Genomic DNA, 115,343 nt, shown 5'->3' with positions numbered 1-115,343 from the left:
GTTTGCCGAGCGCCCCACCCATTGGCTCGACTGGTGCGCCGGTAAAGGCCACCTTGGCCGGCGACTGCTGCAACCGGGGCAACACCTGACCTGCCTGGAGTACGACCCGGCGCTGATCGCCGCAGGCCAGGCCCTCAGTGACCATCATCAAATGCCCGCCCGCCACCACCCGCAAGACGTGATGGCCGAGGACGCCGTGCAACAACTACGCGGCGAACACACCCCCGTCGCCCTGCACGCCTGTGGCGATCTGCACGTACGCCTGCTGCAATTGGCCAGCGCCGCCGGCTGCAAGCACCTGGCCGTGGCGCCCTGCTGTTACAACCGCATCAGTAGCGAGCAGTACCAGGCGCTGTCGGCCCCGGCCCGCGCCTCGGCGCTGCGTTTGTCGCGGGAAGACCTCGGCCTGCCCCTGAGCGAAACCGTCACCGCCGGATTGCGGGTGCGCCTGCAACGCGACACCTCCATGGCCCGGCGCCTGGGTTTCGATCAGTTGCAGCGGCAACTGCGCGGGTGCGATGAGTACCTGCCCACGCCTTCGTTGCCCAGCGAATGGCTGCATCGGTCCTTCGCTGACTACTGCCAGCACCTGGCGGCGCTCAAGGGGTTATCCACAGGCGAGCAGGACTGGGCCGCGCTGGAGCAGCATGGCTGGCAACGCCTGGCGCAGGTACGAAACCTAGAGTTGGTGCGTGGGCTGTTTCGCCGCCCGTTGGAAATGTGGCTGGTTCTGGATCGGGCACTGTTTCTTCAAGAGAACGGCTACCAGGCTCAAGTAGGCCGCTTCTGCGAAACAGCGCTGACACCGCGCAACCTGATGGTGCTCGCCGAGCGCGATTAAAGGGCAGGACGCCCTGTGGATAAGTCTGTTGATGAAATTCTGTCGAGTGCCGTAAAGACGGGCGCCACAGGCACAAATGCTGACTGGTCATTATTTGTTCACAAAATAAAACGCACGCAAAACAGGCAGTTGCAGCGTAATGAGAACATCTTCACAAAATGGCTGTTTCAACACTTGTGCAACCAACAAATTGTGCATAAGCATTTGCGCCTAACCGTATAAGACGTGGTTCAGGCCGCGCCTGGAGGGCCATCCAGTAACTGGCACAGCCCATGGATATCGTCACAGGCAAGGCTCGTGGCCTCGTTATCCAGGGGGTCCTCGCCAAAGGCCAGCGCCTCGCTGATCTGCGGGTCACGATGGATCACTTCCACGCCACCTTCCCCAAGACGCTGCCTGAACAGGTCCAGCATATCCAGGCTGAAGGCACTGCCCTCATCCAGTTGGTTGACCAACACCAGGCAACGTGGCGCCAACGGGCGCGCAAGATACGGCGCCAACAATCGCTGCATCTGCTCCAGCGTGCCCAGCGACGCCGCGTCCGCCAGGGCCAGCACCACCACGGTATCGGCGACGTGTAATGCCTGGTGCAGATAAACATTATTGCCGGCAGGGGTGTCGATGATGACCGTGTCCTGTTCATTCAGGCCCAGGCGAGACAAGTGCTGCGCCAGCCACTCCGGGTCCTGCTTGAGCCAGCGCTGCAGGTCTTCCTGCTGCTGCATATCGGTCTCGCCGAAGACCACCACCTGGCAGCCGCAGAAACCGGGCTGAGCGAGCTGATCCCAAGGTTGATTACACAGGCTGGCACGACCAAGGCCCGGGGTGCCCTGGGGCAGGTCAAAGTGCAGGTACAGGGCGTTTTGCGGATCCAGCTCCAGCACCGTCACCGCCCGCCCGAGACGCTGCAAGCCGCTGCCCAGTGCCGTCACCAGCGTGCTGCGGCCCACCCCACCATTGACCGAGGCCAACACCACCACCCGTGGGCGTTTTGCTGAAGCGTCGATTGGCTGGGGTTGCTCCGCAGGGGAAGGCGCGTCGTCGATGGGGGTGTCTTCGAAGAACTGCAATGTCGCCGTCATCGGGTGATCCTGACGGATAGCATGCGTTGCAAAACCTTCGTCGGCCTGGCTCACAGCCCCTCCTTGTCCCGGCACCGCTTGCAGAGCATGGGCGCACACGTTGTTCAGGCAGTCTGGGACAGGTCGGTGGAGGTGTCATTATTTTGGTGTTTTTTATCATGTTCATTTAGACGAGCGGTCGAAAGTCAATCTAGTGACTCTGCTTTATGCGCTCCCACTGCTGCGCAACGTGCTCGGCACTGGACGCACTCACCCGCGCCAGGTCGACGGGATACTCCACACCCTGATTCTCGACAAACCGCGTCGCGGTAAATTGACCATTACTGGCGCGCAGTATGTAGCCCGTGTCCTGGCATTGCCCCGACGCCAGGAACACCACCCCCGGCGCCACCCATTCCGGCTTGAGATTGTCCGGCTCCCCCTCGATGCCCCACATGCGCGTCTTGGCCACCGGCGACACCGCATTGACCAGGATCCCGTCCTTCGCGCCTTCCATACTCAGGGCATTCATGATGCCCAATTGCGCCATCTTGCCCGCCGCATAGGCCACCAGCCCGGGCTGGGCATATTGCTGGTACATCGCCCGATCAGACGACGTCAGCACCACCCGCGCGGCAGTGGATGGCTTGAGGTATTGCCAGGCATGTTTGCATAGCCAGATGGGCGCATAGACATTGATACCCAGCGCACGCCCGATAAACGCCGCGTCCGCCTCCACAATGGATTGATAACCCACCCAGCCGGCGTTATGAATCAGGATATCCAACTGCCCGAACGCCGCGATGGCCGTCTCGACCAGTTGCCGACAGCCTTGCTCGCTGGACAAATCCCCCTGATGAGCAACCGCGCTCAACCCCTGGGCCTGCAGGCGGCGTGCCGCATCCAGGGCGATGGCGTTGTCGCTTCCCGAACCGAGGTTATCGGCGCCGATATCACTGATCACCACATTGGCCCCGCGCTGGGCCAGTGCTTGTGCGTAGACAAACCCCAAGCCACGGCCTGCGCCGGTGATAACGGCGGTTTTTCCTGCGAAATTCATTGGCTTTTCCTCATTGAGTGCCACCTCAACTTAGCAATGAACAAAGGCGTTGTTTAATACTGATCAAGGGGCGGTTTGATACCTTCTGCGTATCAAGCCCTACGCCACCCCAAGGCCTCGGCACCGGCACGCATCACCCCTTGCCAAAGCGCTGGAGCGTGCGACCGGCAGCGGAAAAACCACGTTCTGAAAAATAGTCAGAATTCAGGGGTTTACAGAACCTTTCCAATCGCTATAATCGTCGCCCTAACACGCCGGTATAGCTCAGTTGGTAGAGCAACTGACTTGTAATCAGTAGGTCCCGGGTTCGACTCCTGGTGCCGGCACCATACAAAACAAAGCCTCCACAGAAATGTGGGGGCTTTGTTGTTTCTGGGGTTTGGGGGGGATGAGCGTACCCGCCTTTTCCACTCTGCCGTGTACGTCCTCGTCGTCCTCAGCGGGCTATTTACCACCCGAGGTACTCACGGCCTGCATATTACGGGTGAAAATAAATCCGTCCCCTTGTCCACCCGGCTCAGGCTCTCCCGGCACTGGTCTCGTCAGCCAGTGCAGCCTCCACCCGCCCACCGGTATAGGTGCTCAGGAGGCCAGATCATGAGATGCCCTTGCTCCCGGTCGTAAGGAGCCGCCAGTCCCGCGTTAGAGGACATCACCACAGGTCGCTGGGGCCTTGATCCCTGATAACACTCAACATTCTTAGCGGGATGACGTGGGGACTACTCTAGATATAATTGCTAAAAACTATTTCTAAGAGCGTTGATTGAACGTCACGGTGAATTTGTGATGGGCAGCTGTGCCGTCCCGAGAACACTGCCCCCTGTGACTGTTAATTTTCGCAATCAATTCAGTCGGACCCACTGCAGGCTGGAAAATAGATATGAGGTCCGGCCAAGCTGGCTGGCCAGTGGTCGCCCTGGTCTTGATACGAAGGTCCGCCAACCCACCTTAGAAATCCTTATATTTCAAAGAGCTAATTAAATTATTGACTTTTTTGAGATGACACTCGACGCCTTGAGTGCAAGGAAACTACTTCCTTCCACAACCTCATAAAACAACAGCACGCGAAGACGCCACCATAATTTTTAAGTCGATAGGCCGAGTTACCAATTAGTCATTACCGTCACAGGCTACCGCTACCATTGGCCGGTGTGCTGACTAAACATGGGTTGTCAAAGCTAGCAGATTGAAGCAATATCAATGAATAAAGGCTAATAGCCACTACCTTAAACTTAGGGAAAAAGCGATGTCAGGGAAAAAATATCGCCACCTCAATATTTTCTTGAAAAAGCCCGAAGTCACCTACAATGGCTTTGCTGATCTTCTCGCTGCGGACAAAGACGTAGTGGCATATGAGACCGCCTCAAGCCTTGACCTTAATGGTGTGTTATACGTAAAGCGTACAACTGAAAAAAAGCCAAATTGGTCAGATATAGCTGACGAAATTGCTGGACAAACCGTTACGGATATCGGTAACAAATCCAGTTCAGCGGTTCTGTTCATAAGGGTTGATAATGATGTATTTGCAATAGCTTTCGGTTATGGCAGGCACTTAATAGATCTATCATTTTTTGTCCAAGATTTTGGACTTAAAACAGCACTAAATACACTTGATCATGAAAGCCTTCGAAGTGTTGACATACATACCCTTGACGATCAGCCTGTGCAGAAAAAGTCACAAGCCACGCGAGACTCTGAAATAAGTGTTTTTGGCATCGATATTTCTAAAGACATTTTGCGAGCGGTCACAGGCACTCCAAAAATTGGCGTCGAATTTAAGAATATATCGGGTGGTGACGCTATGTTTTCTTTCGGTATAGAAATGGAGATAGGCGATCTAACCGATATAGCCAGGACGCTGAAAGATCAATATCAAAAAAATGACTACAAAGCTAACTTCCTGTGGGTTGACAACGTCAGAAAAGTCAAGGAAAAGTCTCGAATAGATCATTTCGATGCTATTCTGTTGGCAGCCATTAAAGCTCGCGACTCAAATATAGTTTTAACTTTGCCCGAAATTGAAAAGTGGGACTCAATCGCAGGGTTCAGCTTTACACGCACAAAATCCAATCAAACGCCTACAATTTCCACTGACCTATACTTGGCTAATATCGACGCCACTAAGGTCTCTATCGAATCAATTAAACGGGACCAGCTACACATTTTTGACATACACGACAATGAGTTTAGCCACTCGATTTACAAATGCATATACTACGAAATCTCTGAAGCAAACAAAACCACCATAATTTTTGGTGGCACATGGTATGAAATTGACAACTCGTTCATGGGAAGAACAAATGCAAGCTTGGCGCAGATCGCCGTTTCACCTCTTCGATTCCCGCAAATACATACATGGGAAGAAAGTAATAAATCCAAAATCGAAGCAGAGGGCGACTATAACATCAGAGCGGCTCAAGCGCATGGCTATTACTTACTAGATAAAAGACTTATTAAAAGTAACAAATCAACAAGCTCCGTTGAGCTATGCGACCTGCTTACATCAGCAAAACAGTTTATCCATGTAAAGCATCGAAAAGGTGGTTCAGCCGGGTTGAGTCATCTTTTTGCTCAAGGCAGTGTCGCTGCAGAAATATTGCTCGGAGACCGTGACTTTAGAAAATCAGCCAGAAAAGTTCTTGGCACGTTCGGCAATGCCGCTCGAGACCTCGTACCAATTGATAATTTTAAGAGCTCGGATTACGAGGTAGTATTTTTAATACTTGGAGATGAGTCAACCACGGTAAAAGACAACTTACCTTTTTTTAGCAAGGTAAATTTAGTGCGCGCCTACGACAATCTTTCTCAGCGTGGTTATACCGTATCTATTTCAGCCGCATCAAAAATAGAAAGACCTCAGGCTAACCCATAACTTACAAGTAAGACTTTACACCTCATCAATGTTAATTAGGATAGTTTTAGAAAATGTAGTAAAGGGGACAGATCTGCTTTTCGGCGCTGGTTGATGTGCCATTAAATAAATCTGTCCCCTTTTTCCTCTCGTCGTCCTCAGCGGGCTATTTACCACCCGAGGTACTCACGGCCTGCATATTACGGGTGAAAATAAATCCGTCCCCTTTTCCGCAGATTTTGCGTAGCAACGAGAACTTCAAACGGAGCATGTGTTTTCACACAGCCTGGGTCGCTGGCGCCCTGTCACGAATGAAGGGAGACGACCTGAAGCGAACATTCAAAATGCAACGTCATACCTAAGTTCAGTCGCATGCATCTGCCTACTTGAAGAAGTCTGGATCCTCTTCTGGATTGATCCAGCAACGGCGCAAATGTAGCGATGCAAGCTCAACTACGTGTCGATTGAAGCCGCCTTCAAGGGCTTTGCTTTATATGGAGGTCAAGCACTTCCTCTGCATTCAGCAAAAATAAATTTGTGCCCTTTCTGCTATTGCTCACTATAGAATGGCATCTGGCCAGTACAAAAAATTAGTTTCCTTTAACAAAAATATCGTAATGCAAGGATTTAGGAATTGACTCCAGGAAAAGCCAAAGCAACACTTCCAGACCCATTTCCAATCGAAAAACTCCGTGAGTTAGACTTTGGTAGTAATGATGGGCATCGGGATGACCTCGCACAAGATATGTTCATCGTAACTTCAGCTGTTAAGAAGTTCTTTTTAAACAAACACTCTGTTATCGTTGGCGCCATAGGCACTGGGAAAAGTACACTTTTCAGACTATTGAAGAATCGCCACAAAGAAATTGATGCTTTTAAAAATGACCTAATAATACCACTTGAAGAAGCGCTATCATTTTCCGAACTGTCCGACTTCACCAAAGAATATTACATTGGAAAAGACGAAAAAACACTTTACCAGCTGCTCTGGAAATTTAATATATTATCTAAGACTGCGATTGCAATATCGGGAATGCCAAATTTCCCGGAAAGCAAATCTGAGCAAACCATCAACAACTTCCTAAAAGAGTCATTAAGCACAGATGCTTATAGCAGCATCATCAGCAAAGTTAAGGACCTCATCTCGAATGCCAACATTAAATTTGAGGCTAATATTGCTGACCATCCGATTACGCTTGAGGCGGGCATCAAAAAACCAAGCACCAATAAAAAGAAAATCAATTTAGAGGAAGTACAAAGAGCTATTTCATCCGCAGTCAAAGAGCGAGGCTATGACAAAGCCACGATAATTATTGACAAAATCGACAGATTTGTTGCTGGAATTGAGTACGCCATACAGAGAAATTTTCTTACTGCACTTCTCGAAGTAGACGATGACATGGCGTCTGATAGCTACTTAAACCTTAAAATTTTTATCCGTTACGACCTTTTTGAAAGATTGAATTTTTCAAACCTTGGCTATGACAAGGTCGTTGACAATGCGGTAATACTTCGATGGAGTAAAGACGAAACTTTACGTTTTCTTGCGACTAGAATTTGTATGGCTTTACACAACGCTCAAATAGCAAACTTCAACAACATGATTTCAGCTACCGACTTGAGCGAGTATGGACTATCTTTCAGGGAACGCTTCTTACTTAATCCAAAGATACCTAAAATACTAAAAAAAGTAGTTAGCAAGAAACAAAAGGTTGAGCGTGATCAAAACTTATTTGGGAAGTTCGATAAGTCTTTTATAACCAAGGTCTTCCCAAGAAAAGCGATTCATTACTGCGCAAGTAGTCAGCAGACAGAAGAGATTGGAATATTTGAATTTCTTGGCGGTCATTTTATTGATGGCAACTCGGTTTGCACTCCTAGGTACATGCTTATATTTTTGAAAGAGGTTGTGAACAACGTAGCTTCTTATTACGAAGAAAACCCAGACCAAATATCCGAACTAGTACTAGTTGACAAAGACTACGAATGGGATCTTTTCAAAAAGAAATGCGTATACACAGCATATATTGATGCCAAAGATATATACGTCAAAAACATCGGCACAGTAGACGAGAAGTGGGCCAAGCAATTTAGTAACTTCACATCAAAGAAAGGCAATAAAACAAAATTTGATTTCAAATGGATCAGAGCAAATTTATCAGATGTTTCCGAACAAGACTCAGTAGATTTTTTATCTTTCTTACAAGTGATAGGATATTTGAAAATATCCGAGCATCACTCAGACATAAAAAAGCGGGGTTACGAGCTTCCTATTTTATATAAAACCGCTCCAAATCATAACTAACCAACGCACAACCTATGGTTATTAAAGAATAAAACTTCATAACTCATAAAATAAGTGACGATTACTGTCGCGTTGGGGGGAGGAACTGCAGGTCCAGCCGACTCCTTCCTGTCAACGATGATGCTACGTCCATCCTCACAAGGATTACAAATGCATAAATCCCAGATTCGATTCCACTGAAGACCATAACTAGCTGATTTATTTATAGTTACTAGTTGGGGGTACGCCAAATTTTCCAGCGAACTCCAGATGCCCGAAAAACCTACTCTCGCCGAAACATACCGTTCGTCTGGTGCCGGCACCATACAAAACGAAGCCTCCACAGAAATGTGGGGGGTTTGTTGTTTCTGGGATTGAGTTTCAGAACCGCCGATATTCCGGAGAACTGCTCCACCAGAAAAATCCCACACCCTGCAAGTTGCACCCCATAAGCCGTCGCGCTAACCTCCCCAACGTCGCTGCTCATCAGTGACCGGGCGTGGAATCCCGAGTAAGAAGACGCTACAGCGTCGTCAAGCAATCAGCGGGCGCTTTTTTTGTGCCTGTTTTTTGTGCTTTTTGGCGGCTGTACGTGGGAGGCCCCGTGCCTGCCGAGTCGCTTCTTCTCGGATTCCAACCTGCGTACAGCTGCCACCCTCACGCTTGGAATCGTGACTGGCAGCTCTTTTTGGTTGTACCAAAGGAGCAAGCTTATGCCGTACGAAAAGACCTCAAGACACACTGCACTCCCCGCTTATGGCCTTCCGTATTCCGGAGGCCAGCAATGAACACCTCACCCCCAGCAACCACCCTCGGTGCCGTAACCTTCGCAGACTGTGGCGAAAGCAAACACGATATGAAGGTCTTCCGCGTCAATGCCGGCATTCCCTTCCAGGAAGCCCTTGAACACGCCTCCCACCTGCTCTACTACGCCAATGTTCTCTCGCTCGATGCCGCCATGGATGTAGACGGGGAAAAGTATGCGTTTTCTTCGCACTACCTGGGCGAGATGGGTAAAGCGATCCTCGACGATGTGCTTCTGGCCATGCAGCCCGAGGGGCCTGAGCCGCAGTAAGCCGTTCGCGCCCGATGCTGTGCGTCGGGCGCCTAAATGCTCATTAGGCCTGAGCCCAAGCAACCGAATCCTTCGCAAAATACCGACTAGGCACCTCCCCCAACACCCGCCTGAAAACACTCGTAAACGCACTCGAGCTGCTATACCCCAAATCAATCGCCACCCGCGTCACCGACTCCCCGTTCCCCAACCTGACCACCGCCGCCAACAGGCAGGCTTGCTGGCGCCATTCCACAAAGCTGATGCCCGTCTGCTGGCGAAACAAGCGGGTGAAGGTGCGGCGGCTCATGCCGAGGCGCTGGGTCATGTCGTCGATGCTGGTTTCCAGTGATGGCTGTTCCAGCAGGTGACGACAGATGGGGGCCAGCCGGGGGTCGTTGGGGAGTGGGGCGTTGAGTGACAGGGGGCGCATGTCGGCTATTTCGTCGAGCAGCAGGGTCATCAGGCGGCCGTGCAGGTGGTCCTTTTCGTACAGCGCCGGTATGTCGATGGCGCGGGTCAGCAGTTCGCGCAGCAGCGTCGATACACCGAACACCTGACATTGCGCGGGCAGGTTCAGGCGGGTTGCGGCGTGGGGGCGGATGTAGGTATTGAGCATGGTCACCGGGCCGCTCATGCTCATTTCGTGGGGCACGCCCGCCGGGACCCAGATGGCGCGGTGGGGTGGCACCACCCAGTTGCCCTGTTGGGTGAAGACGGTGATCACGCCGCAGGCGGCGTAGGCGAATTGCCCGCGGCGATGGGTATGCACCGCAAAGTGCTGGCCATCGGCATAGTCGTTGGCGGTCACCACGGCGTCGCGGGGGGTGTTTTCGTAGGGGTCGATGTCAGTTTGGCGCATGGCCCGAATTTAATGATTTATGACCTGATAGTGCAAGCGAGCCATTGCGCCTATTGCGCATAGTTGCGCCTTGGCTGGCGCGCACAGGTGCCGGCGTTGCTTTGTGGAATCAGAACACCATGCAAAAGAAGCATCTGGCCCTGGCCGTGTTGGTGACGGCTGTCTGGGGGCTGAATTTTCCGATTACCAAGTTGGGGCTGGCGGGGGTTGATCCGCTGTTGCTGACTGCGCTGCGCTTTACGTTGGCGGCGTTGCCGTGGGTATTTTTTGTGCGGCGCCCGGCCATTGCCATGAAGTGGTTGGTGGCCTACGGGCTGATTTTCGGGGTGGCAATGTGGGCCTTGATCAACCTGGGGATTGAATGGGGTGTACCGCCAGGTACGGCAGCCTTGTTGATCCAGTTCAGTGCGTTTTTTACCCTGGGTTGGGGGGTGTTGTTGTTTCGCGAGCAACTGAGCGTCGGCCAGATCCTCGGGGTGGGGCTGGCGGCTGTAGGACTGGTCGGTATTATCGCCAGCAGTCCGGGCGAGGCGACAACCCTGGGTTATGGCCTGTTGCTGGTAAGTGCGTTCAGTTGGAGTGTGGGCAACGTCATCATCAAGCAATCAAAAGTGCGCGAGATGTTTGCCTTTGTGGTGTGGGCCAGTCTGTTCCCGCCGCTGCCGTTGTTGCTGCTGACGTGGCTGGCCCATGGATCGGCGCCGTTCACTGCGCTGGTCACCCATATGGAGTGGTTGACGGTGTTCTCGCTGTTGTTCCAGGTGTACGCGGCCACGCACTTTTGTTACTGGGGCTGGAACCTGCTGCTGCGCGAGTACCCGGTCTCCAAAGTGGCGCCGTTGTCGTTGCTGATCCCGGTGTTTGGCGTCACCGGCTCCATGCTGTTGCTGGGGCATCGGGTCGATCTCAACGAGGGAATCTCGATTGCGCTGATTTTGTCGGCCTTGGCAGTGGGGCTGGTGAAATCGCGCCCAGCGAGGACGTCATCTGCCGCTTGATGCCAAGGGCGACGCGCGCAAGATGGCACTTAGCCATATTTCTAATTGACACCCCCCTCCCCGTCCTTTAAAACCCATGCATTCGCTGCGGGAACCCTGCCCCCAACAGCACCCGCCGTTTTTTATCGAGACATGGATGTCGAAGAACCCGCCGCTTTTTAATCGTCGTCGCTATTTGCTCGCGTTTTTTATCGTGTTGCTGGCGGTGCTCGACCCCTTCGGCCTGGCCAGTTCCAGTGACAAGGCATCCGCCCAGTGGCTCAACCGGATGTTCTCCAGCAATTACCCGAGCACCGGCCAGCAACATATCACCGTGGTGTTGATCGACGACGCCTACCTGATGCGCAACAACACCTCATGGCCGATGCCGTACAGCGAGCAGAGCAAGTTGTTCAAGCGCTTGCTGGCCTACAAGCCCAAGGCGGTGTTTGTGGATTTGCTGTACAGCCACGATCACTCCCTGGGCGACCCGACGCGGGGCAGCCAGTTGTTGGCGAATGTGTTCGAGCGCTATCAGCGCCGGGGCATTCCGTTGCTGCTGGCCAACACCGGGGTGACACGGGGCGAGAATGGGCAGGCCAATACCCTTGAGCAATTTGCCGCGTTCAGCCAGCCAGGGCTGGTGGTCTGGGACGGTGTGGACGACAAGTACCCCTTGGCGATGCCGACCGCGCTGGGGGTAATGGAAACCCCGGCCCTGGCGCTGTACCGCCAGTTCTGCAAGGGCCAGCCGTGTGCCGACCAACTGCCGCGGGATGCTGAAGCCGCTGCACAGCTACAGCCGATCGCCGTGCAGTGGGGCTTGAAGCTGGCGCCGCAGCAGGCGCAGATCGCGGATATCCGGCACTGCGCACCACCGCGCAACTTTGTGCTGGATGGGGTGGCGCAATTGTTCCAGGCGGTGTTCTGGAAACTCGACGACTCCGCCCAGGCCCGTTGCCCGTATAGCCTGACCCTGTCGGCCAGCGACCTGGAGGTCAGCTCGCCGGAAGACCAGGCGTTGGTGGCCGGGTTGCTGCGCGACCGCCTGGTGATGGTCGGGGCCAGTATCACCTCCACCGGCGACCTGGTGCAGTCGCCCGTGCATGGCCTGATCCCCGGGGTTTACCTGCATGCCATGGCCCTGGACAACCTGATCAACAAGGGCATGGATTACGAGCGCGAGCCGGCCAATTTCCCGAGGTTGAACCTGCACTGGGTAGACGTCCTGGAGCTTGGGCTGCTGGCGCTGATTATCGTGCTCAAGGCCCTGCATGCCCGGCGCTTGGCCGGTTTGCAAACCTGGACTCGCTGGCGGGATCAAGAAACCCGCTTCTTCACCTCGCCCTACCCGTCGTGGGGGCTGGTGATGCTGGTACTGCTGGCGGTGTGCTGGGTGCTGTATCTGAACCACATCACCCTGGTCAACGTGCTGGGTATTGTTTTGCTGTCATTGGCGCTGTTCAGCGAGCGGATCGAAGCTTTCTTCGACCGTGGCCGCTGAGGGTGCCGCCATGTCGTCTCACTCAAGGAAACCAAGGATGAACAGAATCCTCATCGTGTTACTCGCCGCGCTCTACAGCCAGGGCGTACTGGCCGAAACCCACGTCATCAAGGAGTTCCTGGCCGACCCGGTGGAGGTGGTGGACGAGCAGGGCAAGCTGCAGCGGGAAATCGCCCGTAAAGACACCCCCAAGCAACCCGTTCAGGTGTTGAAACTCAACAAGGAACTGGAACTGGTCCAGGTGGAACTGGCTGGGCAGAAAGTCTGGCTGGATACCGGGGACCTGCGCATCGAGCCGCCCTTCCACGTCACCGAGCTGCCGTGCCAGCTCATGCCCCAAAGCCTGGCCAAGGACAGTAACAACAAGTCCACCCTCGGCTACGGTGCCGGCTGCAATCAATAAGGGAGTATCGCGGTGAAGGGATATCTATTGCTGGCCAGTGCATTGCTCAGCGGCTGCGCCACCTTGAAGGGGGCAGACCAGGCGTTTATGAACCTGGTGGGGCCATCGACGCAGTCGCGCGTCGAAGGCCACTATGTGGATAACGCCGACGTGCGCCAGTACTACAAGCTCGACCCGCAGCGCGCGGGCCAGCAGCGCTTGAGCTACGACGGCCGCACCGTACCTGCCGCCGAGGCGCGCCAGCAGAACCTGGTGGATATCCCGATGCTGCAGGTGTACTTGCAGGGCATCGTCACGCGCCTGTCCAAGGGCTGGCCGGGGCAGTTGCCGCTGTTGCAGGTGAAGATCACCGACAGCTACACCTTCGGGCCGTCGGCGGACCCGTACGGCAATATCTTCGTGCCCCTGGGCATGCTGGAGAACGTCGGCAGCGAAGATGAAATCGCCGCCATGCTCGGCCACGAAATGAGCCATGTGCTGTTGCATCACCATGACCGCGCCGCTGCCTTCCAGCAGCAGAAGGATATGTTCACCACCGTGGCGTCCACAGTGGCCCTGGCAACCGTGGCGGCCAACACCGGGGTGGACCGCAGTTCAGGCACCATGAAACTGTTCAGCAAGGACCCGGCCGGCACGCAAAAAACCATCGGCAATACTGTGCTGTATACCTCGCTGGCCAACAGTTTTTCCGACAACGTGTGGAGCACTGCGTGGGGCCGCAGCCAGGAAGACCAGGCCGATCTGCTCGGCACCGACCTGATGATCCGGGCCGGCTACGCGCCCCGTGCGGCCACCCACAGCCTGGAGCGCCTGAATGATTTCCAGGGCAAGCAGAAACCATTGCTGACGGGCTTTCTCACCGCCCGCAAGGACGCGATGCAAGACTCATTGCAGCAGTTCAACCTCGACCGCTTTACCAAGGAGCTGGACGTGCTGGTCAAGGACGGCCTGACCCATACCATCACCGCCACCACCGATTACTTCAACCGCTCCCACATGTCCGCCATCGACCGTGACACCGAGCTGCGCCAGTACCTGCAACGCGAGTACCGCAAGGAGCGCCGCGCCCGGGTCAACACCACGAACTGGCCGAAGGTGCGTGACGCCGCCCCTGTGGCCAAGGCCATGCAGGGTTACAAGGACGCCTACGCCGCCACCGCTGCCCTGGCAAAAAACAAGGTGCCCGAAGCCGATGCGTTTATCCGGCGCGCCTTGAGTTCACCGGTCAAGGACCAGCCAAACATCCGCCGCACCGCCTACGCCGTGCGCCTGGCCCAGGGCAAAAACGCCGAGGCGCTCCAGCAATTGCAGGCGATCAAGGACTGGTCCCTGGCCGGGCCTTCGACCTATGACTTGATGATCAGCTACTACCTCAAGCGCGGCGATGGCAAGGCCGCGCTGGCCATGATCGACACAGCCGAGCGCCACTTGGGTTCGGAAGAGTTGTTTATCACCGAGAAGCTGCTGGCCAATCAGCAACTGCAGAACACCCAACAGGTGCAAAGCGTACTGCGCAAATGCGGGCAGTACCCGACACGCAAGGCCAACTGCCAGAAGTTGGCGCAGGTCAAGGCGTAAGGTTTCAGGCAGCCATAAAAAAACCCCGACACGTCGGGGTTTTTTATTGCCTGGTATCAGGCACGACGCACGATCTTAGAACACGTTGATCGGGTAGTCGGCGAACAGACGGATTTCGTTACCACCAACGTTGTAGTTGTTGGCGTTGGTCGAAACACGCAACCAGGAGGCACGGGCACGCAGGCTCAGGTCTTTAGCCGGGCCGCTCTGTACCACGTACTTGAACTGGTTGAAGATTTCACGCTCGGTGCCATCGCCACGGTTGCTACCGTCGTCGATGTTGGTGCCGCGCACGTAAGCGATGTTGTAGCTCAGGCCCGGTACGCCAAAGGTGGTGAAGTCAATGCCGTAGCCGACCTGCCAGGAGCGCTCGTCTTTACCGTTGAAGTCAGACCAGAAGGAGTTGGCCAGCAGGATGGTGTTACCACCGTCGCCGATACCACTACCCTTGGTGTTGTTACGGTAGCCGCCGTACATGTAGCCGGTGTCACCGGTGCTGCGCTGGTGTGCCAGGGTCAGGCTGTGCGGACCGAAGGCCCAAGTGGCGCCCAAACTCCAGATTTTATTGTCGCGAGCGTCGGCATCACCTTGAGTCAGCTGGGCGAAGCTCTTGTCCAGCTTGGTCTTGTAGCCGTTGAAGTCAAACGTCAGGGACTGCTCTTGCGGCAGGGCCAGCACGTAGTTGACGTTGACGTATTGCTTCTTCAGCACGTCTTCCATGTCGGATGCGTACAGCGCGGCCGACAGGCTTTCGGTGAATTTGTAGCTACCGCCCAGGTAGGCGATGTTTTTCAGGTTGCCGCTGTCGGTGCCTTCGGCGCCTTTTTGGGCTTCCTTGGTGAAGTAACCGCCTTGCAGCTCCAGACCCTTGATCTCTTTGGAAACGATCGAGGTACCGGTGTAGGTTTCCGACAACAGACGGGAGTTGTCGTACTGCAGGACCGGCACGGCTGGCATCTGGTCACCGTACTTCAGTACGGTGCTGGAGATGCGTGCCTTGACGGCTGCGCCGCCCTTGGCCAGGTCGTGTGGTGCTGCGCCGCTGTCGCCTTGCTTGAAGAAGTTGATGCCACCAGCGCCGCTGCGACCTTTACCACCGTCCAGACGGATGGCGTATTGGCCGATCACGTCCACACCCACACCGACGGTGCCTTGGGTGAAGCCGGACTCAAACTTACCGATAAAGCCTTGGCCCCATTCAGCTTTATCTTTACCGCCGTCTTTGTAATCGCGGCTGATATACGCATTACGCGCCGCGATGTTCAGGTGGCTGTCTTCCACGAAGCCTTTGGATTGCTCCTGGTCGTTTGCCATTGCCTGAGTAGCGCTCAAAATCCCCAGAGCAATCAGACCCATCCGTTTATTCAACATTTTCTTATTCCTTATTACTGGTTGAGTACGCGCTGTGACACCTGGCTCCATTTGGCTTTTTTGGTATCAACTTTCCCCGGATAAAAAAAGGCCCGCGGACGACCGAATATGCCGCGGGCCTTTTTTTATAGGGAAGTCATGGCGGTTAGCCACAGGCGTTGAGGCGAATCCTATCCGCGCCCTCAGCCGCATGTCAATTTAGTGAATCGTCTGTATTTAGGCAAAAAAAGTCTAAGCGATATTATTTAGCCATTATTTACGCGATATATACGCTCGGCCAATTCATCGCCTGAATAAGCCGCTGGTGGGTAACGCATTTTCCCCTGCGGCGTAAAATTCTATAAAAAACACATCTTGAAACATTTGTTTTCGTGGAAGGTCGAGGAATGATTAACGCGCGCAAATAGCAAGCATTATCATTCGCGCGTTTTCTTCCTCCTTCTTACGGATACGCCCCTAGATGCCTGCCTCTCGCCTGACGCCCATAACCCTTGGGCTTTCCGCACTGCTGTGCGCCGGATTTGCCTGCGCCGCGACCACACTGCCCGCCACCTCCATCAGCGCCGAAGCTGACGAGGACGACCCGCGCGTCAAAGACACCAACACCGCCACGCGCACAAGCACGCCGGTGCGCTACGTGCCCCAGGCGATCGACTCGGTAAAGACCGAGAACCTGCGCGCCTACGGCACCAACGATCTGGGCCAGGCCCTGAGTGGCATCCCCAACGTCAGCAGCGGCGCCGACACGCGCTTCGACAGTTTGCGCATCCGTGGCTTCGAAGCCAGCAACGACTTCTACCTCGATGGCATTCGCGACGACAGCCAGTACGTGCGCGACCTGCACAACATCGAACGCATCGACGTGCTCAAGGGCCCCGCCGCCGTGTTGTACGGCCGTGGTGGCCAGGGCGGGATCGTCAACCGCGTCAGCAAAATGCCCCAGGCCGGGCGTGCTTCCAGCCTCGAGGCCCAAGGCGGCACGAACGGGCTGCGCAGTCTGTACACCGACTTGAGCGCTGACCCGACCGAGAACATCAGCCTGCGCCTGAACATGGGCAACGAGGACACCGACAGCTTCCGCGACGGCATCAGCGGCAACCGCAAACTGTTCGCGCCGTCGATAAGCTGGCAACTGACCCCGCAACTGAACTGGCTGGTGCAATACGAATACAGCCGCTACGACCGCACCCCGGACCGTGGCATCCCCGGCGTGCGCGGGCGCCCGGCCGATGTGAGCCGCGACACCACCTACGGCGACCCACGGGACTATATCGACGACACCACCCAATCCCTGCGCTCCAAGCTCGCCTATGAACTCAACGACAGCTGGCAACTGCGCCACACCCTGGGCGTGTTCAAGCTCGACAGTGACTTCGACAACACCTACCTGACCGGCTACAACCCCGTGACCAACATGGTCGGGCGCCAGCGCTGGCAGCAAGACCTGACGACGCGCAACGTATTCAATAACGTCGAACTCGAAGGTGGCTTCAATACCTTTGGCCTGGAACACCGCCTGCTGACCGGCGTGGAGCTGGGCAGCCAGCGCCGTGATCCGAAGTTGTACAGTGGCCAGGGCGTCCCGGCGCTGGATCTGAACCACCCCAACCGCCACCTGAGCCATACCGGGCCGATGACGATCTCGAGCAACAACCACACCGAGGTCGAAAGCCAAGGCCTGTATGTGCAGGACCAACTGCGCCTGAACGATCAGTGGCAGTTGCTCGCGGGTTTGCGCTACGACCGTTTTGAAGTGGACACCACCAATAAAATCATCAACCTGCGCAAAAAGGTCGACAGCCACAACACCAGCCCACGGCTGGGCGTGGTGTGGACGCCGGTGGAGAACCATTCGTTCTACGCGTCATGGAGCAAGACGTTTTCCCCCACCGGCGGCGGCCTGATCGGCATCACCCCGAATGCGACGGACAATACCAATGACCTGAGCCCCGAGCTGACCAAGCAAAAGGAAATCGGGGTCAAGAGCGACTGGCTCGACGACCGCTTGAGCACCACCCTCGCCGTGTATGAACTGGAGCTCTACAACCGCCGCACCCGCGACCCAGAGAAGCCACTGATCACCCTGCTCAGCGGAATCCAGCGTTCCCGTGGTATCGAGCTGACCACCACCGGCAAAATCGTCGGCAACTGGTATGTACGCGGCGGCATCGGCGTACAGGATGCCAAAGTGGTGAAAGACAACAATGGCTTTGAAGGCAAACGCATCAGCGACGTGGCCAAGCGCAACGCCAGCCTGTTCGTTACCTGGAAACCGGAAATGGGCTGGTACGCCGAAACCGGCCTGACCCTGGTGGGTGATCGTTATGCCGATAACGCCAACACCGTGGTGTTGCCGGGCTATGGCCGCTGGGACGCCCTGGCCGGGTTCCGGCACAAGGACTGGGATGTGAAGGCGGCACTCAATAACATCAGCGACAAGACGTACTACGCGTCGGCGACCAGCGCCAACCAGATCCAGTTCGGCGAGCCGCGCAGCCTGGTGGTAACGGGGACGTACAACTTCTAAGCCACATGCGGCTCATGGGGGAGCGGGCTTGTCGGATCGCCGCATCGCCGCGAAGACGTCGGCCCAGCCAACATTGATGTTGACTGACCCACTGCTTTCGCGAGCAAGCCCACTCCCACAGAGGATCTGCGCTTAACTGACTGGCATTAGGGCAAGCCCGCTCCCACACTTGCAGATCAGTGTCAGTCAGTTGCGGATCAATTCGCACAGCACCTGCACTTCATCCTCACTGAACAACCCCAGCGGGTAGCGCTCACTCATCACCCTGCGTGGATCAGCCTGCCGGATCCGGCGCGAGCCGTTTGCCTTCAACCAAAGTGCCAGCGTGTGAATCGCGTCACCTCGCACGACCGAAGGATGGGGCGCGCGTGTATAGACCAGGTTGATATCGGCGTTCATTTCAGCGCTCTCTCCTACTGCTTGAGCGGCTAACTTACTCAAGGTTTATGACAGAACTGTGCAGTCACAAACCCCGATCACTGTCACCACGCCGATACAAGAGCTATGCCAATAAGCCCGATTTACGGGCTTGCACACACACAAAAGCCCACGGCCCCAATGGGCCGTGGGCTTGCTGTTATTGCCCAGTGCAGTGGCTGGCGATCAGCCGTCGTACGGCGAAATCGCCTGTTACAAGTGCACTCAGTTTTTGTGCGGCGCGGGCTGTTGTTGGGTCAGACAGTGGATATTGCCGCCCCCCAGTAACAGTTCACGACCTGGCACCATCACCACTTCATGTTGCGGGAACAGACCCTGAAGGATTTCCTCGGCGCGACTGTCCAGCGGGTCGTCAAAACTCGGCGCGATGATGCCGCCGTTGACGATCAGAAAGTTGACGTAGGAACCGGCCAAACGCACGGTCGGATTACGCTCCTGGGAACCGTCCACCGGATCGACACCAGCGCACTCTTCCTCAGTGGCGTACAACGGCCCCGGGATCGGCATTTTATGTACGATAAACGCGCGGCCCTTGGCGTCTGTGCTGTTTTGCAGCACGTCCATGGCGGCATGGCAGCGCGCATAGTTCGGGTCTTGCGGGTCGTCGGTCCAGGCCAGCAATACTTCGCCCGGGCGCACGTAGCAGCAGAAGTTATCCACATGGCCGTCGGTTTCGTCGTTGAACAGACCGTCGGGCAGCCAGATGATCTTATCCACAGCCAGGTTGGCGCTGAGGACCGCTTCGATCTCTTCGCGGCCCAGGTGCGGGTTGCGATTACGATTAAGCAGGCATTCCTCGGTGGTGATCAGCGTGCCTTCACCATCAACGTGGATCGAGCCGCCCTCCAGCACAAAACCTTCGGTGCGATAACGCGGGCTGCGCTCGATCTCAAGGATCTTGCCGCCCACCTGGGAATCGCGGTTCCACGGGGCATACAAGCCACCGTCAAACCCGCCCCAGGCGTTGAAATCCCAGTTCACGCCACGCACTTCGCCCTGGTCATTGATCACGAAGGTCGGCCCGCTGTCGCGTACCCACGCATCGTCGCTGGACATCTCCACCACTCGGATATTCGGCACATCCAGGCGCGCCCGGGCGTTTTCGTACTGGCCGGCGGAGACCGCAACCGTCACCGGTTCAAAACGCGCAATGGCCTTGGCCACTGCCGCATGGGCCGCCTGCGCCGGCTTGCCGCCCAGGCGCCAGTTGTCGGGACGCTCGGGCCAGATCATCCAGGCCTGGGTCTGGGGCGCCCACTCGGCTGGCATATAAAAGCCGTCAGCGCGAGGCGTGCTGTGCAAAGTGGTCATGGCGATCAGGACTCCAGGGAACCGTCGAGGGTCTTGAGCGCGCCGTACAGGTTCGGCCGGCGATCACGGAACGAGCCCCACGCGCTGCGGATGTGCTCCAGCTCATCGAGGTCGAAACTGTGCACCAGGATGCCTTCTGCGGTTTCGTTGAGCTCTTCGACTTTTTCGCCGAACTGGTTGGCAATGAACGACGAGCCGTAGAAGGTAATGTCGTAGCCGTCCTGCTCTTCGTTGCCGATGCGGTTACTGGCGATCAGCGGCATCAGGTTGGCGCCGGCATGGCCTTGTTGCACGCGCTGCCAGTGGTCGCGGGACGAAATGGTCTTGTCGTGTGGCTCGCTGCCGATGGCGGTCGGGTAGAACAGGATCTCTGCACCTTGCAGCGCCATGCTGCGGGCGCATTCCGGGAACCACTGGTCCCAGCAGATGCCCACGCCGATCTTCGCGTAGCGGGTGTTCCACACTTTGAAGCCGGTATCACCCGGGTTGAAGTAGTACTTTTCGTGGTAGCCAGGGCCATCCGGGATGTGGCTTTTACGATAAATCCCGAGGTTGGAGCCGTCGGCGTCGATGATCGCGATGCTGTTGAAACGCGCACGGCCAGCCAGTTCGAAGAAGCTGATCGGCAGCACCACTTGCAGTTCCTTGGCGATTTTCTGGAAGTGCTTGATGGCCACGTTGTCGTCAACCGAGGTCGCCAGTTGCAGATAGTCCGGGTTCGGCTTCTGGCAGAAGTACGGGCTTTCGAACAGTTCCTGGATCAGGATGATCTGCGCGCCTTTGGCGGCGGCCTCACGGACCAGCTTTTCAGCGGTCTCGATATTGGCTTCGAGGTCCCAGGAACAAGCCATCTGGGTAGCGGCGACGGTAACGATACGGCTCATGAATCATCTCCTGGGCGGTGGTCAGCGGCCAGGATAACCAGGGCCGATGACAGAAAGGGGAATGCTGCGCGACTTTATAGCGGATAAAAATCGGCTTTTAAAGCACGCAAACATCCGACTATCTAAAAAACTCAAAATATTCCCGATAACAATCGGTTTTAAAAGTGAAACCCCAATCAACTGTGGGAGCATTTCAATTTATTGAAGGGGGTTACAACCCTTCATCCAGCACCTTCGACAACATGTCGACAAAGAAATCCACACTGCGTCTAGACGTGACCATCGGCGGCTTGATCTTGAGGATGTTCAAATAGTCCCCGGTCGGCTGCATAAAAATCCCCAGCTCACGCAAGCGATCACACAGCTTGGCGGTTTCTTGCGTCGCCGGCTCCAGAGTCTGCCGGTCCCGCACCAACTCCAGCCCCAGATAAAAGCCCGAGCCATGCACCGCCCCCACCAGCGGATGGCGCTCGATCAGCGCCTCGAGCCGCGCCTTGAAGTGCCCGCCGACCACCTGGGCGTTTTCCCAGAGCTTTTCTTGCTCCATCACATCCAGCACCGCCAGACCAATCTGGCAACTGACCGGGCTGCCGCCGGAGGACGAGAAGAAGTACCCTTCGGCCTCCAGCGCTTCGGCGATTTCCCGGCGGGTGATCACCGCACCCAACGGCTGGCCGTTACCCATGCCCTTGGCCATGGTGATGATGTCCGGCACCACGCCCTGCTCTTCAAAGCCCCAGAAGAAATGGCCCATGCGCCCATAGCCAACCTGCACTTCATCGGCGATACACACCCCGCCCTGGGCGCGCACCAGGGCATACACCTGCTGCAAATAGCCCGGTGGCAGGGAGATGCCACCGGCATTGCCATATACCGGCTCGCAGATAAAGCCCGCCAACTGGCGCTGGCTGGCGGCGATTTTCGCCAGGTTGTGCTCCACGCTGCGCACGTAATCCGGCGCAGTGTCCGGGCCACGGAATTCGCCGCGATAGGTATTGGGCGCGGTCACGGGGTGCACCCAGTCGGGCCGGCTGCTCAGGGCCTGGGGGTTGTCGGCGATCGAGGTGGACACCGCATCGGCCGCCACCGACCAGCCGTGATAGGCCTCCAGCACACTGAGCATGTCGCGCCCGCCGCTGTAGGCCCAGGCCAGGCGGATCGCCAGGTCGTTGGCTTCGGTGCCACTGTTGACCAGGAACACGCGGTCCATGGACTCGGGCGCCAGCGCCAGCAGACGCTCGGAAAACTCGGCAATTGCGGCGTAATGAAAGCGTGAGTTGGTGTTGAGCAGCGACCACTGCCGCGCCGCCACCTGGGCCATGCGCGGATGGCCGTGGCCCAGTACCGCGACATTGTTGAGCATGTCCAGGTACGAGCGGCCCTGCATGTCGATCAGATGATTGCGCCAGCCACGCTCGATGCGCGGCGGGTCGACGTAATAGTGCTTCTGCGAGCGGGCGAAGCTGGCATCGCGCCGGGCCAGCAAGGCTTCTGGATCCACCTCCGGCTCGGCGTCACAGGCCAGGCCCAGCAGCGTCGCCGGCGATGGGCACAACGCCTGCCAGGCCGCAGCGCGGGACGGCGTGCAGAACAATGGCGGATCAAGGTCAACCCGGCACAGTTGCACGGTCAATGCCCCGCACGCCTCCCCCAGGACCTGGCCTTTGAGCACCGCGGCACCGGGTTGCAAGGCATTTTTCAGGCCCTGTAGCCGTACATTCAGTTGCGCGCTATGCAGACTTAATACGCCATCGGCGGTGCAGCGCAGGATGCCGGCGAACGGCGCCTCTACGACGCTGCCCTGGGGCACATACAGTTCGACGTGCAGAGCGAACGTGTGCGGTTCGCTCGCGCAGTCCGGGCGCGTGCGGGACAAGCGATACTGGCCATAACGACTGGCCGCCAAGCCGTGGACCGTTGCAGCCTGCTGCAATAGATGTTGGTCGATGCCAGGGGTTTCCCAGTTTCCGGCTTCGAAATGTTCACTGAGTACACCCAGGTCGATCAGCGCGAACTCGCGCCCCACCAGGCCCGGCAGCAGCGGGGCAAAGCCTTCGCCGGCCACTGGTTTGGGGGTTGCACCGACGCACGCCTGGATCGCCGCCTCCATCAATTCAAACGGCACCGAGGTGGCAACGTGGAAAATTTCCCACTCGTGCTCGGCATTCTTCAACAGGTAAGAGTTATCTGGGTCCAGGCGCTGCTGCTGTTCGCTGCTCAGGACTAGAACCGCCGCACGGGCCACAATCAGCGGCCACAACGCCTGCAATTCCTGGGGTTGCAAAGGGGTCAACGCGTGACAGGCCTGGATCGCCGGCAGGATCGCAAACGGGTCGCCGTCAGCGTGGTGCAGTAAAGCGGCGCAGGTCACCGACAGGTCGGCAATCCGCCAGGTATGCACCAAATCACCGAAGTCGATAACGCCCTGCACCTGCCAATGCCGCTCGGCATCCCGCTGCCACACCACGTTGTCGTCGGTGATATCCATATGCACCGCCTGCCACGGCAATTGCTCGGCCAGGGGGCGCAGGCGCTGCTCGACCTGGGCGGCGACCTGTTCCAGAGCCGCACGCTGGGGCAGGTTGTCGAGTGTCGAGAGTAAATGACGGATCAGTTCCAGGGCGTGGCGCGGGTCCCACTGCAGGGTGCGCTCCAGGCCCCCATGGGCGAAGCCGGCCAATGCCCGGCTCATCTGCCCGCACAGCTGGCCAAACCCGGCGATCACCTCACGGCCCAAGTGCGGCAGGTGGGTCAGCGGCTGGCCGTCGATATAGTCCAGCACCCGCAGGTGCACCGCCTGCCCGGCCACCGTCAGGCTCAGCAGTTGCTCGCCATCAAGGGTACTGATGACCGTGGGCACCCGAACCGCCGCCTGTGCCTGCAGGTGCGCCAGGGCGGCGTGCTGGGCGTGCAGCTCGACGGCGGCATACTCGCCACGGCAGATTTTCAGGACGAAGCGGCCCCGGTCACTGTCGACCCGGTAATTGAGGTCTTGCTGGCTGCCCAGGGACTGCAGCGTGCCACTGAGGCCGTAATGTTGCTCAAGCATCTGCAAGGCTTGCTCCGGCCCGACTTGAGGGCACGGCAAACTGGCGCGGTGGATCAATGTATCGAGCAACATGTGACGGCCCCTGGTTTTTTGTCCGGCGCTTATATCGCCATTGTTAATAGGTCTGATGCAACCCAAACCCATTGTGATGGTCTTCTTTGAGCACGCAAGCCTTTGAGCACGCAAGTCGGGCCAATCTGACCACCGCCCCTTGCACCGCCCATCGCAAGCCCGCAAGCTATGCCCCATTCGCTCAGTTTCCGTCCAAGGAAAAGGCCTCTCGACATGCGTATTCTTGTTACCGGTGGTGCCGGTTTTATCGGTTCCGCACTGATCCGCCATTTGATTCAAAACACTGAACATGAAGTTCTCAACCTCGACAAACTGACCTACGCGGGCAATCTTGAGTCGCTGACCAGCATCGCGACCGACAGCCGCTATGAGTTCGTCCAGGCCGATATCATCGACCAGGCCACCGTCAGCGCAGTGCTGGCACGCTTCCAGCCCCAGGCCATCATGCACCTGGCGGCCGAGTCCCATGTCGACCGTTCCATCGACGGTCCGTCGGACTTTATCCAGACCAACATCGTCGGCACCTACAGCCTGCTTGAAGCCACTCGCGCCTATTGGCAACAGTTGGCAGAGCCGGCCAAGAGCGCCTTCCGCTTCCATCACATTTCCACCGACGAAGTGTATGGCGACCTGCATGGTGTGGATGACCTGTTCACCGAAACCACGCCTTACGCGCCCAGCTCGCCTTACTCTGCGAGCAAGGCCGCGTCCGACCACCTGGTTCGCGCCTGGCAGCGCACCTACGGTTTGCCGGTGCTGCTGACCAACTGCTCGAACAACTACGGGCCGTTCCACTTCCCCGAGAAGCTGATCCCGCTGGTGATCCTCAATGCCTTGGCAGGCAAGGCCCTGCCGGTGTACGGCGATGGCCTGCAAGTACGTGACTGGCTGTTTGTCGAAGACCACGCCCGCGCACTGCTCAAAGTAGTCACCGAAGGTGTAGTGGGCGAGACCTACAACATCGGCGGGCACAACGAGCAAAAGAACATCGACGTGGTGCGTGGCATCTGCGCACTGCTCGAAGAGCTGGCGCCACAGCGTCCGGCCGGCGTTGCCCAGTTCACCGACCTGATCACCTTCGTCAAGGACCGTCCAGGCCATGACCAGCGCTACGCTATCGACGCCAGCAAGATCGAGCGCGAACTGGGTTGGGTCCCGGAAGAAACCTTCGAGAGCGGTCTGCGCAAGACCGTGCAGTGGTACCTCGATAACCTGGAATGGTGCGGCCGGGTCCAGGACGGCAGTTATCAAGGCGAACGCCTCGGCAACACCGAAGCGAAGGACCTGATTGCATGATGAAGGGAATCGTACTGGCCGGTGGCTCCGGGACGCGCCTGCACCCCATTACCCTGGGGGTTTCCAAGCAGTTGCTGCCGGTGTACGACAAACCGATGATCTACTACCCGATTTCCGTGCTGATGCTCGCCGGAATCAAGGAGATCCTCGTGATTTCTACGCCGGTGGACTTGCCGCAATACCGCAACCTGTTGGGCGACGGCAGCCAGTTCGGCGTGCAGATCAGCTATGCCGAGCAACCCTCGCCCGATGGTTTGGCACAGGCCTTCCTGATCGGCGAAGCGTTCATCGGCAATGACCCCGTATGCCTGATCCTGGGCGACAACATCTTCCACGGCCAGCATTTCAGCGAGCAACTGCGCGCCGCCGCCAAGCGTCCATCCGGCGCCACAGTGTTCGGCTACTGGGTCAAGGACCCGGAGCGCTTCGGCGTAATTGATTTCGACGGTGAAGGCCGCGCGCTTTCCATCGAAGAAAAACCCGCCAAGCCAAAGTCCAGCTATGCCGTGACCGGCCTGTACTTCTATGACAACGATGTGGTCAAGATTGCCAAGGCCGTCCAGCCCTCGCCACGCGGCGAGCTGGAGATCACCGACGTCAACAATGCCTACCTCAAGCGCGGCGACCTGCATGTCGAGCGCTTCGGCCGTGGCTTCGCCTGGCTCGATACCGGCACCCATGACAGCCTCCTGGAAGCCTCGATCTATGTGCAGACCATCGAGCACCGCCAGGGCTTGAAAGTGGCTTGCCTGGAAGAAATCGCCTACGAAAACGGCTGGATCGACCGCGACCATCTGCTGGAGCGGGCCAAATACTTCGGCAAGACTGGCTATGGCCAGTACCTGTTCTCCCTCGCAGGGGAAGCCCAATGAATGTGAGCGGTACACCGTTGAAAATCCTCATCACCGGCCAACACGGCCAGGTTTCCCGCGAGCTGCAACAGCGGCTCCAGGGCCTGGGTGAACTGGTCGTGCTCGGTCGCGACCAGCTCGACCTGGCCAACCCCGAGCAGATCCGCCAACAGGTGCGCAGCCATCGCCCTGGGCTGATCATCAACGCGGCGGCCCATACTGCTGTCGACCAGGCCGAGAACGAGCCCGAGGTGGCCTTCGCGATCAATGCCACGGCGCCCGGCATCCTCGCCGAAGAAGCCAAGGCCCTGGGCATCCCGTTGATCCACTACTCCACCGACTATGTGTTTGACGGCAGCAAGCCCGCGCCCTACACCGAGGACGATGCGCCCAACCCGTTGGGTGTCTACGGCCAGAGCAAGCTGGCGGGCGAGCAGGCCATCGCGGCGGTGGGCGGTCAGTACCTGGTCCTGCGTACCAGTTGGGTGTATTCGAGCCACGGCAAGAACTTCCTGCTGACCATGCAGCGCCTGCTCCAGGAAAAACCGCAGATGCGTATCGTCGCCGATCAGATCGGTGCGCCGACCTGGGCCGGGACCATCGCCAACAGCACCCGGGCACTGATCGAGCGCTGGCAGGCCGGCCAGGCCGGGGACTGGGGCGTCTATCACTTGACGGCCCAGGGCGAGACCTCGTGGTTCGGCTTTGCCCAGGCCATTGGCGAGCAACTGCTGGCCGAAGGCAAGGCGTGCGCCGAGCTGGAAGGGATTCCCGCCAGCGACTACCCCACGCCCGCCAAGCGCCCGTTGAACTCGCGCCTGGACTGCAGCCGTCTGCAACAGCAATGGCACGTCGGCCAACCGCAATGGCGCGAAGCATTGCGCGAGTGTCTTGCACAGCAGCACTAGGCATAATGCGCCTGTACCCACAGGCGCAGACTTACATGACTCCACCCCTTCCACGAAGACCCCGCTGGCGCAGCCTGGCGTTGCTGGCGTTATGCCTGGCACCGCTGCTGTGGCCGCTGGAGCATCTGGCCGAACGTTACTACCGCAGCGAGCTGGCCGGGCAGAACCGCCAGACCCTCGACCTGTACGTCGCCAACCTGCTGGGCACCCTGCACCGCTACGAAATACTGCCGCAAATCCTCGGCGAATTGCCGGCCTTGCGTACCGCCCTGGAAGCGCCTCACATCAGCACCAACCTGGTCGCCGCCAACCAGTTGCTCAAGGAGGTGTCAGTCCAGGCGGGCGTGGAAGTGATGTACCTGATGGACACCCGTGGCAAGACCCTGGCCGCCTCGAACTGGGACAAACAGGACAGCTTCGTCGGCCGCAACTTTTCCTTTCGTCCGTATTTCAGTGAGGCCATGGCCGGGCGCCTGGGGCGTTTCTTCGGCCTGGGCACCACCTCGGCCAAGCGCGGGTACTTCTTCGCCGCTGCGGTGCGCGAAGACGAACATGTGATTGGCGTGCTGGTGGTCAAGGTCGACCTGGACCACACCGAAAGCCTCTGGGGCCAGACCCCCGAGCAACTGCTGGTCACCGACCACAACGGCGTGGTGATCCTGACCTCACGCCCACAATGGCGTTTTCGCGCGACCCGGCCACTGACCGAGGCCGAGCACCAGGCGATCGTCGCGATCCAGCCCTACCCGACCCGCGACCCACAGCCCCTGACTTTCAGCTCCAATGCCTGGCTGCGCCAGTCCACCGAAATCGCCGAAACCGGCTGGAATGTGGAGATTCTTGCGCCGCGCACCCTGATCGACCGCCCTGTGCGCACGGTGGTTGCCGTCGGCGGCGCGACCTTACTGGTGCTGATGCTGCTGCTCGGCCTGATGATGCAGCGCCGTCGCCACTACCTGGAACGCATCGCCTTTGAAGCCAAGGCCCGGCGCGAGCTGGAAATGCGCGTGGCCGAACGCACCAGTGACCTCGAAGGCCTCAACCGCCGCCTGCGCCAGGAAGTACTGGAGCGCGAAAATGCCCAGCAGGAATTGGTGCGCGCCCAGGATGACTTGGTGCAGGCCGGCAAACTGTCGGCGCTGGGTACCATGTCGGCGAGTATCAGCCATGAACTCAACCAGCCCCTGGCGGCCATTCGCAGCTACGCGGAAAACGCTGAGATTCTCCTCGATCACCAGCGCACCGACGACGCGCGGGGCAACCTCAAACTGATCAGCGAACTGACCGGGCGCATGGCCTCGATCATCGCCCACTTGCGCGCCTTTGCCCGCCGCGACCGGCATGCCCCGGAAAGCGTGGCCCTGCAACCGGCCCTGGACGATGCGCTGGCATTGCTGGCCAAGCGCCGACGGGCCATGGAAGTGGAGCTGATCCGCGACTTGCCAGAAGCCTCCCTGTGGGTGGAGGCTGGGGAAACCCGTCTGCGCCAGGTGCTGGGCAACCTGCTGGCCAATGCCCTGGATGCGTTGACCGAAAAGGGTCCGCCACGCAAATTGTGGCTGAGTGCCGAATCCACCGAGCAGGGCGTCAACCTGTACATCCGCGACAACGGGCCGGGGTTCTGCATGGAAGCCCTGGGTCGCGCCGGCGAGCCCTTCTACACCACCAAGACCCGCACCCAGGGCCTGGGGTTGGGCCTGGCCATTTGTGACACCCTGATGCGTGCCTTTGGTGGTGAACTGCTGTTCGCCAACCACAAGGAAGGCGGCGCACTGATAACCTTGAAACTGCGCGCCGGAGCACCCGGCGTCAGTCTGCAACCGTCCGAGGACCGCAGTGTATGACTATCGAAAACCAGATTCAGGTGGTGTTGATCGACGATGATCCGCACCTGCGTCAGGCCCTGTGTCAGACCCTGGACCTGGCCGGGCTGAAAGTCCTGCCCCTTGGCGAGGCCACCGGCCTCACGGCGCGCCTGTCGCGGGATTGGCCAGGGGTGGTGGTCAGCGATATCCGCATGCCCGGCATGGACGGCCTGGAGCTGCTCACCGAACTCCACAGCCTCGACCCGGAGTTGCCAGTACTGCTGATCACCGGCCACGGCGATGTGCCACTGGCGGTGCAAGCAATGCGCGCCGGCGCCTATGACTTCCTCGAAAAACCCTTCGCCAGCGACGCACTGCTCGACAGCGTGCGCCGCGCCTTGTCGCTGCGCCGGCTGGTGCTGGACAACCGCAGCCTGCGCCTGGCCCTGAGTGACCGCCAGCAATTGAGCACGCGCCTGGTCGGCCAGTCGGCGCCGATGCTGCGCCTGCGCGAGCAGATTGGCGCGCTGGCGGCGACCCGCGCCGACGTGCTGATCCTCGGCGAAACCGGCGCCGGCAAGGAAGTGGTGGCGCGCGCCCTGCACGACCTGTCGAACCGCCGCACCGGGCCCTTCGTCGCTATCAACGCAGGCGCCCTGGCCGAGTCCGTGGTCGAAAGCGAGCTGTTCGGCCATGAGCCGGGGGCGTTTACCGGTGCGCAGAAACGGCGCATCGGCAAGTTCGAATTTGCCAACGGCGGCACGTTGTTCCTCGATGAAATCGAGAGCATGAGCCTGGATGTGCAGGTCAAGTTGTTGCGTCTGCTACAGGAGCGGGTGGTTGAGCGCCTGGGGGGCAATCAGCAGATCCCGCTGGATATCCGCATCATCGCCGCGACCAAGGAAGACCTGCGCCAATCCGCCGACCAGGGGCGCTTTCGCGCAGACTTGTACTACCGCCTGAACGTCGCGCCGCTGCGCATTCCGCCGCTGCGCGAGCGGGGCGAAGATGCCCTGATGCTGTTCCAGCACTTCGCCGACGAGGCCAGCAGCCGCCACGGCCTGCCGCTGCATGAGCTGCAGCCGGGCCAACGGGCAATGCTGTTGCGCCATAACTGGCCGGGCAACGTGCGCGAACTGCAAAACGTCGCCGAGCGCTTCGCCCTTGGCCTGGAACTGGCCCTGGACAGCGCACCGGACGGCCCGGCGCCGGGTGTACCGATGTCGACGGGGGGCTTGAGCGAGCAAGTCGAGCACTTTGAAAAAGCCCTGATCGCGGCCGAACTCGGCCGCCCCCACAGCTCTGTGCGCAGCCTGGCCGAAGCCCTGGGCGTGCCGCGCAAAACCCTGCATGACAAGTTACGCAAGCACGGCCTGAACTTTGCCGACAGCGGCAACGCCCACGCTGACGACGATTGACCTTTTCCCCCTGCCAAGAGACTGCCATGAGCCGCGATAGCCGTTACCTGGAATCCATTCTGCACCATGACATCCCCCTGACCCGGGAGATGGGCCTCAAGGTGCTCGACTGGCAGGACCGGCAACTGCGCCTGCACTTACCGTTGCAAGCCAATATCAACCACAAGAGCACCATGTTCGGCGGCAGCCTGTATTGCGGCGCGGTCTTGGCGGGCTGGGGCTGGCTGCACCTGCAATTGCGCGAGGAAGGGATTGAAGACGGGCATATCGTAATTCAGGAAGGGCAGATCAGCTACCCATTGCCTGTCACCCAGGACGCCACGGCGATTTGCCAGGCACCGGAGGACAAGGTGTGGAAGCGCTTTTTGGCGACGTACCGGCGCCATGGCCGGGCGCGGCTGGCGTTGCAGGCGTGGATCGTGAATGAGGGCAGTGAAGCGCGAGCGGTGGCGTTTACCGGGCAGTACGTGTTGCACCGCTAGGCAAGATCATCCAAGGCCTATCTGGGAGCGGGATTGTGTGGGAGCAGGCAAGCCCGCTCCCACATTTGATCTGCATTGCCTTCAAGAACGGGCCAGAGTCAGCAAACGCTCGCGCCAGGCGGCCTTGGCCGGCAAGGCCAGGAAGAACGGGTTCAACAGCGACTCGCGTGCCGGGTAGCTGAACGGCTGGCCATTCAACTCCAGCACTTCGCCGCCAGCACCTTCCAGCACACCCTGGGCGGCGGCGGTGTCCCACTGCGACGTCGGCGCCAGGCGCGGATAGCAATCGGCGCTGCCTTCGGCCAACAGGCAGAATTTCAAGGAGCTGCCGATATTGGCCAGCTTCAACTCCCCCAGCCCTTCACTCAACCCATCGAGCAAGCGCTCCTGTTCGGGGCTGGTGTGGCGGCGGCTGGCAACCACGGTGAACGCCTCGCCTGCGGCCGGCTTCTGGCGCACCTGGATCGGCCGGGGTGCGGCATTCACGTCGGAGCGCCACGCCCCAAGCCCGGCGCCGCCGAAGTAGCAGCGGCCACTGGTGGGCATCGACACCACGCCAAACACCACCTGCCCCTGTTCGATCAAGGCGATGTTGACGGTAAATTCTTCGCTGCCGCTGATAAATTCCTTGGTGCCATCCAGCGGGTCCACCAGCCACCAGCGTTGCCAACCGGCACGCACGCTCTGGTCGATGTCGGCATCTTCTTCCGACAGCACCGGGATGCTTGGGTCCAGCGCAGTGAGGCCGGCGAGAATCAGGTGATGGGCGGCCAGATCGGCGGCGGTCACCGGCGAATCATCCGCCTTGGCCGTCACGGCTACATTGGCGCGCCAGTACGGCAGGATGACCTCGCCGGCCTGGCGGGCCAGTTCAATCACCGGGGCAATGTACGGGTGGCCGAGGAACAATTCGCTCATGACTGGAAGGCTCCACGCTGGGTCAACAAGTCCCGCACCAGGTACAACGCGGCCAGGGCCCGGCCTTCGCTGAACTGCGGGTTCTGCGCCAGTTGTGCCAGCTCGCGCAGGTTGACCCGGTCCACGCGCATCGGCTCGGGCTCGTCGCCTTCCAGGCGCTCTTCGTACAGCTCGGTGGCCAGCACCACCTGGATTTTCTGGCTCATGTAGCCAGGGGACAGGGACAGTTCGGTCAGGTGCTCCAACTGCCGGGCGCCATAGCCCGCCTCTTCCTTGAGCTCGCGGTCTGCCGCCGCCAGCACGTCTTCGCCCGGCTCGATCAGGCCCTTGGGCAATGACAGTTCATACTCATCCGTGCCACCGCAGTATTCTTCCACCAGCAGCGCGTGATCAGCGTCGATCATCGCCACGATCATCACCGCGCCATACCCTGCACCCCGGCCCACCAGGCGCTCGTAGGTCCGCTCAACGCCATTGGAAAAGCGCAGTTGCACTTCCTCCACGCGGAACAAACGGCTACTGGCGACAATTTCGCGGGCGAGGACGGTGGGTTTCTGGCGCATAGAGGGCTCCTTGGCGTGATCGGGTTACTATACCGTGGCTTTTCCGATTGTCTGTGTCGGATATGTTTACTTACTTGCTTGAGAACCCACCATGCCGCCACTGCCCTGGTCCGATATCGACACCGTCCTGCTGGACATGGACGGCACCCTGCTTGACCTGCATTTCGACAACCACTTCTGGATGGAACACCTGCCCCGGCGCTATGCCGAACTGCACGGTGTGAGCCTTGCCCTGGCGGAGATGGAGTTGCAGCCGCTGTTCGAGCGTAACGCCGGCCAGTTGCAATGGTATTGCCTGGATTTCTGGAGCACCGAACTGAAGATCCCGGTGCGCGAACTCAAACTGGAAACCGCCCACTTGATCGCCCTGCGGCCGGACGCCGATACCTTTCTGGCGGCCATCAAGCAGGCCGGCAAGCGCGTGATCCTGATCACCAACGCTCACCGCGATTCGCTGTCGTTGAAGCTGGAACGCATTGAGTTGGCGCCGTATTTCGAGCGGCTGATCAGCTCTCACGACTATGGTTTTGCCAAGGAAAACCCGCAGTTCTGGGATGCCCTGCAAGCGGACATCGACTTCGACCCGGCGCGCAGCCTGTTTATCGACGACACTCTGCCGATCCTACGCAGTGCGCGGGATTTTGGCGTGGGGCATTTGCTGGCGGTGAAAGAGCCGGACAGCCGCAAAGGGCCGAAGGATACGGCGGAGTTTGATGCAGTCGGGGATTACCGGGAATTGATCAGCGGGCTCTAAAACTAGATGTGGGGCCCCTGTGGGAGCGGGCTTGCCCGCGATAGCGGTGGGTCAGAGCTAGATCTGCTGACTGACACACCGCAATCGCGGGCAAGCCCGCTCCCACATTATTCATCTGCTCCAGGTATTACTCAGGAATACGCAGCGTCTGCCCTGGGTAGATTTTGTCCGGGTGCGACAACATCGGCTTGTTGGCCTCGAAGATTTTGTTGTACAGATTGGCATTGCCGTAGACCGACAGGGAAATCGCGCTGAGGGTGTCGCCCTTTTTCACCACGACAAAACGGGCAGCCGCAACAACAGGGCCCGACACAGTGATCTGGTCATCCACGGTCGCCACGCCGGCAATGTTGCCCAGCGCCAGCAGAATCTTCTCTTTCTCCTCCTGGGTGGCGACTTCACCGGTCACTGTCACCTTGTCGCCCTCCACGGTGGTCTGCACATTCGGGTTACCCAGGCCGACCTTGGCAACGTGATCCTTCAACTGCTCACTCGCGTTTGCATTACCCGGCGTCAACAGATCAACGATTTTCTCGCCGGCTTCTTTGATAAAGCTAAAAAGACTCATAGTGCGCTCTCCTTGGGATTGGGTTTCCAGATGCCAAAGACTAGACCAGTCTTACAGATCTTGGTTCCAGCCCGACCAATGACGCAAACGCGCTAGAATCCCTGCGCCATTGGCATAAGCCCCCGGAGCGAAGATGGACATCAAACAACTGAAATTCCTCATCGCCCTCGACGAAACCCGTCACTTCGGCCAGGCGGCCGCGCGCTGCCACATCACCCAGCCAACCCTGTCGATGCGCCTGCGCAGCCTGGAAGAAGAGCTGGAGCTGCCGCTGGTCAATCGCGGCCAGCGTTTCGAGGGTTTTACCGCCCCTGGCGAGCGGGTGCTGGCGTGGGCGCGTACGGTGCTGGCCGCCTATGACGGCCTGCAGGCCGAAGCGGCCGCCTGCCGGGGCAACCTGGTGGGGACATTGCGCCTGGGCGTGGTGCCGCTGTCGAGCTTTGATCCGCTGGCCTTGATGCAACAGTTGCACAGGCAGCACCCCAGCCTGCGCTTTGAGCTGTCGGCGTTGAGCTCCGAGCAGATCCTCGAACAACTGGCGAGCAATCGCCTGGACCTGGGGGTGTCCTACCTTGAACGCCTCGACAGCGAGCGCTTTGACTCCCTGGCCCTGGACGAAACCCGCATGGGCCTGTTGTACGACCAACGCTTTTTCAGCTTTGGCGAAAAGCCCCTGAGCTGGGAGGCGCTGATCGAGCTGCCCCTGGGCATGCTCACCAGCGGCATGCATTTTCGCCAGTCCATCGACCATAACTTCCACAGCCGCGGCCTGACGCCACACCCCTTGCTGCAAACCGATGCCGTCCATCAGTTGCTGCAGGCCGTGCATGGCGGCCTGTGTTGTGCGGTGATGCCCCTGGACGGCGGCCTCGACGCCCTGACCGAACACCTGCGCCTGCAACCTATCGAAAACGCGCAAACCCTGGCCAAGCTGGGGCTGATCATGCGGCGCAGCGCGCCACGTTCGGCGTTGGCCGAGGCGTGTTTCGCGCTTTATCAGTAATCGCTACCGAAGCATTGATCGACGTCATCTATCGGTAGATCAGTATTGGCGATTAGACGCGACCCTTTGTCGCGCCTAGTCTTCACTCTGAACACTTCGCCGGTGACTAGACTTGATGAACGCCCAGCGCCCTGCGTGCGCGGCGCCTGCCCTGACAACGCCCGCGCCTGCCGCCAGCCAGAGTTATCAATATTGCAGCCTCGACCACACGGAATCGGCCAGCACCGCGCTGGCCGAGGAAGTTGCGTTGGCGATTGCCTACAACGACATCAGCCAGGCCGTGATGCTGGTGACGCCCACCGATCTTGAAGACTTTATCGTCGGCTTCAGCCTGGGCAGCGGCATCATCAGCGACATCAGCGACATCTATGACCTGCAACTGAGCGGCGCAGGCTCGGCCCAATACGCCCAGGTGCAGATCTGCAGCCGCGCCTTCTGGAACCTCAAGCAACAGCGCCGGCAACTGGCCGGCACCAGCGGCTGCGGCCTGTGTGGCGTGGAAGCCGTGGAGCAGGCGTTGCCGGACCTGCAGGTTTTGCCGGGCGCACCACTGCCGCCTGCCGCCTGGCTCGAGGGCTTGCGCCAGCGTATCAGCGCCTTCCAGCCGTTGGGCCAATACAGTGGCGCGGTGCATGCAGCGGTGTTCATGAATAACCAGGGCGAACTGCTGCTGGGCCGCGAAGATATCGGCCGGCATAACGCCCTCGACAAACTGATCGGCGCCCTGGTGCGCCAGCGCATCCCGACCGAAGGCGGCGTGGCGATTGTCACCAGCCGTTGCAGCCTCGAATTGATCCAGAAAGTCCTGCGCGCGGGCATCCAGACCCTGGTCAGCCTGTCGTCACCCACCGGCCTGGCCCTGCAATGGGCGCGCCGGCACAACCTCAATCTTATCCACCTGCCGCAAAAAAGCGCGCCGCGGGTCTACAGCCCTGCGATGGAGTACCAGCCATGAGCAATCATCACCAAGCCGACCAAACCCCGACCCCGCGCTACAAGCCCTACAAAGGCCCGGCGGGCGGCTGGGGCGCGCTGATCAGCGTGGCACAGGCGTGGCTGACCAGCGATAACGCGCTGAAAAACCTGCGCATGATGCTCAAGACCAACCAGAACGGCGGCTTCGACTGCCCGGGTTGCGCCTGGGGTGACTCGCCGGAAAGCGGCATGGTCAAGTTCTGCGAGAACGGCGCCAAGGCGGTCAACTGGGAAGCCACCAAGCGCCGGGTGGATGCAGCGTTCTTCGCCAAGCACAGCGTCAGCTCCCTGCTGGAGCAAAGCGATTACTGGCTCGAATACCAGGGCCGCCTGACCGAGCCGATGAGCTATGACGCCGAGACCGACCGCTACAAGCCAATCAGCTGGGAGTCGGCCTTCGACCTGATCGGCAAGCACCTGCAAGCCCTGCCAAGCCCGGACATGGCCGAGTTCTATACCTCGGGCCGCGCCAGCAATGAAGCGGCATACTTGTATCAGCTGTTCGTGCGCACCTATGGCACCAACAACTTCCCGGACTGCTCGAACATGTGCCACGAAGCCAGCGGCGTAGCCTTGGCGCAAAGTGTGGGGGTCGGCAAAGGCACCGTGACGTTTGACGACTTCGAACACGCCGACGCGATTTTCGTCTGGGGCCAGAACCCCGGCACCAACCACCCACGCATGCTTGAACCGCTGCGCGAAGCAGTGAAACGCGGTGCCCAGGTGGTGTGTATCAACCCGCTCAAAGAGCGTGGCCTGGAACGCTTCCAGCACCCGCAACATCCACTGGAAATGCTCACCAACGGTGATAAACCGACCAACACCGCATATTTCCGTCCGGCGCTGGGGGGCGACATGGCCATCCTGCGCGGCATGGCCAAGTTCCTGCTGCTGTGGGAGCGCCAGGCCCAGGCCGAAGGCAAAGAGGCAGTGTTCGACCACGACTTCCTCAATGAACACACGGTCAATGTGCTGGATTACCTGGCCAAGATCGACGACACCTCCTGGGATGAAATCGTCGAACAGTCCGGCCTGAGCCTGGTGGAGATCGAGCAAGCGGCGCGCATGTACGCCAAAGGCAAGAACGTGATCATGTGCTGGGCGATGGGCATCACCCAGCATCGGCATTCGGTGCCGACCATCCAGGAAATCGCCAACCTGATGCTGCTGCGCGGCAACATCGGCCGCCCAGGTGCCGGCCTGTGCCCGGTGCGTGGCCATAGCAACGTGCAGGGCGATCGCACCATGGGCATCAACGAACGGCCGCCCGTGGCCTTCCTGGATGCCCTGGAGCGTCGCTTCCAGTTCAAGGTACCCCGTGACAACGGGCATAACGTGGTCGAAGCCATTCACGCCATGCTTGAGGGCCGCGCCAAGGTGTTTATCGGCCTGGGCGGCAACTTCGCCCAAGCCACGCCTGACAGCCCCCGCACCTTCCAGGCCTTGAGCAACTGCGACCTGACCGTGCAGATCAGCACCAAGCTCAATCGCAGCCACCTGGCCCACGGTAAACAGGCTTTGATCCTGCCGTGCCTGGGTCGTACCGACATTGATATCCAGGCCGATGGCCCGCAAGCGGTGACGGTGGAAGACTCGTTCAGCATGGTGCACGCCTCCAACGGCCAATTGCAGCCGCTGTCGAAGCTGATGAAATCGGAACCGGCCATTGTCGCCGGCATCGCCGCCGCCACCCTGGGCAGCAAACCGGTGGACTGGAACTGGCTGGTGGCCGACTACCGCCGCATCCGCGACTTGATCGCCGACACCATTCCCGGCTTCAAGGACTTCAATGAGCGCGTGCAGCACCCAGGCGGTTTCTACCTGGGCAACAGCGCCGGCGCCCGCCGCTGGAACACGCCGTCAGGTCGCGCCAACTTCCGCGCCAACATCCTGCCCAAGGACCTGGTGCATGAACGCACCCGCGCCACTGGCCAGCTACCCGACCTGATCATGCAATCCATGCGCTCCCATGATCAGTACAACACCACTATCTACGGCCTGGATGACCGCTATCGTGGGGTCAAGGGCCAGCGCGACGTGTTGTTTGTCAACGAAGCCGACATCATCCGCCTGGGCTTCAAGCCGGGGCAGAAGGCCGATATCGTGTCGATCTGGGATGATGGCCGTGAACGCCGGGTCAAGGGTTTTACCTTGCTGGCGTTCGATATTCCGGCGGGGCAGGCGGCGGCCTATTACCCGGAGGTCAACCCGCTGGTGCCGTTGGAAAGCACTGGGGATGGTAGCCATACGCCTACTTCCAAATTCGTGGCGATTCGCCTGGAAGCGGCCAGCGACAATGGTCTGATCATGGCCCGGACCGCCTGATCGTCTCCACGATTAGGAACGATTTTTACGGGCACAAAAAAGGCCGCTTTTGTATAAAAGCGGCCTTCCCGAAGTAGCTAAAGACCGGCAAAAACGACTTAAGTTCCCTAGATAAAACAGCAACTTAGCTAATTGTATACAACCTGCACCACTGGTCGGAATTCGATTGTAAGAATATTCCGACAACCTCAGGATCGCGCCGTCATCCCCTTGAGGTTCACCTATGAAGTTCTCCTCGATTCTCTTGTTGTCCCTTGGCCTGGTCAGTGGCGCAGCCATGGCCGGTGGCACCACCGAAGCCGGTGTAGGCGGCGCATTGGGCGGGGTTTTAGGTTCGGTCGTCGGCCAGCAGATCGGCGGCAATACCGGTTCGGCCATTGGTGCGGCCCTGGGCGGCGCCGGCGGTAGCGCAGTGGGCGCAGACAAACGCAGCCGTGGCGAAGCAGCCATTGGCGGCGCACTGGGCGCAGCAGGCGGCAACGTGGTCGGGCGCAGTGTCGGCGGTAGCACCGGCAGCCTGATCGGCGCGGCAGCCGGCGGTGGCGCGGGCGGCGCGCTGGGTAACTATATGGGCAATAAGAGCGATGACGACGACCGTCGCTATCGCGGGCGTGATAACCGCCGCTATGACCGTGATGATCATCGTGGCCGTGGGCATGCTTATGGCCATCGCAAGAACAAGCATCACTACCGTCACCGGTAAACACAGCAAACTCAATGTGGGAGCTGGCTTGCCTGCGCTAGCGCAATGCCAGCAACCAATAGGTGGCCTGACACTGCGCTATCGCGGGCAAGCCCGGCTCCCACATTAGCTCTTCATTGTTTCGCAGGCCGCCGTCAGACCGCCAGGTGTTGCAGTGCTTCGCGCAGTACCTGTGGAATCGTCACCGGCTGGTTAGTCGCCCGATCCACAAACACATGCACAAACCGCCCCGCCGCACAGGCCTCATCTTCGCCGGCCTTGAACACCGCCAATTCGTACTGCACTGAACTGTTGCCAAATTTGCCCACCCGCAGGCCAATCTCGATACGGTCGGGGAAAGCAATCGAGGCGAAGTAGTCGCACGCCGAACTCACCACAAACCCCACCACTTCGCCGTCATGGATATCCAGCCCGCCCTGTTCAATCAGGTACGTGTTCACTGCTGTGTCGAAGAAGCTGTAGTAGGTGACGTTATTCACATGGCCGTACACATCATTGTCGTGCCAGCGCGTAATGATCGGCTGGAAGTGACGGTAATCGGCACGCTGCGGCATTGAGTCAGGCATGGACAAGTCTCGTTGAAGTGAATTTACAGGTCGTTCAGGTGGGCCTCGGCCCAATCCCGCACCTCGGCATACGGATACTCTTCCAGCACCGCAAACCCTGGAATCCCCCGGGCCTTGAGCTTGGTAAACAGTGGCACGCTGATCCCGCATAAAAACCGCGTCAAGCGCTCGGCCCCTGGCAAGCTGCCAGTGTGTTGATGATGCCTGTGGATAAAATCCCCGCACAGTCCCTGGAAGTTTTTATCCACAAGCGGTGCCAGGCCCGGTGGTGCCGGCAGATGGGCGACCTGTCCAGAACAAACCGAGCAATGCCCACACTGGCGGGGGGCGGCTGCATCGCCAAAATACTCGGCCAACCGATAGCCCAGGCAACGCTCACTGGCGAACAACGCCAACATCCCATGGATCCGCGCCACTTCCGTGGCTTCGTGCTGCTTGAAGCCTGTGTATAACTCGGCGCTCAAGGCCTGGGGATCAAACCCGGTATCGAGCAGGCTATAGACCTCGGTCATCTGCTTGCTCTCCAGCTCGATCAGACCCTGCTCCTGGAAATAGTCCAGCGCCTTGACCACCCGGCCGCGTTCGGCCTGGTGCTGTTGATAAAGCGCATCAAAGTCCACGGTGGCCCAGCTCCTGGCCCGTTTGCACGCTTGGATAATCGCGGCGACAAACTGCTGCCGCTCACCGGAAAAACGCGCCAGCAATACCTCCGGTTCTACCAGGTACTTGAAGCGATACTCGGCATAAAACGCATAGCGCGGTGCAATCACCCCCTTGAGCTCCAACTGCACCAGCAAAGTCTTGAGCGGTAGCTCGCGGATATTGCTCAGTTCCGCTAACGAGCGCAGCAGAAACTCCCATTGCCCGTCATCACCGGCCGCCAGCAGTTCCTCCAGCACCAGGCGGATGCCTTCCTGCTCCGGCGTATCGCCGTACACAAAGTTCTCCAGCACATTGAGGCTGTCGCGGTTGGCCAGCACCAGGCACTCGGAAGGCTGGCCATCGCGACCGGCACGCCCGATTTCCTGGCTGTAGTTCTCGATGGATTTGGGCAGATCGAAATGCACCACATTGCGGATGTCGCTCTTGTCGATGCCCATGCCGAAGGCAATGGTAGCGACGATGCAATTGGACTGGCCGCCCATGAACCGGCGCTGGATGCCTTCGCGCTTATCATGGGGTAAACCTGCGTGATAGGCCTCGGCCTGGATGCCATGGCGATTCAGGTGCTCGGCGATCTGCTCGGCAGTCTTCTGCAAGGTGACATAGACGATGCTCGGCTGGTTGGCCCGCTCGCCCATCCACTCCGCCAGGCGCCGGCGCTTGTCGGCGCCGCTGACCGGCTCCACCCACAGGTTGAGGTTGGGCCGGTAGAACCCCGTGGTGATCACGTCGGCGGGGGCGATGGCGAACTTGGCCTGCATGTCCGCAATGACCTTGGGCGTGGCGGTGGCCGTCAACAGCAGCGCCTGGGGAATGTTGAACTGGTGTTGGTAGTCGGGGAGTTTCAGGTAGTCCGGGCGGAAGTTGTGGCCCCACTCGGAAATACAGTGCGCCTCGTCCACCACCAGTAGCGAAATCGAAACGCTGTGCAAAAAGTTGCGAAAGCGCTCGTTCTTCAGGCGCTCTACGGAAATCATCAGGATCTTCAATTCGCCGGAGCGAGCGCGGGCCATTACGTCATTGGCCTGCTCACGGCTTTGTGTCGAATCAATGCTACCGGCCGAAATGCCATGGCGCTGCAAAAAGTCCAGTTGGTCCTGCATCAACGCCAACAACGGCGACACTACCAGTGTCAGGTGCGGCAGCAACACGGCTGAGAGCTGATAACAGAGGGATTTGCCGGAGCCGGTGGGAAAGATCGCCGCCGCCGAGCGGCCGGCCAGCACGGCGCTGACAGCCGCCTCCTGGCCTGGGCGAAACTGTGGATAACCAAAGACCTGCTGGAGGGTGTCGTGCATAAGCTGTCACTCCATTGACCGCTGAACAGGCCTAAAACATAGCCCGGGATTTTCAGCGAATCGAGAAAGGTCGCGTGGAAAAGAGAGACAGGATGATACACAGGCGGCGAGGGTGAAGCCGGTAGCAAACGGCAATCTATAAAACACCCCAAAACAAAAGTGGGAGCGGGCCTGCCCGCGATGGTGGTGCCCCAGTCGATACTGCTGTTGACTGTTACACCGCTATCGCGGGCAAGCCCGCTCCCACATTTTCAGATCTTTGCTACAGCTCAATCAGCGGTTTTGCACACGCTCAATGGCTTTGTCATACACCGGGTTGGCCTTCTGTTCCTTGGCCAACTGATAGTGACGCAGCGCATCGGCAAACTGCCCGGCCGCTTCGTAGATCCGCGCAATGTTGTAGTAGGAACCGGCGCGCACGGTGGCCGCTGTCGGGCCACTGGCCAGGGCGATCGCCTTGCGGTTGGCCCAGATCGACTCGGCGGTGTTACCGGCTTTCTGATAGGCCAGGCCGAGGTTGCCGTAGGCTTTACCGAAGGAATTGTCCAGTTCGATAGCCTGACGGAAGTAGTCGATTGCCTGGTCCAGGTTACCGGCCTGGTAGGCCGCTTCGCCTTTGAGGTTCAGCTTCTTCGCATCGCCCTGTACCGCAGAACTGACCACCACCGCATCCACGGCAACGCTGTCGTTGAGCAGGGGTTTGACTTCGTTGAGCACATCCTTGGCTTCGACCAGTACGCCGGTAAAGGTATTGATGTCCTGGAAGTCGCCGCTGCCGGTCATGCGGAACACGGTCCACAGGTTACCGGTACGGTTGGTCGGCACGTAGTAGGTGCGAACCAGGGACTGGCCCATGTACACAAACACCTTGGCCTGGCTCTCGGACAGTGCAGTGGAGCCTGTGTTGGTGCGGTTGGAGAAGTCATGCACGGCGTAGACGTAGCTTTCGCCGTAGTGTTTTTTCTGCAGGGTGATGGTTTCCGGGCCGTAGCTGTCGGTGTCATCCACATCCAACTCGGCATCGGTGCCGGTCTTGCTGTTGAAGTAGATGTTGTTGCCGGGGAAGATCATGTGGGAGTCGAGGTCCGAAGGCGATTGCCCCCAGGTCAGCACTACACGCAGGCCGTCGAGGTTTTCCATCACCGGGCTGATGGCGTATGTCATGCCTTTGCACGGGCACTTCACCACCAGGTTGGAATAGCCGGGCTTCTTGATGATCAGCAGATTGTCGGCGCCATCGGCAACTTCGCTGGTGAGGGTGACCTGGCCCTGGGCGTTGGTGCGCCCCACCACGTTCTGTGCGCCGTTGCGTTGCAGCAAGACTTCAGCGTCGGCGATTTTCTGGTCCTTGACCACCGCACTGAGCACTTCAATTGGCAACTGCTCGGCCTGGACAGAAAACGCCACCGCACACAATGACATCGCCGAGGCGATACGAAGCAAACCCATGCTTAACTCCCTTTAAGTAGTGGGCGGAATTGCCCTACAAGATTTTGCGGTGAAACATACGCTGAATTCAGGGGTTTTGCCGGGATTTTATACAAAATGTGACGTGGTTTTTATCCCGCCTGCGCCAGGATGCCCGACAGCCAAATTGCCAACATCAGAAGACTCTGTAGGAAATTGCTTGGTCGGGCACCATACGCTTCCCAAACTGCCTCAGGTGCCCACTCAACCCTCTACAGAATCGGCCGAGCCTGACCGAAACTAGCGCCCTCGCAACCTTCTCGGCAAGAAATCCGTGAACCTTGAAAGGACTCAGTACATCGGCCATTACGGCGTCACGTTCAGCGTGATTCGTTTCACTGTACGGCCCGATAACAAGCAAGCACTTGCCAGCCTTTGCTTGCTAGACGCAAAGGCCTCTGCGCCAGAGGTTCGCCTGCGACTACAAAGTCTGTATGAGCGAATGCTCGCCCAGGATCTTCCGTGCCTCATGGCAGTGGCCATTTCAAAACCATTGACCAGAAAACAGGCCGATAGCCTGAACAACCGAAATAACGTCGTCAAAGAAGCTATTTCAGGTGCGGTTGCAGCCCCAATTGGGATCATTTCCAGCAAGGCAGAATCACTGATCGAAAACTTCACCCGCGATTTGATATCCCGCCAGCTCCGCAACTTCCAGCGTGCAGACATCATCATCGGCCTAGAGGCTCGGGTCAGCGGGGGAATTGGCCCGCAGCGCTCAAGCCTCTCAATGCATGTGTACTCAGATGAGCCATAGTCAAATGCTGTATCTACAGACGGCGATCTTCTTCGCCTTTTATCTATTGCTGCATTACAAAATCACCGACGGCACACTCAGAAAGCGTTTTGCTGCCACTTTTATCGTAAGCGGCTTGATCCTGACATTCTGGCTACCTTATGTGGCCATCATTCTCAGCATTCAACTCCTCCCCCTCGCTCTATTCTTGATAGGCTTGGCACTCTTTCTGACCCGCAACAAATACTGCCATCATCACGACCATCCCCCTCACCCACTCCTGCGTGCTCCCACCATGAACCTGGCCCCCCACTTCCCCGAAGACCCTGTCATGCAGCAGCTCCTGCAATTGCTGCATGAAGAAATCGGCCTGCCCAAGCACAAGACCATCCGCCTTAAAACCTCGCTTAACTTCGACCTCGGCTGCGACGGCGCCGAAGCCAGGCAATTTATGGAGGCGCTGGAGCAGACATTCGATCTCGACCTGGGTGACTATGATGCTTATCGTTACTTCAACCCGCCGGTCTTCGATGTATTCCTCAAACACCGCGCCAAGGGCCGGGGCGAGAAAATGCCGCTCACCATCGGCATGCTCTACCTGGCGATCAAGACTCATAGCTGGGATACGCAAACGCTGGAAAATCTGAGCTGAAGAACACTGAGTGGTTAATGTGGGCCTTTTTGCCGCCCTGCTCTACGCTCATCGAGATTTCCACGCGCACAAAAAAGCCGCCCACTAGGGGCGGCTTTTCAACAGCTAGCGAATCTTACAACTTCGGACCCGCTGCCTTGATCGCGTCGCTCACTTCAAATTTCTTGAAGTTCTCGACGAACAGGCCGGCCAGGGCCTTCGCTGCTTCGTCGTAGGCAGCCTTGTCAGCCCAGGTGTTGCGTGGGTTCAACAGGCCGGTCTCAACGCCCGGTACGGCCAATGGCACGTCGAGGTTGATGGTGTCCAGGTGCTCGGTTTGCGCACCGATCAACGCGCCGCTCTGGATCGCTGCGATCACCGCACGGGTGGTCGGGATGTTGAAGCGTTTGCCGACGCCGTAGCCACCGCCGGTCCAGCCGGTGTTGACCAGGTAGACCTTGGAGCCGAAGCCACGGATGCGCTTGATCAGCAGCTCTGCGTATTCGCCAGCTGGGCGCGGGAAGAACGGTGCGCCGAAGCAGGTGGAGAAGGTCGACTTGATGCCGCTGCCCGAACCCATTTCAGTCGAGCCCACCAGTGCGGTGTAGCCGGACAGGAAGTGGTAGGCCGCTTGTTCTTCATTGAGGATCGACACCGGTGGCAGTACGCCAGTCAGGTCGCAGGTCAGGAAGATCACCGCGTTTGGCTCGCCGCCCAGGTTCTTCTCGGAACGCTTGGCAACGTGCTCCAGCGGGTACGCCGCGCGGCTGTTCTGGGTCAGGCTGACGTTGGTGTAGTCGGCGTGCTTGGCATCGTCGATCACCACGTTTTCCAGGACGGCGCCGTGCTTGATGGCTTTCCAGATGACCGGCTCGTTCTTCTCCGACAGGTCGATGCACTTGGCATAGCAACCGCCTTCGATGTTGAACACCACGCCTTCGCCCCAACCGTGTTCGTCGTCACCGATCAGGTAGCGGCTTTCGTCGGCGGACAGGGTGGTCTTGCCAGTGCCGGAGAGGCCGAAGAACAAGGTCACGTCGCCTTCTTCACCGATGTTGGCAGCGCAGTGCATTGGCAGCACGTCAGCGGCCGGCAGCAGGAAGTTCTGCACCGAGAACATGGCTTTTTTCATCTCGCCGGCGTAACGCATGCCAGCAATCAGGACTTTTTTCTGGGCGAAGTTGAGGATCACGCAACCATCGGAATTGGTGCCGTCACGCTCAGGCACACATTCAAAGTTGGCAACGTTGAGCACTTGCCACTCTTCACGCCCGGCCGGGTTGTACTGGGCCGGGTTGATGAACAGGCAACGACCGAACAGGTTCTGCCAGGCAGTCTGAGTGGTCATTTTCACGGCCAGGTAGTGTTCTTCGGCAGAACCTACATGCACGTGGGAAACGAAATGCTCTTGCGCGTTGTTGAAAGCCTCGACGCGAGCCCACAGGGCATCGAACTTGTCGGCCGGGAACTTGCGGTTGATCGGGCCCCAGGCAATAGCGGCCTGGGTGGATGGCTCTTCAACGATGAAACGGTCGACCGGCGAACGACCGGTACGGTGACCGGTTTCTACGACCAGCGCGCCAGTATCGGCAAGCACGCCTTCACCGCGCTGCAGGGCTTCTTTGACCAGATCGTCAACACTCAGATCGGTGTATACGGCGTTATTGGCTTGCGTCATGAGGTTCCCCGTCGGCCTATGGCCGAGTGCTCCAAACGTTTTGTAGTAGAAAGTTGCGCACTACTACCGCGAAAAAAGTGGGCCGAATTATGCCAGAAAAGCCCAAAAAAAGTAGGGCCCTCCCGTCAGAACACCTCTAATCCGGCGTTTGTCAGGTGATTTACCTGTGCTTAAACGTTTTAGTGGTGGGTACCAGAAGGGGTGTCAACGCCAGCGCCAGCGAACAATTGGGCGATATCGGCAGCGTCGAACAGGTAGCGCTGGTTGCAGAACTGGCAGTCGATCTCGATTCTGCCACCGTGCTCCACCGCCAGGTTCTGCGCATCCTCAAGGCCCAGGCTCACCAGGGCATTGCCCGAGCGCTCGCGGGAGCAGCTGCAATGGAAACGCAGCGATTGCGCATCGAACAGGCGCACTTCCTCTTCATGGTACAGGCGGTGCAGGATGGTTTCGTTGTCCAGGCCCAGCAGCTCTTCAGCGGTCAGGGTACCGGCCAGGGCAGTGAGGCCGCGCCAGCTTTCCTCGCGCTCATCCTCGTCCTTGATACGGTCCGCCGGCAGCTGTTGCAACAGCAGGCCACGGGCGCGCTTGCCGTCCGCATTGAGCCAGAATCGGGTGCCCACTTGCTGGGACATGACGAAATAGTTGGTGAAGCAGTCGGACAGGGTTTCCCCGTCCAGATCGACAATGCCCTGGTAACGCTGGCCAACGGTCGGGTCGATGGTCAACGCCAGCACGCCGTTGGGCATCAGGTCGGCCAGGGTCGCGTCCGCCGGGATCTGGTCTGCGTCATAACGTGCCAGGCCACGGATTTCCCGCTCACTGGAGCACTCGATCATCAGCATCGGCACCGGGCCTTCGGAGCGCGCCTGGAGGATCAGCAAGCCATCGAACTTCATGGTGCCCACCAGCAGCGATGCGGCGGCCATCAGTTCGCCAAGCAACTGCGCGACCGGCTCCGGATAGGGGTGCTTGGCAAGGACTTCGGCATAGCTGCGCTCCAGGGCAACCAGCTCGCCACGAGCGTCGTTGTCGTCAAAGAGGAAACGTTGGGTGAAGTCGGTATCCGGTAGATCAGTCATAGGTCTGGGTATCTGAATTGATGACAAAGTGATGACAATGTTTCTAAAATTATGCGCTTTAGCACCAATTTGGTGCGCTTTTCTTCTGATAGGTGAAGAGAGTTTAGAGCGAAGAGGAAACAGTTTATGAACAATCCGGGTTTGTTCCAAGCCAAGTGGAACCTCGGGCGATTGGCCCTGTGCAATTTACTCGCTCTGGGGCTGCTGTGTTTTTGGCTATGGCCCGCAGGCCAGATGCTTTGCGTGATATTCGACGAATGGCTGTTTCATCTGCTCAACGACCCGCTGGCCAGCAACCCGACCTGGCTGCATGTATGGGCGATCGCCAGCCTGCGGCCATTTGATGCGGTGGTCGGGGTGATCCTGCTGATGCTGCTGATTCGCGGCGAATGGGTGTTCAAGGCGATTGAAGTGCGCCAGGCGTTTTTCGGTTTCCTCGCGATTCTGCTGTTACTGCTGTTTATCCGCATGCTGTTTTCCAAGCTCGCGGCGCAGATGGGCTGGCAGCACAATAGCCCGTCGATGGTGATCAGAGGAGCGATCCATATGAGCGATTACTTCCCGAACCTGGAAAAAACCTGGGAATTGAAAGACCGTTCCAGCCAGAGTTTCCCCGGTGATCATGCTTCAGTGTTGCTGATCTGGGGGATGTTCATGAGCGTGTTTGCCAAGCGGATCGGCCAGGTGCTGCTGATCTGGGGCCTGGCACTGCTGTTTATGATGCCGCGCCTGGTGGCAGGTGCACACTGGGGGCAGGACGACTACATCGGTGGCGTACTGCTGGCGCTGTTAGCGCTGGGTTGGGGTTACTACACACCGTTTGCGGCGAAGGTCTCGGCTTGGCTGCTACGCATAACCGAACCGCTATTCCGGCTGCTCCAACGGGTACCCGCGATCAATCGCCTGAGCGTGATCCGCAACGCCTGAGCCCAGGTGCAGGAGCCTGATCGGCTCCTGCACGTAACCCCTCAATCATCATTGCCGCTGCCGCGAAACTTGAACAGGTCGCGGCGCTGTTTCTTGCTCGGTTTGCCGTCGGTACTCATACCCAAGGCTCCGGCCTTGCGCATGGCCGCCGCATTCTCGCGCTTGGCAATACTGGCGGGGGTCTCGGTGTACAGCGCCTGGGCTTCAGGCGCGCCTCGGCGGACAATGGAGAGCGCCTCCACCAACACGGTTTTCTCATCAAAGCCGATGCGAATCTGCAACTCGTCGCCAACACGCGGTTCCTTGCCCGGCTTGCAGCGCTCGCCTCGGCAGTGCACCTTGCCGCTCTCGATGGCGGCCTTGGCCAAGGCCCGGGTCTTGTAGAAACGTGCGGCCCACAGCCACTTGTCCAAACGGACTTTTTCGTCCTCTTCCTGCTTTTGAGCCACTTGAATTCCTCGCTCTGAAAAATGTCGCAACTTAACAGTCGAATCCCTTCGACGCACAAACGCCAAGGCTCACCTAAGATACGCCAGGTGTCAGGCAGTTTCCCTTCAGCCGTGGTTTTTTATGGTGTGAAGATATCTGTCGCCATTTGGTGAATATTCTGCGTGAATACCGCGAATTCGGCGCCAAGCGCTCGTCAACGGTCCTGGGTTGTCACAATCCGTGAGCCATTGGACGCTAGTGTCGTATGACGTAGAAACTTCCCTGATTGCCGGTTGTTCATATTGAAGACATTTGACCATTTGACCGTTGTCGGTCTGCGTGAATGGGTGGCACTTCCCGATTTGGGTGTGGCGGGCCTGCGCGCAAAGATCGACACCGGCGCCAGTACCTCCAGCCTGCATGCCACCGAGATCGAGCCTTTTGAGCGTGACGGTGAAAAATGGCTGCGCTTTACGGCGCACCTGGGCAGCGTGGTGCAACTGCGTCACCGGCGCTGCGAAGCACCGCTGGTGGCCATGAAAACCATTAAAAGCTCCAACGGCCAGGCGCAGGTGCGCTACGTCATCAGCACCACCCTGGCCCTGGGTGATCGGGTATGGAGGGTGGAGTTCACCCTGGCTTGCCGCAAAACCATGCGTTACCGCCTGTTGCTAGGTTCCAAAGCCCTGATCGACGGCCAGTTAGTGGTCAACCCGGGGCTCAAGTACGTTCAAGACAAGCCGGTGTTCCCGGTCTCCACTATTGCTGCCACAGGTGTTGCATGAAGATCGCTGTGCTGTCGCGTAACCCGCGTCTGTATTCCACCCGCCGTCTGGTCGAGGCCGGCACCGAACGGGGCCATGAGATGGTGGTGATCGATACGTTGCGCGCCTATATGAACATTGCCAGTCATAAGCCGCAGATCCACTACCGGGGCAAACCACTGGAAGGCTTCGACGCGGTGATCCCGCGTATCGGGGCCTCGGTGACGTTCTACGGCTGCGCGGTCCTGCGCCAGTTTGAAATGATGGGGGTGTTTCCGCTCAACGAATCGGTGGCCATTGCCCGCTCCCGGGACAAGCTGCGCTCCCTGCAATTGCTGTCGCGCCGGGGCATCGGCTTGCCCGTGACTGGTTTTGCCCATTCCCCCGATGACATTCCCGACCTGATCGAAATGGTCAACGGTGCGCCATTGGTGATCAAGGTGCTGGAAGGCACCCAGGGCATTGGCGTGGTGCTGTGTGAAACCGCCACGGCGGCAGAGTCGGTAATCGAAGCGTTCATGGGCCTCAAGCAGAACATCATGGTCCAGGAATACATCAAGGAAGCCGGCGGGGCCGATATCCGTTGCTTCGTGGTGGGGGACAAGGTGATTGCCGCGATGAAGCGCCAGGCCAAGCCGGGGGAGTTTCGCTCCAACCTGCATCGGGGTGGCAGCGCCAGCCTGATCAAGATCACCCCGGAAGAACGCATGACCGCCCTGCGCGCAGCCAAGGTCATGGGCTTGAGTGTGGCGGGCGTGGATATCCTGCGCTCGAACCACGGGCCACTGGTGATGGAAGTCAACTCGTCACCAGGCCTGGAAGGAATTGAGACCACCACCAACAAGGATGTGGCGGGGATCATCATTCAGCATCTGGAGAAGAACAGCGGGCCGAATCTGACCCGGACCAAGGGCAAGGGCTGAAATACGCCCTTTAGGGCAGCACAAACCAGTGTGGGAGCTGGCTTGCCTGCGATGACTGACTAACATTCAACATCACTGTTAGTTTTTTTCGCAGGCAAACCAGCTCCCACATTTGATTTTCGTCGTGGCTTAGACCGCATCCCTTGGCAACATCAGCCCCAACGGCAAGCGCACCCGCGCTTCCAGCCCGCCATCGGCACGGTTGCGCAGCTCAACATTGCCACCATGCATCGAGGCAATCCGCCGCACAATCGCCAGCCCCAGGCCGGTGCCTTTGCCACCACGAGCACGGTCGCCACGGGTGAAGGGGTTGAAAATGCCCTCCAGCTCCGCAGGATCAATCCCGGCGCCACGGTCCATGACACTCAGCACCACATAGGGCGCGTTGGTGTCACCAGACACATAGGCGGCGACTTCCACCTCGGTGCCCGCATGATGCAAGGCGTTGCCGATCAGGTTGTTCAACAGGCGCTTCATCGAGACCCGGCGCAACGCAAAGGGCTGGATCGGCTCCAGGCGCATGTGCACCTGCTCGCCATTCTGGTTATAGGGCGCCACGACCTCGCGGACCAGATCGGTCAGGTCCACTTCTTCCACCACCTCATCGCGACCATCGCGGATAAACGCCAGGAACTGGTCGAGAATCGCGTCCATGTCTTCGATATCACGGACCATGTCATCGGTCAGGTCGGTGTGGTTGCCCATCAGTTCCAGGGACAGGCGCAAGCGTGTCAGCGGCGTGCGCAGGTCGTGGGACACCCCGGCCAGCATCAGCTCACGCTCGCGACCGGCCTGTTCGACATCCTCGGCCATCTGGTTGAACGCGCTATAGACCTCGGTCATTTCGCTGGGCGTATCGCTGATCGGCAGGCGCACGCTGCGCCCCTGCCCCAGTTGCCTGGCGGCGAACACCAGGCGCTTGAGCGGCTGGTTGAGCTGGCGCACGAAAATCCAGGCCGACGCGGTGGAAAGCAGGCCGATGGCCAGGAACCAGCCGAGTACGTTCCAGATCTTCTGCCCCCGCAGCGGGTGCGGATACAGCGGAACCTTGATCCATGCATCGCCCAGGCTCGGCGCGCGCACCCAGAGGGCGGGTGATACATGCATGCGCAAGCGCACCTCGGTGTCTTCACCCAGTTCGGCCTGCATCTGGCGCTGGTAGATCTCGCTGTAAGGCCAATGCTGCTCGCCTTCCGGCACGCCAGCCCCATCCACGCGGGTCAACGTCGACGCCTTGGCGACTTTTTCGCGGTTCTCGGGATCCACAGCCCAGTAGCCACGCAATGTCAGCGCAACACCATGGCTGTACTGCCGGTCCACCAGCACGTCTTCGTTCATCAACAGATAAACGAGGGTCAGCGCCTTGGAAAACAGCACGACGATCAGCACCAGCCAAAGGGTGCGGGAGAAGAAACTTTGAGGGAACCACAGCGGGGTTTTCATAGAAGACAGCTAGACACCTGGCAAGAGCGAGCCACGCTCGCAGAATTGCAGACGCCGGGCATCCGGCCGACCCCTTGGGATCGAACTCCGGAATACCCGCATGTGCAAATCATCGATTACTTGGTTGCCGTGCCATCCGGCACAAACACGTAACCCACGCCCCACACTGTCTGGATATAACGCGGCTTGGACGGATCCGGCTCGATCATCCGGCGCAGACGGGAAATCTGCACATCGATGGAGCGCTCCAGGGCGTCCCATTCACGACCACGGGCCAGGTTCATCAGCTTGTCACGGGTCAGCGGTTGGCGAGCGTTCATCACCAGCGCCTTGAGCACCGCGAATTCGCCCGTGGTGAGCATGTGGACTTCTTCGCCACGCTTGAGCTCACGGGTAGCCAGCGACAGCTCGTAGTCACCAAAGGTCACGCTTTCATCTTCGCTGCCTGGCGCGCCCGGTACGGGAGCCGCCTGGCGACGCAATACGGCCTTGACCCGCGCCATCAGCTCGTCGGGGTTGAATGGCTTGGCCAGGTAGTCGTCGGCGCCCAGTTCCAGGCCCTTGATACGGCTCAGCTCATCGCCCTTGGCGGTCAGCATGATGATCGGGATCTGGTTGTTGGTGCTGCGCAGGCGCTTGCAGGCGGTCAGGCCGTCTTCGCCGGGCAACATCAGGTCGAGCACGACCAGGTTGAAGACTTCGCGCCCGAGCAGGCGGTCCATCTGCTCGGTGTTCGGCACCGCGCGGGCACGGTAGCCCTTGGAGGTGAAGAACCGCTCCAGCAGGCTGCTCAGCCCCGGATCGTCATCAACGATGAGAATTTTTTCGCCTTCAGCAGTTTGTGCAGTGCTGCTCATTGGATGCTCCTCTTATCTGGCGCGCATTATGGCTTAGCTGCCGTTATACGCACGGTACGCATTGTTAGCAGATTTTTCTCCAACCACCAGTGCGCCGGCGCCTGGCGCAATCCCCCCAAGAACGGATCGCTGGTTATAATGCCGCGCCTCAGTGCCGGGCAATACCGTGGCCGGCCTGGTGTTTTTTCATCTGCTTGTCGTGACTTTTTCGATTTCGAGGGTCAATAGGCTGCCTCTTGACCCAGGCAGCGGCGCCAGTCGGGCCGCTCAACCAGCCGCGCAGAGCCTTGTTTTCCGGGCCTGCGCACTGCTTTCAAGAATTTCAGGTGGTTTTATGGACAGCATCAACAGCCGCATCGCCGAGGAACTCGGTGTACGCCCACAACAGGTCGAAGCGGCCGTCGCTCTACTGGATGAAGGCTCCACCGTGCCCTTCATCGCCCGTTACCGTAAAGAAGTGACCGGCAGCCTCGATGATATCCAGCTGCGGCATCTGGAAGAGCGCCTGCGCTACCTGCGAGAACTCGACGAACGGCGTGTCAGCATTCTCGCCAGCATCCAGGAGCAGGGCAAGCTGACCCCGCAACTCGAACGCGATATCAAGCTCGCCGACACCAAGACCCGCCTCGAAGACTTGTACCTGCCGTACAAGCAGAAGCGCCGCACCAAGGGCCAGATCGCCCTGGAAGCCGGCCTCGGCGAGCTGGCCGACGGTCTGTTCAACGACCCGTCCCTGACCCCGGAAACCGAAGCCGCGCGCTTTGTCGATGGCGAAAAAGGCGTGGCCGACGTCAAGGCCGCCCTCGAAGGCGCCAAGTACATCCTCATGGAGCGTTTCGCCGAAGACGCCAACCTGCTGGAAAAATTGCGTAACTACCTGAAACAGGAAGCCACCCTCAGCGCCCGTGTGATCGCCGGCAAAGAGGAAGAAGGCGCCAAGTTCCGCGATTACTTCGAGCACGACGAACCACTGAAAAGCATGCCGTCCCACCGCGCCCTCGCCATTTTCCGCGGCCGCAACGAAGGCATTCTCAGCTCCGCGCTGAAGGTCGGCGACGAACTGCCGGGCACCATGCACCCGTGCGAAGGCATGATCGGCCAACAATTCGGCATCCAGAATCAGAATCGTCCTGCGGATAAATGGCTCAGTGAAGTCGTGCGCTGGACCTGGAAGGTCAAGCTCTACACCCACCTGGAAACCGACCTGCTGGGCGAGCTGCGCGACGGCGCCGAGACCGAGGCGATCAACGTATTCGCCCACAACCTGCACGACCTGCTGCTGGCCGCTCCGGCCGGCCCGCGCGCAACCCTGGGCCTGGACCCGGGCCTGCGCACCGGTTGCAAGGTCGCCGTGGTCGACGCCACCGGCAAGCTGCTGGACCACGCCACCGTGTACCCGCACGTGCCCCACAACAAGTGGGACCAGACCATCGCCATCCTCGCCGCCCTGTGCGCCAAGCATGCGGTAGACCTGATTGCCATCGGCAACGGCACCGCCAGCCGCGAAACCGACAAGCTGGCCCTGGAACTGATCAAAAAATACCCAGGCATGAAAATGACCAAGGTCATGGTCTCCGAGGCGGGCGCTTCGGTGTACTCGGCGTCGGAACTGGCCTCCAAGGAATTCCCGGACCTCGACGTGTCGATCCGTGGCGCGGTGTCCATCGCACGCCGCCTGCAGGATCCACTGGCCGAGCTGGTGAAGATCGACCCTAAATCCATTGGCGTCGGCCAGTACCAGCACGACGTGTCGCAGCTGAAACTGGCGCGCGGCCTGGATGCAGTGGTGGAAGACTGTGTGAACAAGGTCGGCGTCGACGTCAACACTGCCTCGGTCGCCCTGCTGGCGCGGATTTCCGGCCTCAACTCCACCCTGGCGCAGAATATCGTCACCCATCGCGATGAAAACGGCGCGTTCAAGACCCGAGCGGCGCTGAAAAAAGTCGCACGCCTTGGCGAAAAAACCTTCGAACAGGCCGCCGGCTTCCTGCGCGTGATGAACGGTGACAACCCGCTCGACGCCTCGGCAGTCCACCCGGAAGCCTATCCGCTGGTACAGCGCATCGCCGCTGAAACCGACCGCGATATCCGCTCGCTGATCGGCGACGCCGCGTTCCTCAAGCGCCTGGATCCGAAGAAGTACACCGACGAAACCTTCGGTGTGCCGACCATCACCGACATCCTGCAAGAACTGGAAAAACCGGGTCGCGACCCGCGTCCGGAGTTCAAGACCGCCGAGTTCCAGGAAGGCGTCGAAGACCTCAAGGACTTGCAACTGGGGATGATCCTCGAAGGCGTGGTGACCAACGTGACCAACTTCGGCGCATTTGTGGATATCGGTGTGCATCAGGACGGTTTGGTGCATATCTCCGCGCTTTCAGAGAAGTTCATCAAGGATCCGCGCGAGGCGGTGAAGGCCGGGGATGTGGTCAAGGTCAAGGTCATGGAAGTGGATATCCCGCGCAAACGCGTGGGCCTGTCGATGCGCATGAGCGATACCCCCGGCGAGAAAATCGACGGTGCCCGTGGCGCACGCCCGGGTTCAGCACCACGCCAGTCGCAAAACCGTTCGGAAAACACTGCACCGCGTAAGGAAGCCACCACCGCAGCCCCGGCCAATAACGCCATGGCTTCGCTGTTCGCCAACGCCAAGCAACTGAAAAAGCGCTGATGGAGCTGCCAGCCGGCTTGACCCACAGCGCCTTCAGCGAGCTGCTCGGCTGCCGTCTGCAACGCCTGGACCAGGGCGTTGCCGAGGTTGCCCTGAGCCTGGAGCCACAATTGCGCAACCGCGCGGGCAAGCTCCATGGCGGGGCGATTTTCAGCCTGGTGGACATTGCCATGGGGCTGGCCTGTTCCAGCTCCCACGGTTTTGACCAGCAGAGCGCGACCATCGAGTGCAAAATCAACTACATCCGTGCCGTGTCCGACGGTGACGTGCTGTGCACCGCCCGGGTCATCCACCCCGGCCGGCGCACGCTGGTGGTCGAGGCCGAGGTGTATCAGGACGAAAGACTCGTCGCAAAAGCACAAGGCACCTTCGCTGTCCTATAGCTCCCTGTCATCAATTTGGGTTAATTTCGGCGCTGCGAAAACAGCGTCGGAATTTTCTTCCTGCGCGATAGCCAAATTCAGGGAATGAAGTCGGCACTTTCAGAGCAGGTTGTTCCGGCTCGAAAACCAGGCGATAACGCCAGTTTTAACTTCACCCTTGTAGACCGTCTTGCCCACCCCCATATTGGGGCGACTGACGCGTGAAGGAATCCAACTTGAGCGAACTTCTCAACCGCCGCCTGGCTCTGCTCGGCAAGCGCGAACACCTCTCTTTGCTTGAGCACTGCCTGCACGGCATCGAGCGTGAATGCCTGCGTGTCACCGGCGAAGGCCGCCTGGCTCAAACGCCGCATCCAGAGGCCCTGGGCGCCGCATTGACCCATGAGTCGATTACCACCGACTATTCCGAGTCGCTGCTGGAGTTCATCACGCCGGCACTGCCCAACCCGGCAGATACCCTGCGCAGCCTCGACAAAATTCATCGTTTTGCCTACAGCAAGCTCGGCAACGAGTACCTGTGGAGTCCATCGATGCCGTGCCCGTTGCCGGCCGAGGAAGATATTCCGATTGCCTACTACGGCACCTCCAATATCGGACAGCTCAAATACGTGTATCGCAAGGGCCTGGCCCTGCGCTACGGCAAGACCATGCAGTGCATTGCCGGTATCCACTACAACTTCTCCCTGCCGGAAGAGCTGTGGCCGTTGCTCAAGGAAGCCGAAGGCTTCGTGGGCACCGACCGTGACTACCAGTCCACGGCCTATATCGCGCTGATCCGTAACTTCCGCCGCTACAGCTGGCTGCTGATGTACCTGTTCGGTGCCTCGCCAGCCCTGGATGCGGGTTTCCTGCGCGGGCGTTCCCACCAACTGGAACAGTTCGATGCCGACACCCTGTACCTGCCCTATGCCACCAGCCTGCGCATGAGCGATCTGGGTTACCAGAGCAACGCCCAGGCCGGCCTGACCCCTTGCTATAACGATCTGGCCAGCTACACCGACAGCCTGCGCGAAGCGGTGGCAACACCCTACGCGCCCTACGTCGAAGTCGGCACCCATAAGGATGGTGAGTGGGTACAGCTCAACACCAACATCCTGCAGATCGAAAACGAGTACTACTCCAACATCCGCCCCAAACGCGTGACCTACACCGGCGAACGGCCGATCCAGGCGCTGATGGCCCGTGGCATCCAGTACATCGAAGTGCGCTGCCTGGACATCAACCCGTTCCTGCCGATGGGCATCGACCTGCCGGAGTCGCGCTTCCTCGACGCGTTCCTGCTGTACTGCGCATTGGACGACAGCCCGCTGTTCGAAAACAACGAGTGCGGCAATGCCACGTCGAACTTCCTCAGTGTGGTCAAGGAAGGCCGGCGTCCGGGGCTGCAATTGCAGCGTCGCGGCCAGGCGGTGGAAATGAAGGAATGGGCCGCCGAACTGCTGGAGAAAATCGCCCCGCTGGCTGCCCTGCTGGACCAGAGCCAGGGCATCAGCGAACACAGCCAGGCACTGGATGCCCAGTTGGCGAAGATCCAGGATTCGTCCCTGACCCCGTCGGCCCAAGTGTTGGCCGCGATGCAGGAGCACAAGGAAAGCTTTGCGCAGTTCTCCCTGCGTCAGAGCGAAGTGCATGCCGAGTACTTCCGTAGCGAGCCGTTGCCGGCAGACGAGCAGGCGCGCTTTGAAGAGCTGGCGCGTACATCGCTGGCGCAACAGGCGGAGCTGGAGCAGAACGAAGTGGGCGATTTCGACGTGTTTGTCGGGGCGTACCAGGCGAGCATCCTGGCGATCAGTAACTGACGCCATCCGATGCCCCCAGTGGGAGCTGGCTTACCTGCGATGAGGCCGTCACATCCAAATAAGATGTCGGCTGTTACACCGCTATTGCAGGCAAGCCAGCTCCCCCATTAATTTCATGGCCCTGAAGCTCTGTTTGCACTTTTCTCCTCATAAGCTAATTCGAAAAGGTTATTTATTTTCGGATTCTTAGATCATTTAGTCTCCTCACACGCCAACGTCTGGCCGCCTGATGAGGAGCTTCTCCATGCTACGACCTTCCCCTTTACGCCTCCTGGCGGCCCTGTCCCTGGCCGGCGCCAGCCTGTTTGCCCAGGCGGCCGACGTGACCATCGCCTACCAGACCACCGTTGACCCGGCCAAAGTCGCCCAGGCCGACGGCGCTTATGAAAAAGCCACGAACGCCACTATCGACTGGCGCAAATTCGACAATGGCGCCGATATCATCGCCGCCATCGCGTCCGGCGATGTGCAGATCGGCTACCTCGGTTCCAGCCCGCTGACCGCAGCCATCACCCGCAAAGTGCCGGTGCAGACCTTCCTCGTCGCCACTCAGATCGGTGGCGCCGAAGCCTTGGTGGCGCGCAACGGTTCCGGGATCAACAGCCCGCAGGACCTGATCGGCAAGAAAATCGCCGTGCCGTTTGTTTCCACCGGCCACTACAGCCTGTTGGCCGCGCTCAAGCACTGGAACATCGACCCGTCGAAAGTCACCGTACTCAACCTCGCCCCGCCGGCCATCATCGCCGCCTGGAAGCGTGGCGATATCGACGCCACTTATGTCTGGGATCCGGCCCTGGGTGTGGCCAAGGAAAACGGCAAGGTGCTGATCACCTCTGGCGAACTGGCCAAGTTCGGCGCTCCGACCTTCGATGCCTGGATCGTGCGTAAGGACTTTGCCGAGAAGCACCCGGAAATTGTCAGCGCCTTTGCCAAAGTCACCCTTGATGCCTACGCCCAATACCGTAAAGACCCACAAGCCTGGCTGGCCGATAAGGGCAACGTCGACAAACTGGTGAAGCTCTCCGGCGCCAAGGCCAGTGATATCCCGCTGCTGCTGCAAGGCAACGTCTACCCACTGGCCGCCGACCAAGTGACGCTACTTGGCACCCCGACCACCAAGGCCGTGACCGATACCGCCGCGTTCCTCAAGGAACAAGGCAAGGTCGAGGCCGTGCTGCCGGACTACGCCCCTTACGTCAGCGCCAAGTTCATCACTAACTGATCAGGAGTTCATCGCGATGGCCTTGCTACAGCTGGAGCGCATCAGCGCACAGTACCCAGGCGCAACCACGCCCGTGCTGGCGGATATTTCCCTGACCCTCGGCCCCCAGCAATTGCTGGTGGCCCTCGGCCCTTCCGGCAGTGGCAAGACTTCGCTGTTGAACCTGATTGCCGGCTTCGTCGAACCCAGCGCCGGACGCATCACCCTCGATGGCGTGCCCGTGCAAGGCCCGAGTGCCGAGCGTGGCGTGGTGTTCCAGGACGACGCCCTGCTGCCCTGGCAAGACGTGCTGGCCAATGTCGGCTTCGGCCTGGAGCTGGCCGGTGTGCCCAAGGCCCAGCGGCAAGTCCGCGCCCAGGAAATGCTCGCCCTGGTGGACCTGGCCGGTTTTGACAGCCGGCGCATCTGGCAGCTGTCTGGCGGGCAGAAACAACGCGTCGGCCTGGCCCGCGCCCTGGCTGCCGACCCACGGGTGCTGCTGATGGACGAACCCTTCGGCGCCCTCGATGCCTTCACCCGTGAACAGATGCAGGAGCTGCTGCTACAAGTCTGGCGGCGCACGGCCAAGCCGGTGTTCCTGATCACCCATGACATCGAAGAAGCGGTGTTCCTCGCCACCGACCTGATGCTGCTGGCGCCCAACCCCGGGCAAATCGTCGAGCGCCTGAGCCTGGACTTTGGCCAGCGTTACGCGGCCGGCGAGTCGGCCCGTGCGATCAAGTCCGACCCACGGTTTATCGAAACCCGCGAACACGTGCTGGGCAAAGTGTTCTCGCAACGGCAGGAGTCCGCATGAGCAGTTATGAAATCCCGGCCACCGCCGTTAGCCCAGCCACCCCGGCGCTGCGCCGCAATCTGAGCACACGCTGGATCAGCGGGCTGACCCTGGGTGCGCTGCTGGCGCTGTGGTGGGCCGTGACCGCCAGCGGGCTGATCGAGCCGCTGTTCCTGCCGCCTCCGTCTGCCGTGCTGCAAAAGGGCTGGCTGCTGGCGACCAGCGGCTATATGGACTCCACCCTCTGGCAGCACCTGGGTGCCAGCCTTGGCCGTATCGGCCTGGGCCTGGGCTTTGCAGTGCTGACCGCCGTGCCGATCGGCATTGCTATCGGCGCCAACCGCATCGCCCGCGGCATTCTCGACCCGCTGATCGAGTTCTACAGGCCGATCCCGCCGCTGGCCTACCTGCCCTTGATCGTGATCTGGTGCGGCATCGGTGAGCTGTCCAAGGTGTTGCTGATCTACCTGGCGATCTTCGCCCCGATTGCCATCGCCACCGCCACCGGCGTGCGCACGGTCGACCCGGCCAAATTGCGCGCAGCGCAGTCCCTGGGCGCCACGCGGGCGCAGTTGATCCGCCATGTGATCTTGCCCAGCGCCCTGCCCGATATCCTTACCGGCGTGCGCATCGGCCTGGGTGTCGGTTGGTCGACCCTGGTGGCCGCCGAGTTGATCGCCGCCACCAGCGGCCTGGGGTTCATGGTGCAGTCGGCCGCGCAATTTTTGGTCACCGACGTGGTGGTACTGGGCATCCTGGTGATCGCGCTGATCGCCTTTGCCATGGAAATGGGCCTGCGCGCCCTGCAGCGTAAATGGGTGCCTTGGCATGGCCAGGCCCACTAGGAAGAGAACAACATGAGCCACCTGACCGTTACCCCCTTAAGCACCGCCCTGGGCGCCCAGATCAGTGGCGTCGATATCACCCAGGCGCTGAACCTCGAACAGCGCGACGCCATCGAGCGCGCGCTGCTCCAGCATTCGGTGCTGTTCTTTCGCGACCAGCCGATCACCCCGCAGCAGCAAGCGCGCTTCGCGGCGAATTTCGGTGACCTGCATATTCACCCGATCTACCCCAACGTGCCCGAGCAGCCTGAAGTGCTGGTGCTCGACACCGCCGTCACCGACGTGCGCGACAATGCCATCTGGCACACCGACGTGACCTTCCTGCCCACCCCGGCCCTGGGCGCGGTGCTCAGCGCCAAGCTGCTGCCGGCCTTTGGCGGTGACACTTTGTGGGCCAGCGGTATTGCGGCCTACGAGGCACTGTCGGAACCGATGAAGATTTTTTTGACCGGCCTGACGGCAACCCATGACTTCACCCGCTCGTTCCCTCAGGAACGTTACGGCAACACCGCCCAAGACCTGGCCCGCTGGGAAGAAGCGCGCAAAAAGAACCCGCCCCTGTCCCACCCGGTGATCCGCACCCACCCGGTCAGCGGGCGTAAATCGCTGTTTGTCAGTGAGGGCTTCACCAGCAAGATCAACGAACTGGAGCCGGCCGAAAGCGAAGTCATCCTCAAGCTGTTGTTCGCCCACGCCACTCGCCCGGAATTCACCCTGCGCTGGCGCTGGCAAGTCAACGACGTGGCCTTCTGGGACAACCGCGTGACGCAGCACTACGCCGTGGACGACTATCGGCCACAGCGGCGTGTGATGCATCGGGCGACGATTCTGGGTGATGTGCCGTTCTGATCCGACACGCCCTGTAGGCGCCGGCAAGCCGGCGCCTACAAAGGTTGCATCAGCGGACCAGATGCAGGAACTGCAAGTGCCGTTCGTACTGGTCGAGGATGTCGTTGATGATCTGCTCCTTGGTGTAGCCCACCAGGTCGTAATCCTGGCTGCCTTCGCTCAAGTGCACTTCCGCGCGGTAGTAGCGACGGTTGTTGATTGCCTTCGAGCCCAGGCCACCGAGGGCAAAGGACGGCGTGAAGTAGCCGCGCATCTGCACCTGATAGACAAACGGGCGCTCTTCGCCGTGGCCGATTTCCAGGCTGACGCTGTCGTTGGACGGGTCGGGCTGAGTGACGACGTTCAGGCCCTTCTCGACAAACACTGCCGTCACTTCTTCAATCGCCGGGCGTACCGTGGTTTCGAGGAAGCGGTACACCTCATCGCGCGACGGGAAATGCACCGCCTGGCTCAGGCGCTGGCGCCAGCCGCCACGGCCCCTGCGGGAGGCCGCCGAGACGGGTGCCAGGGAATGCATCCGGGCGATCTGCTTCTGCGATTCGAGGTAGAACGCCTTGTGCAGCCCCCACATCATCAACAGCAGGATCAACGAGAACGGTAACGACGTCAGCACCACCGCCGACTTGAGCGAGTCAATGCTACCGGCAAACAGCAAGGCGCTGGTCACCAGCGCGGTCATGGCGCCCCAGAACACCCGCAGCCACTTCGGCCCGTCTTCATCGGCATTGCCGCCCTTGGACGACAGGGTCGACAGCACCACGGTGCCGGAGTCGGCCGAGGTGACAAAGAACACAAAACTGATAAACACCGTGACCGCGATGACAGTCTTGCTCCATGGATAGGTTTCCAGCAGCAGGTACAGGCTCATCGACGGGTTGTCGATGGCCGACTGCCCCAGCGCCGCCATGCCGTGGTTGAGCACCTGGTCAATCGCACTGTTGCCGAAGATCGACATCCAGGCCAGGGTGAAACCCAGGGGGATCAGGAGCACGCCGAAGACAAATTCGCGGATGGTCCGGCCACGGGAAATGCGTGCGATAAACAGGCCCACGAACGGCGACCATGCGATCCACCAGGCCCAATAAAACACGGTCCAGCCGCCGAGCCAATCGCTGGGCTCGTTGTAGGCGTAGACGTCAAAACTCTTGGTCGGCAGTGCGCCCAGGTAGTCACCGACGTTCTGGATCAGGGTGTTGAGCAAATGCTGGGTGGGCCCGGCGAACAACACAAACAGCAGCAGCGCACAGGCCAGCAGCATGTTGATGTCGGACATGACCCGCACGCCCTTGTCGACACCGGCCACTGCGACCAGGATCGCCGCGCCCATCATCAGGGTGATCAGGCCGACCTGGATCCATTGGGTGTGGGCGATGCCGAACAGGTAGTCCAGGCCCGAGTTGAGGTGCAGCACCCCAAAACCCATGTCCGCGCCCAGGCCGAACACCGTGGCGATGATGCCGAAGCCATCCACCGCATAGCCGATGGGGCCATTGATGCGCTTGCCGATCAGCGGGTACAGCGCCGAACGCAAGGCCAGCGGCAGGTTATGCCGGTAGGCGAAGTACGCCAGGGCCATGCCGACGAACGCAAAGACGCCCCAGCCATGCAGGCCCCAATGCAGAAACAGCACCTGCATGGCCTGGCGCGCCGCGTCGGCGTTCAAGGCCTCGCCCTGGGGCGGTTGCACCAGGTGGGTCAAGGGTTCCGAGACGCAGAAGAAAAACAGCGTGATGCTGATCCCGGCGGCAAACAGCATGCCGGCCCAGGACAGGTAACTGAATTCGGGCTCGTCGTGGTCGGCACCGAGTTTGATCTTGCCGTAGCCAGACAACGCGGTGACCACCACGAAGACCAGATACAGGGTCATCGCCAGCATGTAGTACCAGCCGACCGTATTGGCCGCCCAGTTTTGCGCGGCCAGCAACCAGGCGCCGGCCTGCTCGGGGATCGCGATTACGGTGACACCAAACAGTAGGATGAAGCTGGCGGCGAAGTAAAACACCGGTGCATTCATACGCACCTGGCCGCTTGAAGGAACAGACGATGCACTCATGAACGGTGCACCTCGAGGGTATTGGATGTGGCTGTATAAAACGGACTCAGCAAAGGTAAGCCTCCTGTTGTGAGCGGGCAGCGAACCACCGGTTTAACTTGAACGAACGTTCAAGTTAAACATGGATAGGCGGTCTGGGACTAATCGCAGGGCTGAGTGGTAGGTAATTCCTACACTAGCTCAAGGAAGGGTATGACGTGTGGGGAAGGTAAAACGTTCAGCGATTGCTGGCCTAAATTGAAATGCCATCCCCTGTGGGAGCGGACTTGCCCGCGATAACGGAGTGTCAGGTTAGAGGTATTTGACTGGCCTACCGCCATCGCGGGCAAGCCCGCACCCACACAAGCCCGCTCCCCCATCAGGTCGTCGCTACTTCTGCGTCCCGTCATCATGCTGCAAGTTCGCCTGCGTGATATTCGCCCCCGCCGGCACGCTGCGGGTCAGCCACACGTTGCCGCCAATGGTCGAACCCTTGCCGATGGTGATTCGCCCCAGGATCGTCGCCCCGGCGTAGATCACCACATCGTCCTCGACAATCGGGTGGCGTGGATGGCCCTTCTGCAACTGCCCATCCTCATCCGCCGGGAAACGCTTGGCGCCCAGGGTCACCGCCTGATAGATACGCACCCGCTCGCCAATGATCGCCGTTTCGCCAATCACCACACCCGTGCCGTGGTCGATAAAGAAGCTCGGGCCGATCTGAGCGCCTGGGTGAATGTCGATGCCGGTGGCCGAATGCGCGATTTCCGCGCTGATCCGCGCGAGCAGAGGCAGCCCGGCGCGATACAAATGGTGGGCCAGGCGATGGTGGATTACCGCGAGGATGCCCGGATAGCACAGCAGCACCTCATCCACCGTGCGTGCAGCCGGATCCCCGTGATAGGCCGCCAGCACATCGGTGTCCAACAGGCTGCGCAGCGCCGGCAAAGCCAGGGCAAAGTCCTGGATCAAGCGGATGGCCAGTGCATCGACTTCCTTATCGGCATTGCCGCCCTGGCGCGCGGCGTAGCGCAACTCCAGGCGGGCCTGGGCGAGCAAGGCGTTGAGCGCCACATCCAGGGTATGGCCGACGTAGAAGTCCTCACTTTCCTCACGCAGATCCACCGGGCCCAGGCGCATCGGGAACAGCGCACCGCACAGCGCTTCAAGAATTTGCGCCACGGCCTCGCGCGACGGTAACTCGCGACCGCCCTGCTCGCCGCTGACCCGCCCATTGCGGGTACGCCACTGATCCCGGGCGCCGCGCAACTGGCTGACGATGGTCTGTAACTGCCAATGACTGGAACGCTCACTCACGGTATTCCCTCCTGAGGTAATGGCCACACTTTACGGTATGCAACCGGGCGGCCCTTAAGAACCAATGGTGCGATGCTAATAACACTTTGGCATAAGCATCTGGCGGTTGCCCCGGCAAAAAGCCCTGCCTATAGTCCTCCCCATCTTCTATTACCCGTGCGTAACCATGATCAAACAACAGCTCGACCGTTTTAATCGTCTGAACCTGCTGGGCGGCGCCACCGCCCTGGAAAAACTCGAACGACTGTCGACCTGGCTGGGCCGTGATATCTACATCAAGCGCGATGACACCACGCCGCTGGCCATGGGCGGCAACAAGCTGCGCAAGCTCGAATACCTCGCCGCCGATGCCCTGGCCCAAGGCGCCGACACGTTGATCACCGCCGGCGCGATCCAGTCCAACCATGTGCGCCAGACCGCAGCCCTCGCCGCCAAGCTGGGCCTGGGCTGTGTCGCCCTGCTGGAAAATCCCACGGGCACCGACGACCCCAACTACCTGGGCAACGGCAACCGCCTGTTGGTCGAGCTGTTCGACGCCAAGGTCGAATTGGTCGAAAACCTGGACAACGCCGACGAGCAACTCAACGCCCTGGCCGAACGCCTGCGCAGCAATGGTAAAAACCCCTACATAGTGCCCATTGGCGGCTCCAACGCCCTGGGCGCCCTGGGTTATGTGCGGGCCGGGCTGGAACTGGCCGGGCAAATCGAAGACAGCGGCCTGCAGTTCGCGGCAGTGGTCCTGGCCTCCGGCAGCGCCGGCACCCACAGCGGCCTGGCCCTGGCGTTGAGTGAAGTGCTGCCGGACTTGCCGGTGATTGGCGTCACCGTGTCGCGCACCGACGAAGCGCAACGGCCCAAGGTTCAAGGCCTGGCCGAGCGCACGGCGCAGTTGCTGGGGGTGGCGGTACCCGACGCCTTTAAAGTGATTTTATGGGACGAATACTTCGCCCCGCGCTACGGCGAACCCAACGCCGGCACCCTGGCGGCAATCAAGCTGCTGGCAAGCCAGGAAGGCCTGTTGCTGGACCCGGTCTACACCGGCAAGGCCATGGCCGGATTGCTCGACGGTATCGGTCGCCAGGCCTTCGCTGAAGGGCCGATCATCTTCCTGCACACCGGCGGCGCGCCGGCGTTGTTTGCCTATGACTCAGTGTTCTGATTGGACACATTGAATCTCTACTTCATATGCAAAAATGGAATATAAAGTTTAATTTATATTATTTTTAACGCTTTCAAACTCGCCCTATAGTCGCGCTCCCACACACCGCGTTTTTAGGGCAGGATACGACCACTGCGTCACCTGCTTCGCTCACCATAAAAAACACAGGGGCTTGTCATGACTATTTCTGTACTGCGTCGCACGTTGCTGGTTGGCACATTGGGCCTGGCGCTTGGCGCCGGCTTGCTGGGCCAGGCAGTTGCCGGCGAGCAACTGGGCAACATCAAGAAGGCCGGCGAGATCAAGATCGGCCTGGAAGGCACCTACCCACCGTTCAGTTTCGTCGATGAAAACGGCAAACTCAGTGGCTTTGAAGCCGAGCTGTCCGAAGCCCTGGCCAAGGAACTGGGGGTCAAGGTCAAGCTGCAGGCTACCCCGTGGGACGGCATCCTCGCCGCCCTGGAATCCAAGCGCCTCGACGCAGTGGTCAACCAGGTGACGATCTCCGAAGAGCGCAAGAAAAAATACGATTTCTCCAAGCCCTACACCGTCTCCGGGATCCAGGCGCTGACCCTGGCGAAAAACGTCGACACCATCAAGACCGCCGACGACCTGGCCGGCAAGAAAGTCGGGGTGGGCCTTGGCACCAACTACGAACAATGGCTCAAGGACAACCAACCCAAAGCCATCATCAAGACCTATAACGACGACCCCACCAAATTCCAGGACCTGCGCATCGGCCGTATCGACGCGATTCTGATCGACCGCCTGGCGGCCCTGGAATATGCGAAAAAAGCCAAGGACACCGCCGCTGCCGGTGAAGCCTTCTCCCGCCAGGAAGCCGGGATTGCCCTGCGCAAAGGCGAGCCTGAATTGCTTGAAGCGGTCAACCAGGCCCTCGACAAACTGCGCGCCGACGGCACTTTGAAGAAGCTGTCCGAGAAATACTTCAACGCTGACGTCACCCAATAATGGAAGCAGGTTTCCAACTCGCGCTCGATTCCGCGCCCTTTCTGCTCAAGGGCGCGTACTACACGGTGATTCTCAGCCTCGGCGGGATGTTTTTCGGCTTGCTGCTGGGCTTCGGCCTGGCCTTGATGCGCCTGTCGCGCTTCAAGCTCTTGAGCTGGACGGCCAGGGTCTACGTCTCGTTCTTTCGCGGCACGCCGTTGCTGGTGCAGCTGTTCTTGATCTACTACGGCTTGCCGCAGGTGGGCATCGAGCTGGATCCGATCCCGGCAGCGATGATCGGCTTCTCGCTGAACATGGCGGCCTATGCCTGTGAAATCCTGCGCGCCGCCATTGCCTCCATCGAGCGTGGCCAGTGGGAAGCTGCCGCCAGTATCGGCATGACCCGCGCACAGACCTTGCGCCGGGCCATCCTGCCGCAGGCGATGCGTACGGCCCTGCCGCCCCTGGGCAACAGCTTTATTTCGCTGGTAAAAGATACGGCGCTGGCCGCCACCATCCAGGTGCCCGAGCTGTTCCGCCAGGCCCAACTGGTATCGGCACGCACCTTTGAAATTTTCACCATGTACCTGTCCGCAGCCCTGATCTACTGGGTTCTGGCCAGCATCCTGGCGCATTTTCAGAATCGCCTGGAAGACCGGGTCAACCGGCATGACCTGGAGTCTTGAAGCATGATCGTGGTTGAAAAACTGACCAAACAATTCAAGGGTCAGGTGGTGCTCAACGGGATCGACCTGGAGGTCCAAGAAGGCGAAGTTGTCGCCATCATTGGCCCCAGCGGCTCCGGCAAGACCACCTTCCTGCGCTGCCTGAATTTCCTCGAAGAACCCACCAGTGGCCGGATCAAGGTCGGCGACATCGAGATCGACGGCAGCCGCCCGCTCAACCAGCAACAGGGCCTGGTGCGGCGCCTGCGCCAGCATGTGGGTTTTGTGTTCCAGGGCTTTAACTTGTTCCCCCATCGCACCGCCCTGGAGAACGTCATCGAAGGCCCGCTGGTGGTCAAGAAGATGCCACGCGAAGCCGCTGACCGCCTCGGTCGCGCACTGCTGGCCAAGGTTGGCCTGGCGGGCAAGGAAGACGCCTACCCCCGGCGCCTGTCCGGTGGCCAGCAGCAAAGGGTGGCCATTGCTCGAGCCTTGGCGATGGAGCCGGAAGTGATCCTGTTCGATGAACCGACCTCGGCCCTCGACCCGGAGTTGGTAGGCGAAGTCCTGGCGACCATCCGCAGCCTCGCCGAAGAGAAACGCACCATGGTCATCGTCACCCACGAAATGAGCTTTGCCCGTGACGTGGCCAACCGGGTGATCTTCTTCGACAAGGGTGTGATCGTCGAGCAAGGCGAAGCCAAGGCGCTGTTTGCCAACCCCAGGGAAGAACGCACCCGGCAGTTCCTCAGCAAATTCCTCACCCACTGACCCACCCCCTGTAGGAGCCGGCTTGCCGGCGCCTACAAGGTTTGTGACTTTCGGAAAAATCCCCGTATTCATTCGGCAAAGTGCCTGTCAGAACCCCCTTTAATAACACCCTCCAGTAAGACCCTTCTGAATAATCCCAAACCCGCCGCTTAGCCTTTTGCCGCCATTGACGCCCCCTGGCCAACCCTCTTATCTAGGGCTCAAAGGATTGGATCCCATCCTGGCTTTTCAAAAAAATCGTTCCTTTCGAACCCCACGCCTGAGGTTCGGAACGATCGCTGCTGGCTGCATCAAGGAGATTATTTATGACGCACATTACCCCCCCGGCCATGCTCGCCGCGCCGACAGTACCCCAAGCTCATAAACAAGGTATCAACGCGCAGGCCGCCACTCATTTGCAGGTCGATATCGCCCCCTACCCGAACATGGGCAAGGGCGACTTGATCGAGTTGTTCTGGAACAACTGCTTTGCCGCCTCCAAGCGTGTAGGCGCCGCCGATATCGGCTTGACCAGCCATCTGCGGGTGCCCGAAAGCTTTGTGCAAAACGGTGCTGCACGCATTCATTACCGGGTCATGCAAGTGGGGCGCGGCCCGGCGCGCTCCATGATTACCCGGGTGCAGGTCAAGACCGCTTGCCCGGGTGGGCCGCCTTCAGTGCTGTGTGCCGAAGAAAACCAGAACCTGGCCCCCGTCGCCCTGCCTGAAACCATCCGCCGCCATGGCGTCAACCCCAGCCAGATCCGCCGGGGCGTACCGTTGACCATCGAGCCCTACCTGAACATGGCCGCCGGTGATGCAATCACTCTGCGCTGGGGCGACGCGCGCCTGGACCTGCCCCCGATCCAGGCCGCCGAGGTGGGGCACCCCGTGCAGGTCTGGGTGCCTTCGGCGCTGATCCTGGAGGCCGGGGACGATGCCCGCCAGGAGGTCACCTACTGCGTGATCGACCGCGTGGGCAACAACTCGCGCTGGGCACCCGGGCGCATCGTGAGCATCGCCCAGGCCAACGCCACAGGCGCAGCCGATGCTTTGTCGGTGTACCAGCCCCGGCGTCCTGGCTCGCCGTGCGAACCGGGGTGACAGACCTTCTATGCATATTCCTAAAAGTTAGTTTATTTAAAAAATAAACACGCTTAGGGTATATGCACCGGACCACCGGACATTCCTGATTTTCAGCTTTTCCACGGATGTGAGGTAGGTATGGTCAACATTACCCCGGTGCACAACGCCAGGGCATCACGTGTCGCCACGCAGGGGCGCACCGATGTCTAACTTGGCGCAATCGCCCCTCCAGAGCGATCTGGATATCGCCCCGCTGCTGTTGCCCACCCAGGTGCTGCGCAACGACAGTGAAGCCCTCGCCGCTGCCCACGCGCTTGCCCAGGCCGCCCGCCTGCAAGCCGGGCTGCGCGACCGCCAGCGCAAACTGCCCTGGGCCGAAATCGAACAGTTCACCCGCAGTGGCCTGGGGAGCATTTCCATCCCCCGCGAATACGGTGGCCCGCAAGTGTCGTTTGTGACCCTGGCTGAAGTGTTCGCGATTATCAGCGCCGTCGACCCGGCCCTGGGGCAGATCCCGCAGAACCATTTTGGCATCTTGCACGTGCTGCAAGGCGCCGCCAGCGAGTCACAGAAAAAACAGCTGTTCCAAAGCGTGCTCGACGGCTGGCGCATCGGCAATGGCGGGCCGGAACGCGGTACCAAAAACACCCTGGATGTGAAGGCCCGGATCAGCGCCGAGGGTGACGGTTTTGTCATCAACGGCCAGAAGTTCTACTCCACCGGCGCGCTGTTTGCCCATTGGGTCGCGGTCAAGGCCCTGGACGACGAAGGCCGCCAGGTCATGGCGTTTGTGCGCCGTGGCACCCCGGGATTGCGCATCGTCGATGACTGGTCGGGCTTTGGCCAACGCACCACCGCCAGCGGCACCGTGTTGCTGAACAATGTGCCAGTGGACGCCGATCTGGTGGTACCGATCTGGCGCCTGGGGCAAACCCCGGGCATCCAGGGCGCGGTCTCGCAATTGATCCAGGCGGCCATCGACGCCGGCATCGCCCGTGGCGCCCTCGACGACACCATCAGTTTTGTCCGTGAACGCTCGCGGCCGTGGATCGACGCCAAGGTCGAACGGGCCAGCGACGACCTCTATGTGATCGCCGACATCGGCAAGCTGAAAATCGAACTGCATGCCGCCGAAGCTCTGCTGCGCAAGGCCGGCCAGGTGCTGGACCAGGTCAGCGCCGCGCCCATCACCGCACACTCCGCCGCCCGGGCCTCGATTGCCGTGGCACAAGCCAAGGTGCTGACCACCGAAGTCTCGCTGCAGGTCAGCGAGAAACTCTTCGAACTGGCCGGCAGCCGCGCCACCCTCGCCGAGTTCAACCTCGACCGCCACTGGCGCAATGCACGGGTGCACACCCTGCACGACCCGGTGCGCTGGAAGTATCACGCGGTGGGCGCCTGGCACCTCAACGGAACCTTGCCGGCCCGGCATTCCTGGATCTGACGACCAGACCTCTGGAGAAAAACATGACGCTTTCCCATTCCGTCGCGGTCATCACCAGCGATGAACAAGCCCTGATTGTCGCCAGCGACCTGGCCGAAGACTTTCGCCGCGACAGCGCCCTGCGCGACCGTGAACGCCGCCTGCCGCTCGCCGAACTGGAAGCCTTTTCCCGCTCCGGCCTGTGGGGCATCAGCGTGCCCAAGGCATACGGCGGCGCTGGCGTGTCCAACGTCACCCTGGCCAAGGTCATTGCCCTGATCGCCCAGGCCGATGCCTCGTTGGGGCAGATCCCGCAGAACCATTTTTATGCCCTGGAAGTGCTGCGCATCAATGGCAGCCCGGCGCAGCAACAACGCCTGTATGCCGAGGTGCTGGCCGGCCAGCGCTTTGGCAATGCCCTGGCAGAACTGGGCACCAAGACCGCCCATGACCGGGTGACGAAACTTGTGCGCGACGGCGACGGTTTTCGTATCAGCGGCCGCAAGTTCTACGCCACCGGCGCGATCTACGCCCAGCGCATTCCCACCTCGGTGGTGGATGAGCACGGCGTGCAGCAACTGGCCTTTGTGCCACACGACAGCCAGGGCCTGACGGTGATCGACGACTGGAGCGGCTTCGGCCAGCGCACCACCGGCAGCGGTTCGGTGGTGTTCGACAATGTGTGGGTCGCAGCCGAAGACGTGATCCCGTTCCAGAGCGCCTTCGAGCGCCCGACCACCGTGGGCCCGCTGGCGCAGATCCTTCACGCGGCCATCGACACCGGCATCGCCCGCGCCGCCTTTGAAGATGCCCTGCATTTTGTGCGCACCAAGACCCGGCCGTGGATCGACTCGGGCAATGACACGGCCAGCGAAGACCCGCTGACCCTGAAAAGCTTCGGCCACCTGAGCATCCGCCTGCACGCCACCGAAGCCCTGCTGGAGCGCTCCGGCGAATTCCTCGACCGCGCCCAGGCCGACAGCAATGCGCAAACCGTCGCGGCGGCGTCGATTGCCGTGGCTGAAGTACGCGTCCTGAGCACCGAGATTTCCCTGGCTGCCGGCAGCACCCTGTTCGAACTCGCCGGCAGCCAGGCAACCCTCGCCGAACATGGCCTGGACCGCCACTGGCGCAACGCCCGGGTGCACACCCTGCACGACCCGGTGCGCTGGAAGTACCACGCCGTCGGCAATTACTACCTCAACGATGAAAACCCGCCGCTGCGGGGGACCATCTGATGTTGAAGAAAAAGATCCTGCTCAATGCCTTCAACATGAACTGCATCGGGCATATCAACCATGGCCTGTGGACGCATCCACGGGACACCTCGACCCAGTACAAGACCGTCGAATACTGGACCGAACTGGCGCAACTGCTGGAGCGTGGGCTGTTCGACGGCTTGTTTATCGCCGACATCGTTGGCGTGTACGACGTCTATCAAGGCTCGGTCGAGGTGCCGCTCAAGGAGTCGATCCAACTGCCAGTCAACGACCCACTGCTACTGGTCTCGGCCATGGCCGCCGTAACGAAAAACCTCGGCTTCGGCCTGACCGCCAACCTGACTTACGAGCCGCCGTATCTGTTCGCCCGGCGCATGTCCACCCTCGATCACCTGAGCCGTGGCCGGGTGGGCTGGAACATCGTCACCGGCTACCTGGACAGCGCCGCCAAGGCCATGGGCCTCACCGAGCAGGTCGAGCATGACCGGCGCTACGACCAGGCCGACGAGTACCTGGAGGTGCTGTACAAGCTGTGGGAAGGCAGTTGGGAAGACGACGCGGTACTCAACGACCCGCAACAACGGATCTATGCCCAACCGGGCAAGGTGCACAAGGTCGAGCACCATGGCGAGTTCTATCAGGTGCAGGGCTATCACCTGTGCGAGCCCTCGCCGCAGCGCACGCCAGTGCTGTTCCAGGCCGGCAGTTCGGAGCGCGGCCTGGTGTTTGCCGGGCGCCATGCCGAGTGCGTGTTTATCAGCGGGCAGAACAAGGCCGCGACCAAGGTGCAAGTGGACAAGGTACGCGCCAGCGCGGTCGCAGCCGGGCGCAACCCAGACGACATCAAGGTGTTCATGGGGCTCAACGTGATTGTCGGCGCCACCGAGGCGCTGGCCTGGGCCAAGCATGCCGAGTACCTGAGCTACGCCAGCGCCGAGGCCGGCGTGGCACATTTCAGCGCCTCCACCGCCATCGACTTCTCGCAATACGAGCTGGACGAACCGATCCAGTACGTGAAGAGCAACGCGATCCAATCAGCCACTAAAGCCTTGCAGAACAACGACTGGACCCGGCGCAAGTTGTTGGAACAACACGCGTTGGGTGGGCGCTATATCACCCTGGTGGGTTCGCCTGCGCAGGTGGCTGATGAGCTGGAATCCTGGATCAGCGAGACCGGGCTGGATGGCTTCAACCTGACGCGCATTGTTACGCCGGAGAGCTATGTGGACTTTATCGAGCTGGTGATTCCCGAGTTGCAAAGGCGTGGGTCATACAAGACTGCTTATGAGAGCGGAACCTTGCGAGAAAAGGTCTTCCACCGCGAAGCGCACTTACCCGAACAACACACCGGTTCCACCTACCGCCGCTCCCACATTTAGACCTTTATTGCTCATACCAACACCTTATGACTGGAAATCGACCATGAAAACAACACTGTTCTCCCACCCAGTCAAAGCACTGGCCCTGGCCCTCGGCCTGTTCAGCTCGGCGGTGTTTGCCGCCGATGCGCCGCTGAAAGTCGGCACCACGGCGGCCTTCGCCATTCCCCTCGAAGCCGCCGTCGAAGAGGCCGGCAAGCAGGGCCTGAACGTCGAGCTGGTGGAGTTCACCGACTGGATCGCGCCCAACGTCAGCCTCGCCGCCGGCGATATCGACGTGAATTACTTCCAGCACATTCCGTTCCTGGAAAACGCCAAGGCCGCCGCCGGTTTTGACCTGGTGCCGTTCAAGCCGGGGATCATCAACAACGTCGGTCTGTACTCGAAAAAATTCAAAAGCTTCGATGAGCTGCCCCAGGGCGCCAGCGTGGCCATCGCCAACGACCCCATCAACAGCGGGCGCGGCCTGCAGTTGCTGGCCAAGGCCGGCCTGATCACCCTCAAGCCGGGCGTGGGCTACAAGGCCACCGAAGACGACATCGTCGCCAACCCGAAACAGCTCAAGATCCTGCAGGTCGAAGCAGTGCAGCTAGTGCGCGCCTATGACGACGCCGACCTGGTGCAGGGCTACCCGGCCTATATCCGCCTGTCCAAGACCTTCAATGCCGAGTCGGCGCTGCTGTTCGATGGCCTTGACCACCCGGAATACGTGATCCAGTTCGTGACCCAGCCCAAGGGTACAACCGACCCACGGGTGATCAAGTTCGTCGAGATCTACCAGCATTCGCCGGTGGTCCGCGCGGCCCTGGATAAATCCCTGGGTACGCTGTACCAAGTCGGCTGGGAAGGCTGAATATGAGCGCCGCCAATGCCCAACTGCGCGGCCTGGGCACACTGCCCAGAGACGCGCACCAGACAGAGCTACACCCTGACTTGAACCACGCCCATGTGCGTTTTATCAACCTGGGCAAAACCTACGAAGGCACGGTGCATGCGCTGCAAGGCATCGACCTGGCGATCCAGCGTGGCGAAGTGTTCGGCATCATCGGCCGCAGCGGCGCCGGCAAGTCGTCGCTGATCCGCACCATCAACCGCCTGGAACAACCCAGCAGCGGCCGGGTGCTGATCGACCAGGTGGATATCGGCGATTTCGACGAAGACCGTCTGGTGGCCCTGCGGCGACGCATCGGCATGATCTTCCAGCACTTCAACCTGATGTCGGCCAAGACCGTGTGGCAGAACGTCGAGCTGCCACTGAAAGTCGCCGGTGTGCCCAAGCCGCAACGCGAGCACAAGGTCCGCGAGCTGCTGGAGCTGGTGGGTTTGCAGGACAAGCACCAGGCGTACCCGGCGCAGTTGTCCGGCGGGCAGAAGCAACGGGTGGGCATCGCCCGCTCGCTGGTGCACGACCCGCAGATCCTGCTGTGCGACGAAGCCACCTCGGCCCTGGACCCGGAGACCACCCAGTCGATCCTCGGCCTGTTGCGCGAGATCAATCAGCGCCTGGGCCTGACCATCGTGCTGATCACCCACGAGATGGCGGTGATCCGCGAAATCTGCGACCGCGTGGTGGTGCTGGAACACGGGCGGATCGTCGAGCAAGGCCCGGTGTGGGAAGTGTTTGGCAACCCCCGGCACGAGGTCAGTAAAACCCTGCTCGCGCCCCTGCAACATGGCTTGCCCGAGGAACTGCAAAAGCGCCTGCGGGCCACGCCAGCGTCGGCGGATGCGGCCGTGGTGCTGCGCCTGCAATTTACCGGCGCCAGCGCGGATGAACCGGACCTCGCCGCACTGTTCAGCGCCCTGGGTGGGCGCGTGCGCCTGCTGCAAGGCGGGGTCGAGCGCATCCAGGGCCACGCCCTGGGGCAATTGCTGCTGGCAGTGACCGGCTCCGCCCTGGACGCCGACACATTACGCACCCGCGCCACGCGCTGGGCACAACAGGTGGAGGTGCTGGGCTATGTGGTTTGATCGTTTATTGCAGGGCGCCATCGACACCTTGTTGATGGTCGGCGTGTCGTCGTTGATCGCGCTGCTGGTGGGTATCCCGCTGGCGGTGTTCCTGGTCACCAGCGACAAGGGCGGCATCTACCAGGCCCCCGCGTTGAATAGGGTGCTGGGGGCGTTCGTCAATCTGTTCCGCTCCATCCCGTTCCTGATTCTGATGGTGGCGCTGATCCCCTTCACCCGGCTGATTGTGGGCACCACCTACGGTGTATGGGCCGCCGTGGTACCACTGACCATCGCCGCCACGCCGTTCTTTGCGCGAATCGCCGAGGTCAGCCTGCGCGAAGTCGACCATGGCCTGATCGAAGCCGCCCAGGCCATGGGCTGCCGGCGCTGGCATATCGTCAGGCATGTGCTGTTGCCGGAAGCGCTGCCGGGGATTGTCGGCGGGTTCACCATTACTCTGGTGACCATGATCAACTCGTCGGCCATGGCCGGAGCGATTGGCGCCGGTGGCCTGGGGGATATTGCCTACCGCTACGGCTACCAGCGTTTCGACAGCCAGATCATGCTCACGGTGATTGTGTTGCTGGTCCTGCTGGTGGCCGCGATCCAACTGGGTGGCGATCGCCTGGCGCGCGGGCTGAACAAGCGCTGAGGTATAGTCGGCACCTCTCTTTGCCCTGGTGCCGACTGCCATGAAACTCGCCCCCGACGACCTCGACCAGATCACCTCTACCACCCTGGGTCACTACAACCAGGTGGCCGAGGATTTTCGCGAAGGTACCCGCGACCATGATGTGAGCCAGAACATCGACGCGTTGCTGCGGCATATCCAGGCGCAGGCGCCGTTTACCGTGCTGGACTTCGGCTGCGGGCCGGGGCGGGATTTGCAGACCTTCACCCGGCTTGGGCATATCGCCGTAGGCCTGGATGGCGCCGAGCGTTTCGCGCAGATGGCGCGCCAGGACAGCGGCTGTGAAGTACTGCACCAGGACTTCCTCAAACTGGATCTGCCGGCCGCGCGCTTCGACGGGATTTTTGCCAATGCGGTGCTGTTTCATATCCCCAAGCAGGAACTGCCGCGCATTCTCCAGCAACTGCAGGCTGCGCTGAAACCGGGCGGGGTGTTGTTCAGCTCCAACCCCAGAGGGGAAAACCAGGAGGGCTGGAACGGCCCGCGTTATGGCTCGTATCACGACCTTGCGGCCTGGCAGGCGCTGCTGACCACCGCAGGGTTTGTGGAGTTGGAACACTACTATCGCCCGGCAGGACTGCCGCGCGAGCAGCAGCCTTGGTTGGCCAGTGTGTGGCGTAAGGTAGGGGCTGTCTGAGCGGACGCTATCGCAGCGATGCGGCGACCCGACAAGCCAGCTCCCACATTGTTTTGTGGTGTGTCCAGAATTCCCTGCCGGGTCGAGCCCCCCCCTGTGGGAGCGGGCTTGCCCGCGATGGCAGTAGTACAGGCACTATTTTTGGTGGCTGACATACCGTCATCGCAGGCAAGCCAGCTCCCACATTGGTTTGTGGTGTGTCCAGAATTCCCTGCCTGGTCGAGCCCCCCCTGTGGGAGCGGGCTTGCCCGCGATGGCGGTAGTACAGGCACTATCTTTGGTGGCTGACATACCGTCATCGCAGGCAAGCCAGCTCCCACATTGGTTTGTGGCGTGTCCAGAATTCCCTGCCGGGTCGAGCTCCCCTGTGGGAGCGGGCTTGCCCGCGATGGCAGTAGTACGGGCACTATTTTTGGTGGCTGACATACCGTCATCGCAGGCAAGCCAGCTCCCACATTGGTTTGTGGTGTGTCCAGAATTCCCTGCCTGGTCGAGACCCCCCTGTGGGAGTGGGCTTGCCCGCGATGGCAGTAGTACAGGCACTATTTTTGGTGGCTGACATACCGTCATCGCAGGCAAGCCAGCTCCCACATTGGTTTGTGGCGTGTCCAGAATTCCCTGCCGGGTCGAGCTCCCCTGTGGGAGCGGGCTTGCCCGCGATGGCCTCAAGGGCGCTGCTGAGCCACCTGATACACCACCGGACTTTCACCCACCACCCACGCCGTCACACTCTGCCCCGCATACCCGTCCCTCTCCTCCTGCGCAAAGTTGGCCACCAACCGCGTGCCATCGGCAAACGTGGTCTGCTGCACCAGCCGGTCGTTGCTCAGCCAGCGAAAATCCGTCATTGCCTGGGTCGCCAGACGCTCATGCAACGGCCGGAAGAACCCATCCTGACGCTGGATCATCGGCAAGCGCTGCTTCAAGGTAGCGGCGCTCAAGTGATAGAGCGGCGGCACGTTGTACAGCAGTTGGGCCAGCTCGTTTTCCGCCTGCACATTGCTCAGCTTCAGGCTGTCGAACAACCAGTGATGGCTGGTAATGACCGAGCCATGGAACACCGCCTGATACAGCGGCAGGCGCATCGCCGGGGCAAAGTACACGCTGCGCAGCGGCTCTTTGAGCGGCACGCGTTTGAAGAACACCGCCGGTTCCTCCGGTGGATACCAGGCCCCCACGTAGTACGGTGATTGCTTGTCCTGGGTCATCTCACGATCACCCCAGCCCATGACCGGGGTTTGCATGCCATGGGCGAACAACACGCCGCGAGCGGTGGTGGCGTTGCCATCTTCGGAACCCACCGGTAACTGGAGGTGGCTGGCGATCCAGCGGGCGGCGTCGATGTTGCCTTGGGCGTTCTGCGCCTGGGTCATGCCCAGCACCGAGCGATAGCTGTCAAACAGCATGCCGGTGGCATAGGCGTCGAGGAACCAGGCATTGAACCCGGCCTTGGCCTGCACCGCCGTCACCCGCGCCTCCAGCAATGGGCGGACGCAGCGCGGGTCGGTGTAGTGCCCGGACTTCTGGAAGCCGGTCTTGAGCTGGCCGTTCTTCAACATGATCGCGCAGTCGCGATAGGCGCGGCTGCCCAGGTGCGCGGTGGTCCAGTCGGGGTTTTCGCTGGCTGCCAGAGCAGTTTCATAGGAGTCGTAAGGCGCCATCAAGTACCCGGCCGCGACCCCGTCACGCACCGCCTCCGGGTGCCAGAGCCCGCCCTCCCAGCCTTCGCCCAGGGTCAGCAGCAGGCGTGGCAGGCCACTCTCCTGCAAGGTCTTGATCGTCGTTGCGGATAACGTGCTGCCCCAGGTTTCGGGGTGGGCACGCAAGGCACCGGTAAACGCCAGTGCCAGTTGCTGGCGCAGTGCGCCGTAGCCTTGGGCAAGCGCGGGCATGTCGGGCTCGGTCGTGGCTTGCCAGCCCTGGCGCGCCTTTTTGTTGAGCGCCGCGTTGAGCCCTCTGAGCAACACAGCTTGCTGGTAGCGATCCAGAAACGGCTGGGGGGCTTGCACCACCTGTGCCGCCTCCGAATCCAGCAGGCCATTGAGTTGTGCGCCCAAGCCATCGGGTCCACGCAGCACGGTGCGTAACTGCTCCCAATCGCGCACATCGCCCAGGCCCAGCAGGTCATTGCCCCACAGGTAGACGTGGCTGGCACCCAATAGCTTTTCGCCGGCCGGCAGGCGTTGCAGTTTGTCGGCCAACGGCTCGTAGAGCCCCTGTTCCACCAGCCATTGGCGGTAGCGCTTGGCACCGGCCAGCAAATCGGCCTCGCCCAGGTTCAGGCGCAGGGTCATGGGCGCGGTGGGGTCCAGGGCGGTGAATTCATGATGCAACGACAAGCCCAGGCGCGGGCCCTCGGCCTGCCACTGCAAACGGTTGTTGTAGGGGTTGGTCAGCAGCCAGTTGAGGGTGAAGCTTGCGTGATCAACGCCCCATAACGGCAGGCTCAGGTCCTGGGTGCTGTTGACATCCCCCTGCTCCAGCAAAAAGCGCTGCCAGAGGCTGTTGCCGGCTGGCACGTAATGCCCCTCGGCGAGCGGCCAGATCAGGCCCTTGCCCATGGCGCTGGCCGGCTGGCGGACGATCTCCAGCTCGCCGGCCTCGCGGGCGGTGATGGTCAGGATCAGGTCACGCTGGTCCAGGGTGGCGTTCAGCCGATAGGCACCGTTGTCCCATTGCCAGTTGGCGTGTTGAGTGGACTGTTGCAACTGGCTGACCTTATGGGTAGCCACGCCGCTGGAGGCCTGCACCGGCTCGCCGCCGGAAGGGGTCACGCGCACGGCCAGGTTCGCCGGGTCGAGCTCGATGCGCCATTGGGGGTTTTCCAGAACGGTGCCGGCAACGGCCAGTGGCGACAGCAGCAGCACGCAGATGCACAAGGCACGGCGCAGGTTAAGGGTCATGACGTGGGCCTTCACAGGAGCGAAAGCCCGAGGGTAAAACAGTTCGTTGACCGGAACTAATCCAATACACATTCAGAGAGTTTTCCCACTGCCTGCCCCTGTGGCGAGGGGGCTTGCCCCCGTTGGGCTGCGCAGCGGCCCCTGTAAGATCCACCGGGTTGTATCAGACACACTGAGGTGGTCGGTTTTGGGGCTGCTTCGCAGCCCAACGGGGGCAAGCCCCCTCGCCACAATAGTGATGTCCAACAGCGTGTTTGCCTTATGGCGCGGCCTCAGGCTCGCGGATTTTGTACCAGGCCACATACAACGCCGGCAAAAACAGCAGCGTCAGCAGGGTGGCGATGATGATCCCGCCAATCATCGCGTAGGCCATCGGCCCCCAGAACACTTCCCGGGCGATGGGGATCATGCCCAGGCTGGCCGCCGCCGCCGTCAGCAGGATCGGCCGGCGCCGGTGCTCGGTGGCCTGCACCACCGCGTCCCATGGCGTGTAGCCTTCCTGTTCATAGGCGTCGATCTGGGTCACCAGGATCACCGAGTTGCGGATGATGATGCCGATCAGCGCGAGGATCCCCAGGATCGCCACAAAGCCCATGGGCGTCCCCGTGGGAATCAGCGCCAGGACCACGCCAATCAGGCCCAGCGGGGCCACGCTGGCCACCAGGAACATCTTCTGCACGCTGTGCAACTGGATCATCAGGAAGGTCGCCATCAAGAACAGCATCAACGGCACCACGCTGGCAATCGGGCCCTGGGCCTTGCCGCTTTCCTCCACGGTACCGCCGGTAGCGACCGTGTAGCCCACCGGCAAACCGGCGCTGAATTTCTCGATTTCCGGCTTGAGCTGCTTGACCAGATCGGTCGGCTGCATCTCGTCGCGCACGGCGGCCTTGATGGTGATGGTCGGCTTGCGATCGCGACGCCACACCAGCGGCTGCTCCAACTCGTAACGCACGGTGGCAAAGGCCAATAGTGGGATCGAAGTGCCGCTGGGCGTGACGATCTGCAGGTTCTGCAAGGTTTCCGGAGTGCCGCGCTCGGCGTCTTCGGCACGGCCGACCACGTTGATCAGGTAGATATCGTCGTGCACCTGGGTCACCGCCGAGCCGCTGACCACGCTGTTCATCAACTGCGCCACGTCTTCGGACGACAGCCCGAGCTGGCGCGCCTTGTCCTGGGCAATATCGATCCGCAGCACTTTGCCCGGCTCGTTCCAGTCATAGATGATCTCGCCCAGGTGGCTGTTTTTATCCAGCAACGTCGCCAGTTCGATGGCGTGTTTACGCACCTGGTCGATGTCCTTGCCCGACACCCGATACTGGATCGGCCGCCCGACCGGCGGGCCCATTTCCAGGGGTTGGACAAAGCTGCCGACGCCCACGAAATCATCGCGCAAGCGCTGTTGCAGGCGCTCGATCAACGCGCCACGTTCCTCCAGGCCCTTGCTGACGATCACCAGCTGCGCGTAGTACGGGTTCTCCAGTTGCTGGTCCAGGGGCAGGTAGAAACGGATCGCGCCCTGCCCGATGTAGGTGCTCCAGCGCGCGATATCCGGGTCGTCCTTGATGATCGCTTCCAGCCGGTCCACGGCCTTGCGCGTTTCATTGATCGAGGCGTTTTGCGGCAGGTTGAGGTCGACGAGGATCTCCGGGCGATCCGACGACGGGAAAAACTGGTTCTGCACAAACTGCATGGAAAACACCGACGCCGCAAACAGCAGCACCGTCAGGCCAATCGCCCACCAGCGATTGCGCATGGCCCACAGCATGCCGGCGTTGAACACCCGCCCGACCCGCCCCGGCTCGTCACTGTGGGGTTTGACCTTGGTGCTGAGGATATGCACGCCGATCACCGGCGCAAACAACACGGCCACCACCCACGACACCAGCATCGCCACGGCAATCACCGCAAACAGGGTAAAGGTGTACTCACCCGCCGAGCTGGCGTTAAGGCCAATCGGTACAAAGCCGGCCACGGTCACCAGGGTGCCGGTGAGCATCGGGAACGCGGTGGAGGTGTAGGCGAAGGTCGCGGCCTGCTCCAGGGTCTCGCCCTTTTCCAGGCGCGTGATCATCATTTCCACAGTGATCATCGCGTCATCCACCAGCAAACCGAGGGCGATGATCAACGCACCCAGCGACACCCGCTGCATGGTGATGCCGCTGTACTCCATAAAGACAAATACCAGCGCCAGCACCAGCGGGATCGAGCACGCCACCACCAGCCCGGCGCGCAGGCCGAGGCTGATAAAGCTCACCACCAGCACGATGATCACCGCTTCGAACAGCGCACTGGTGAAACCACCGACGGCCTCTTCCACCACCTCGGCCTGGTCCGAGACCTTATGCACACCGATGCCCACCGGCAGGTCGGCAGTCAGCTCATCCATACGCTGGTGGAGCGCCTTGCCGAATTCCTGGATATTGCCGCCCTTCTGCATGGCGATGGCCAGGCCGATGGCTTGCTGGCCATTGAAACGAAACATCGGCCGCGCCGGATCCACATAACCACGGCTGATATCCGCGATATCCGCCAGGCGATAAAAGCGGTCATTGAGCCGCAGGTTGACGTCGGCCAGATCCTTCTCCGAGGCAAATTGCCCGGAGGTACGCACCGAAATCCGCTCCGGCCCGGCCTCGATCACCCCGGCCGGGGTCACCGCGTTCTGCGATTGCAGGCTCTGCACCACTTGCCGTTGGTCAATCCCCAGGGCGGCGAGTTTGCGCGTGGAAAAATTCAGGTAAATCACTTCGTCCTGCTGGCCGATCATCTCGACCTTGCCCAACCCCGGCACCGCCCGGATCTCGGCGCGCACCTGTTCGACGTAGTTGCGCAGTTGGCGCATCGACATGCCATCGGCGGTAAAGGCATACACCGAGCCAAATACATCGCCGAACTCGTCGTTGAACGACGGACCCTGCAAGCCTTGGGGGAAGGTGCCGCGAATGTCGTCGACCTTCTTGCGCACCTGGTACCAGATCTCGGGGATCGCCTTGGCGCTGGTGGTGTCTTTGAGGAACACGAAAACCGTGGACTCACCGGGCCGGGTGTAGCTTTTCACGTAATCCAGCGAGTCCAGCTCTTCGAGCTTTTTCTCGATGCGGTCGGTGACCTGCTTGAGGGTTTCTTCCTGGGTCGCGCCCGGCCAGCGGGTCTGGATCACCATGGTCTTGATGGTGAAGGACGGATCTTCTTCACGCCCCAGGTTCATGTAGGAAAACACGCCCATCAGCAGCGCAACGAACATCAGGTACCAGACGAAGGACTGATGCTTGAGCGCCCAGTCGGATAAGTTGAAGCTCCCTTTCATCGTGGGCTGTCCTCGTCGGTTTTGACTTTTTGTCCGGGCTTGAGGCTGTTGACGCCGGCGCTGACCACACGCTCGCCAGGCTGCACCCCACCGCTGAGCACAACACTGCTGGCATCACGGCTGACCAGGGTCACGTCACGGGGCTGCACGGTCTGCTGCTGCAGATCCATGACCCAGATGCGGGTCTTGCCCTCGACGTCCTGCACCGCGCTGGCGGGCAGTTCGATACGTGGGGCGATGGCCGAGCTCAAGGTCACACTGATCGCCGTGCCCAACCGGAACGCCGGGGGCGTCTGGGCCAGGGTCAGGCGCGCGCGACGGGTGCGGGTGGCGCTTTGTGCCTGGGGCTCGATCTCGCGCACGGTGGCGGTGGTGTTGATGCCGGGCTCCAACTGGCTGGCCACTAGAAACACCACATCGGGCGGCAAGCGCTCGGCCAGGCCAGCCGGCAAGTCGATCACCGCTTCCTTGATATCCGGGCGGGCCAGGGTCACTACTTGCTGGCCGGCGCTGACCACCTGGCCGGCTTCGGCATTCCAGGCGGTCACGATGCCGCCGTGGTCGGTGCGCAGTTCGGCGTAGTTGAGCTGATCCCTGGCCTGGGCCACCGACGCCTTGGCCTGGTCGAGAGAGGCCTGGGTGGTTTTCAGGTCGGTCTGGGCAATGTCCAGTTGCGCCTGGGCGCCGACGCCACGGTTGAACAGTTCCTGCTGGCGGCGTGCATTGGCCTGGGCATTGATAAATTGCGCCTGGACCCGCGCCAGGTCGCCCTGGGCGGCTCGCAACTGGTTCTGCTGGTCGGTGGGGTCAAGCACCGCCAGCAAGGCGCCTTTGCTCACTTCGGCGCCCACATCCACCGCGCGCCGGGCAATGCGACCGGGCACTCGGAAGCCCAGGTTGCTTTCGTAGCGTGCCTGGATCGTGCCGGCGAAGCGCCCGAGGTTTTCCTGGTCTTCAGCTTTCACCTCGACCCAGAGCACTGGCCTTATTGGCTCCGGCGCCGGCTCTTCCTTGGAACAGGCGATCAGCAACAGGCTGCTGGCGAGGATCAGCGTCAGGCGCTTCATGGCTGCACTCCGCTGGCCTGGGCCTGGTCCGGCGCCTGGGCGATCTCCACCAACATGCCTGGGTGCAGCAATTGCCCGCCGGCCACCACGACTTTTTCGCCGCCTTTGAGGCCATCGCTGATGATCACTTTGCCGGTCAGGTAGCGCGCGACAGTGACCTTGTGCAGTTGCGCCTTGCCGTCACCGTCCACCAGCCACACGGCAGGCTCGCTGAGGTCTTTGGTCAGTGCCGCCCAGGGCAGCTCGACGCTGGGTTTGGCTTGCCCATTGGCAGTGGCACTGACGACCGACCCCAGTTGCATGCCCTTGGGCAAGGCATCCAGGGCGATCTTTACTTGCACCGTGCCGCTGTTGGCGGCGACGGCCGGGGTCACTTCACGCACCCGGCCCACGGCCTTGATGCTCGGGTTGTCCAGCAGGCTGACAGTGATTGGTACATCCGGTACAGGCTCCGCCAGCAGCGATTCGTACACGTTGAACACCGCATCGCGCTCGCCATCACGGGCCAGGCTGAAAATCGGCACGGTGGCCTGCACCACCTGGCCGACTTCGGCCTGCCGTGCGGTAATCACCCCCGGCGCTTCGGCGATCAACGCCGTATAGCCCAGTTGCTCACGGGCGTTAGCCAACTGCGCCTGCGCGGCCGCCAGGGCACTTTGGCTGCTGCGCAATGCGGCCTGGGCGGCGTCGTATTCGCTGCGACTGGTGTAGCCCTTGGGCAGGAGTTTTTCCTGGCGCACAAAGGCCGCGGCCGTCTGTTTGACCCGTGCCTGTTCCGCCACCACCTGGGCCTGGGCGGAATCGACATTGGTCTGCAAATCCTTGGGATCGAGCTTGGCCAGCACTTGCCGGGCTGTCACGCGGTCGCCGACATCGACCATGCGCTGGATAATTTTGCCGCCGACGCGGAACGACAAATCGGTCTGCACCCGCGCCTGGATATCCCCGGTAAGGGTCACTGCGGCGGCGAAATCGGTCGGCTGCACCGTTTGCACAAACACCCTGGAATGGGCCTTGGGTTCAGGTTTTTCCTGGCCACAGCCGCTCAGCAATGCCAGCAGGGCAAGGCCACAAATAACTGTTGAGGTGGGACCGCCCATGCAGACTCCTTTCGCGTAATACTGACGTGCCAGTGTGTATGCGACTGTGAGCTTAGTTCAGGGTTCCACCTTCATCTGAGTGATTTACAGGCCTGCGATGATGCGGTTCTACGCGATAAGATGTTGGTCCATGCCGGCGCGGAACGCCCTCAATGCTCAAGACCTTAGCGGTAGCCAATTACCGCTCGATCAATAAATTGGTGGTACCGCTGGATCGGCTGAACCTGATCACCGGCCCCAATGGCAGCGGCAAGTCCAACCTGTACCGCGCCTTGCGCCTGCTGGCAGAAACCGCCCAGGGCGGCGTGATCAATGCGCTGGCCCGTGAAGGGGGCCTGGATTCGACGTTCTGGGCCGGCCCCGGAAACGTCAGCCGGCGCATGCTCAATGGCGAAATCCCGGTACAAGGCAGCGTGGCCCAAGGCGCCAAGCGCTTGCGCCTGGGCTTTGCCGGGGAGGATTTCAGCTACGCGATTTCCCTGGGCTTGCCAGTACCCAGCTCGTCGTATTTTTCCCTCGACCCCGAGATCAAGAAGGAATGCATCTGGGCCGGTCACGTCTATCGCCCGGCCAGCCTGCTGGTGCAGCGCTCCGGGGCGATGGTGCGCGCCCGAGACGGGCAGGCCTGGGATGTGCTGGCCCAGCACACGCCGAACTACCACAGCCTGTTCGACCAGGTCGGCAGCCTGCGCGGCTCGCCGGAAGTGCTGATGCTGCGCGAAAGCATTCGTGGCTGGCGCTTCTACGATCACTTTCGCAGCGACGCCGATGCACCTGTGCGCCAGCCGCAACTGGGTACGCGCACGCCGGTGCTGCATCACGATGGCCGCGACCTCGCGGCCGCGTTGCAGACCATCCGTGAAATCGGCAATCCCGAGGCATTGCAGCAGGCGGTGAGTGATGCGTTTCCCGGCGCACGCCTGCATATCGAGCCGTTGCAGGGCGGACGTTTTGCCATTGAGTTTTATCAGGAAGGCTTGCTGCGGCCACTGTCGGCAGCAGAGTTATCGGACGGCACCTTGCGTTACCTGCTGCTGATCGCCGCCCTGCTGACGCCACGCCCGCCGACGATGATGGTGCTCAACGAACCGGAAACCAGCCTGCACCCGGACCTGTTGCCGGCCTTGGCGCGCCTGATTATCCAGGCATCAAAGCACTGCCAGGTGTGGGTGGTGTCCCATGCCAGCCGCTTGATTGCGGCGTTGCAGCAGGATGAGGGATGCAATTCGATTGTGCTGGAGAAGGTGCTGGGGCAGACGCAGATTGTGGGGCAGCGGGTGTTGGATGAGCCGGCCTGGCATTGGCCGAGTTAGGCGGTGCCTGCACCGGCCTCAGATCAATACCGACTCATAGGTGCGCTCGATGATTTGCTGGCCGACCTTGATCACATCCACCACGCCGATCAGCACCGCCAAGGAGCTGGTCTTGATGATCCGCGTGTAGACGTTGATGGTTGGCGGCGTCATGCGCTTGAGCGCCTGGGGCAGCAGCACGTAGCCATAGAGTTGCGGCGCCGACAAGCCAATCGGCAGGCCAAAAAACAGCAGATACAGCCACACCAGCACCGGAATCGCGCGGAACAATTCCAGGTAGATGCGCAGCAGCAGGTTGATCGCGCGCGCATTCAAAGTGCGCAGCACCCCATACACCACCCCGCCAATCGTGCTGAAGGCGATGCTCAAAAACGAAATCGACAGGGTTTGCGCAGCGCCCTTGCCCAGTTGCGGCAACGACACCCACAACAACTCAAGACCCGAACTGGCCATGCTGGAGCCTCCTTTCCAGACGGCTGAGCAGCAGCGACAGCGGCAAGAACAGCAGCACGCAAATCAGCGTGAGCACGGCGAGCATTTCGTAAGTCTTGTAGTAGAGGGCGATGTAGCTTTTGGTGGTCTAGAGAATCACTGGCGCCGCCACTGCCGAAACCACTGTGGCTTCCTTGAGCAAAAAAATGAAATTGGCGAACAGCGCCGGCAGGCTGAGGATCCCGGCCTGGGGCAGGATCACATGGCGCAGCAACTGCCAGTCGGACAGGCCGATGGACTTGCCCGACTCGATCTGCGCCACCAGCAGCGAGGTGCCAATGGCGATCAAGCCCACTTGCAGGGTCACCCCCACGGCCTTGAGAAACGCCGGCAGGGTGCTGAGGATAAACGCGTAGTCTAAGGTCATTTCAAGTCCTGGGCGCCGCAGGGGTAATGCGGCGTAAACGCAGTCCGGTTCGACGCGGTAACGTCGGCAGAAGCTGACTTTAAAGGTATAAAAACCAAAATTTAAATACCAAAATAGCATATTTATATCACCCAAAAAGCTAACCTGCGGATTCGCCGGGATGGCAGGTGACAGCTATTGTTCTGGGGGATGTAGGAAGGGTCTTTTTTCAGCGCTGAACCACAAGGAAGGACAGCGCATGGCCAGACTGAGGGCCATTTAACCAGCGAGGGAATGACAGATGAACGAGGCGAAACCGATTGATCCGCAGGACTTGGTGAAGTGGCTGGTGGCGCTGCGGCGGGCGATCAACCGCCGGGATTAACAGGCATAACACCAACCCAATGTGGGAGCAGGCTTGTGTGGGAGCTGGCTTGCCTGCGATGCAGACACCTCGGTTTATCAGTATTACCGAGGTGATGCTATCGCAGGCAAGCCAGCTCCCACACAAGCTCAGCTCCCACATTTCTTGAAGGGGGTTTGGCAAATCAGAACGCTGGCAAGACCGCGCCGCTGTATTTCTTCTCGATGAAGGCTTTGACTTCAGGGCTGGTCAGGGCCTTGGACAGTTTCTGGATCGCGGCGCTGTCCTTGTTGTCTGGACGAGCCACCAGATAGTTCACGTACGGCGAGTCGGCGCCTTCAATGATCAGCGCATCCTTGGCCGGGTTCAGGCCGGCTTCCAGGGCGTAGTTGGTGTTGATCATGTCCAGGTCAACCTGGTCCAGGACGCGCGGCAGCAGGGCCGATTCCAGCTCCTTGAACTTCAGGTTCTTCGGGTTGCTGGCGATATCCTTTGGCGTGGACAGGGCGTTTTTCGGGTCCTTGAGGGTAATCAGGCCGGCCTTTTGCAGCAGCAACAGGGCGCGACCGCTGTTGGAGCCTTCGTTGGGAATGGCCACGGTGGCGCCGTCTTTCAGGTCTTCAAGCTTGGTGACTTTCTTCGAGTAGCCGCCAAACGGTTCTACGTGCACGCCAATCACGGTGACCAGGTTGGTGCCTTTACCCTTGTTGAAGTTTTCCAGGTACGGCAGGGTCTGGAAGTAGTTGGCGTCCAGGCGCTTCTCGGCCACTTGCACGTTCGGTTGCACGTAGTCGGTGAAGACTTTGATTTCCAGGTCCACGCCTTCTTTGGCCAGGGTCGGCTTGATCAGCTCAAGGATCTCGGCGTGCGGCACCGGGGTGGCCGCGATCACCAGTTTTTCGTTGGCTTGAGCGATACCGGCAGTCAGGGCAGCCGCCAGGGCGGTGAACAACAGAACCTTTTTCATGCAGTGTCCTTAATCGAAAATCCGGGACGTCGGTGACGGCCACTTCTTATGGGGGTGCCAGCGATGTGCTATCGCGGCGTGGAATGGACAATACCGATATTTTTTATTCCCGAACAATACCTTTTATTCACGTTGATATTCCATTTTGTTCATACAGAGCCCAAGCCCCGAAACAGACGCGTCAACGCTGCGCGCTCGACTTCGCTGCCGCTGCTCAGGATCTGTCGCACCTGATGCTCAATCTGCGCCACCGACGCCACCGGCAGGTTCAGATGCTCCGGCAGGATCTCATCGCCACTGCTGACCAGCAGCGCAAAGTGGATCACGTTCTCCAGCTCCCGCGTATTGCCCGGCCAGCTGTGTTGCTCCAGCAGCCGCTGCGCGTCCTCACTGATTAGCGGCACCGGCAAGTCCAGGCGCTGGCTGTAGATGCCCAGGAAGTACTCGGCCAGGGACAGGATGTCGCCTACGCGCTCGCGCAGCGCCGGCAGCTCCAGTTGGCCTTCGCTGAGGTAATGGAATAGGCGCTCGTGGAACTTGCCGACGGCCACGGCCTGGGCCAGGTCGATGCTGGTGGCGGCGACCAGGCGCACATCCACCGGGCTCGGTTGATGCGCCCCTACGCGGGTGACTTCGTGGTTTTCCAGGGCGGCGAGCAGCTTGATCTGGATCGGCAGCGGCAAGTCGCCGATCTCATCGAGGTACAAGGTGCCGCCGTTGGCCGAGCCGAACCAACCGGCCCGGCTGCTGGCCGCGCCGCTGTGGCTGCCGGCGGCATAGCCGAACAGTTCGGCATCGGCATAAGTCGGGCTGATCGCACCGCAGTTGACCGACACAAACAAGCCGCTGCGGTCACTGCCGCGATGGACATGGCGCGCCAGCAGCTCTTTACCGCTGCCGGTTTCGCCGCGAATCAGTACGGGCAAGGCACGCGGGGCCAGGCTTTCGAGGTCTTCGCGCAGTTGCCGGGAACGGGGGTCGACAAATACCAGCGCCTTGGCGCGGATGCTCAAGGGGCTTTTTTCGGCGTCGGGGAAGGTCAGCAACGGCTGGCCGAAGGTTTCATGCAGGCTCATGGCAGGCTCCCGCCCCGTTTCCATTCAAGGGACGGGGCGTTGAAAAGGTATTAGGCGCGGCGTCGGGAGTGATGCTCCAGACGGTTTTGCAGGCGATAGAGGTAGGCGAAACCCTGCTCCCAGCGCTGGTGGCCGGACTTCACGTTGATATGCCCGGCACCTGCGAGAATCCCGGCTTCAGCCCCCCAGTTACGCGCCAGCTCCAGGGCCCGAGGGGCGCTGACCGCACTGTCGTTGTCGGAGCTGACGACCTGGCTGGGAAACGGCAACAGGTCACGGGGAATCGGTGCAAAGTTGCGCAACGCCGGCGCACACGCCGGGCGCTCGACATCTGCCGGGGCCACCAGCAAGGCCCCACGCACCTGGCGCAGGAACTGCAACGGCGCGCTGGCCGCCCAGTGCGCCACCGTGATGCAACCCAGGCTGTGGGCGATAAGAATCACCGGGGTACTGTCGGCCGCAATGGCTTCGGCCAGGGCCGCCACCCAGTCTTCACGGCGCGGGGTCAACCAGTCGGCCTGCTCCACGCGGGCGCTGTTGGGCAGGCTGTTCTGCCAATGGGTTTGCCAATGATCTTCTGGCGATCCTTGCCAGCCCGGCACGATCAGGTAACGGATCAACTCGCTGTGCATGGGTGTGCCCTCCTGCAGCGTTTAACGTTGCTGACCAGTATAGGGACGGGGCATATATTCGTTAAGGAATAAGAAGCTATTTATTAATAACCAAAAACACAGTCACTTCAATAAAGCCGGGGTCTTCAGGTACGCGGCGTTGGCTGAAGACCCCGGCGCCGGCAGGGAAAAACCGAGGCTCATCGGTGGAACTTCCGGCGGCACAATCGGCAGTACCGGCACCGGTCTCTGGCTGACCCAGTAGATCACCGCGCCATGCAGCGCCAGCGTCAACAGGCCCACTAAAATGCCTTCACGGCGACTTCAGGATGCTTTACGCGCCTGCAAAATATTCCTCAAAGGCATGCCTCAGCGCGGGTTGGCCTCGCATAAATCCCACAATTGCCCCTGCAGGCTCTGCCCCGCCGCCCCCATCCCATTGCGCCCATACAACGCCAGCCGCACGCCCTGCACCGCGGGCAAACCACTGTCGGCGCCGAGCACCACATGCCCGGCCTGCACCACTCGCTCAGGCAGCAGGCTGATGCCCAACCCCGCCGCCACCGCCGAACACACACTGGCCAGGCTCGCGCTGGAATAGCCAATGCGCCAGCGCCAGCCACCGACCTCCAGATGCTGGAGCATTTCATTGCGGTACAGGCCGCCCACCGGGAACGCCACCAAGGGCAATGGATCGCGGCCCAGGGCCGGCATGTGGCGGCTGTCGACCCAGCACAACGGCTCCGGCCAGGAGGCCAGGCAGTCGTCGCTGTCGCCCATCTGCTTGACCAGCAACACATCGAACTCACCGCCGCGATACTGGCGCAACAGCGCCGGCCCCAGGCCGCTGGTGACCTCCAGGCGCACCCGTGGGTAGGCCACGACAAACGCCGACAGCAACGGCATCAAGCGCTCGGCGGCAAAATCTTCGGGCACGCCCAGGCGCAGCACGCCGTCGCTCTGCTGGTTGATCAGCACATCGGCGGCTTCTTCGTTGAGTGCCAGGATGCGCCGCGCATAGGCCAGCAGGCGCTCGCCCTCGACCGTCGCCACCACCCGGCGCTGATCCCGGTCGAGCAAGCGGCAGCCGACACTGTCTTCCAGGCGGCGCAATTGCTGGCTGACCGTAGATTGGGTCAAGTGCAGGCGCTCGGCGGCGCGGGTGAAATTCGCGCAATCCACCACGGCGACAAAACTGCGCAACAGCACGGGATCGAACATGGGCACCACCATCTCGTTTGCCACTGGTTGGCATGGTTATATTTAATTTCAGAATACCCCAGGCGGTGGCCATACTTCGCGTTCATTGCACTGAAGCGAGGTTCCCATGGCATGGCCCATTCCTTTCAAAACCGCCGTGCTGGCGCTGGGGTTGATGGTGGCGAGTAGCGCCATGGCGGCCGATAAAGATCTACTCGACGCCGTGCGCGGCGGGCAGTTGGCACAGGTCGAACAGTTGCTGGCCAGGGGCGTTGACCTTGATGTCCGCGCCGTGGATGGCAGCACCCCGCTGTTGCTGGCCACCCAGGCCAATCGCATCGACATCGCCCGCGCCCTGATCGAAGCCGGGGCTGATGTGAACCGCAAGAACCTGATGCAAGACAGCCCCTACCTGCTGGCCGGCGCCAGCGGCCACGATCAGATCCTGGCCATGACCCTGGCCCATGGCGCCGATCTCAAGAGCACCAATCGCTACGGTGGCACCGCCCTCATTCCTGCCTGTGAGCGCGGGCACGTGCAAACCGTGCGCCTGCTGATCGACGCTGGAGTCGACGTCAACCACGTCAACCGCCTGGGCTGGACCGGCCTGATGGAAGCCATCGTGCTCTCGGACGGCGGGCCGCCGCATCAGCAAATCGTCGCCATGCTGATCGCTGCCGGCGCCGACGTGAACCTGCCCGACCGCGACGGCGTCAGCCCACTGCAACAGGCGCAAAAACGTGGTCAGGTCGCCATCGCCCAACGCCTGCAAGCAGCCGGTGCGCAATGAGTTCACAGAGCGATCAAGCCTGGCTGCAGCGCGCCGTGGCCCTGGCGCAGGACAACGTGGCCCAGGGTGGACGGCCGTTTGGCGCCGTCTTGGTCAGGGACGGTGCAGTGCTGGTGGAAGCGGTCAACCAGATCCACCTCGACCAGGACCCCACCGCCCATGCCGAGATGCTCGCCATGCGCCGCGCCAGCCAACAGCTCGGTACGCGCCTTGAAGGCTGTGTGATCTACGCCAGCGGCCAGCCGTGCCCGATGTGCCTGGGCGCGATGTACCTGTGCGGCGTGTCCCGCGTGGTGTTTGCCGCGAGCAATGAAATGGCGGCACCTTTTGGCCTGTCGACCGCAGCGATTTACCAACAGATGAGCCTGCCATTGACCGCCCAGCAACTGCCCGTCGAGCACCTGCCTGTGCCGGCCATGCAAGCCCTTTACCGCCAATGGAAGACCCTGCATGCCCCTGAATAAATCCCTCGCCGGCTGGGGCCTGCTGGTCGTGCTGGGCCTCAACCTGCGGCCGATCCTCAGCTCTATCAGCCCGTTGCTCGGGGAAATCCGCCTGGCCACCGGCTTGAGTTTCCAGAGCAGTGCCCTGCTCACCAGCCTGCCGGTGGTGTGCATGGGTTTGGTGGCGCTGGTGGGCATCCGCGTCGAAGCGCAGTTGGGCGAGCGGCGCGGGATTGCCCTGGGCTTGATGATGATCCTGCTGGCGTGCCTGGCGCGCTGGCTGCTGGGCCAGGCACCGGCGCTGCTGGCCACGGCCTTGCTGGGCGGGGCCGGGGTGGCGCTGATCCAGGCGCTGGTGCCGGCGATGATCAAGCGCCAGTTCCACCACCGGGTGCCGCTGGCGATGGGGGTGTATTCGGCCTCGTTGATGGGGGCGGTGGCTTGGCGGCGCTGCTCAGCCCGCTGGTGGCCAGCCATTTCCAGCACTGGCAGGCCGGCCTCGGCATCTGGCTGCTGCCGGCGCTCGGCGCGTTGCTGCTGTGGGCATGGCTGCCGTTGGGCGCGGCGAAAAACCTGCAGGCGACGGCGCCGCTCAAGGGCCTGCGCAATCGCCGTGCCTGGTTGCTGGCGCTGTATTTCGGCCTGGTGAATTGCGGGTACATGAGCATGGTGGCGTGGCTGCCGGCGTACTACCAGCAACTGGGTTGGGGCGTGCTGCCCAGCGGCTCGCTGCTGGCGTTCATGACGATTTTCCAGGTGATCGCCGCGCTGTTGATGCCGGCGCTGGCGCAACGCGGTATCGACCGCCGACCCTTGCTGACCATCAGCCTGCTGGCCCAGACCGTGGGCTACCTCGGCCTGCTGCTGGCGCCGCTGCAATACCCGCACCTGTGGGTGGCGCTGATCGGCTTCGGCCTGGGGGCGTGCTTTGCCCTGAGCCTGCTGTTGACCCTGGACCATCGCCGCGACCCACGGGAAGCCGGGCAACTGGCGGCATTCGTGCAGGGCGTGGGTTTTCTGATCAATGCTGTGTCGCCGTGGATGACCGGCTGGCTGCGCGAACTCACCGGCAGTTTTGTCAGCGCCTGGGTGGTGCTGGCCGTGACGGTGATCGCGATGCTGGTGGTGACCCGGGTCTTCAGCCCGGCCACCTACCGCAGCGCCACCGTCCCTGGCTAGAAGTCGTAGCGCGCCAGGTGCACGATGAACACACCGTCACCGGTTGGGAGCTGTTCGGGCGCCGGGCGATTCGCCAGGGGCAGTGGAAGGCGGTGTACATCCCCGGGCCCTTGGGGCCGGCGACCTGGCAGCTGTATGACTGGGGCAGGGATCCTGGGGAGATCCATGATCTGGCGTCGAGCCAGCCGGACTGAGGTTATTTAGTGCCTGTGAGGGCCCTTTCGCGAGCAAGCCCGCTCCCACATTTGACCGAGTACATTGTTTGGAATGTGGTCGGATGTGGGAGCGGGCTTGCTCGCGAAAGGGCCGCTACAGGCACCGCCTACCCCTGCGCCATCTCCCGCAACCGCAGCACATCGAGTATCTCAATCTCCCCATACCCCAACCGCACAACGCCCTGCTCTTGCAACGCCTTGAGCAGCGCATTGGTGGTCTGGCGCGACACACCCAGCATCGCCGCCAAATCCTCTTGCGCCAATTGCACCACACGCCGCGAGCCGTCGATCTCGCCATAACCCTCGGCAATCATCCACAACCGATGGGCCACCCGCACCGACGCGGGCGCAAGGCTCAACTGCTCGATATTGATAAAGGTCAGCCGCAACTTCTGGCTCATCAGCAAGGCCATGTCCCGCCAATAGGCCGGGCTTTGCGCAAGCAAGTGCAGGATCGCCGACTGCGGGACCTGCAACAGCGTGCAAGGCCCGACCGCACAAGCGTCGTGGGTGCGTGGCAGACCGTCGAACACGGCGATTTCGCCAAACCAGAAAGGCGCTTGCGCCAGGCTCAACAACGCTTCCTTGCCCTGCTCGTTCACCGCGCTGATGCGCAGGCTGCCATCGAGCACCGCATACAAGCCGCACGGTGGGTCGCCGCGCTTGAACAGCACCTGCCCCGCCGCCAGCTGCCGCACGCGGGCGTTGGCCAGCAAGCTATGCTGCAAGGGAGCAGGCAGATGGCGGTACCAGTGGCCGCTGGACAGGCGCCCATGCCAAGACTCTGCGTCCATGAGAACTCCAAAGATTGTCGCCCAGTTGACAGTTTGTCGCAGTCCTACAGGGCATGATCAAGCATCCTACAGGAGGAATAACAATGAAAAGCCTCGTCGACCATCTGAGCCAATACGCCGCCTACCACCGCGACCCGCGCAACATCGCCAGCCACTTTATCGGCATCCCCATGATAGTGGTGGCCGTCGCCGTGCTGCTGTCACGCCCCGAATGGCAAGTGGCCGGCCTGTGGCTGTCACCGGCGGTGCTGCTGGCACTGTTTTCTGCGGGGTTCTACCTGCGCCTGGAACTGGCGCTGGGGGTGTTGATGAGCGTGCTGATGGGCCTGTCGGTGTGGGCCGGGCATGTGCTGGCGGCGCAAAGCACGCTGGTGTGGCTCAGCAGTGGTATCGGACTGTTTGTGCTGGGCTGGGTGATCCAGTTTGTCGGCCACTACTACGAGGGGCGCAAGCCTGCGTTCGTCGATGACGTGTCCGGGCTGATCGTGGGGCCGTTGTTTGTGGTGGCAGAGCTGGCGTTTCTGCTGGGGTTGCGCCATGAGCTCAAGCGGCAAATTGAAGAGCGGGCGGGGCCGGTGCGCGCGCGTCACAAGAACGCCACGGTCTGAGAAGCACCGGTAATCCAAATGTGGGAGCGGCCTTGCTCGCGAAAGCGGTGGTTCAGTCGGTACATCCAGTGACTGACACTGCGCGTTCGCGAGCAAGCCCGCTCCCACAGATTTTTTGCAATTTTTTAAGCCTTTTGCCAGACCTTGGGCTTGAAGAACAACGTCTCGCCCCGCGCCAGCCCGGTCAGGCTGTCGTGATCCTTCACCACTTCCGCTTCGATCAGCTCGCTCTGGCCTTCGACCTTCAGCGTGACCCGCGTGGTGGCGCCCAGCGGGCGGATGTCGCGCACTTGCGCAGCATGGTGGTCTTCCAGTTCATGGCGTGACAACGACACTTCGTGGGGGCGGAACAGCAGGTGCTGGTCTGCACCCAGGTGCAGGCGGTTGGAGTCGCCGAGGAAGTGATAGACGAAATCGCTGGCCGGGTTTTCGTAGACGTCGCCCGGTGAGCCGATCTGCTCGATCACGCCCTTGTTCATCACCACGATCCGGTCGGCAACTTCCATGGCTTCTTCCTGGTCGTGGGTCACGAATACCGAGGTCAGGTTGATGTCCTCGTGCAGGCGTGCCAGCCAGCGGCGCAGTTCCTTGCGGACCTTGGCGTCCAGGGCGCCGAAAGGCTCGTCGAGCAGCAGTACCTTGGGCTCCACCGCCAGGGCACGGGCCAGGGCGATCCGCTGGCGCTGGCCGCCGGAGAGTTGTTCCGGGTAGCGATCCGACAGCCAGTCCAGTTGCACCATGTTCAGCAGTTCGTGGACCTTGGCGGCGATCTGGGTTTCGTTCGGGCGCTGGTTCTTCGGCTTCATGCGCAGGCCGAAGGCGACGTTGTCGAACACGGTCATGTGGCGGAACAGCGCGTAGTGCTGGAACACAAAGCCGACGTTGCGATCACGCACATCGTGGCCGGACACGTCTTCACCGTGAAACACGATGCTCCCGGCATCCGGGGTTTCCAGGCCAGCAATGATGCGCAGCAAGGTGGTCTTGCCGCAGCCGGAGGGGCCAAGCAAAGCCACCAGCTCGCCACTCTGGATATCCAGGTTGATGCTGTCCAGGGCCTTGAAGGCGTTGAAGTTCTTGCTGACGTTACGGACTTCGATCGACATGACTTATTCCTCAGCCGCACCGGCGCGCAGGCGGTTAATACGGTTCTCGCTCCACTGCTTGAGCAGCAGGATGAAGAGCGCCAGGATCAGCAACAGACTCGCCACCGCAAACGCGGCAACGTGGTTGTATTCGTTGTAGAGAATCTCGACGTGCAGCGGCAAGGTGTTGGTCACGCCGCGAATGTGCCCGGACACCACCGACACCGCGCCAAACTCACCCATCGCCCGCGCGGTACACAGCACCACGCCGTAGATCAGGCCCCACTTGATGTTGGGCACGGTGACATGCCAGAACATCTGCCAGCCATTGGCGCCCAGCAGGCGTGCGGCTTCTTCTTCCTGGGTGCCCTGCTCCTGCATCAGCGGGATCAGTTCACGGGCCACGAACGGCACGGTGACGAAGATCGTCGCCAGCACGATGCCCGGCAAGGCGAAGACGATCTGGATATCGTGATCCTGCAGCCACGGGCCGAAGAACCCCTGGGCACCGAACATCAGCACATAGACCAGGCCGGCGATGACCGGCGAGACCGAGAACGGCAGGTCGATCAGGGTCACCAGCATGCTTTTGCCACGGAATGAGTACTTGCTCACGCACCAGGCCGCACTGACGCCGAATACCAGGTTGAGCGGCACCGAAATCAGCACCGCAATCACCGTCAGCTTCAAGGCCGACAGCGCGTCGGGCTCGAAGATCGCGGCAAAGAACGCGCCCAGGCCGAGCTTGAGGCCCTGGGACACCACGATAAACAGCGGCAACAGCAAAAACAGGGCGAAGATCAGCCAGCCAAGGCCGATCAGGATGCGTCGCGACACCGCACTGCCACGGCGGGCAGCATTGGCCGAAGACGCGGCGGAAATAGACGATTGGGACATGTTCCGCGCCTCCTTATGGGTGTTCGATGCGCCGCTGCAACAGGTTGATCAGCAGCAGCAGGACAAAGGAAACCACCAGCATCAGCACGCCGATGGAGGTAGCGCCGGTGTAGTCGTATTGGTCGAGCTTGACCATGATCAGCAGCGGCAGGATCTCGGTTTTCATCGGCATGTTGCCGGCGATGAAAATCACCGAACCGTACTCACCCACACCTCGGGCGAACGCCAGGGCGAACCCGGTCAGCCAGGCCGGCAGCAGCGCCGGCACGAGGATGTAGCGAAACACCTGCCAGGGCTTGGCGCCCAGGCAGGCGGCGGCTTCTTCGATTTCCCGGGGGATATCGGCCAGCACCGGCTGCACCGTACGCACCACGAAAGGCAGCGTGACGAAGGTCAGGGCCAGGGTGATGCCCAGCGGGGTATAGGCGATCTTGAAGCCCATGTCGGTGGCGAACTGGCCGACCAGGCCGGACGGCGCGTACAGCGCAGTCAGCGCAATACCGGCCACGGCGGTGGGCAGGGCAAACGGCAGGTCGATCATCGCGTCGATGATCTTGCGCCCGGGGAAGGTGTAGCGCACCAGCACCCACGCCAGCAGCGTACCGATCACGCCGTTGATCAGCGCGGCATACAGGGCGGTACTGAAGCTCAACTTCAAGGCTGCCCAGACCCGCGGCGCCGAGATGATGGCCCAGAACTGATCCCAGGTGAGTTGGGCGGCGTGGACGAACATGGCCGCCAGCGGTATGAGCACAATCAGGCTGAGGTACACCAAGGTGTAGCCCAGCGTCAGCCCGAAGCCGGGTATGACGGGGGAGATACGACGCGACATAAAAGTCCTTGGTTAACAGTTCAATACCACTGCAGGAACGAACTTATGTGGGAGCGGGCTTGCTCGCGAAAGCGGTGCGCCAGTCAACGCATTTAGTGACTGACATACCGCTTTCGCGAGCAAGCCCGCTCCCACACAAGCCGCATTCCACAGGGAGGCCGTGTTGGTTATTGGGCAGTGTAGATCTGGTCGAACACGCCACCGTCGTTGAAGAATTTCGGTTGGGCAGTTTTCCAGCCGCCGAAGTCTTTGTCGATAGTCACCAGCTCCAGTTTCGGGAACTGCTGGGCGTACTTGGCGGCCACATCCTTGTCACGCGGGCGGTAGAAGTTCTTCGCCGCGATTTCCTGGCCAGCCGGGCTGTACAGGTGGTTGAGGTACGCCGTGGCGATTTCGGTGTTGCCCTTTTTCTCGGCGTTCTTGTCGACCACTGCCACGGGCGGCTCGGCGAGGATCGACAGGGACGGCACGATGATGTCGAACTTGTCAGCGCCGCCATCTTCCTTGAGGGCCAGGAACGCTTCGTTTTCCCAGGCCAGCAACACGTCACCCTGACCGTTGTTGACGAAGGTGATGGTCGAACCGCGCGCACCGGTGTCGAGGATCGGCACGTGCTTGAACAGCGCTTTCACGTATTCCTGGGCCTTGGCTTCGCTGCCACCGGCCTTGAGGCCATAGGCCCAGGCGGCGAGGAAGTTCCAGCGGGCGCCGCCGGAGGTTTTCGGGTTCGGCGTGATCACCGAGACGTCGTTCTTGATCAAGTCGCCCCAGTCCTTGATGCCCTTGGGGTTGCCCTTGCGCACCAGGAACACGATGGTCGAGGTGTATGGCGTGCTGGCTTCGGGCAGGCGGGTCTGCCAGTTCTCTGGCAGGGTCTTGCCCAGCTTGGCGATTTCGTCGATGTCGCCGGCCAGGGCCAGGGTCACCACGTCGGCGCGCAGGCCGTCGATCACCGCCCGGCCCTGCTTGCCCGAACCACCGTGGGATTGCTGGATCTTGACGTTGTCGCCAGGGTGCGCCTTTTTCCAGAAACTGGTGAATTCGGCGTTGTACTCCTGGTACAGCTCACGGGTCGGATCGTAGGAAACGTTAAGCAGCTCGTAATCCTTGGCCACTGCGGAACCGGCAAACACGGCGCTGGCCAGGGCGGCCAGGGCGTAACGGCGAATCGACGACATAGACAAGCTCCTGAAATTCTTGGGTGTTGGCTTTTCTTATAAGTACGGGTCCTGCAATCGAAGCGCCGTCTTGGCTCAGCTCGTTTTGTTGCCCGGGCTCTGCAAGCGGAATTTCTCTTTACGTTCGATCTGCACCACTTGGGCGTTGTGTACGGTGATTTCCACTGCGCCGAAACGCAGGTCACGCAATGCGCTTTGGATCTCGCGCAAAATGGCTGCTTCGTCCTGGCCGTCGACGCTGCGTAGAGATGCGCTCATGGTCGTGCTCCTGAAATGAGAAGTGCCTGGCAGTGGCGGCACTGCTTGCGGCGTGAGAGCGATAGTAGATAAGCGCTGATATTCTTAAAAATACTATTTAAGAATGTTTATATAACCAGAAAGAATTTTCAGGCAGGACACGACGTTAAGGCGTGCGCAGATAAAAATGTGGGAGCGGGCTTGCCCGCGATAGCGGTGTATCAGCACCAGATTTACTGGCTGACACTCCGTCATCGCGGGCAAGCCCGCTCCCACATTTTTGTTGCATTCCACCCCGGAGGGTGGGGTTAGTGGATGGCGGGGGCCAGGGCCCAATCAATCTCTGCCGCCAGCATCGGCCGGCCAAACCAGTAGCCCTGGCCCAGGTCGCATTGGTGATTCAACAGGAACCGTGCCTGTTCCATCTGCTCGATACCCTCGGCTTGCACCTGCATACCCATGCTCTGCGCCAGGGCGATGACCACCCGCACAATCGCCGCATCGTCTTCATCCCACGGCAGGCCGGCGACGAAGCCCTGGTCGATTTTCAGCTTCTGCACCGGCAACCGCTTGAGGCGCAGCAGTGACGAATAGCCAGTGCCGAAGTCGTCGATGGCCAGGCTCAGGCCCAGTTCGCGCAGGCGGTGCAGTTGTTCCAGGGCCACTTCCGGGTCGTCCATCACTGCGCTTTCGGTGACTTCCAGTTCCAGCTTCGCCGGGTCCAGGCCGGTGTCGTGCAGCACCTTGGCCACCTGCTCGTACAATTCGTGGCGGGCAAACAGGCGGCTGGAGATATTGACCGCCATAAAGGACAGGTTCTTGCCGTCTGCCAGCCACTGGCACATCTGGCGACAGGCCTGCTCCATGACCCAGCCGTCAATCTCGGCGATCAACCCGGTGCGTTCGGCAATCGGGATAAATTCTGCCGGTGACACCAGGCCGCGCAGCGGGTGCTGCCAGCGCACCAGGGCTTCCACACCAATCATCCGGCTGGTTTGCAGGTCGTGGACCGGCTGGTAGTAGACTCGCAACTCTTGCTGATCGAGGGCGCGACGCAGCTCATTGCCGATCTCGATCCGGTGCTGGGCGTGGGCTGTCAGTTCCTCGGTGTACAGGGCGTAGCCTTCGCGCCCGGAACTCTTGGCCTTGAACAACGCGGAGTCGGCGTTGCGCAGCAACTGTTCGGCACTCAGGGCATCGCTGGGGAACAGGCTGATGCCAATACTGACGCTGACAAACAGCTGGTGGCCGTTGAACACGAACGGCTGCTTCATGCCGTCAATGATGCGCTGGGCCAGGGCGGCCGCCTGGACCACCTGTGGACAACTTTCCGCCAGCACCGCGAACTCATCGCCACCCAGGCGCGCCAAAGTCACGCCGGGACCGAACAAGCCCTGCAGGCGCTCGCCCACGGCCTTGAGCAACTGGTCGCCGACGTTATGACCCAGGCTGTCGTTGATGATCTTGAAGTGGTCCAGATCCAGCATCAACAGCGCACAGCCACGCTTGTGAATCTGCGCCGAGGCCAGCGCCTGCTCGGCGCGGTCGGTGAACAGCAGGCGGTTGGGCAGGTCGGTCAACGGGTCGTGGTGGGCCAGGTGCGCCAGTTCGTGCTCGGAGTGCTTGATGGCACTGATGTCAGAAAACACCGCCACGTAATGGCTGACCTGGCCCTGGTCATCATGGATGACACGGATGGTTTGCCACTGTGGATAAATTTCCCCGCTTTTACGGCGGTTCCAGATCTCGCCGCTCCACTCGCCCTCTTGGTTGAGCGCGCGAAACATCTGCTCATAAAAGTCCGGCGAATGGCGCCCGGACTTGAACAGGCTCGGCTGGCGGCCCATCACGTCTTCCACCTGGTAACCGGTGATTTCAATAAACGCGCGGTTGACGTGGACTATCTGCCCGCGGGCGTCGGTGACCAGCACCCCTTCGCGGGTGCAATCGAACACCGCCGCCGCCTGGCGCAGGCGCTCGCGGTTTTCCGTCAAGGGTTGCTGGATGCGATGGTTGCGGGCGCTGCGGGCGCACAACAGGAAAATAAACAGGGCGCTGAGGGTCACCCACAGGTAGCCGCGCAGTATCTGCCAGTGAATCATTTCCTTGGGTTCATCAATAAAATTGATAAATACCTGCTGACTGAGCTGTATCCACAAGACCGAAAGCAACAAGTACACCAGCCCTGCACGCAGGGCACCTCGGTATGAAAGCAGCATATGACTAGTAATCCTTACTAAAAAACAGAATCGCCTTACAGAATCTGCGGATTATAGGACAAGTAACATCTCGTCACTCCTATCTGAAAGGGTGACTGGTTTTATCTGTAGGCTAAGTGATAATGCGTCAGCTGTTCTTATCTTTATCTGAGGGCCATACAGCCTATGTGGTACAACGGTTTTCTTGACTTGTCAGCCTGGCAACTGGTGGCAGTCACTCTGTTGATGACCCACGTGACCATTATCGGTGTCACGGTCTATCTACACCGCTATTCAGCCCACCGCTCCCTGGAGCTCAATGCTGGCCTGAAACACTTCTTCCGCTTCTGGCTGTGGTTGACCACGGCGCAGAATACCCGCGAATGGACCGCTATCCACCGCAAACACCACGCCAAGTGCGAAACCGTCGACGATCCCCACAGCCCGGTGATCAAGGGCCTGTCCACGGTCCTGCGCAAAGGAGCCGAGTTGTACCGCGCCGAGGCGGAAAACCCCGAGACCCTGCGCATCTACGGCAAGAACTGCCCGGACGACTGGATCGAACGCAAGCTCTATACCCGCTATCCGCTGCTGGGCGTGGCCCTCATGGGCGTTATCGACGTGCTGCTGTTCGGCACCATCGGCATCACCATCTGGGCGATCCAGATGATGTGGATCCCGTTCTGGGCCGCCGGTGTGATCAACGGCCTGGGGCATGCCATCGGTTATCGCAACTTCGAATGCCGCGACGCGGCGACCAACCTGGTGCCGTGGGGCATCATCGTCGGTGGCGAAGAGCTGCATAACAATCATCACACCTACCCCAACTCCGCCAAACTGTCGGTGAAGAAGTGGGAATTCGACCTGGGCTGGGCCTGGATCCAAGTGTTCAGCTTCCTGCGCCTGGCCAAGGTGCAGCGCGTGGCGCCGATTGCCCATCGGGTGGAAGGCAAGGGCCACCTGGACATGGACACCGCCATGGCGATCCTCAACAACCGCTTCCAGATCATGGCCCAGTACCGCAAGTTGGTGATTGCGCCGCTGGTCAAGCAAGAACTGGAGAAGGTCGATCATTCGGTACGCCACCAGTTCCACCGGGCCAAGCGCCTGCTGTCACGGGAAACCAGCCTGCTGGATGAGCGCCACCATGTGCGCATCCAGAGCATGCTGGAGCACAGCCAGGCCTTGAAGGTGATCTACGAAAAGCGCCTGGCGCTGCAACAGATCTGGCTCAAGACCAGCAGCAACGGGCATGACATGCTCGCGGCCATCAAGGAGTGGGTGCACGAGGCCGAGGCCAGCGGGATCCAATCCCTGCGCGACTTTGCCCACCAGTTGAAAACCTATTCGTTGCGCCCCGCAAACGCCTAGGTGTTGCAGGAGCCGGGAGGACGCCCAGTCCTTACCGGCTCCACAGTTTTTTGGCGCCATTTCACAGTCACCGAACATTCCGTCTCAATCGCGACTGATAACGGAACTTAGCTGCAATTCCCCTCTCTCAAACAACACTTCGCCATCCTGGCGGGCCTTGTTTTGACTGCTGTTCAATGCTGCGGCATGTCCAGAGAGAATTGTGCCGATGGTCCACGAAACGGACTCCCCGATCCCCACCACACCTGACTCAACGGATACGTCACGGCCGGCTGCCGCTACCTTGCTGGCGTTGATGCATGCCCAGGGCGAAGTGGAGCGTCTGAGCCAGCGTGAACAGCTGTTGAGCTCGCTGCTGGTCAGTGTGAACGCCGTGCTCTGGGCCATCGAGTGGGAGACCCGCCGCGTGCTGTATGTAAGCCCGGCCTATGAGCGCATCTTCGGGCGCTCGGCCAGCCTACTGCTGGCCGAGCACCGTGGCTGGCGCGACAGCATCCACCCCGAAGACCAGCATTACGCCGAGCACAGCCTGGCCCAGGTGCTGGAGCTGGGGGCGGTCGAGAATCGCCAGTACCGCATCATCACCGCAGACGGGCAGATCCGCTGGCTCAGCGACAAGTGCTTCACCAACCAACAGGCCACCCCAGGGAAACCGTTGATTGTGGTGGGCATCGCTGAGGACATCACCGAAAAAAAGCACCTGGAGCTCGAGCTGCAGCGCCTGGCCACCACCGACGTGCTAACCCGCAGCAGCAACCGTCGCCATTTCTTCGAGTGCGCCCATCACGAATTCGAACGTGCCTGCACCCAAGGCCTGCCCCTGGCCTTCCTGTTGCTGGATATAGATAACTTCAAGGCCATCAACGACACCTACGGCCACCTGGAGGGCGATCAGGTGTTATTGCGTATCGCCGAGAGCGGCCGCGGGGTATTGCGCCGTGGCGACCTGTTCGGGCGCATTGGCGGCGAAGAATTTGCTGCGGTGCTGCCAGGATGCGAACCGGAAAGGGCCATGCAGGTCGCCGAACGCCTGGGGCAGGAAGTGCGCCAACTGGAGTTCAGCCATGACGGCCGGTTTTATGGCGTGACCGTCAGCCAGGGCCTGGCCAGCCTCACCGCCGCAGATGCAAGCCTTGATAGCCTGTTCGCCCGGGCTGATGCGGCCATGTATGAAGCCAAGCGCCAGGGCAAGAACCGGGTGATTGTCGGCTGAATGCCTGCCCTTTCACGGCGCTAAACAATAGCGCCTGGACCACCGCCATCGCGGGCAAGCCCGCTCCCACAGGGGACCTCGACCAGGCTGGGAGTTCTGGACACACCACAAATCAAATGTGGGAGTTGTCGAGCTTTAGCGAGGCTACGATGGCGGCAGCACATTCAGCATTGTTGCTGCCAGACACAGCGCCTACCCAGGCTTGCGGATGCGCGTCAGCTCTGCAAACCCAACCTTGAGCAACCTCGCCGTCTTGCCCTTGGCCAACGCCTCGACCCCTTCATGCTCGGTCAGCCCTGCCAGTTGCGCCGCGATGTTCATCACCAGCGCCTCACGGGAATACACCCCGCCTTCCAGGGAGTAGGTCGCCGCGATCAGTTGGCGCAGCTCCAGGGGCAAGCGCCAACGCGTGCGCAGCGCCGAGCCATAGCTGGCGCCAAAGGTGGACAATGACTCGCCAATCAACGCCTCATCCAGCTCACCACCGCCCTGGCGCCACTCCTGCAAGCTGCGCAGCAGGGCCAGGTCGCCCAACCGATGGAGAATACCGGCGCTGTAACAGCGTTCGTGTTCAAGATCGAGCATGCGCGCCAGTGAACGACCGTATTGCGCAGTCCGCTGGGACAACTGCCAATAACGCTCAGCGTATTCCATCAGGCTGGCATCGCTGAGGATCACGTTGTGCTTGAGGGCCAGGCCGAGGATCAGGTTCATGCTCTGCCCGGCGGCCAGTTTGTGCAGCGCCATGGACAGGGTCTGCACCGGTGTGCCGTGCTGGCCGGCGCTGTTGGCGGCGGCGATCAGCACCGCGGTGATCTGTGGATCAACCTTGACCTGCTCTTCCAACTGCTCGAGATCCAGCCCCTGCGGCGTGAGGCTGCGTTGCACAGCCGCCTTGACGTCAACCCGCAGCGGCGCGCCGTCCGACAGCTCGCGACGCTGCTCCAGGAACACCGGCAAGGACATGCCCGCCGCCAGGACGGGGGGCTCGCAATACACCGTTTCGCCTTCGTTGAGCAACAAATCCTGCAGGCGTTGCGTAAGACCCTCCATGTTCAGTGGCTTGGTCAGGTAGGCGGTGGGCGCCAGCGGCAGTGCCTCGCGCACGCTGGCGCCGTCATTGCGTGTACTGAGCAGGATAAACGGCAACACGGGCACCCGCCGACGCTGACGCACACTGCGCAACAGGCTCAGGCCGTCAACGCCCGGCAGCTCCCAATCGGCAATGATCAAATCGTAGGGTTTGTCTCGCAGCAGCTCGGCGGCGTGCTGCCCGTCGGCGCACACATCCAGCCGCGCGTCGCAGCGCACATTCAACAACACCTGCTTGAGCAGATCCCGCGACCAGGGGTCGGGCTCGGCAATCAGCACACGGGGCACAGCAGGTAAATCAACAGCAGTCATGCAGCACGCTCCATCGGCAATCCCTGCACATTAGACAAAGGAAGCACCTGCGTACAAGGAACAAGGCCTGAATAGGTGCATAGCCCACAAAAAAACCCGCCGAAGCGGGTTTTTTCGATCCAGCCAACCTGCGCTTACAGCTCGGAGAAGCACTCTTCGATGATCGCCAAACCTTTGTCCAACTGCTCGTCCGGCGAGGTCAGCGGGACCAGCACGCGCAACACGTTGCCGTAGGTGCCGCACGACAGCAGGATCAGGCCCTTGTCACGCGCCTTGGCAACCACCGCGGCCACCGCAGCAGCGTTCGGCTTGTGGCTGTCGCCGTCCTCGAACAGCTCGACCGCGATCATCGCGCCCAGGGCACGCACTTCGCCGATCACCGGGTACTTGGCCTGGATGGCTTTCAGGCCAGTGACCAGACGCTCGCCAACAGCCTTGCAGCGGTCCAGCAGGTGCTCTTCTTCGAACACTTCCATCACGGCCAGGGCCGCGGCGCACGCGATCGGGCTACCGGCATAGGTGCCACCCAGGCCACCTGGGGCAATGGCGTCCATGTATTCGGCCTTGCCGCACACGCCAGCCAACGGGAAGCCGCCCGCGATGGATTTGGCAAAGGTGGTCAGGTCGGCAGCAACGCCCATCTGCTCCATGGCAAAGAAGGTCCCGGTACGGCCGGCACCGGTTTGCACTTCGTCGGCGATCAGCAGGATGCCGTGCTTGTCGCACAGTTCGCGCAGGCGCTTCATGAAGGCTTTAGGCGCGACATAGAAACCGCCCTCGCCCTGTACCGGCTCGATGATGATGGCAGCGATATCACGCGGCTCGGCATCGTTCTTGAAGATGCGTTCGATGCTGGCGATGGAGTCGTCGATGCTCACGCCGTGCAACTCATTCGGGTACAGCGCACGGAAGATACCGCCTGGCATCAGGCCCATGCCAGCGGAGTACGGCACGACCTTGCCGGTCAGGCCCAGGGTCATCATGGTGCGGCCGTGGTAAGCGCCGGTGAAGGCGATCACGCCGGCACGGCCAGTCGCGGCACGCGCAATTTTCACGGCGTTTTCCACGGCTTCGGAACCGGTGGTGACCAGCAGGGTTTTCTTGGCGAAATCACCTGGCACCTTGGCGTTAACTTTTTCGCACAGCTCCACGTACGGCTCGTAGGCCAGGACCTGGAAGCAGGTGTGGGTCAGCTTGCTCAACTGCTCGGTCACGGCCGCGATGATTTTCGGGTGCAGGTGACCGGTGTTCAGTACGGCGATGCCGCCGGCGAAGTCGATAAACTCGCGACCTTCAACGTCAGTCACGGTGGCGTTCTTCGCGGATTCGGCGAAGATAGGGTGAATCTGGCCAACACCGCGCGGTACAGCGGCTTCGCGGCGTTTCATCAAGGAAGCGTTGGTCTTGTTGCTCATAAAGTCCTCATTCGCCACTCATCGGGTGGCGTGGTCCAAGGAATACGTGACGGGGAGGCAACTACGGCAGCATGCGATGATCGACTGCCACAGCTTTCCCGGCCACTTCGAATAACGGTTTGAAGCACGCAAAGGGACAGCGCTCTCGTGCCCTTTGCGTTTGCAGCGATACCTTGCCGGTTAGATACCCAGGCAGAGGTATTTGATTTCCAGGTAATCCTCGATGCCGTACTTGGAGCCTTCACGGCCCAGGCCCGACGCCTTGATACCGCCGAACGGCGCCACTTCGTTGGAGATCAGCCCGGTGTTGACGCCGACCATGCCGTATTCCAGGGCCTCGGCCACACGGAACACACGGCCCAGGTCGCGGGCATAGAAGTAGGAGGCCAGGCCAAATTCGGTGTCGTTAGACATCGCGATCACTTCGGCTTCGTCTTTGAAGCGGAACAACGGCGCCAGCGGGCCGAAGGTTTCTTCCTTGGCCACGGCAGCGTTTTTCGGCACGTTGGTGAGGATGGTCGGCTCGAAGAAGTTGCCTTCCATAACCTTACCGCCCGCCAACAGGGTCGCACCTTTGCTCAAGGCATCGGCGATGTGTTCCTGGACCTTGGCCACGGCTTTTTCGTCGATCAGCGGGCCAGTCGTGGTGCCTTCTTCCAGACCGTTGCCGATCTTCAATTTGGCTACGGCCACTTTGAGTTTTTCAGCGAACGCGTCGTACACCGAATCCTGGATGTACAGACGGTTGGCGCACACGCACGTCTGGCCGTTGTTGCGGTACTTGGAAATGATCGCGCCTTCGACGGCCTTATCCAGGTCGGCGTCGTCGAACACGATGAACGGCGCGTTGCCGCCCAGTTCCAGGGAAACTTTCTTGATGTCCTTGGCGCATTCGGCCATCAACTGGCGACCGATTTCGGTCGAGCCGGTGAAGGACAATTTACGCACGGTCGGGTTGCTGGTCAGCTCGCTGCCGATATCGCCAGCGCTGCCGGAGACCACACTGAACACGCCGTTTGGAATCCCGGCACGCTGGGCCAGCTCAGCCAGGGCAAACGCCGAGAACGGGGTTTGCGACGCAGGCTTGAGGACCATGGTGCAACCGGCAGCCAGGGCCGGGCCGGCTTTACGGGTGATCATCGCGGCCGGGAAGTTCCACGGCGTGATGGCGGCGGTGACGCCGATCGGCTGCTTCATCACGATCAGGCGCTTGTCTGGCTGATGGCCAGGGATCACGTCCCCGTAGATACGCTTGGCCTCTTCGGCGAACCACTCGATAAACGAAGCGGCGTAGACGATTTCGCCCTTGGCTTCGGCCAGCGGCTTGCCCTGCTCCAGGGTCATCAGACGCGCCAGGTCATCCTGGTTCTCGATGATCAGCTCGAACCAGCGACGCAGCTTGTTTGCACGGTCCTTGGCAGTCAGTGCGCGCCAGGCCGGCAAAGCCTTGTCGGCGGCTTCGATGGCACGACGGGTTTCGGCGGCGCCCATCTTCGGCACGGTGCCCAGGATCTCGCCAGTCGCGGGGTTGTTGACCTTGATCGTTTGACCGTTGTCCGCATCGACCCAAGCGCCATCTATAAAGGCTTGCTGGCGGAACAACTGGGTGTCTTTAAGCTGCATGTCGGCTTTCCTTAACAGCACCGCGCGCGCGCGGGGCAAATTAGAGTTGTTGAAAGGCGCCTCGAAGGCTGCCGTCAGGGAAATCAGTCACTGAGCGCAAGCTGAAACATCGCGCACGGGAGACAGAGCGTTTGAAATCTCAAACGAATCCTAGGATCAATGGGGGGGCAGGGCAATAGTCTGTTCGAAAAAAAGAACGAAAACGGCGCATTAGCCGAATTATTCTGACAGGCGCACAACAGCCGGATTCAGCGCCAAGGACGCACACCGCCCGGTACAGAGCCTCGCCGCTCCAGAATCCTACCGGCAGACGGCCAAAAACCAGCATGGACGCCCAAGGTCGACATGGGTATGATGGCGCCCGCACAAGCATCCGTAGCTCAGCTGGATAGAGTACTGCCCTCCGAAGGCAGGGGTCGTGGGTTCGAATCCCGCCGGGTGCACCAGATACAGAGAAAAAGCCCCAGGTCGCAAGACCTGGGGCTTTTTTGTGGGCGCTGTTACAAAGACTCTTCTGCCGGCCATATCCAACTAGGCAAAGCGCTTTTGCGTTGTAAGTGGGAGTGCGTAAACTGGCAACGCGAAGAGTGCACTACATAAGTTTGTTCTCATTTTGCAGCTGGCCGTTAGCTTACTGAGTTGTCACTTCACCGGCCTTGTGAAAGAGCTTGGCGAAGATCATCCACTGGCCATCGACTTTCATCAAGTTCAAGTAGTCGACCATGACGTTATTGAATAGGCGCAAACGCACTTTAACGATGGCCATTTCCGCAGACATCACATCAATCATCAACACTTCATCAAGTTGTGGAAAACCACCTTCCTGTGGCGACTGACGGCCTTGAACCATGGCCCTGTACTCATCAAAAGACCGGACGACCACGGTCGAGTCTTGTGCGCTATATAACACGCAACCCCGATGAAAGACCCGATCAAACAGATTCAAATCCTGGGTTTGCAGTACATCAAAGTAGTTTTTCAGAAACGACTGGATTTCATTGATCATGGCGAACAACTCCCGTTTTATTAGCATGACATTATTTAAATAATTAAATCGTCGCTATTATCGGTATCTCGCTCGCTTCACGTATAGCGGCTATTATTAGACTTTTCCGTGAAAGGAATTCACCTATTGAAGCTCCCTCCACTCGCTGCATTGCGCGCCTTCGAGGCTTTGGCCCGGCTGGGCAAGGTGAATTTGGCGGCCGTTGAGCTGCACGTGACCCACAGTGCCGTCAGCCATCAGATTGGCTCTCTTGAAGAGTATTTGGGTATTGCCTTGGTGATGCGCAGCGGACGTTCCCTGGTGTTGACGGAAGAGGGGCGCATTTATGCCTACCAGATCAGGCAGGCGCTGGGTGAAATCGCCGGGGTCACAGAAAAATTTCTGGCGAGAAGCAATTTCCCGCAACTGACCCTGTCGGTGCTGCCCTCCTATGCCATGCACTGGTTATTGCCGCGCTTGCACGGCTTCATGAGTGCCCATCCCGGGCTGCGCCTGAAATTGGAATCGACCATGGCGTTCGCCGGTTTAGAACAGGGCCTGGTCAATTGCGCAATCCGCTTCGGTCACGGCCAATGGCCCGATATGCATTGCGAAACACTGATGAGCGACTCATTGCTGGTGGTCGCTGCTCGCGACTTCAACCACGGTGTATTGCCAGACACGCCGCACGCCATCCTCGAGCAGCCACTGCTGCACGCCAGTGAAAGCTGGGCAACCTGGCTGTGCGCCGCAGGCGTGGAGGGGCAGCGCCCTCACGCCTCGCTGGAGTTTACCGACTCCACCTTGCTGCTCGAAGCGGTACGGCTCGGGCACGGCGTCGCATTGACGCGCCGCTCGATCGCCCATTCACTGATTCAACGTGGGGAGCTGGTCAAACTCACCGACATCGAACCGGCGCATTCTTCGAGCTACTATCTGGTCTGGCCACTGGGGATTAAACGTTCGGCGCAATTAACCTCCCTGCACAGCTGGCTCAAAGACCAAGTCGTGGCGTATCAAGACAGCCTATAAAACCGCTGCTTGTAGGTCTTAGTTCAAATCGGGCCGGGAGCCGCAGATACAGACGAAAAGCCCCAGGTCGCAAGACCTGGGGCTTTTTTATGGGCGCGAGTTCAACGCTTTTGCAACGCTTCCAACCGGGCGGGCAGGTCTTCGTCAGGAAAGCGCTTGTGCAGCGCCAGCAGCTTCTCATCCGCCGCCCTGCTCTCTCCCGCCTCGCGCAGATGCACAATCTCCTCAAGCCCCTGCTCCAGGGACTGCGGTTTGGCGGCTATCTGCTTGCTCATTTTCGCCACGGGCTCATCGGCCACGACCGCCGCCATCTCGGCCTGGACCGACGCGCTGTCAGCCTGTGGTGCCATCGCCATACGGGCCATGGGCGCGGGGGCGGCTGGGGCAGACAGTGCCTGCGGCGGTGGCGCAGCGGCATATTCGGCGGCTTCGGGCAGGTCGATATCAGGTACTGGCGAGCGCATTACCACGCCAATCATCAGTGCGACCCCGGCCACGGTGGCAAACGCCATCTGCCAGCGTGGTCGTTGGCAAGCTTGCAGCCAGCGTTGCCACAGGTTTGGCCCGGGAGCCGGTGCTTCGCGGCGGGCGGCAGCGAGGATGAAGGCGTCGAGGGACGCAGGCGGCTCGCTGGCGCTGTGTTGGCGAAAGTGCTGGATCAGCCCTTCGTCAGTCGGATCCTGGGGGTGTCGGGAGTCAGTCATACGGGTACCTCCTCGGCCAGCAGCCGACGCAATTTCTGCTGGGCGTAACGCAAGCGGCTTTTTACCGTTTCCAGTGGGCTGCCGGTCAGGGCGGCGATTTGCGGCAGTTCCAGGTCGCCGTGCAGGCGCAGCATAAACACTTCGCGCTGGTCTTCGGGCAGGTCTTGCAACGCTGCATCGAGACGGCCCTGGTCGCGGCTCAGGCTCAGTTGCTGCTCGGGGCCGGCGCCGGTGTCGGGCTGGGCGTGCAGTTGTTCGTCGTAGCTGTCGTGCAGCGGGTTGTGGATGCCGTGCTTGCGCCAATGGTCGATCAGGCGGTTGCGGGCAATCTGGAACAGCCAGGTACGAAAACTCGCGCGGCCTTGTGGCTGGGTAGTGCTGCGGATCAGGCTGAGCCAGGTGTCCTGGTAGATTTCCTCAGCCAGTTCGGCCTTATTGCAGAGGCCCACGAGAAACCGGTAAAGGCCCTGGCGGTGCCGGGCATAAAGGATTTCGAAGGCGCCTGCATCGCCGCTGCGGTAGCGGGCCAGCAGCGATTCGTCGCTGGGTGGATCATCTGGTACGGCCATGTTAAGTGGCGAACTCCTTTCGATGGATCACTGCAGATTACCTGTGGGAGCCGGGCAAGCCAGCTCCCACATTAGAGCTGTATCGTGTGCAAGATCAGTGTTTGAGGCTCTGGGCCAGTTCCACCAACTGTACGAATTCATTACGAAGGCCGTAGGGATCATCACCCCGGGCCGAGCGGGCCAGGGCGGCGGTGTCTTTTAGGCTCATGCTGCCAGTGTAGCGGCCATCGCCCTTGAGCTGTTGGGCGAAGGCGGCCACGGCGGCCGAGAAGCGCAGGTCGTCGCTGGGCGTGTGTTGAGCACTCTTGATCGGGTGTTCGATCAGGCGACTGCTGCCACCCGCCGCCGGCTTGTAGCGTACCCGCAACATGGCCAGTTCTGTGGCGTTGCCCTCGCCAGCCTTGGCCTGGGTATAGCGCAGCGGTTCCAGCCAGCCTTTTGAACCCTTGGGTACGATTTCATACAGCGCTGTCACGGTATGCCCGGCACCGATTTCGCCGGCGTCCACCTTGTCATTGCTGAAATCCTCACGTTTCAAGGCGCGGTTTTCATAGCCCAGCAGGCGATATTCGCTGACCTGGGCCGGGTTGAATTCCACCTGCAGCTTCACATCCCGCGCCACCACGGCCAGGGTCGAGCTGAGTTGCTCCACCAGGACCTTGCGCGCTTCGCGCAGGTTGTCGATATAGGCGTAGTTGCCATCGCCCGCGTCGGCCAGTTGTTCCATCAGGTGCTCGTTGTAGTTGTCCACACCAAACCCCAGGGTGGTCAGGGATACCCCGCTTTTGCGCTGGTCCACGGCCATCTGCTTGAGGCTGTCGAAGTCGCTGATGCCGACGTTGAAGTCACCGTCGGTGGCCAGCAGGATGCGGTTGATACCCTGGTCGATAAACCCTTCGCGGGCCATCTGATAGGCCAGTTCGATGCCCGATGCGCCCGCCGTGGAGCCGCCGGCGGTCAGTTGCTCGATGGCGTTGCGGATGTTTGCCTTGTCGCGACCGGACGTGGGCTTGAGCACCACCCGCGACTCGCCGGCATACACCACCAGCGACACGCGGTCCTGATCGCGCAGTTGGTCGACCAGCAGCTTGAGGGTGCTTTTCACCAGCGGCAGGCCTTCGCGGCGGTCCATGGAGCCGGAAACATCCACCAGGAACACCAGATTGGCCGGCGCCAATTCGGCCACCGCACGCTCGGAGGCCTTGATGCCGACGCGCAGCAGGCGCGTGTTGGGGTTCCAGGGGGTGGCGGCGACTTCGGTGGTCACGCCGAACGGTGAGCCATCGCTCGGCAGTGGGTAGTCGTAGGGGAAGTAATTGACCATTTCCTCAAGTCGCACGGCACCTTCGGGCGGCAGCTGGCCTTGGTTGAGGAAACGCCTGACATTGGCATAGCTGCCCGTATCGACATCGACGCTGAAGGTCGAGACCGGGGTTTCGGCAACGCTGTGCACCGGGTTGTCCGGCAGGTTTTGATACTGCTCACGCGGCTCGGCGCGGTACTCCATCGCCACAGCGTCATGCATGGCCATCGGTGCCGGCATCGCCATTCTTTTGAGCATGGCGCCCTGAGCCTGGACAGGCGCGCTTTGCAGTTCGGGGACGGCAGCCGCTTCGGGCGCCTTGGCCTCGTCACGGGATGACAGCCCACACCCGGCAAGTGCCACCAGCAAGGTCACGGCAAAGCCCTGGGCAGCGGGGCGCAGGAGGAGAAGAGGATGGGACATGGGCTGAACCTCGTGTGTGAATGATGCGTTCACAAGGTCAGACGTAGGAGCGTCGGGATTCGGGTTAGCGTCTGGTCACTCAACCTGTGTGGGAGCTGGCTTGACCTGCGATAGCGGTGGGCGAGTCAATACATACGGTGACTGACCTACCGCTATCGCGGGCAAGCCCGCTCCCACATTGGATCGGCAGTGACTGGTCCAGATCAGTCCGAGCCGTACTTGGGCGAGCGCGGGCCGTATAGGATCCCGGTGCGTTGCCCGGCCGACAACAGGCGCGCGCTGGTGATACCAGCAATCGGATGCGCCGCGTCGGTGGAGCTGTTGATCACTTGCTTGACCGCTGCGGTGATCAGCATGCCCACCAGGCCGCCGCCGTTGTTGTTGCCTTCCTCGCTGGACGCCCGTGCCGAGCCGGTCCACAGGGTGGTGCCGGTGCGCAGGTCGACCAGTTTGGCCGAGGCTGTCACGGAGGTGTCGCTGGTGATCAGCATGTACTTGGTGCCGTACTCGCTGACGGTGATGTACAGCGCCGCGTCTGCGCCGAAGATCTCATGCAGCTTGCCCGGCGGCACGCCCTGGATATCGTTGGCGGTGGTCAGGCCGTTCTGGCGGAAGGTTTCGTCCACCAGGGCAATCGGCATCACGTAGTAACCGGCTTCCGCTAACGGGTAGGTCACCTGCGATACCAGGCTGTAGGAGGCCTGCACTTCAGGGGACTCGTTGATCGGTGGCAGCACCAGGATCGACTTCGGCCGCGCCTGCTTGTAGGCCGAGTAATCGACGGTCTTGGGTGCTGCGCAACCGCCCAGCAAGGCCAGGGCGAGCAAGGCGCCGGTGAGTTTCAAAAAGCTCATTTCTTCACCTCTGGGGCCTTGGCGTTCTTGAGCAAAAAGTCCATGTAGGCAGCAGACTCGGGGAACAGCGCCTTCTCGGTGCGCAACTGCTGCACCATCTGGTCATCCTTGCCCATGCTCAGGTACAGCAAGCCCAGGTGGGCGTGGTAGCCCGGCGGGGCCTGGCGGCCACTGGCGTTGATCTTTTGCAGGTCGCGTTCCAGCGCTTCGACCTGGGCTTCCTTGGGCTCGCCCTTGAAGTACTCGTAAACCTGTGGCTGGTAGCTTTCCCATTGATACAGGGGCTTGGGTGCCGTCTGGCACCCTGCAACCAGCGCGGTTGCTGTCAGCATCAGCGCTAACTTAACTGCCTTGCTCATCCGTGTACTGCTCCTTGAAAACACTTAAATCAGTTACGCGGGTTCCAGGCGCCGGCGTTGATACCGTCGACCAGGCGGTTGATCGCTTCGCGCATGGCCAGGTCCAGGACCTTGCCATTGAGGGTGGAGTCATAGCTGGCGGTGCCGCCAAAGCCCACGACTTCACGGTTCGACAGCGCGTATTCACCGGCGCCCTGGGTGGAATACACCACTTCGGAGGTGCTGATGTTGACGATATTCAGGTTGATCTTGGCGTAGGCCACCTGGGTCTTGCCACGGCCGAGAATGCCGAACAACTGGCGGTCGCCGGTTTCTTTGCGGCCGAACTCGGTCACATCGCCGGTCACCACGTAGTCAGCACCCTTGAGGTTCTGGACGGTGCCCTTGATTTTCGCTTCCTGGGAGATTTCGCCCATGTTGTCGCGGTCCAGCACGCTGAAGCGGTTGGTCTGCTGCAAGTGGGTGATCAGGATGGTCTTGGCCTGGCCACCGAGGCGGTCCACGCCATCGGAGAAGATCCCGCGCATGTAGCTGGAGCGGTTATCGAACTTGCCCACGGCAATCGGCACGCGTACGCCGGAGTAGGCGACGCTGGCGCTGGCGACTTTTTCGATCGGCAGTGCGCGGGAGCTTTCCGTGGCGCAACCGGCCAGGGTCAGCAGTGCCGTGGCGGCAAGGCCGGACAGCAGGATTTTGCAGAGTGATTTCACAGGGTGCTCCTAGGTGAATAAATCCGGGGTATTAACGTGAGGGTATGGCGCGCAGGTCGTGCACGATGTAATTGCTCAAGCCACCGGTGAAATGGCGCTCGATATTGGCGTTGCCTTCATTGGTCAGGACCCCGCCAATGGTCTTCCATTGCTGCACCCGGCCGCCCCAGTTATTGGGCACCAGGCCACCCCGATCCTGGGCAAAAT

99 protein-coding genes, 2 tRNA genes and 4 pseudogenes (2 of these 105 only partly in view) are annotated in these 115,343 nt (G+C 60.6%); 55 read left to right on the top strand and 50 right to left on the bottom strand.

The window, feature by feature from the left end; translation table 11 throughout:
- Window positions 1-841, top strand: the 3' portion of a protein-coding gene (locus K1X80_RS02510; RefSeq protein ID WP_220172643.1) for a methyltransferase. 383 nt of this gene lie to the left of the window's left edge; only the last 841 of its 1,224 coding nucleotides appear in the window; its start codon lies off the left edge, out of view; the stop codon is at window positions 839-841.
- A gap of 230 nt (window positions 842-1,071) precedes the next feature.
- Here K1X80_RS02510 and bcsQ read toward each other — a convergent pair whose 3' ends face one another.
- Window positions 1,072-1,923 carry a cellulose biosynthesis protein BcsQ gene (gene bcsQ, locus K1X80_RS02505; protein ID WP_220172642.1) on the bottom strand — a complete coding sequence of 284 codons (852 nt, stop codon included), beginning with the start codon at window positions 1,921-1,923 and terminating at the stop codon, window positions 1,072-1,074.
- Window positions 1,924-2,113: 190 nt separating this feature from the next.
- A complete protein-coding gene (locus K1X80_RS02500; RefSeq protein ID WP_220172641.1) occupies window positions 2,114-2,962 on the bottom strand; it encodes an SDR family NAD(P)-dependent oxidoreductase in 849 nt (282 codons plus the stop codon).
- Window positions 2,963-3,215: 253 nt separating this feature from the next.
- On the opposite strand from K1X80_RS02500, the gene K1X80_RS02495 reads away from it, so the two are divergent.
- From K1X80_RS02495 to K1X80_RS02480, 4 genes are all read left to right on the top strand, one after another.
- Window positions 3,216-3,291: transfer RNA gene (locus tag K1X80_RS02495), tRNA-Thr, on the top strand.
- Between the two features lie 917 nt (window positions 3,292-4,208).
- Window positions 4,209-5,834 (top strand): TIGR04141 family sporadically distributed protein, encoded by a 1,626-nt coding sequence (locus tag K1X80_RS02490; protein WP_200659265.1) that lies wholly within the window; start codon window positions 4,209-4,211, stop codon window positions 5,832-5,834.
- Between the two features lie 613 nt (window positions 5,835-6,447).
- A complete protein-coding gene (locus K1X80_RS02485; protein ID WP_200659263.1) occupies window positions 6,448-8,118 on the top strand; it encodes a P-loop ATPase, Sll1717 family in 1,671 nt (556 codons plus the stop codon).
- Between the two features lie 763 nt (window positions 8,119-8,881).
- Window positions 8,882-9,172: a DUF3077 domain-containing protein gene (locus K1X80_RS02480; protein ID WP_057437100.1), complete on the top strand. Its 291-nt coding sequence runs from the start codon at window positions 8,882-8,884 to the stop codon at window positions 9,170-9,172.
- 43 nt (window positions 9,173-9,215) lie between these two features.
- Here the strand turns inward: K1X80_RS02480 and K1X80_RS02475 are convergent, their stop codons facing one another.
- On the bottom strand, window positions 9,216-10,013 hold the full coding sequence (locus K1X80_RS02475) for a helix-turn-helix domain-containing protein (protein ID WP_057437098.1): 798 nt from the start codon (window positions 10,011-10,013) through the stop codon (window positions 9,216-9,218).
- A 119-nt stretch (window positions 10,014-10,132) separates the two neighbouring features.
- On the opposite strand from K1X80_RS02475, the gene K1X80_RS02470 reads away from it, so the two are divergent.
- The 4 genes from K1X80_RS02470 (at window position 10,133) to K1X80_RS02455 (ending at window position 14,475) form a co-directional block, all read left to right on the top strand.
- The gene (locus K1X80_RS02470; protein WP_200659261.1) at window positions 10,133-11,011 is read left to right on the top strand and encodes an EamA family transporter; all 879 of its coding nucleotides are present in this window, start codon (window positions 10,133-10,135) and stop codon (window positions 11,009-11,011) included.
- 136 nt (window positions 11,012-11,147) lie between these two features.
- The gene (locus K1X80_RS02465; protein ID WP_220172640.1) at window positions 11,148-12,494 is read left to right on the top strand and encodes a CHASE2 domain-containing protein; all 1,347 of its coding nucleotides are present in this window, start codon (window positions 11,148-11,150) and stop codon (window positions 12,492-12,494) included.
- 37 nt (window positions 12,495-12,531) lie between these two features.
- Window positions 12,532-12,897, top strand: coding sequence for a hypothetical protein (locus tag K1X80_RS02460; RefSeq protein WP_057437096.1), 366 nt, complete (start codon window positions 12,532-12,534; stop codon window positions 12,895-12,897).
- A 12-nt stretch (window positions 12,898-12,909) separates the two neighbouring features.
- Complete coding sequence (locus K1X80_RS02455) at window positions 12,910-14,475, top strand: M48 family metallopeptidase (RefSeq protein WP_120731265.1); 1,566 nt, start codon at window positions 12,910-12,912, stop codon at window positions 14,473-14,475.
- Between the two features lie 75 nt (window positions 14,476-14,550).
- Here the strand turns inward: K1X80_RS02455 and K1X80_RS02450 are convergent, their stop codons facing one another.
- Window positions 14,551-15,846, bottom strand: a complete 1,296-nt coding sequence (locus K1X80_RS02450; protein ID WP_057958017.1) for an OprD family porin — start codon at window positions 15,844-15,846, stop codon at window positions 14,551-14,553.
- Window positions 15,847-16,306: 460 nt separating this feature from the next.
- Here K1X80_RS02450 and K1X80_RS02445 point away from each other — a divergent pair, with 460 nt between their 5' ends.
- A complete protein-coding gene (locus K1X80_RS02445; RefSeq protein ID WP_220172639.1) occupies window positions 16,307-18,373 on the top strand; it encodes a TonB-dependent siderophore receptor in 2,067 nt (688 codons plus the stop codon).
- Between the two features lie 186 nt (window positions 18,374-18,559).
- Here the strand turns inward: K1X80_RS02445 and K1X80_RS02440 are convergent, their stop codons facing one another.
- The 4 genes from K1X80_RS02440 to K1X80_RS02425 form a co-directional block, all read right to left on the bottom strand.
- On the bottom strand, window positions 18,560-18,772 hold the full coding sequence (locus K1X80_RS02440) for a hypothetical protein (protein WP_057437095.1): 213 nt from the start codon (window positions 18,770-18,772) through the stop codon (window positions 18,560-18,562).
- 243 nt (window positions 18,773-19,015) lie between these two features.
- The gene (gene aguA / locus K1X80_RS02435) at window positions 19,016-20,122 is read right to left on the bottom strand and encodes an agmatine deiminase (protein ID WP_057437092.1); all 1,107 of its coding nucleotides are present in this window, start codon (window positions 20,120-20,122) and stop codon (window positions 19,016-19,018) included.
- A gap of 5 nt (window positions 20,123-20,127) precedes the next feature.
- Window positions 20,128-21,006, bottom strand: a complete 879-nt coding sequence (aguB, locus tag K1X80_RS02430) for an N-carbamoylputrescine amidase (RefSeq protein ID WP_057437091.1) — start codon at window positions 21,004-21,006, stop codon at window positions 20,128-20,130.
- A 211-nt stretch (window positions 21,007-21,217) separates the two neighbouring features.
- The gene (locus K1X80_RS02425) at window positions 21,218-24,127 is read right to left on the bottom strand and encodes an aminotransferase (protein WP_198799820.1); all 2,910 of its coding nucleotides are present in this window, start codon (window positions 24,125-24,127) and stop codon (window positions 21,218-21,220) included.
- Window positions 24,128-24,340: 213 nt separating this feature from the next.
- Between K1X80_RS02425 and rfbB the strand changes: the two genes are divergently transcribed.
- Genes rfbB through K1X80_RS02395 form a run of 6 tightly spaced genes read left to right on the top strand, consistent with a single transcriptional unit; the run spans window position 24,341 to window position 30,887 of the window.
- The gene (gene rfbB, locus K1X80_RS02420) at window positions 24,341-25,423 is read left to right on the top strand and encodes a dTDP-glucose 4,6-dehydratase (protein ID WP_169989228.1); all 1,083 of its coding nucleotides are present in this window, start codon (window positions 24,341-24,343) and stop codon (window positions 25,421-25,423) included.
- The gene (gene rfbA / locus K1X80_RS02415) at window positions 25,420-26,295 is read left to right on the top strand and encodes a glucose-1-phosphate thymidylyltransferase RfbA (protein WP_120731257.1); all 876 of its coding nucleotides are present in this window, start codon (window positions 25,420-25,422) and stop codon (window positions 26,293-26,295) included. The genes rfbB and rfbA overlap by 4 nt, the downstream gene beginning before the upstream one ends.
- Entirely contained in the window at window positions 26,292-27,182 is an 891-nt protein-coding gene (gene rfbD / locus K1X80_RS02410; RefSeq protein ID WP_120731255.1) for a dTDP-4-dehydrorhamnose reductase, read from the top strand. The genes rfbA and rfbD overlap by 4 nt, the downstream gene beginning before the upstream one ends.
- 35 nt (window positions 27,183-27,217) lie before the next feature.
- Entirely contained in the window at window positions 27,218-29,026 is a 1,809-nt protein-coding gene (locus tag K1X80_RS02405) for an ATP-binding protein (protein WP_057958015.1), read from the top strand.
- Window positions 29,023-30,405 carry a sigma-54 dependent transcriptional regulator gene (locus K1X80_RS02400; protein WP_057437084.1) on the top strand — a complete coding sequence of 461 codons (1,383 nt, stop codon included), beginning with the start codon at window positions 29,023-29,025 and terminating at the stop codon, window positions 30,403-30,405. Before K1X80_RS02405 ends, K1X80_RS02400 begins: the two co-directional genes overlap by 4 nt.
- A 26-nt stretch (window positions 30,406-30,431) precedes the next feature.
- On the top strand, window positions 30,432-30,887 hold the full coding sequence (locus K1X80_RS02395) for a thioesterase domain-containing protein (RefSeq protein ID WP_057958008.1): 456 nt from the start codon (window positions 30,432-30,434) through the stop codon (window positions 30,885-30,887).
- Between the two features lie 81 nt (window positions 30,888-30,968).
- Here K1X80_RS02395 and cysQ read toward each other — a convergent pair whose 3' ends face one another.
- Window positions 30,969-31,805: a 3'(2'),5'-bisphosphate nucleotidase CysQ gene (cysQ, locus tag K1X80_RS02390; protein WP_057958007.1), complete on the bottom strand. Its 837-nt coding sequence runs from the start codon at window positions 31,803-31,805 to the stop codon at window positions 30,969-30,971.
- Entirely contained in the window at window positions 31,802-32,368 is a 567-nt protein-coding gene (gene nudE / locus K1X80_RS02385) for an ADP compounds hydrolase NudE (RefSeq protein ID WP_128593033.1), read from the bottom strand. Before nudE ends, cysQ begins: the two co-directional genes overlap by 4 nt.
- A 91-nt stretch (window positions 32,369-32,459) precedes the next feature.
- On the opposite strand from nudE, the gene yrfG reads away from it, so the two are divergent.
- The gene (gene yrfG / locus K1X80_RS02380; protein ID WP_057958005.1) at window positions 32,460-33,122 is read left to right on the top strand and encodes a GMP/IMP nucleotidase; all 663 of its coding nucleotides are present in this window, start codon (window positions 32,460-32,462) and stop codon (window positions 33,120-33,122) included.
- Window positions 33,123-33,249: 127 nt separating this feature from the next.
- Here yrfG and lysM read toward each other — a convergent pair whose 3' ends face one another.
- Complete coding sequence (gene lysM, locus K1X80_RS02375) at window positions 33,250-33,690, bottom strand: peptidoglycan-binding protein LysM (RefSeq protein ID WP_057437074.1); 441 nt, start codon at window positions 33,688-33,690, stop codon at window positions 33,250-33,252.
- A gap of 133 nt (window positions 33,691-33,823) precedes the next feature.
- On the opposite strand from lysM, the gene K1X80_RS02370 reads away from it, so the two are divergent.
- From K1X80_RS02370 to K1X80_RS02355, 4 genes are all read left to right on the top strand, one after another.
- Window positions 33,824-34,693 (top strand): LysR family transcriptional regulator, encoded by an 870-nt coding sequence (locus tag K1X80_RS02370; RefSeq protein ID WP_057444600.1) that lies wholly within the window; start codon window positions 33,824-33,826, stop codon window positions 34,691-34,693.
- A 115-nt stretch (window positions 34,694-34,808) separates the two neighbouring features.
- Window positions 34,809-35,648 (top strand): formate dehydrogenase accessory sulfurtransferase FdhD, encoded by an 840-nt coding sequence (gene fdhD, locus K1X80_RS02365; protein ID WP_057958003.1) that lies wholly within the window; start codon window positions 34,809-34,811, stop codon window positions 35,646-35,648.
- On the top strand, window positions 35,645-37,993 hold the full coding sequence (locus K1X80_RS02360; protein WP_120731248.1) for an FdhF/YdeP family oxidoreductase: 2,349 nt from the start codon (window positions 35,645-35,647) through the stop codon (window positions 37,991-37,993). Before fdhD ends, K1X80_RS02360 begins: the two co-directional genes overlap by 4 nt.
- Before the next feature lie 223 nt (window positions 37,994-38,216).
- A complete protein-coding gene (locus K1X80_RS02355; RefSeq protein ID WP_057437072.1) occupies window positions 38,217-38,696 on the top strand; it encodes a glycine zipper domain-containing protein in 480 nt (159 codons plus the stop codon).
- A 134-nt stretch (window positions 38,697-38,830) separates the two neighbouring features.
- Here the strand turns inward: K1X80_RS02355 and K1X80_RS02350 are convergent, their stop codons facing one another.
- The 3 genes from K1X80_RS02350 to K1X80_RS02340 all read right to left on the bottom strand — a co-directional run bounded on the left by K1X80_RS02350 (window position 38,831) and on the right by K1X80_RS02340 (window position 42,672).
- The gene (locus K1X80_RS02350) at window positions 38,831-39,262 is read right to left on the bottom strand and encodes a thioesterase family protein (RefSeq protein ID WP_128593830.1); all 432 of its coding nucleotides are present in this window, start codon (window positions 39,260-39,262) and stop codon (window positions 38,831-38,833) included.
- A gap of 23 nt (window positions 39,263-39,285) precedes the next feature.
- Complete coding sequence (locus K1X80_RS02345) at window positions 39,286-41,223, bottom strand: ATP-dependent DNA helicase RecQ (protein ID WP_220172638.1); 1,938 nt, start codon at window positions 41,221-41,223, stop codon at window positions 39,286-39,288.
- Window positions 41,224-41,496: 273 nt separating this feature from the next.
- Entirely contained in the window at window positions 41,497-42,672 is a 1,176-nt protein-coding gene (locus K1X80_RS02340; RefSeq protein ID WP_057437068.1) for a tetratricopeptide repeat protein, read from the bottom strand.
- Window positions 42,673-42,964: 292 nt separating this feature from the next.
- On the opposite strand from K1X80_RS02340, the gene K1X80_RS02335 reads away from it, so the two are divergent.
- On the top strand, window positions 42,965-43,447 hold the full coding sequence (locus tag K1X80_RS02335; protein WP_220172637.1) for a hypothetical protein: 483 nt from the start codon (window positions 42,965-42,967) through the stop codon (window positions 43,445-43,447).
- Window positions 43,448-43,721: 274 nt separating this feature from the next.
- The gene (locus tag K1X80_RS28360; protein WP_029299791.1) at window positions 43,722-44,078 is read left to right on the top strand and encodes a DUF1493 family protein; all 357 of its coding nucleotides are present in this window, start codon (window positions 43,722-43,724) and stop codon (window positions 44,076-44,078) included.
- A 115-nt stretch (window positions 44,079-44,193) separates the two neighbouring features.
- On the opposite strand, the gene K1X80_RS02325 is transcribed toward K1X80_RS28360, so the two are convergent.
- Window positions 44,194-45,735: a phosphoenolpyruvate carboxykinase gene (locus K1X80_RS02325; protein ID WP_057437065.1), complete on the bottom strand. Its 1,542-nt coding sequence runs from the start codon at window positions 45,733-45,735 to the stop codon at window positions 44,194-44,196.
- 179 nt (window positions 45,736-45,914) lie between these two features.
- On the bottom strand, window positions 45,915-46,817 hold the full coding sequence (gene hslO, locus K1X80_RS02320; protein ID WP_057437064.1) for an Hsp33 family molecular chaperone HslO: 903 nt from the start codon (window positions 46,815-46,817) through the stop codon (window positions 45,915-45,917).
- A 126-nt stretch (window positions 46,818-46,943) separates the two neighbouring features.
- On the opposite strand from hslO, the gene K1X80_RS02315 reads away from it, so the two are divergent.
- Window positions 46,944-47,744: a phosphatase PAP2 family protein gene (locus tag K1X80_RS02315; RefSeq protein ID WP_220172636.1), complete on the top strand. Its 801-nt coding sequence runs from the start codon at window positions 46,944-46,946 to the stop codon at window positions 47,742-47,744.
- Between the two features lie 41 nt (window positions 47,745-47,785).
- Here K1X80_RS02315 and K1X80_RS02310 read toward each other — a convergent pair whose 3' ends face one another.
- Window positions 47,786-48,193, bottom strand: coding sequence for an RNA-binding S4 domain-containing protein (locus K1X80_RS02310; RefSeq protein ID WP_057437060.1), 408 nt, complete (start codon window positions 48,191-48,193; stop codon window positions 47,786-47,788).
- Between the two features lie 300 nt (window positions 48,194-48,493).
- Between K1X80_RS02310 and K1X80_RS02305 the strand changes: the two genes are divergently transcribed.
- Together K1X80_RS02305 and rimK are read left to right on the top strand one after the other, a co-directional pair.
- Window positions 48,494-48,958, top strand: a complete 465-nt coding sequence (locus K1X80_RS02305) for an ATP-dependent zinc protease (RefSeq protein ID WP_374067400.1) — start codon at window positions 48,494-48,496, stop codon at window positions 48,956-48,958.
- On the top strand, window positions 48,955-49,860 hold the full coding sequence (rimK, locus tag K1X80_RS02300) for a 30S ribosomal protein S6--L-glutamate ligase (RefSeq protein ID WP_057957998.1): 906 nt from the start codon (window positions 48,955-48,957) through the stop codon (window positions 49,858-49,860). Before K1X80_RS02305 ends, rimK begins: the two co-directional genes overlap by 4 nt.
- Before the next feature lie 129 nt (window positions 49,861-49,989).
- Here the strand turns inward: rimK and K1X80_RS02295 are convergent, their stop codons facing one another.
- Together K1X80_RS02295 and ompR are read right to left on the bottom strand one after the other, a co-directional pair.
- Window positions 49,990-51,303 carry an ATP-binding protein gene (locus K1X80_RS02295; RefSeq protein WP_057437058.1) on the bottom strand — a complete coding sequence of 438 codons (1,314 nt, stop codon included), beginning with the start codon at window positions 51,301-51,303 and terminating at the stop codon, window positions 49,990-49,992.
- A 116-nt stretch (window positions 51,304-51,419) separates the two neighbouring features.
- The gene (gene ompR, locus K1X80_RS02290; RefSeq protein WP_032856582.1) at window positions 51,420-52,160 is read right to left on the bottom strand and encodes a two-component system response regulator OmpR; all 741 of its coding nucleotides are present in this window, start codon (window positions 52,158-52,160) and stop codon (window positions 51,420-51,422) included.
- A 334-nt stretch (window positions 52,161-52,494) separates the two neighbouring features.
- On the opposite strand from ompR, the gene K1X80_RS02285 reads away from it, so the two are divergent.
- From K1X80_RS02285 to tauD, 7 genes are all read left to right on the top strand, one after another.
- Complete coding sequence (locus K1X80_RS02285) at window positions 52,495-54,831, top strand: Tex family protein (RefSeq protein ID WP_115127153.1); 2,337 nt, start codon at window positions 52,495-52,497, stop codon at window positions 54,829-54,831.
- Window positions 54,831-55,214 carry a PaaI family thioesterase gene (locus K1X80_RS02280; protein ID WP_057437056.1) on the top strand — a complete coding sequence of 128 codons (384 nt, stop codon included), beginning with the start codon at window positions 54,831-54,833 and terminating at the stop codon, window positions 55,212-55,214. Before K1X80_RS02285 ends, K1X80_RS02280 begins: the two co-directional genes overlap by 1 nt.
- A gap of 215 nt (window positions 55,215-55,429) precedes the next feature.
- Complete coding sequence (gene gshA, locus K1X80_RS02275) at window positions 55,430-57,013, top strand: glutamate--cysteine ligase (protein WP_057437054.1); 1,584 nt, start codon at window positions 55,430-55,432, stop codon at window positions 57,011-57,013.
- Between the two features lie 244 nt (window positions 57,014-57,257).
- Window positions 57,258-58,235: a taurine ABC transporter substrate-binding protein gene (gene tauA / locus K1X80_RS02270; protein ID WP_120731238.1), complete on the top strand. Its 978-nt coding sequence runs from the start codon at window positions 57,258-57,260 to the stop codon at window positions 58,233-58,235.
- A 16-nt stretch (window positions 58,236-58,251) separates the two neighbouring features.
- Window positions 58,252-59,031: a taurine ABC transporter ATP-binding subunit gene (gene tauB, locus K1X80_RS02265; RefSeq protein WP_220172635.1), complete on the top strand. Its 780-nt coding sequence runs from the start codon at window positions 58,252-58,254 to the stop codon at window positions 59,029-59,031.
- The gene (tauC, locus tag K1X80_RS02260; RefSeq protein ID WP_057957994.1) at window positions 59,028-59,855 is read left to right on the top strand and encodes a taurine ABC transporter permease TauC; all 828 of its coding nucleotides are present in this window, start codon (window positions 59,028-59,030) and stop codon (window positions 59,853-59,855) included. Before tauB ends, tauC begins: the two co-directional genes overlap by 4 nt.
- Before the next feature lie 12 nt (window positions 59,856-59,867).
- A complete protein-coding gene (gene tauD / locus K1X80_RS02255; protein WP_198830474.1) occupies window positions 59,868-60,704 on the top strand; it encodes a taurine dioxygenase in 837 nt (278 codons plus the stop codon).
- Window positions 60,705-60,753: 49 nt separating this feature from the next.
- Here tauD and betT read toward each other — a convergent pair whose 3' ends face one another.
- Entirely contained in the window at window positions 60,754-62,718 is a 1,965-nt protein-coding gene (gene betT, locus K1X80_RS02250) for a choline transporter BetT (protein ID WP_164844872.1), read from the bottom strand.
- Window positions 62,719-63,126: 408 nt separating this feature from the next.
- Window positions 63,127-64,053 carry a serine O-acetyltransferase EpsC gene (gene epsC, locus K1X80_RS02245; RefSeq protein WP_057957992.1) on the bottom strand — a complete coding sequence of 309 codons (927 nt, stop codon included), beginning with the start codon at window positions 64,051-64,053 and terminating at the stop codon, window positions 63,127-63,129.
- Between the two features lie 166 nt (window positions 64,054-64,219).
- On the opposite strand from epsC, the gene K1X80_RS02240 reads away from it, so the two are divergent.
- The 12 genes from K1X80_RS02240 (at window position 64,220) to K1X80_RS02185 (ending at window position 75,966) form a co-directional block, all read left to right on the top strand.
- Window positions 64,220-65,212, top strand: a complete 993-nt coding sequence (locus K1X80_RS02240; RefSeq protein WP_220172634.1) for a D-cysteine desulfhydrase — start codon at window positions 64,220-64,222, stop codon at window positions 65,210-65,212.
- 177 nt (window positions 65,213-65,389) lie between these two features.
- On the top strand, window positions 65,390-66,184 hold the full coding sequence (gene tcyJ, locus K1X80_RS02235) for a cystine ABC transporter substrate-binding protein (protein ID WP_057437040.1): 795 nt from the start codon (window positions 65,390-65,392) through the stop codon (window positions 66,182-66,184).
- Window positions 66,184-66,849 (top strand): cystine ABC transporter permease, encoded by a 666-nt coding sequence (tcyL, locus tag K1X80_RS02230; protein WP_032884921.1) that lies wholly within the window; start codon window positions 66,184-66,186, stop codon window positions 66,847-66,849. Before tcyJ ends, tcyL begins: the two co-directional genes overlap by 1 nt.
- Window positions 66,850-66,852: 3 nt before the next feature.
- Complete coding sequence (tcyN, locus tag K1X80_RS02225) at window positions 66,853-67,599, top strand: L-cystine ABC transporter ATP-binding protein TcyN (RefSeq protein ID WP_057437038.1); 747 nt, start codon at window positions 66,853-66,855, stop codon at window positions 67,597-67,599.
- 305 nt (window positions 67,600-67,904) lie between these two features.
- The gene (locus K1X80_RS02220) at window positions 67,905-68,681 is read left to right on the top strand and encodes a hypothetical protein (protein ID WP_220172633.1); all 777 of its coding nucleotides are present in this window, start codon (window positions 67,905-67,907) and stop codon (window positions 68,679-68,681) included.
- 184 nt (window positions 68,682-68,865) lie between these two features.
- Window positions 68,866-70,107 carry an SfnB family sulfur acquisition oxidoreductase gene (locus K1X80_RS02215; RefSeq protein WP_169990613.1) on the top strand — a complete coding sequence of 414 codons (1,242 nt, stop codon included), beginning with the start codon at window positions 68,866-68,868 and terminating at the stop codon, window positions 70,105-70,107.
- 23 nt (window positions 70,108-70,130) lie between these two features.
- On the top strand, window positions 70,131-71,324 hold the full coding sequence (locus K1X80_RS02210; protein ID WP_220172632.1) for an SfnB family sulfur acquisition oxidoreductase: 1,194 nt from the start codon (window positions 70,131-70,133) through the stop codon (window positions 71,322-71,324).
- The gene (locus tag K1X80_RS02205; protein WP_220172631.1) at window positions 71,324-72,685 is read left to right on the top strand and encodes an LLM class flavin-dependent oxidoreductase; all 1,362 of its coding nucleotides are present in this window, start codon (window positions 71,324-71,326) and stop codon (window positions 72,683-72,685) included. Before K1X80_RS02210 ends, K1X80_RS02205 begins: the two co-directional genes overlap by 1 nt.
- 43 nt (window positions 72,686-72,728) lie before the next feature.
- Window positions 72,729-73,538, top strand: a complete 810-nt coding sequence (locus tag K1X80_RS02200; protein ID WP_220172630.1) for a MetQ/NlpA family ABC transporter substrate-binding protein — start codon at window positions 72,729-72,731, stop codon at window positions 73,536-73,538.
- A 2-nt stretch (window positions 73,539-73,540) separates the two neighbouring features.
- The gene (locus K1X80_RS02195) at window positions 73,541-74,656 is read left to right on the top strand and encodes a methionine ABC transporter ATP-binding protein (RefSeq protein WP_220172629.1); all 1,116 of its coding nucleotides are present in this window, start codon (window positions 73,541-73,543) and stop codon (window positions 74,654-74,656) included.
- The gene (locus K1X80_RS02190; RefSeq protein WP_057957985.1) at window positions 74,646-75,290 is read left to right on the top strand and encodes a methionine ABC transporter permease; all 645 of its coding nucleotides are present in this window, start codon (window positions 74,646-74,648) and stop codon (window positions 75,288-75,290) included. Before K1X80_RS02195 ends, K1X80_RS02190 begins: the two co-directional genes overlap by 11 nt.
- Before the next feature lie 40 nt (window positions 75,291-75,330).
- Window positions 75,331-75,966 (top strand): bifunctional 2-polyprenyl-6-hydroxyphenol methylase/3-demethylubiquinol 3-O-methyltransferase UbiG, encoded by a 636-nt coding sequence (locus K1X80_RS02185; protein ID WP_057444596.1) that lies wholly within the window; start codon window positions 75,331-75,333, stop codon window positions 75,964-75,966.
- A gap of 665 nt (window positions 75,967-76,631) precedes the next feature.
- On the opposite strand, the gene K1X80_RS02180 is transcribed toward K1X80_RS02185, so the two are convergent.
- From K1X80_RS02180 to K1X80_RS02165, 4 genes are all read right to left on the bottom strand, one after another.
- The gene (locus K1X80_RS02180; protein WP_220172628.1) at window positions 76,632-78,869 is read right to left on the bottom strand and encodes a glycoside hydrolase; all 2,238 of its coding nucleotides are present in this window, start codon (window positions 78,867-78,869) and stop codon (window positions 76,632-76,634) included.
- Between the two features lie 259 nt (window positions 78,870-79,128).
- Complete coding sequence (locus K1X80_RS02175) at window positions 79,129-82,179, bottom strand: efflux RND transporter permease subunit (protein ID WP_200659233.1); 3,051 nt, start codon at window positions 82,177-82,179, stop codon at window positions 79,129-79,131.
- Window positions 82,176-83,246 (bottom strand): efflux RND transporter periplasmic adaptor subunit, encoded by a 1,071-nt coding sequence (locus K1X80_RS02170; protein ID WP_169990527.1) that lies wholly within the window; start codon window positions 83,244-83,246, stop codon window positions 82,176-82,178. Before K1X80_RS02170 ends, K1X80_RS02175 begins: the two co-directional genes overlap by 4 nt.
- The gene (locus K1X80_RS02165; protein ID WP_057957980.1) at window positions 83,243-84,346 is read right to left on the bottom strand and encodes an efflux RND transporter periplasmic adaptor subunit; all 1,104 of its coding nucleotides are present in this window, start codon (window positions 84,344-84,346) and stop codon (window positions 83,243-83,245) included. The genes K1X80_RS02170 and K1X80_RS02165 overlap by 4 nt, the downstream gene beginning before the upstream one ends.
- A gap of 152 nt (window positions 84,347-84,498) precedes the next feature.
- On the opposite strand from K1X80_RS02165, the gene K1X80_RS02160 reads away from it, so the two are divergent.
- Complete coding sequence (locus K1X80_RS02160) at window positions 84,499-85,659, top strand: AAA family ATPase (RefSeq protein WP_220172627.1); 1,161 nt, start codon at window positions 84,499-84,501, stop codon at window positions 85,657-85,659.
- A 21-nt stretch (window positions 85,660-85,680) separates the two neighbouring features.
- On the opposite strand, the pseudogene K1X80_RS02155 reads toward K1X80_RS02160, so the two are convergent.
- The 7 genes and pseudogenes from K1X80_RS02155 to K1X80_RS02125 all read right to left on the bottom strand — a co-directional run.
- A pseudogene (locus K1X80_RS02155) lies at window positions 85,681-86,112 on the bottom strand (ABC transporter permease subunit); the annotation flags it as partial.
- Window positions 86,093-86,518 (bottom strand): annotated as a pseudogene (locus K1X80_RS02150) (ABC transporter permease subunit). The pseudogenes K1X80_RS02155 and K1X80_RS02150, both read right to left, overlap by 20 nt.
- A gap of 527 nt (window positions 86,519-87,045) precedes the next feature.
- On the bottom strand, window positions 87,046-87,828 hold the full coding sequence (locus K1X80_RS02145; protein ID WP_057437018.1) for a MetQ/NlpA family ABC transporter substrate-binding protein: 783 nt from the start codon (window positions 87,826-87,828) through the stop codon (window positions 87,046-87,048).
- A gap of 149 nt (window positions 87,829-87,977) precedes the next feature.
- A complete protein-coding gene (locus K1X80_RS02140; protein ID WP_057437016.1) occupies window positions 87,978-88,904 on the bottom strand; it encodes a sigma 54-interacting transcriptional regulator in 927 nt (308 codons plus the stop codon).
- A gap of 50 nt (window positions 88,905-88,954) precedes the next feature.
- Window positions 88,955-89,536, bottom strand: coding sequence for an alpha/beta hydrolase (locus tag K1X80_RS02135; protein ID WP_032856553.1), 582 nt, complete (start codon window positions 89,534-89,536; stop codon window positions 88,955-88,957).
- Window positions 89,537-89,638: 102 nt separating this feature from the next.
- On the bottom strand, window positions 89,639-89,818 hold the full coding sequence (locus tag K1X80_RS02130; RefSeq protein WP_262379179.1) for a hypothetical protein: 180 nt from the start codon (window positions 89,816-89,818) through the stop codon (window positions 89,639-89,641).
- Between the two features lie 66 nt (window positions 89,819-89,884).
- Window positions 89,885-90,736 carry a LysR family transcriptional regulator gene (locus K1X80_RS02125; RefSeq protein WP_057437668.1) on the bottom strand — a complete coding sequence of 284 codons (852 nt, stop codon included), beginning with the start codon at window positions 90,734-90,736 and terminating at the stop codon, window positions 89,885-89,887.
- Between the two features lie 154 nt (window positions 90,737-90,890).
- Between K1X80_RS02125 and K1X80_RS02120 the strand changes: the two genes are divergently transcribed.
- From K1X80_RS02120 to K1X80_RS02105, 4 genes and pseudogenes are all read left to right on the top strand, one after another.
- Window positions 90,891-91,505 (top strand): ankyrin repeat domain-containing protein, encoded by a 615-nt coding sequence (locus tag K1X80_RS02120; protein WP_258571561.1) that lies wholly within the window; start codon window positions 90,891-90,893, stop codon window positions 91,503-91,505.
- Window positions 91,502-91,969, top strand: a complete 468-nt coding sequence (locus K1X80_RS02115) for a nucleoside deaminase (protein WP_220172626.1) — start codon at window positions 91,502-91,504, stop codon at window positions 91,967-91,969. Before K1X80_RS02120 ends, K1X80_RS02115 begins: the two co-directional genes overlap by 4 nt.
- Window positions 91,956-93,127, top strand: a pseudogene (locus K1X80_RS02110) (CynX/NimT family MFS transporter). Before K1X80_RS02115 ends, K1X80_RS02110 begins: the two are co-directional and overlap by 14 nt.
- A 17-nt stretch (window positions 93,128-93,144) precedes the next feature.
- Window positions 93,145-93,315, top strand: a pseudogene (locus tag K1X80_RS02105) (arylsulfatase); the annotation flags it as partial.
- A 134-nt stretch (window positions 93,316-93,449) separates the two neighbouring features.
- Here the strand turns inward: K1X80_RS02105 and K1X80_RS02100 are convergent.
- Window positions 93,450-94,136: a Crp/Fnr family transcriptional regulator gene (locus K1X80_RS02100; RefSeq protein ID WP_057437003.1), complete on the bottom strand. Its 687-nt coding sequence runs from the start codon at window positions 94,134-94,136 to the stop codon at window positions 93,450-93,452.
- An 83-nt stretch (window positions 94,137-94,219) separates the two neighbouring features.
- Here K1X80_RS02100 and K1X80_RS02095 point away from each other — a divergent pair, with 83 nt between their 5' ends.
- Window positions 94,220-94,744 carry a DUF962 domain-containing protein gene (locus tag K1X80_RS02095; protein WP_057957972.1) on the top strand — a complete coding sequence of 175 codons (525 nt, stop codon included), beginning with the start codon at window positions 94,220-94,222 and terminating at the stop codon, window positions 94,742-94,744.
- 125 nt (window positions 94,745-94,869) lie between these two features.
- Here K1X80_RS02095 and K1X80_RS02090 read toward each other — a convergent pair whose 3' ends face one another.
- The 6 genes from K1X80_RS02090 to dibA form a co-directional block, all read right to left on the bottom strand.
- The gene (locus K1X80_RS02090; protein WP_057957971.1) at window positions 94,870-95,850 is read right to left on the bottom strand and encodes a sulfate/molybdate ABC transporter ATP-binding protein; all 981 of its coding nucleotides are present in this window, start codon (window positions 95,848-95,850) and stop codon (window positions 94,870-94,872) included.
- Between the two features lie 3 nt (window positions 95,851-95,853).
- A complete protein-coding gene (gene cysW / locus K1X80_RS02085) occupies window positions 95,854-96,726 on the bottom strand; it encodes a sulfate ABC transporter permease subunit CysW (protein WP_029299486.1) in 873 nt (290 codons plus the stop codon).
- 13 nt (window positions 96,727-96,739) lie between these two features.
- A complete protein-coding gene (cysT, locus tag K1X80_RS02080) occupies window positions 96,740-97,558 on the bottom strand; it encodes a sulfate ABC transporter permease subunit CysT (RefSeq protein WP_057436992.1) in 819 nt (272 codons plus the stop codon).
- Between the two features lie 167 nt (window positions 97,559-97,725).
- Entirely contained in the window at window positions 97,726-98,736 is a 1,011-nt protein-coding gene (locus K1X80_RS02075; protein ID WP_057436990.1) for a sulfate ABC transporter substrate-binding protein, read from the bottom strand.
- 75 nt (window positions 98,737-98,811) lie between these two features.
- On the bottom strand, window positions 98,812-98,994 hold the full coding sequence (oscA, locus tag K1X80_RS02070) for a sulfur starvation response protein OscA (RefSeq protein WP_057436988.1): 183 nt from the start codon (window positions 98,992-98,994) through the stop codon (window positions 98,812-98,814).
- A 287-nt stretch (window positions 98,995-99,281) separates the two neighbouring features.
- Window positions 99,282-101,192, bottom strand: a complete 1,911-nt coding sequence (gene dibA / locus K1X80_RS02065; RefSeq protein WP_057957970.1) for a phosphodiesterase DibA — start codon at window positions 101,190-101,192, stop codon at window positions 99,282-99,284.
- A gap of 165 nt (window positions 101,193-101,357) precedes the next feature.
- Here dibA and desA point away from each other — a divergent pair, with 165 nt between their 5' ends.
- Window positions 101,358-102,542: a delta-9 fatty acid desaturase DesA gene (gene desA / locus K1X80_RS02060; protein ID WP_057436984.1), complete on the top strand. Its 1,185-nt coding sequence runs from the start codon at window positions 101,358-101,360 to the stop codon at window positions 102,540-102,542.
- A 208-nt stretch (window positions 102,543-102,750) separates the two neighbouring features.
- Window positions 102,751-103,755, top strand: a complete 1,005-nt coding sequence (locus tag K1X80_RS02055) for a sensor domain-containing diguanylate cyclase (protein WP_198799811.1) — start codon at window positions 102,751-102,753, stop codon at window positions 103,753-103,755.
- Window positions 103,756-103,947: 192 nt separating this feature from the next.
- Here K1X80_RS02055 and K1X80_RS02050 read toward each other — a convergent pair whose 3' ends face one another.
- The 3 genes from K1X80_RS02050 to gabD form a co-directional block, all read right to left on the bottom strand.
- The gene (locus K1X80_RS02050) at window positions 103,948-105,159 is read right to left on the bottom strand and encodes an HDOD domain-containing protein (protein ID WP_169990533.1); all 1,212 of its coding nucleotides are present in this window, start codon (window positions 105,157-105,159) and stop codon (window positions 103,948-103,950) included.
- 134 nt (window positions 105,160-105,293) lie between these two features.
- Complete coding sequence (gabT, locus tag K1X80_RS02045; RefSeq protein ID WP_057957967.1) at window positions 105,294-106,574, bottom strand: 4-aminobutyrate--2-oxoglutarate transaminase; 1,281 nt, start codon at window positions 106,572-106,574, stop codon at window positions 105,294-105,296.
- A 180-nt stretch (window positions 106,575-106,754) separates the two neighbouring features.
- Window positions 106,755-108,197: an NADP-dependent succinate-semialdehyde dehydrogenase gene (gabD, locus tag K1X80_RS02040; protein ID WP_057957966.1), complete on the bottom strand. Its 1,443-nt coding sequence runs from the start codon at window positions 108,195-108,197 to the stop codon at window positions 106,755-106,757.
- A gap of 369 nt (window positions 108,198-108,566) precedes the next feature.
- On the opposite strand from gabD, the gene K1X80_RS02035 reads away from it, so the two are divergent.
- Window positions 108,567-108,643 (top strand) — tRNA-Arg (locus K1X80_RS02035).
- Window positions 108,644-108,828: 185 nt separating this feature from the next.
- Here K1X80_RS02035 and K1X80_RS02030 read toward each other — a convergent pair.
- Complete coding sequence (locus K1X80_RS02030; RefSeq protein WP_057436977.1) at window positions 108,829-109,203, bottom strand: nuclear transport factor 2 family protein; 375 nt, start codon at window positions 109,201-109,203, stop codon at window positions 108,829-108,831.
- A gap of 126 nt (window positions 109,204-109,329) precedes the next feature.
- Between K1X80_RS02030 and K1X80_RS02025 the strand changes: the two genes are divergently transcribed.
- Window positions 109,330-110,214: a LysR substrate-binding domain-containing protein gene (locus tag K1X80_RS02025; RefSeq protein WP_057436975.1), complete on the top strand. Its 885-nt coding sequence runs from the start codon at window positions 109,330-109,332 to the stop codon at window positions 110,212-110,214.
- 101 nt (window positions 110,215-110,315) lie between these two features.
- On the opposite strand, the gene K1X80_RS02020 is transcribed toward K1X80_RS02025, so the two are convergent.
- The 7 genes from K1X80_RS02020 to K1X80_RS01990 form a co-directional block, all read right to left on the bottom strand.
- On the bottom strand, window positions 110,316-110,918 hold the full coding sequence (locus K1X80_RS02020; protein WP_169960005.1) for a hypothetical protein: 603 nt from the start codon (window positions 110,916-110,918) through the stop codon (window positions 110,316-110,318).
- On the bottom strand, window positions 110,915-111,487 hold the full coding sequence (locus tag K1X80_RS02015; RefSeq protein ID WP_120731200.1) for an RNA polymerase sigma factor: 573 nt from the start codon (window positions 111,485-111,487) through the stop codon (window positions 110,915-110,917). Before K1X80_RS02015 ends, K1X80_RS02020 begins: the two co-directional genes overlap by 4 nt.
- A 94-nt stretch (window positions 111,488-111,581) precedes the next feature.
- Window positions 111,582-113,213: a VWA domain-containing protein gene (locus K1X80_RS02010; protein WP_220172625.1), complete on the bottom strand. Its 1,632-nt coding sequence runs from the start codon at window positions 113,211-113,213 to the stop codon at window positions 111,582-111,584.
- A 203-nt stretch (window positions 113,214-113,416) separates the two neighbouring features.
- Window positions 113,417-114,067: a DUF799 domain-containing protein gene (locus K1X80_RS02005; protein ID WP_057436967.1), complete on the bottom strand. Its 651-nt coding sequence runs from the start codon at window positions 114,065-114,067 to the stop codon at window positions 113,417-113,419.
- Window positions 114,064-114,426 carry a DUF4810 domain-containing protein gene (locus K1X80_RS02000; protein WP_057957961.1) on the bottom strand — a complete coding sequence of 121 codons (363 nt, stop codon included), beginning with the start codon at window positions 114,424-114,426 and terminating at the stop codon, window positions 114,064-114,066. Before K1X80_RS02000 ends, K1X80_RS02005 begins: the two co-directional genes overlap by 4 nt.
- A gap of 29 nt (window positions 114,427-114,455) precedes the next feature.
- Window positions 114,456-115,136 carry a CsgG/HfaB family protein gene (locus tag K1X80_RS01995; RefSeq protein ID WP_057436965.1) on the bottom strand — a complete coding sequence of 227 codons (681 nt, stop codon included), beginning with the start codon at window positions 115,134-115,136 and terminating at the stop codon, window positions 114,456-114,458.
- 31 nt (window positions 115,137-115,167) lie between these two features.
- Window positions 115,168-115,343 carry the end of a hypothetical protein gene (locus K1X80_RS01990; RefSeq protein ID WP_186625058.1) on the bottom strand. Its footprint extends 406 nt past the window's final position, so 176 of the gene's 582 nt are visible here — the last part of the coding sequence; its start codon lies beyond the right edge, outside the window — the gene reads right to left on this strand; it ends in the stop codon at window positions 115,168-115,170.

This window comes from Pseudomonas sp. So3.2b (assembly GCF_019464415.1).
GTDB classification, from domain to species: Bacteria; Pseudomonadota; Gammaproteobacteria; order Pseudomonadales; family Pseudomonadaceae; genus Aquipseudomonas; species Aquipseudomonas shahriarae.
This window is presented reverse-complemented; position numbering and strand designations above follow the sequence as displayed.

Bases quoted from the DNA above. Each gene is read 5' to 3' on its own strand.
- K1X80_RS02190 (WP_057957985.1), top strand. From the start codon at position 74,646: ATGTGGTTTGATCGTTTATTGCAGGGCGCCATCGACACCTTGTTGATG.
- K1X80_RS02010 (WP_220172625.1), bottom strand. From the start codon at position 113,213: ATGTCCCATCCTCTTCTCCTCCTGCGCCCCGCTGCCCAGGGCTTTGCC.
- K1X80_RS02115 (WP_220172626.1), top strand. From the start codon at position 91,502: ATGAGTTCACAGAGCGATCAAGCCTGGCTGCAGCGCGCCGTGGCCCTG.
- nudE (WP_128593033.1), bottom strand. From the start codon at position 32,368: ATGCGCCAGAAACCCACCGTCCTCGCCCGCGAAATTGTCGCCAGTAGC.
- lysM (WP_057437074.1), bottom strand. From the start codon at position 33,690: ATGAGTCTTTTTAGCTTTATCAAAGAAGCCGGCGAGAAAATCGTTGAT.
- gabT (WP_057957967.1), bottom strand. From the start codon at position 106,574: ATGAGCAACAAGACCAACGCTTCCTTGATGAAACGCCGCGAAGCCGCT.
- K1X80_RS02440 (WP_057437095.1), bottom strand. From the start codon at position 18,772: ATGAACGCCGATATCAACCTGGTCTATACACGCGCGCCCCATCCTTCG.
- aguA (WP_057437092.1), bottom strand. From the start codon at position 20,122: ATGACCACTTTGCACAGCACGCCTCGCGCTGACGGCTTTTATATGCCA.
- K1X80_RS02445 (WP_220172639.1), top strand. From the start codon at position 16,307: ATGCCTGCCTCTCGCCTGACGCCCATAACCCTTGGGCTTTCCGCACTG.
- K1X80_RS02140 (WP_057437016.1), bottom strand. From the start codon at position 88,904: ATGAGCCTGCATGAAACCTTCGGCCAGCCGTTGCTGACCTTCCCCGAC.
- K1X80_RS02175 (WP_200659233.1), bottom strand. From the start codon at position 82,179: ATGAAAGGGAGCTTCAACTTATCCGACTGGGCGCTCAAGCATCAGTCC.
- K1X80_RS02145 (WP_057437018.1), bottom strand. From the start codon at position 87,828: ATGAAAAAGGTTCTGTTGTTCACCGCCCTGGCGGCTGCCCTGACTGCC.
- K1X80_RS02350 (WP_128593830.1), bottom strand. From the start codon at position 39,262: ATGCCTGACTCAATGCCGCAGCGTGCCGATTACCGTCACTTCCAGCCG.
- K1X80_RS02280 (WP_057437056.1), top strand. From the start codon at position 54,831: ATGGAGCTGCCAGCCGGCTTGACCCACAGCGCCTTCAGCGAGCTGCTC.
- K1X80_RS02315 (WP_220172636.1), top strand. From the start codon at position 46,944: ATGAACAATCCGGGTTTGTTCCAAGCCAAGTGGAACCTCGGGCGATTG.
- K1X80_RS02050 (WP_169990533.1), bottom strand. From the start codon at position 105,159: ATGACTGCTGTTGATTTACCTGCTGTGCCCCGTGTGCTGATTGCCGAG.
- K1X80_RS02340 (WP_057437068.1), bottom strand. From the start codon at position 42,672: ATGGGTTTGCTTCGTATCGCCTCGGCGATGTCATTGTGTGCGGTGGCG.
- K1X80_RS02240 (WP_220172634.1), top strand. From the start codon at position 64,220: ATGATCAAACAACAGCTCGACCGTTTTAATCGTCTGAACCTGCTGGGC.
- K1X80_RS02200 (WP_220172630.1), top strand. From the start codon at position 72,729: ATGAAAACAACACTGTTCTCCCACCCAGTCAAAGCACTGGCCCTGGCC.
- K1X80_RS02165 (WP_057957980.1), bottom strand. From the start codon at position 84,346: ATGGGCGGTCCCACCTCAACAGTTATTTGTGGCCTTGCCCTGCTGGCA.
- K1X80_RS02490 (WP_200659265.1), top strand. From the start codon at position 4,209: ATGTCAGGGAAAAAATATCGCCACCTCAATATTTTCTTGAAAAAGCCC.
- K1X80_RS02480 (WP_057437100.1), top strand. From the start codon at position 8,882: ATGAACACCTCACCCCCAGCAACCACCCTCGGTGCCGTAACCTTCGCA.
- K1X80_RS02460 (WP_057437096.1), top strand. From the start codon at position 12,532: ATGAACAGAATCCTCATCGTGTTACTCGCCGCGCTCTACAGCCAGGGC.
- gabD (WP_057957966.1), bottom strand. From the start codon at position 108,197: ATGCAGCTTAAAGACACCCAGTTGTTCCGCCAGCAAGCCTTTATAGAT.
- cysQ (WP_057958007.1), bottom strand. From the start codon at position 31,805: ATGAGCGAATTGTTCCTCGGCCACCCGTACATTGCCCCGGTGATTGAA.
- K1X80_RS02370 (WP_057444600.1), top strand. From the start codon at position 33,824: ATGGACATCAAACAACTGAAATTCCTCATCGCCCTCGACGAAACCCGT.
- K1X80_RS02100 (WP_057437003.1), bottom strand. From the start codon at position 94,136: ATGGACGCAGAGTCTTGGCATGGGCGCCTGTCCAGCGGCCACTGGTAC.
- tauD (WP_198830474.1), top strand. From the start codon at position 59,868: ATGAGCCACCTGACCGTTACCCCCTTAAGCACCGCCCTGGGCGCCCAG.
- K1X80_RS02210 (WP_220172632.1), top strand. From the start codon at position 70,131: ATGACGCTTTCCCATTCCGTCGCGGTCATCACCAGCGATGAACAAGCC.
- K1X80_RS02400 (WP_057437084.1), top strand. From the start codon at position 29,023: ATGACTATCGAAAACCAGATTCAGGTGGTGTTGATCGACGATGATCCG.
- fdhD (WP_057958003.1), top strand. From the start codon at position 34,809: ATGAACGCCCAGCGCCCTGCGTGCGCGGCGCCTGCCCTGACAACGCCC.
- hslO (WP_057437064.1), bottom strand. From the start codon at position 46,817: ATGACTGATCTACCGGATACCGACTTCACCCAACGTTTCCTCTTTGAC.
- dibA (WP_057957970.1), bottom strand. From the start codon at position 101,192: ATGCTGCTTTCATACCGAGGTGCCCTGCGTGCAGGGCTGGTGTACTTG.
- cysT (WP_057436992.1), bottom strand. From the start codon at position 97,558: ATGTCGCGTCGTATCTCCCCCGTCATACCCGGCTTCGGGCTGACGCTG.
- K1X80_RS02325 (WP_057437065.1), bottom strand. From the start codon at position 45,735: ATGACGCAAGCCAATAACGCCGTATACACCGATCTGAGTGTTGACGAT.
- K1X80_RS02170 (WP_169990527.1), bottom strand. From the start codon at position 83,246: ATGAAGCGCCTGACGCTGATCCTCGCCAGCAGCCTGTTGCTGATCGCC.
- ompR (WP_032856582.1), bottom strand. From the start codon at position 52,160: ATGAGCAGCACTGCACAAACTGCTGAAGGCGAAAAAATTCTCATCGTT.
- K1X80_RS28360 (WP_029299791.1), top strand. From the start codon at position 43,722: ATGAACCTGGCCCCCCACTTCCCCGAAGACCCTGTCATGCAGCAGCTC.
- yrfG (WP_057958005.1), top strand. From the start codon at position 32,460: ATGCCGCCACTGCCCTGGTCCGATATCGACACCGTCCTGCTGGACATG.
- K1X80_RS02355 (WP_057437072.1), top strand. From the start codon at position 38,217: ATGAAGTTCTCCTCGATTCTCTTGTTGTCCCTTGGCCTGGTCAGTGGC.
- K1X80_RS02030 (WP_057436977.1), bottom strand. From the start codon at position 109,203: ATGATCAATGAAATCCAGTCGTTTCTGAAAAACTACTTTGATGTACTG.
- cysW (WP_029299486.1), bottom strand. From the start codon at position 96,726: ATGTCCCAATCGTCTATTTCCGCCGCGTCTTCGGCCAATGCTGCCCGC.
- K1X80_RS02135 (WP_032856553.1), bottom strand. From the start codon at position 89,536: ATGCACAGCGAGTTGATCCGTTACCTGATCGTGCCGGGCTGGCAAGGA.
- K1X80_RS02020 (WP_169960005.1), bottom strand. From the start codon at position 110,918: ATGACTGACTCCCGACACCCCCAGGATCCGACTGACGAAGGGCTGATC.
- rfbB (WP_169989228.1), top strand. From the start codon at position 24,341: ATGCGTATTCTTGTTACCGGTGGTGCCGGTTTTATCGGTTCCGCACTG.
- tauC (WP_057957994.1), top strand. From the start codon at position 59,028: ATGAGCAGTTATGAAATCCCGGCCACCGCCGTTAGCCCAGCCACCCCG.
- betT (WP_164844872.1), bottom strand. From the start codon at position 62,718: ATGAATGCACCGGTGTTTTACTTCGCCGCCAGCTTCATCCTACTGTTT.
- K1X80_RS02075 (WP_057436990.1), bottom strand. From the start codon at position 98,736: ATGTCGTCGATTCGCCGTTACGCCCTGGCCGCCCTGGCCAGCGCCGTG.
- K1X80_RS02295 (WP_057437058.1), bottom strand. From the start codon at position 51,303: ATGAAAACCCCGCTGTGGTTCCCTCAAAGTTTCTTCTCCCGCACCCTT.
- K1X80_RS02015 (WP_120731200.1), bottom strand. From the start codon at position 111,487: ATGGCCGTACCAGATGATCCACCCAGCGACGAATCGCTGCTGGCCCGC.
- K1X80_RS02425 (WP_198799820.1), bottom strand. From the start codon at position 24,127: ATGTTGCTCGATACATTGATCCACCGCGCCAGTTTGCCGTGCCCTCAA.
- tauA (WP_120731238.1), top strand. From the start codon at position 57,258: ATGCTACGACCTTCCCCTTTACGCCTCCTGGCGGCCCTGTCCCTGGCC.
- K1X80_RS02470 (WP_200659261.1), top strand. From the start codon at position 10,133: ATGCAAAAGAAGCATCTGGCCCTGGCCGTGTTGGTGACGGCTGTCTGG.
- tcyN (WP_057437038.1), top strand. From the start codon at position 66,853: ATGATCGTGGTTGAAAAACTGACCAAACAATTCAAGGGTCAGGTGGTG.
- K1X80_RS02000 (WP_057957961.1), bottom strand. From the start codon at position 114,426: ATGAGCAAGGCAGTTAAGTTAGCGCTGATGCTGACAGCAACCGCGCTG.
- K1X80_RS02345 (WP_220172638.1), bottom strand. From the start codon at position 41,223: ATGCACGACACCCTCCAGCAGGTCTTTGGTTATCCACAGTTTCGCCCA.
- K1X80_RS02360 (WP_120731248.1), top strand. From the start codon at position 35,645: ATGAGCAATCATCACCAAGCCGACCAAACCCCGACCCCGCGCTACAAG.
- K1X80_RS02055 (WP_198799811.1), top strand. From the start codon at position 102,751: ATGGTCCACGAAACGGACTCCCCGATCCCCACCACACCTGACTCAACG.
- bcsQ (WP_220172642.1), bottom strand. From the start codon at position 1,923: ATGACGGCGACATTGCAGTTCTTCGAAGACACCCCCATCGACGACGCG.
- desA (WP_057436984.1), top strand. From the start codon at position 101,358: ATGTGGTACAACGGTTTTCTTGACTTGTCAGCCTGGCAACTGGTGGCA.
- K1X80_RS02475 (WP_057437098.1), bottom strand. From the start codon at position 10,013: ATGCGCCAAACTGACATCGACCCCTACGAAAACACCCCCCGCGACGCC.
- K1X80_RS02160 (WP_220172627.1), top strand. From the start codon at position 84,499: ATGCTCAAGACCTTAGCGGTAGCCAATTACCGCTCGATCAATAAATTG.
- K1X80_RS02220 (WP_220172633.1), top strand. From the start codon at position 67,905: ATGACGCACATTACCCCCCCGGCCATGCTCGCCGCGCCGACAGTACCC.
- K1X80_RS02120 (WP_258571561.1), top strand. From the start codon at position 90,891: ATGGTGGCGAGTAGCGCCATGGCGGCCGATAAAGATCTACTCGACGCC.
- aguB (WP_057437091.1), bottom strand. From the start codon at position 21,006: ATGAGCCGTATCGTTACCGTCGCCGCTACCCAGATGGCTTGTTCCTGG.
- tcyL (WP_032884921.1), top strand. From the start codon at position 66,184: ATGGAAGCAGGTTTCCAACTCGCGCTCGATTCCGCGCCCTTTCTGCTC.
- K1X80_RS02215 (WP_169990613.1), top strand. From the start codon at position 68,866: ATGTCTAACTTGGCGCAATCGCCCCTCCAGAGCGATCTGGATATCGCC.
- K1X80_RS02180 (WP_220172628.1), bottom strand. From the start codon at position 78,869: ATGACCCTTAACCTGCGCCGTGCCTTGTGCATCTGCGTGCTGCTGCTG.
- tauB (WP_220172635.1), top strand. From the start codon at position 58,252: ATGGCCTTGCTACAGCTGGAGCGCATCAGCGCACAGTACCCAGGCGCA.
- rimK (WP_057957998.1), top strand. From the start codon at position 48,955: ATGAAGATCGCTGTGCTGTCGCGTAACCCGCGTCTGTATTCCACCCGC.
- K1X80_RS02465 (WP_220172640.1), top strand. From the start codon at position 11,148: ATGTCGAAGAACCCGCCGCTTTTTAATCGTCGTCGCTATTTGCTCGCG.
- K1X80_RS02090 (WP_057957971.1), bottom strand. From the start codon at position 95,850: ATGTCGATCGAAGTCCGTAACGTCAGCAAGAACTTCAACGCCTTCAAG.
- K1X80_RS02195 (WP_220172629.1), top strand. From the start codon at position 73,541: ATGAGCGCCGCCAATGCCCAACTGCGCGGCCTGGGCACACTGCCCAGA.
- K1X80_RS02450 (WP_057958017.1), bottom strand. From the start codon at position 15,846: ATGTTGAATAAACGGATGGGTCTGATTGCTCTGGGGATTTTGAGCGCT.
- K1X80_RS02500 (WP_220172641.1), bottom strand. From the start codon at position 2,962: ATGAATTTCGCAGGAAAAACCGCCGTTATCACCGGCGCAGGCCGTGGC.
- K1X80_RS02125 (WP_057437668.1), bottom strand. From the start codon at position 90,736: ATGTTCGATCCCGTGCTGTTGCGCAGTTTTGTCGCCGTGGTGGATTGC.
- K1X80_RS02005 (WP_057436967.1), bottom strand. From the start codon at position 114,067: ATGAGCTTTTTGAAACTCACCGGCGCCTTGCTCGCCCTGGCCTTGCTG.
- tcyJ (WP_057437040.1), top strand. From the start codon at position 65,390: ATGACTATTTCTGTACTGCGTCGCACGTTGCTGGTTGGCACATTGGGC.
- K1X80_RS02285 (WP_115127153.1), top strand. From the start codon at position 52,495: ATGGACAGCATCAACAGCCGCATCGCCGAGGAACTCGGTGTACGCCCA.
- rfbA (WP_120731257.1), top strand. From the start codon at position 25,420: ATGATGAAGGGAATCGTACTGGCCGGTGGCTCCGGGACGCGCCTGCAC.
- K1X80_RS02395 (WP_057958008.1), top strand. From the start codon at position 30,432: ATGAGCCGCGATAGCCGTTACCTGGAATCCATTCTGCACCATGACATC.
- K1X80_RS02405 (WP_057958015.1), top strand. From the start codon at position 27,218: ATGACTCCACCCCTTCCACGAAGACCCCGCTGGCGCAGCCTGGCGTTG.
- K1X80_RS02205 (WP_220172631.1), top strand. From the start codon at position 71,324: ATGTTGAAGAAAAAGATCCTGCTCAATGCCTTCAACATGAACTGCATC.
- rfbD (WP_120731255.1), top strand. From the start codon at position 26,292: ATGAATGTGAGCGGTACACCGTTGAAAATCCTCATCACCGGCCAACAC.
- oscA (WP_057436988.1), bottom strand. From the start codon at position 98,994: ATGAGCGCATCTCTACGCAGCGTCGACGGCCAGGACGAAGCAGCCATT.
- K1X80_RS02185 (WP_057444596.1), top strand. From the start codon at position 75,331: ATGAAACTCGCCCCCGACGACCTCGACCAGATCACCTCTACCACCCTG.
- K1X80_RS02095 (WP_057957972.1), top strand. From the start codon at position 94,220: ATGAAAAGCCTCGTCGACCATCTGAGCCAATACGCCGCCTACCACCGC.